Source organism: Faecalibacterium sp. BIOML-A4 (assembly GCF_009679665.1).
In the GTDB taxonomy this organism is placed as follows: domain Bacteria; phylum Bacillota; class Clostridia; order Oscillospirales; family Ruminococcaceae; genus Faecalibacterium; species Faecalibacterium taiwanense.
Window position 1 is genome coordinate 1 of record NZ_WKZG01000005.1, and the last position, 113,983, is coordinate 113,983.

The following is a 113,983-nucleotide window of genomic DNA, read 5'->3' on the forward strand; positions in this document are numbered from 1 at the left end:
GGCTTTTCCGTGGAAGAAAACTATTGTGGAAGGAGTTGAACAGCCATGAGTGAGAGGGCAGAAGTTTCTTTTGATGCAGCTTTGATGATGGCACTCCGTGCAGATGCACAGAAAGAACTGGACGAGCTGCCAACTCCGGCACAGCTTAAAGAACGCTACCCGGATACTTTCCGATGGGATGCTCGCCTGCAAGCGGCGTTGCATAAACGCCGCCCTGTGCTGAAACGAGTGCTTGTTGCGGCCCTGACGCTGGTAATTCTGACCCTCGGTGCGCTTGCAGTAAGCGCAGACTTCCGCAAGGCAGTTTATACGATGATTCAGAAGTTCCTGCCTGTTGAGATGCAGCTGACGTATCAGGTGGATGGTGAGCCGTTGGAACAGCTTCCGAATGGATATAGCGACCATTATGTACCGGACGGCTTTGAACGAGATTATGAACAAGGATATGATAACGAAATAGCCTTTCTTCATGCCTATGTTGATGTCAATGATAAGAACATCTTTTATTATGTGGACTGTTCCATAATTCAAGACTATGGACAAGTCGAAACTTTCGACAATGAGCATACGGTTTATGAGCGCATTAAAGCTGGAACAGCTGATGCCACACTCGGAACGAGTAATAATGGAGGACATACAGGATATGTACTAGTATGGGAGAAAGATGGCATTTCACATACGATTATTGGAAAGATATCGCATGATGAGCTTCTAAGAATTGCGGAAAGCATTTCCTGATTTGTCAAGACCTTGCCGACACACTTGTGATTGTTTACAAATGTGTCTGCATTTTTTGTACAAATATACAAAGTTGATAAAATCTCGAAAATTTTTCAAAAAAGCTGTCACAAACGCAGTGTGAGCAACGTTGACTAAGCAAAAGCTCCTGTGGGAGTGTACAAAATGGAGGTTATTCATTAATCAAAATGACGAAAGAAGAAATTATTTCCATGCTATCAAAGGAATTGAACAGTGAATGGACGAATGGAGTCACATGTTTGATGGTGGAAAATTCCGATAGCTATATTCCAGTAATAGTTCATCACAATAAAAATGAACTTATTGTTGAAGTAGGAGAACAAGACAAGAAGATTTACCGCATCGGACGAAATGAGCTAAATAAAACATCTTAGTCATCACCAAAAAAATCATTGAAATCAGTCACAATTTGACGCATAGAATATGAATTCAAACTTGATATGAGGTGATTCCAATGCAGAACTTAAAGTATTAACCATTTTGCGCATGTACATTCAGACGGTGAAGCTCAAAAGGTTTGATTGTTCTGAAAGAATCACACACATCTCTTGCTGTGAACTTTCACAATGAAATGTTCACTTATAATGCATGGAATGTTGTAGGATGGGCGTAATGCCGAGGAAGTGCAAATGTCTTTAAGCAATCAAGAAAAATTTGTCAATAGTTTTTGGGTGATTATTCTTTTAGTTGCTGTTGGAATCTATTTTTGGGTGATTCCTAAAAATTTAATCGCAGAAGCGTATAGCAAGAAAAAACACTACAACTTGAAAAAGACATCAAGATTCTTGGCTGTTGGTTTTTGGATAATAGCGATTTCTTGTGTTCCAGTGCTGATTTCGCTGTGGTTTGATACTCCTTGGATCTGCATTATATGTGTGATTCTCTTGGTACTGGGGACATCTGTTCTACACGATTATGAGAGTGGAGGAAAATTGAAATAAATTTATAGCTTTTCATCTTGTGATGATGACAAACATCCCTCTATTTGCAACGACTGCAAAGTAGAGGGATGTTTTGTCTGCTTTGGATATTTTAATTAAAGGTTAGTCTTCTAATATGCCATGGTCACAGCCAAGTGAGAGATAATACGGTTTATGAGCGCATTAAAGTTGGAACAGCCGATGCCACACTCGGAACAAACAATAGCGGAGGCCGTACAGGATATGTGCTAGTATGGGAGAAAGATGGCATATCACATACGATCATTGGAAAGATACCGCGTGAAGAGATTCTAAAAATTGCAGAGAGCATTTCCTAACTGGCTGAATTTTTGCCCACACGCTTGTAATTATTTACAAATGTGTGGACACCTTTTTTGTTGAAGCGTCCAAAGCTGACAAGATTTTGAACTTTTTTCAAAAAAGCTGTCACAAACACAATGTGAACTACGTTGACTAAGCAAAAGCTCCTGTTGGAGTACACAAAATGGAGGTTATGTCTGATGAAACGATTTCAAATAGTGATTCTCACAATCATGCTGGCCAGTTTATCCGCCTGCGCAACAAATTCGCTACCGTCATCCTCCACCGAATCCTCTGTTTCCATATCGGTATCAAATCCACAAGATTTTTTATCAGAACTTGAGGATATGGAAACGAGTCAAATATTAGAAGAACTTAAAATTTCAGATGGCGGATATACCGAAGATTGTTTTTCGGTATTGTCTAAGCGGCTTGTTGAATTTTCAGAAGATACGCTTTGTATACTGAATCATAACAAACTGATGGCTGATACGGATTTTGAAGCGCTTGTCATAACTGGAATTGGAGCAGAACTTCCTTATATTGGGGCGGCAGAAGAAAAAGATACTCTTTACAAATACTTGAAATCTATTTCTACAGATGAAGAATATGCTGAAATAGCATCAAGAATCCTAGACAAATGGCTGTCGGAAAGTGATGGCTCCTAATTTTATCAAAAAAGTGGTGATTCCAATGCAGAAAAAATAGAACACATATTTCGAAAATATTGCTACCATCAAACTGTCAAAGAATACAAGTCAAACGGTTCTTTGATTCGTTCTAAAACGGATTACTATCAGGCCATTGGTGGTTAAGTCACTCCGTTTGTAAGGAAAGGGTTGAAAATGGATTTTCTTAAACAAAAAGGGCCATTAGCAAGAGAATTCTGCAACACGTTGATTTACATTATTTCGTTAGTGTCATTAAAGCCTTCAAGCCTTCAGAGGGTGTTGACAGAACTTCAATGGAATGGGATGTGGTTCTTTTCTCTGGCATTTTTCGCTGTCATCTTTATGGAAATGCTGTCCGATTTTTTGCTGGTTACAGATCGCTGCACTGCATGGAAAGCATTAAATGGAAATGTCAGCGAAGCCGAATTTCACAATCTTCAGCAGATTGTCCTATGCGAAAATCAGAAAGTTTCCATTGAGAAGAAACTTGCAAGTACGATACTACTGGTTCTGATGATATGTGCAACTGCTGCATTTGTGTGGTTTACCTTTTTGGTATAAGGTTTTGTTATGAAAGAGATAATTATTATACCACATATTGGAATTGGACAATTAAAATTAGGTATGACATCAGATGAGCTAGAAAATGCTCTTCTACAAATGAAGAAACAGTGGTCGAATTCTTCTGATGAAGCAATGCAAATGGAGCGTTGTGCGGAAACCGATGACCCTAATTTGATAACCGGACGATATATGGATAATGATTCGTTCTTTCTGGTGCAGTATCGGAACGGAAAAGCTGCTGAAATCGGCATCCAGCGAGATTTGTCTAAAGTAGCGTCAATAAAACTATTCGGAATGGATATGTTTAATACAACCGCCGAGTGTATTATTGATAGCTTAATGAAAAAGGACAACGTTATTTGCAACGAAAAGGACTTGCAACTTGGAACGGAATATCTTTTCCCTGAAATTGGAGTCCGACTTTGGAGAGAGCGAGCATTTCATCCCAAATTGTTGAAAGACCCGTTATACATGGAAGAGATGCAGGCGGTATTAGAAGACGAATATCAGTATCAGTATTTTCAGATGGTTACTGTGATGGGTTGAATTGCTAACGATTAATGGGATTTGATATAACTTTTCCGCTTGTAGTACATAGCAACGAACGCAGCTATCTGCTAATATGGGTGAACTAATTTGAAGTATTTTATTGACGAAGATCAAAGAAAAGCCTCACACAGCAGCTGCTATTTGGAATTTCAACAAGGGCAGTATCACGACAAGTGCTGGCTTGACACATCTATTAGCATCAGTGATGAAATATGGAATAGCCGCCATGTTTCAGATCTGATTCTTGAAGTGATTCCAGAGTTTGACTTTTATGGAATGACAATCGTTACAAAAGTACAATGGGATAATATTTTAACAAAAAGTCAATCGGATGGATGTACTTGCAAAGAGATTATTGCAGAAGTAGTTCCTTGGGCAGCAAAGTGTTTTGAAACGAATGATGTGTTCACTATCATAGGGATGTGAGTCGAACTTTCTCGGAGAATAACAGTGATACACAAAGGAGAGTGTAACATGAAAAAAATTCTTACAGCAATCGTATCGGTAAGCATATTTATTGTTGGAATTTTGCTTATACTTTGTGCGGACACTAATTTTTTATGGTATGCCTTTAATCAAAATGTTCGCCTTACAGTAGTTGCAGGGATTCTCATTGCACTTGTTGGTGGCGTTGGTGTGATAATGAATCTTTGGTGTATTCTAAAAGAATTGTACAGTAAATAGTTTATTGAAGGTTAAACTTCCAGTCTGCCATGGTCGCAGCCAAGAGAGATAATATTCAAGCTTACTACTCAGCAAAAGCTGGGCACACTCCAAGAATTTATTATAGAGGGTGAATATCCCGCACTTTGAACAATTTAACGACGAATATATTGTGCAATATAGAGAATTTCAATTGCGACTTCGCACTCGATTGACATGCAACGCAAAATACGTTACAATAAATCCGAGGTGATAACCATGGAAAAAACAATGACGCTCAATCTTCGTGTCAACCCTACTGTCAAGCAGCAAGCCGAAGACGTGCTGAAGCAGCTCGGCATCCCGATGGCAACAGCTATTGATATGTACCTGCGCCAGATCACCCTGACTGGCGGCATTCCCTTCTCTCTGTCCCTGCCGAAGGCTCCTGTGGCACTGAACGCTGACACCATGACCGATGATCAGCTTCATGCAGCCTTGCAGGTAGGCATTAAGGAAATTCAGAACGGTGATACCGTGGATGCTGCAAGCGCATTCGCACAGTTCAGGGAACAGCACAGATGAAACAGTATGACGTGAAAATTTCCCATATAGCCCTTAGCGACATGGAGCAGATTTACAGTTACATTGCTGACCGTCTGTTGGAGCCTGACACGGCTATGGGGCAGTATAATCGTATTGCAGAAGCCATCCAATCCCTGAACATCCTGCCGGAACGCTGCGCGCTGGTGGAAAGTGAACCCGATCGCACCCAAGGGCTGCGGCAGATGCTGGTGGACAACTACTCGGTGTTCTACATCGTGGGCGAGGATGCGGTGTCAGTGGCTCGTGTGCTGTACAGCGCATCCGACCTTGTGCGCCGCCTACGGAGAATGAAGTGAAAGAGGTGTTTGCATGACCGCCGTGATCTATGCTCGCTATTCCAGCGATAACCAGCGTGAAGAATCCATCGAAGGTCAGATTCGCGAGTGTACGGCCTACGCCGAAAAGAACGGCATTACCGTGGTCAAGCACTACATTGACCGCGCCCTTTCCGCCAAAACCGACAACCGCCCGGATTTCCAGCAGATGATCAAGGACAGCGAGAAGCGGTTGTTTGATATTGTGCTGGTCTGGAAGCTCGACCGCTTTGCCCGGAACCGCTACGATTCAGCGCACTATGAGTATCAGTTGGAACGAAATCATGTCAAGCTGGTATCTGCCACGGAGCCTATCTCTGACAGCCCTGCGGGTATCATGGTCAAGAGTATGCTCACCGGCATGGCTGAATACTACTCGGCAGAACTTTCTGAAAAGGTCGTGCGCGGCATGACTGAGAATGTTCTGAAGGGGAAGTACAACGGCGGCACGATTCCCATTGGTTTTAAGGTGGATGAGGAGAAGTTCTTTCAAGTCGACCCGCTGAAAGCTCCCTTTGTGGTAGAAGCCTTTCAGCGGTACAACGATGGCGCAACTATGAAAGAACTGATGAACTGGCTGAACGACAGCGGCGTGACTACCAACCGCAATCAGAAGTTCACCTATAACAGTATTCAGACCTTGCTGACAAACCGCCGTTATATCGGCGAGAACCGTTTTAAGGACATTGTGATGCCCGACAGCATCCCGGCCATCGTGGACAAGGACTTGTTTGAGGAAGTGCAGCTGAAAATCAAAAAGAACAGTCGCGCTCCTGCCCGCCACAAAGCCGAGGACGATTACCTGCTTACCACCAAGCTGTTCTGCGGAATGTGCGGTGCCATGATGTTCGGTGAGTGTGGCACAGGCCGGAACAAGGTCGTTCATCATTATTATAAGTGCTCTACTGCTAAGCGTTTCAAAACCTGCAAGAAAAAGACCGTCCGTAAGGAATGGCTGGAAGATTTGGTCGTGGCTGAAACCATGAAGCTGATTCAGGACGATGCTGTGATTGATGCCATTGTTGCAGAAGTTATGGAGTTGCAGGATCAGGAAAACACCACGCTTCCTTTGCTGGAAAAGCAGATGCGCGAGGTGGAGAACGGCATCGAGAATATGCTGAACGCTATTCAAGCAGGTGTGCTGACCAACTCCACCAAATTGCGTCTGGAAAAGCTGGAAGCCCAGCAGAAAGAGCTTGAAGTTCGGATTGCCGAAGAAAAAATCGCTCGGCCACGGTTGAGCGAAAATCAGGTTCGTTTCTGGCTGACCCGGTTCCGCAAGCTCGACCCGAACGTGAAAAGCCACCGGGAAACGCTTATCAATACGTTCGTGAACGCGGTTTATCTCTATGATGAAAAAGTTTTGATTACATTCAACTACAAAGACGGCACAAAAACCATCACTTTCGATGAAATCGCCGCCAAAGATGCCCCAGAGGGCAATGGTTCGGATTTGGGTTGTTTCGCTCCACCAACAAAAAGCACCTAGATTCGTTAAAATCTAGGTGCTTTTCTTTTTGCTGAAACTGGTTTATAAAGCACTCTATATCACAGAACGATTCGCTATTAGGGCGGCTTTTGTCACAATTTGTACGTATTTCCAGCAAAACAGAATGATTGTATAAAATTTATACACCCGCTAAAGTTTGTTTGTTGTCTGCTGCGGCGGCGCGGGGTATACTGTTGCCATAAGGACGGCGCAAGGATGCCGAAAAAAGCAATAAAAAGCAGGGAGGCTTTTCTATGTACTATTCCAGTGGCAACTATGAAGCATTTGCAACTCCTAAAAAGCCGGAGGGTGTCGATCATAAATCTGCATATATCATTGGTTCCGGTCTGGCCGCACTGACAGCTGCATGTTATCTGGTGCGTGACGGCCAGATGAAGGGCGAGCATGTGCATGTGTTTGAGAAAGACCCCATCCCCGGCGGTGCCTGCGACGGCTACAAATACGATATCGGTTACGTGATGCGCGGTGGCCGCGAGATGGATAACCACTTCGAGGTCATGTGGGATCTGCTGCGCTCCATTCCGTCTCTGGAGACCGAGGGTGCCAGTGTGCTGGATGAGTACTACTGGCTGAACAAGGAAGACCCCAACTATTCACTGTGCCGTGCTACCGTCAACCGCGGCGAGGATGCCCACACCGATGGCAAGTTTGGCCTGTCTGATAAGGGTGCTATGGAGATCATGAAGCTCTTCTTCACCCCCAACGAGCAGCTGCAGGATAAGAAGATCACCGATTTCTTTGATGATGAAGTGCTGAACTCCAACTTCTGGCTGTACTGGCGCACCATGTTTGCTTTTGAGAACTGGCACAGTGCTCTGGAAATGAAGCTCTACCTCAAGCGTTATATCCACCACATCGGCGGTCTGCCGGACTTCACTGCCCTGCGCTTTACCCGCTACAACCAGTATGAATCTATCATCCTGCCCATGGTCACTTACCTGAAGGACCACGGCGTGCAGTTCCACTATGAGACCAAGGTCGTGGACGTGAAATTTGAGATCAATGGCAAGCGCAAGCAGGCAAGCAGCGTGGTTGTGGAGCACGCAGGTGAGATCAGCACCATTGACCTGACCGAAAATGATCTGCTGTTCATCACCAACGGCGGCTGCGTGGAAAGCTGCACGATGGGCGCACAGGACAAGGCAGCAGGCTTTGATCCCACCATCAAGCCGGGCAACGGCTGGGATCTGTGGAAGAAGATCGCTGCACAGGACCCTGCATTCGGCAATCCTGAAAAGTTCTGCTCCGACCCCGAACATTCCAACTGGGAAAGTGCCACCATCACTACGCTGGACGACAAAATCCCACAGTATATCCAGAAGATCTGCAAGCGTGACCCGTTCAGTGGCCACACCGTCACCGGCGGCATCGTCACCGTTAAGGACTCCAACTGGCTGCTCAGCTGGACGCTGAACCGTCAGCAGCAGTTCCGAGACCAGCCCAAGAACCAGCTGTGCGTCTGGGTCTACGGCCTGTTCAGTGATAAGCCCGGCAACTACGTCAAAAAGGCCATGCGCGACTGCACCGGCAAGGAACTGTGCATGGAATGGCTGTACCACATTGGTGTGCCCGAGGATCAGATCGAAGAGTTGGCCGAGCACAGTGCCAACACCATCCCGGTCATGATGCCGTATATCGATGCATTCTTTATGCCGCGTGCGATGGGCGACCGTCCTGATATCGTGCCGGAGGGTGCTGTCAACTTTGCCTTCCTGGGTCAGTTCGCCGAGACCGGCCGTGACACCATCTTCACCACCGAATACTCCATGCGCACCGGTATGGAAGCTGTGTACACCCTGCTGGACATCGACCGTGGTGTGCCTGAGGTCTGGGGCAGCACCTATGATGTACGTGCCCTGATCGATGCAACGGTCAAGCTGCGCGACGGCAAGAAGATCACCGACATGGATCTGCCGCTCATCCCGCGCCTTGCCATGAAGGAAGCTTTGAAAAAGATCGAGGGTACCGACCTTGAGAAATTCCTCAAGGAATACAATGCGATTTGAGCTCGTTGCTCTGATCCATTTTTGAATCCCCTTTGAAAACAGCCCGCTTTTGCAGTCAACGACTGGCTGCAGATGCGGGCTGTTTTTTGCCCCGAAAAGGAATAATGTTGCACAAAAAGTGTGACTTGGTACCGTGAATTATGAACGAATTGTGCGATTCCGGGTTGTTCTTGGGTGTTTTGTGTGTTATGCTTAACATAACAAGCGTCGGGCTGGTTCTGTGCGCCCGATAAAAACAAAAGAGAGTTTTAAGAGGAGGTCGTTTTTCCATGAAACAGCTTATCTCCCGCCGCAGCTTCCTGAAAGCCGCAGGTGTCACTACGGCCGTTGCTGCCGTAAGTCTGGGCGCACCCGCTGCGTCTGCATGTTACCCCGGCAGCTTTAAGGACATTACGATCCTGTACACCAACGATGTTCATACTTACATCGACAAAAAATCGCCGGAACTGACCTATGCTGCCATCGCAGCTTTGAAAAAGAGCTATCAGGATGCAGGCAAAAATGTCCTGCTGGTAGATGCGGGCGACCATATTCAGGGTACCGCATATGGTTCCATGGACGAAGGTGCATCCATCATCCAGCTGATGAACACCGCTGGCTACGATGTTGCTACGCCCGGCAACCATGAATTCGACTACGGCATGGCCCGTGCAAAAGAGGTAATGGCTGAGGCAGATTTCCCGTACCTCTCCAGCAACTGGGTCAATCTGCCGCTGGGCAACCGCGTTCTGCCGGATGTCAAATACTTCACCATCGGCGGCCGCGTGATCGCATTTGTGGGCATCACCACGCCCGAGACCTTCACCAAGTCTACTCCGGCTTACTTCATGGACAAGAGCCAGAGCCGCTATATCTATGATATTCTGGGCGGTGACGACGGCCAGAAGCTGTACAAGGCTGTGCAGAAGTCCATTGATAAGGCCAAGGTTCTGGCTGACTACGTGATCGGTCTGGGCCATCTGGGCGTTGATCCTTCCTCTTCGCCCTGGACCAGCAAGGAAGTCATCGAGCACACCTCCGGCTTCGATGCATTCATCGACGGCCATTCTCACACCAAGATGGAGTGTGAGTGGGTGAAGGATCTGTCCGGCAAGGCTGTCGCCCTGACCCAGACCGGCTCTTATTTTGCAAATGTTGGCGAAATGACCATCAAGGCCGACGGCTCCATTGCCACCCGTCTGATCTCCTCTTACGAAGGCTCCGACAGTGCTGTTGCCGATATCCAGAACGCATGGGTCGCTTCTGTGGACGACATGCTGGGTGAGAAGATCGCTGTTGCCGATACGAACTTCTACATCTCCGACCCCGAGACTGGCAAGCGCCGCATCCGCATGGCAGAGACGAATCTCGGCGACTTCGTGGCCGACGGCATTTACTCCTACTTCAATGAGGTGGAACAGCTGCATTGTGACATCGCTATCATGAACGGCGGCGGCATCCGCGCCGATGAGAAAGCCGGCTACTGGACCTTCAAGACCTGCAAGCAGGTCAGCCCGTTTGGCAATGTGGCCTGTCTGATGTCTGTCACCGGCAAGCAGATCCAGGATGCACTGGAGTTTGCAGCTCGCTTTGCCGGAACGGAAAAGGAGAACGGCGGCTTCCTGCATGTGGCAGGCGCTTCCTACGAAATCCACGCCGATATCCCCAACACCGTGCAGACCGACGAGAAGAATGTCTGGATTGGCAGTGCCACCGGCACTCCGCGCGTGCAGAACGTGAAGATCTACAACAAGGCTTCCGGTACTTATGAACCGCTGGACGAGAGCAAGACCTACGCTCTGGCTGGCATGAATTACACTCTGCGCAATCTGGGCGATGGCTTTGCCATGTTTGATGGCGCAGAGCTGATCAAGGACTATGTGTCTGAGGATTACCTTGTGATGTCTACCTATGCCATGACCTTTGGCGGTGTAGATGCAGAGGGTCTGCCGCATTTGACCACCGCAAACAGCCCGCTGGCCGATTACCCGGGCTATCTGCTGGATTACGAGAATCCCTACGGCGCAGGCCGCATCAGCATCCTGTAATAACTGCATAAAAATGGGCGTACCGTCGCAAAGACGGTACGCTGTTTTTGTATAACAATATAGAACGAAAAAAGCCATCCGGTGTAAACCGGATGGCTTTTTGGTTGGGGATGAGAGAATCGAACTCCCACAAGTAGAGTCAGAGTCTACCGCACTACCACTATGCAAATCCCCAATATTCGATTGCGTTTCGCGGTGTGAGCCGCTCAACGTGTGCTATTATACGCGGAAAAGTGATACTTGTCAAGCGTGATTTTGAAAAAATTGCAAACTTTTTTAAAATGCGCGCACCAGCGGAGAAGTTTCTGCTTTACCATAAACTGGCATATTCTGCACCGGTCTCTTCATATACTAAAATGTACAAACCTTCAAGATACACAAAGAAGAGGAGGACGGCCTATGCTGGAACGAACCCATGCCCAGAACACCCAAACTTTGCTTTCGAGCCGCATCCCGCGGGATACCGAGCACGAACGCTATCACCCAGAACTGGAAGAAGAGCTGAAGGAATGTCTGTTCTGCCTGCGGCGCAATGAGATGATGTTTGATCTGGAGGTGGATACAGACCTGATCGAGCAGCGCATTTACGAGCGGCAGGCGCTTTTGTGCCGCTACCGGTACTTACTGGCCAGGGCGCGGGAGCTGGGGCTGCACACCGTCCTGACGAAGTATCAGCCTGCTGGACAGGTTTGAACAGGTTGGCAGCATAAAAATCTTGACAGAAAGCCCCTTGCGTGTTATCATAAGCAAAGATAAATGCGTACCGGGCTTTGTCCGGCGCGATGAAATTTTGAGAGTTAGAGAGGTTTTCTATTATGGAACGTATTAAGACCATTGCTACTCGTGACCTGACCAAGAGCGTTAAGACCGGCGGCTGCGGCGAGTGCCAGACTTCCTGCCAGTCCGCTTGCAAGACCTCCTGCGGCGTGGCTAACCAGCAGTGCGAGAACAGCAACAAGTAATTTTTGCAACCCCCTGCCGCCTTTGCCGGGCGGCATTTTTTTGTATAATTGGAATGGAGAGTAAAATGGTACACCAGTATCAATTGAACGGCTATAACATCGTGCTGGACACCTGCAGCGGCTCGGTGCATGTGGTGGACGATGTTGCATACGATATCATTGCCATGTACCCGGAGCATACTGCTGACGAGATCGTTTCGGCTATGATGGCAAAGTATGGAGACCGCGAGGATGTCACGGAGGAAGATCTGCGTCAGTGCATCGATGATGTGACCAGCCTGAAGGAAGCAGGCAAGCTGTGGACCCCGGATACCTATGAGAATATGGCTTTCGACTTTAAAAACCGCAACACCGTGGTCAAGGCCTTGTGCCTGCATGTTGCACACACCTGCAACCTGAACTGCTCCTACTGCTTTGCTTCGCAGGGCCGCTATCAGGGCGACCGTGCGCTGATGAGCTTTGAAGTGGGCAAGCGTGCCATGGACTTCCTGATCGAAAACTCCGGCACCCGCCGCAACCTTGAGGTGGACTTTTTTGGCGGCGAACCGCTGATGAATTTTGACATGGTCAAAAAGCTGGTGGCTTACTGCCGTGAGCAGGAGAAGATCCACAACAAGAACTTCCGCTTTACCATGACCACCAACGGTATGCTGATCGATGACGATGTGATCGATTTCTGCAACAAGGAGTGCCACAACGTCGTTCTGAGTCTGGATGGCCGCAAAGAGGTCAACGACCGCTTCCGCAAGGACTATGCAGGCCATGGCAGCTACGATACCATCGTGCCCAAGTTCCAGGAGTTCGTGAAGAAGCGCGGCGACAAGAACTACTACATGCGCGGCACCTACACCCACTACAACACCGACTTCACCAACGATATCTTCCACATGGCCGACCTCGGCTTTACTGAGCTGAGCATGGAGCCTGTGGTGTCTAAGCCTGGCGACCCCAGTGCCCTGACCGAGGAAGATCTGCCCATCCTGAAGGAACAGTACGAGATCCTTGCCAAGGAAATGATCAAGCGCAACCGCGAGGGCCGCGGCTTTACCTTCTACCACTACATGATCGACCTCACCGGCGGCCCCTGCATCTACAAGCGCATTTCCGGCTGTGGCTCCGGCACGGAGTACATGGCTGTTACTCCTTGGGGCGATCTGTACCCCTGCCACCAGTTTGTGGGCGACCCCAAGTACCTGATGGGCGATATCTGGAAGGGCGTTACGAACACTGCCGTGCGCGATGAGTTCAAGCACTGCAACGCCTATGCCCGCAAGGAGTGCCAGAACTGCTGGGCAAAGCTGTACTGCTCCGGCGGCTGTGCAGCAAACTCCTACCACGCTACCGGCAACATTACCGGTGTGTATGAGTACGGCTGCGAGCTGTTCAAAAAGCGAATGGAATGCGCTATCATGATCAAGGTCGCTGAGAATCAGGAACTTGCCGCCAAGGGCATCGAGGTGCCTATTGAGCTTGGTTCTACCTGTAACGCCTGTGCTGATGGCGAAGCCTGCGAATGAGCACGACCACGCCTATTGTGGATTTTGTGCGCCGTTACGCACAGTCCGGCACCTCGCGGCTGCATATGCCCGGCCACAAGGGCCAGAGCCTTTTGGGCTTTGAGCCGTGGGACATTACCGAAATAAAGGGTGCGGATGAACTGTATGGGGCTGACGGCATCATTGCCCAGAGCGAAGCCAACGCTACCCGGCTGTTCGGCACGGTGCATACCTATTACAGCACAGAGGGCTCGTCCCAGTGCATCCGTGCAATGCTGTGCCTTGCACTGCAGGCTGCGCCCGCAGCCGGACAGCGCCCGGTCCTGCTGGCAGCGCGCAACGCTCACAAAGCGCTGTTGTATGCGGCGGCGCTGCTGGATTTTGATATCCAGTGGCTCTGGCCTGCGCCGCAGGATGCCGGTGCACTTTGCAGCTGCCCGGTGTCAGCTGCAAAGCTGACAGGTGCTCTGCAGGGTTTGGCACAGCAGGGCAGGAAGCCTTTTGGTATCTATGTCACCAGTCCGGATTATCTGGGCGGCGTGCAGGATATTGCAGCGCTGGCCGAAGTGTGCAAGGATTTTGGCGTTCCGCTTCTGGTGGATAATGCCCACGGTGCTTACCTGCGTTTTCTGCCGCAGGGCGGTCAGCATCCTATTGCACTGGGCGCGGCCATGTGCTGCGACTCCGGCCATAAAACGCTGCCCGTTGTCACTGGCGGCGCATACCTGCATCTGGGCAAAAATGCCCCCATTCAGGACGAAGCCGCTGTGCGCAATGCACTGGCATTGTTTGGTTCCACCAGTCCGTCTTACCTGATCTTGCAGTCGCTGGACAAATGCAATCAGGTTCTGTCGGAGGGTTATCCGCTGCGGCTTTTGCAGTGCTGCGGATATTTGACCCGCCTGCGCCGGGAGCTGAACGAAGCCGCTGCGGCAAAACACTGCCCGGGGCCGCTGGCACTGGAAAGCGAACCTCTCAAGGTCACGCTGGATGCTGCTACACTGGGCATGACCGGCACAGAGCTTGCAGAAGCGCTGCGCAGCGCAAAGGTCGAGTGCGAATATGCCGACCCGCGCTATGTTGTGCTGATGTTCACCCCGGCAAATCCGCCGCAGGACTTTGAACGGCTGACTTCTGCCGTTCTCCACATTGTGGAAAACCTTACAGGACCGTTCCCGCTCCCGGAAAAAAACGATCGTGAGCTTTTGGAGCTGGAACACGAATTGCACACCTGCTGCAGCATCCGGCAGGCCGTGTTTGCTCCGCAGGAGCAGGTGCCCACAGAGCAGGCGGTGGGGCGTATCTGCGCTATGCCGACGGTTTCCTGCCCGCCTGCGATCCCCATTGTGGTCAGCGGCGAGAAGATCACACCGGCTGCCGTCCGGCTGATGCAGAAATACCATGTAATGCAGGCGGCTGTCCTGCGCAAAACGATCTGATTGTTTCAAAAGGCCCAAAGGCATCGTGCGTTTTGCACGGTGCCTTTTTTGCGCGCATATCCTGCAAAGCATGTGCATACCTTTCCAGTAGAGACGGACAGGGAAAGGAGCACACTGCATGGAACTGAAGATCTTTCGGGATACGCTGCCACAGGCAGGCACGAGCTGCACCGTCAAGGCAGAACTTCCGCTGGAAACCGAGATCCTGATTTCAGATTATCTTCCGCCGGTGTTCAAGCTGGTCAAATGCTTTGCAAAACCGGTGGTGCTGCAAAAGCAGCTGCAGCCCGGGCGGCTTACATTGGAAGGCTATCTGCGCTGCACTGTGTTTTATCAGGGCGAGGACGGGGCCGGGCTTTGCCAGACCGAGCAGAAGCTGCCGTTTACAAAGCAGCTGGAGGTGCCGGAATTTTCCTTCACCAGCTGGATGGCCATGGTAGAAGGGCAGACCGAATACCTCAACTGCCGGGCGGTAAACCCGCACCGCATCGAGGTGCGCGGAGCCTATGGTCTTGTGGTTACTATCCATACACAGGATAAACAGGAACTGATCACGGCGCTGGCCGATGGCGGCATTGAACAGAAATTGCAGACGCTGAACGGCGTGCGCAGCACCGCGGTGCTGGAAAAGCTGGTCACTGTGGAAGGGGAGCTTGTGTTTGCAAAGCCGCCCGCAGCCATTCTGGACATTACCGGCAGTGCCGCCGTGCGGGAGGTAAAGCTGCTGGCGGGCAAGGCAGTGGTCAAGGGCGAGGTACGTGCCCAATGCGCCTGGCGTGCGGAAGGCGAAAGCAGCCTGCAAAGTCAGGCGGCATCCCTGCCGTTCAATCAGGTGGTGGATCTGGAAGGCGTAGCAGAGGACTGCAGATGCATGTGCGTGCTGGAGCCGGTGGGCTTTGCCCTTGCGGAGGGCGAACAGGAAGCCAGCGGCCAACTGACAGCCAGCGTGATGATGCATTTGCACGCATGGCGGCCCTGCCAGCTGCAATACGTAGCGGATGCCTTTTCTACGCAGTTTGAAACCGCCGTCACGCCGCAGGAATTGGCAGCAGAAGATCTTGCCTGTATGCTGAACGAGACAGCATCTTCCACGGTCTCCGGGCCGCTGCCAGATGCGGATGCTCAGCTGCGCGCCTGCTTTGTGTCTTATGGACCGGCGCAGGTAACACCTTACCGCGACGGCTGGGCCTTTACGGTGCGTGCCGTTGCCACCGCCTTTGCCGAGAACAGTCTTGCCGAGCTGGAAAGCTACGAAAAAACACTGGAGCTTGTCTTTCCGCTTGCAGTAGAAGCCCCGCCGGGTGCACAGTTCAGCCCGGAATGCTGGCTGAGCACCGAGAACATCCAGTGCAGCTGCACTGGCGGCACATTGGAAGTGACGGTCACCGCCCGTGCCGAAGGAGCCATCCTCTGCCGGAGCACACATTCGGGCATCGGCAGCATTGAGCTGGGCGAACCGCTGACGACTCCGGACCCGGAGATCGCACTGCGCATCTACTATGCACAGGCAGGGGAGGAGTTGTTCGGCATTGCCAGACGGTTCCATGTGTCACCGGCACAGATCCTGACGGCAAATGGGCTGGAAGCCGGTACGCAGGTCCTGCCGCAGGCGATGCATTTTCTGGTGCCGGGCGCATAAATCGACGAAGAACGCCGCCTTTTCAGGCGGCGTTTTCCTTTTGTGCCGAAAAGAAAGTGAAAAAGCCCTTCCTTCTCTGTGTGCGGGAGAGTATAATAAAAAGCGGTGTTTGAAATAGGAAAGGAGTAAAAAAACAAAGATGAATTCCAAAAGTAAGCTCCTTGCCCCGGAACTTGTCAATGCAGAAAGGCCGGTTTGGGCTTTCAGCAAAAAGATTTTCTGTGAGGGCATGCGGGATGGCGTTCCCATTGCGCTGGGCTATTTTGCTGTTTCCTTCTCGCTGGGCATTGCGGCCCGCCGGGCAGGCTTTACCCCGTTTCAGGGCTTTCTGGTCAGCCTACTGAACAACGCTTCGGCAGGCGAGTACGCTGCATTTGCCATCATCATGGCCAATGCGACCTATCTGGAAGTGGCCATCATCACACTGATTGCCAATGCGCGCTATCTGCTCATGAGCTGCGCACTGGCCCAGCGCTTTGCGCCGGGCACACCCTTCTGGCACAGGCTGCTCATCGGTTATGATGTGACAGACGAGCTTTTTGGCATCACCATTGCACGGCCCGGCAGCCTGAACCCATATTATACCTACGGTGCCATTCTGCTGGCGGCACCGGCTTGGGCCATCGGTACAGCGTTGGGCATCATTGCGGGCAATCTGCTGCCGCTGCGGGCTGTCAGTGCGCTGAGCGTTGCCCTTTACGGCATGTTCCTTGCCATCATCATTCCTCCGGCGCGTAAGAGCAGGGTGGTAGCTGCACTTGTTGCCATCAGCTTTGCACTGAGCTTTGTGTGCAATTACCTGCCGGGTATCTCCGCTCTTTCGGAGGGCACGCGCACCATTTTGCTCACAGTGCTCATTTCCAGCGCTGCAGCAGTTCTTTTTCCGGTAAATCCAGAAGAGCAGGAGGCAGAGCATGACGCATAATCATTACATTTACATTGCAGTGATGGCGCTGGTATCCTATGCCATCCGCATCCTTCCGCTCACACTGATCCGCAAGCCCATCAAAAATCGCTTCATTCAGTCGTTTCTGTATTATGTGCCCTATGTGACGCTGGCGGTCATGACCTTCCCGGCCATTGTCAACGCGACCCAGAGCCCGGCTGCCGGTGCCATGGCGCTGGTGGTAGGCATTGCAGCTGCTTGGTTCGGCGCAAGCCTGTTTCAGGTATCTGTGGCCTGCTGTGCCGTCGTGTTCGTGCTGGAACTGTTCCTTTAAAATTTTTGTGCCCGGCAGGCTGTCATGCTGCTGGGCACTTTTTCATTGCCCTACAGGAGGAAATTATCATGAAAAAAATTCTTATCACCGGTGCAGGCGGCTTTGTCGGCTCCCGCATTTTGCAGCAGTGGCAGGGAAAGTACGAGCTTTGCGCCCTTCCAAAAGGCTTTTTCTGTACAGCCGATGAAGCTCTCACCCGTGCACAGGTGGAAGCTTTGCATCCGGATGTGATCCTGCACACCGCCGCTCTTTCCGATACCAGTTACTGTGCGCAGCATCCGGCAGAAGCTTACCGTGCCAATGTGGAGCTGCCAGTCTGGCTGGCACGGGCTGCGCAGCAGACGAAGGCAAAGCTGGTGGCATTCAGCTCGGATCAGGTCTATGCTGGTGTGCAGCAGCAGGGGCCGCTGCCGGAAACACTGGCCCTGCATCCCGCAAACATTTACGGCCAATACAAGCTGAAAGCAGAGCAGCGTGTGCTGGAGCTCTGCCCGGACTCGGTCCATCTGCGTGCCAGCTGGATGTATGACCTGCCCGGCTATGGGCTGCCCATCCGCGGCAATCTGCCGCTGAATCTTCTGCGTGCCGCGCTGAAGGGAGAGGCTCTGCGCTTCTCCCGGAACGACCACCGCGGCGTGACCTATGTGCGGCAGGTGATCGAAAATCTGGAGCCTGCCATGACGCTGCCAGGCGGCGTATACAATTTTGGCAGCGGCAATGCTGAAAACATGGTATGCACCGCCCGGCAGTTTGCCGAAACGCTGGGAATCGCTGTGCAGATCGAGGAAGAAAGCTGGGGCCGGAACCTTGTGATGGACACCACAAAACTGGAACGCTTCGGCATCCGGTTCGACACCACTCAGCAGGGCATCCAGCGCTGTTTAAAAGATTACGGGCTGAGAACGCTGTAAAATTTCCATATCGCACAAAAATCAAATAAAACAAAACAAAAAAGCAGGAGTTCTGCGCGAAATTCTTCCGACCAAAGCGGAAAAAACGCACAAAGCGCCCTGCTTTTTGTGTTTCTCAGCGGGAAACAGCCGTTCACGAAAAAGTCATACTTAATTTACAAGGATACGCAGTTTTGCTATAATAAATCCGCTTTTTTGGTAAAGCAGTCGAAAAGAATGATTTTTGTCAAGATTTGAGGAGAGTGGAACATTTGAAGGAAGTCAAGCTCGAAGAGTCGGCGTATCAGTTCGACGCAAAAATGTCCCTGAAACAGGCCATCCCGCTGGGTCTGCAGCATGTCTGCGCCATGTTTGTGGGCAACCTGACCCCGCTGCTGATCATCACCAGTGCCTGCGGCATTGCGGGTGGTGAGTTCGCAGATCTGCAGGTCACGCTGCTGCAGAGTGCCATGTTCGTGGCCGGTGTGGTCACACTGGTGCAGCTGTTCACCATCGGCCCCGTGGGCGGCAGTGTGCCCATCATCATGGGCACCAGTTCCGGTTTTATCGGCGTGTTCAACAGTGTTGTCGGCAGCATGGGCGGCGGTGTGCTGGCCTATGGTGCCATTATGGGTGCATCCATCATCGGCGGCATCTTTGAAAGCGTGCTGGGCTTCTTCCTCAAGCCTCTGCGCAAGTTTTTCCCGCCGGTCGTCACCGGTACGGTTGTACTTTCCATCGGTCTTTCGCTGATCTCGGTGGGCATCAATTCCTTTGGCGGCGGCAACAGCGCAAAAGACTTTGGCTCCATGGAAAATCTTCTGCTTGCCCTGTTCGTATTGGTGGTCATTCTGATCTTCAAGCACTGGACCACGGGCTTCCTCAGCTCTTCCGCGATCCTGATCGGCATTCTGGCCGGTTACGTTGCGGCCTTTGTCATGGGTCTGGTGCTGCCCACCACCGGTGTCACTGCCGATGGTGTAGAGTTTACCAAGGCATGGGTGCTCAACTGGAATAAGGTGGCACAGGCCTCTTGGTTTGCCATTCCCAAGCTGATGCCGGTCAAGATCGTGTTTGATATGCGCGCTATTATGCCGGTGATGATCATGTTCGTTGTTACCGCTGTTGAGACCGTGGGTGATATCTCCGGTGTCATGGAGGGCGGCATGAATCGTGAACCCACCGATAAAGAGCTGTCCGGCGGTGTGATCTGTGACGGTCTGGGCTCCTCCTTTGCGGCTCTGTTCGGTGTACTGCCCAACACTTCCTTCAGCCAGAACGTGGGTCTGGTGGCCATGACCAAAGTGGTCAACCGCATGGCTCTGGCCTCCGGTGCCATCTTCCTGATCCTGTGCGGCCTGATCCCCAAGCTCGGCGCACTGATCTCCATTATGCCGCAGGCCGTTCTGGGCGGTGCTGCCGTTATGATGTTCTCTTCCATCGTGGTCAGCGGCATCCAGCTCATCACCAAGGAAAAGATGACCCCGCGTCAGCTTACCATCGTCTCGGTGGCTCTGGGTGTTGGCTACGGCATGGGTGCCAACAGCGGCATTCTGGCACAGGCTCCGCACGCTTTACAGCTGATCTGCGGCGAGTCCGGCATCGTTCCGGCTGCGTTCGTGGCGATCCTGCTGAATGTGCTGCTGCCGAAGGATGACAAGGCAGTATAAAGCTCAAAGCTTTTGCCGGGCCAGCGCTTCCAATTGCGCCAGTGCTTCGGGCGTGTCGGCGTCGGCCAATTCATTCCGATCCGCAATGTAAACGGTGTGAACATGCGCGGGATATTTCCGAAGCAGAACACTTCCGCCCATGCCCTGCGGCAAGGTGAGCAGTTCCTGAAAAAGTCCTTTTTCAAACAGAACGGGACTTCCAGTAAGGGGAGACGGGTCGTTACGGACCCGGAATCCCAGACGGAAGATCTCCCGTTCTGTTTCTTTTTGCCGTTCCAGCCGAGTTCTTTGATCCCATCCGGAGATGCCTGCCATGGCTTCCACTGTCTCGCGGCACAAAAGCGGTTGGTCTCCCGGCAGGAACATGCAGCCAAAAAGCTCCGGAACCTGTTCCAGCAGCGCGGAAAGTCCCAGCCTCACCGTATCGTTTCGACCGGGCAGATCGTGCAGCAGCACCGGAACATTGCGGGAGCGGCAAAGCTGCGCAACTTCGTCCGAACGTGTCACCACGATGCGGGCCGAAAGCTTTGGAGTATCGGTCGCCGCAAATGCGCGGCATAGCATCGGTTCCCCGCAGAACGGCGCAAGGAGTTTGTTGGAGCCGAAGCGCTGGCTCAGACCGGATGCCATGATGACACAGCCCACCGGAAGAAGTTCTTTCATATAGTACCACTCTTTCTGAAACGAATTCACAATAGTATTATATCGAAATCTGTGTTAAAATAAAAGAACAGAGAAAAAAAGAGAGAGGAACCTGCATCTATGATGACGATCCGAGAATATAAGCAGGCCGAAAGTCTGGAAGAAGCGTGGCAGCTGAACCAGAAAAAGGCCAACCGTGTGCTGGGCGGCATGATCTGGCTCAAAATGGAGAACATCAATGTCGGTACAGCCATCGACCTGTCCGGTCTGGGACTGGACACCATAGAGGAGACCGAGGGCAGCTTTTCCATTGGTGCCATGGTTACACTGCGCCAGCTGGAAGAGCACGCCGGTCTTGCTGCGTATACCCATGGCGCGGTAAAGGAAGCGCTGCGGCATATCGTGGGCGTGCAGCTGCGCAATCTGGCAACTGTGGGTGGCAGCATCTACAGCCGGTTCGGCTTTTCCGATGTGCTCACGCTGTTTATGGCCATGGACTGTTCGGTAGAGCTGTACAAGGGCGGCATCGTGTCTCTGCGGGAGTACGCCGAGCGTCCCTATGACCGGGACATCCTTGTGCGGCTGATCGTTAAAAAGGAAGAAGCAGAATTTTTCTATCAGTCCGTGCGCAACAGCCAGACTGATATCCCGGTGCTTACCTGCGCTGCCGCCCGTCTGGAAAACGGCAGCTATCGCATTGCAATCGGTGCGCGGCCGCTCAAGGCTGTGCTGTTTGAGCTGCCGGCAAAGGCGGGTGTTTCTGCGCAGGAACTGGCGCAGAACTTTGCCGATGAAGTAAAGCAAAAAATTGTCACTGGCTCCAATATGCGCGGCAATGCCGAGTACCGCCGCCATCTGGCAGGCGTTCTGACAAAGCGTGCTGTTCTGGAACTGGAAGCACGCACGGCACAGGAGGAAAATTAAATGCAGATCACTCTTACATTGAACGGCATCAAGGTCACAGAGGATGTGGCTGCAGATATGCTGCTGATCGATTTTGTACGTGCCCACGGCTGCAAAAGCGTTAAGCGCGGCTGTGAGACCTCCAACTGCGGTCTGTGCACGGTGTTTCTGGATGAGAAACCGGTGCTGTCCTGTTCGGTACTGGCAGCGCGTGCCAGCGGCCACAGCATTACCACACTGGAAGGCCTGCAGGAAGAAGCAGCGGAGTTCGGCGGCTTTATCGCGGATCAGGGTGCAGAGCAGTGTGGCTTCTGCAACCCGGGCTTTATCATGAACGCGCTGGCCCTCTTCCGCGAGAATCCGTACCCCAGTGAGGAAGAAGTGAAGGAATATCTCTCCGGCAACCTCTGCCGCTGCTCTGGCTATGAGGGCCAGCTGCGCGGCATCATGAACTTTCTGGCATGGAAAAAGCAGAAGGAGGCCGCAGAATGAGTACCATCAACAAGCCTTTCCGTAAAAAGGATGCCATGCAGCTGGTCACCGGCCAGCCCGTCTATATGGACGATGTGATCCCGCAGGACTGCCTGATCGTAAAGCTGCTGCGCTCTCCGCACGCAAATGCCATCGTCAAAACTATCAATACGGCTGTAGCAAAAAAGGTGCCCGGCATCGAGGCGATCTTTACATGGGAGGATGTGCCGCAGGATGCGCCGCGCTACACGCAGGCTGGCCAGACCTATCCGGAAGCCAGTCCGCGTGACCGCCTGCTCATTGACCGCCATGTGCGCTTTGTGGGCGATGTGGTGGCCATTGTGGCCGGTAAGGACGAAAAGTGCGTGGATAAGGCTCTCAAGCTCATCAAGGTGGAATATGAGGTTTTGGAAGCAGTGCTGGACTATCACACTGCCAAGGACAACCCCATTCTGGTGCATCCGGAGGACAACTGGGCCAGTCTGTGTCCGGTGGGAGCCGACAACAAACGCAACCTCTGCGCCCACGATGAGAGTGGCTCCGGCGATATCGATGCAGTGCTTGCAGCCAGCGATATAGTCATTGACCACATTTACCACACCAAAGCCTGCCAGCAGGCCATGATGGAGACCTTCCGCACCTACTGCTCCATTGATACCTATGGGCGGCTGAATGTGCTCAGCTCCACGCAGATCGTGTTCCATGCACGGCGCAATATTGCGAACGCACTGCATATTCCCAAATCTATGGTGCGCGTGGCAAAGCCCCGCATCGGCGGCGGATTTGGTGCTAAGCAGACGGCGGTCAGTGAGGTGTATCCGGCTTTTGTGACTTGGAAGACCAAAAAGCCCTCCAAGATCATTTTCAGTCGTGTGGAAAGCCAGATCGCATCCTCGCCGCGTCACGAAATGGAGATCCATGTGCGGCTGGGTGCTACGAAGGACGGCGTTGTGAAGGGCATTGATCTGTACACCCTTTCCAATACCGGTGCTTACGGTGAGCATGGCCCTACGACCGTGGGCCTTTCCGGTCACAAGTCCATCCCGCTGTACGGCAAGGCAGAAGCCTTCCGCTTTATCAGTGATGTGGTGTATACGAACCACATGTCTGCCGGTGCTTACCGCGGTTACGGCGCAACGCAGGGCCTGTTTGCGGTAGAATCTGCTGTCAATGAACTGGCTCATAAGCTGAATATGGACCCCTTTGAGCTGCGGCTGAAAAACGCCGTACAGGAGGGCGATGTGATGCCCGCCTACTATGGGGCTGTCAACACCAGCTGCGCGCTGGACCGCTGCCTTGTCAAGGTGCGGGATATGATCGACTGGGAGCACAAATACCCTGCCCGTGATATGGGCAACAGCAAGGTGCGCGCTGTCGGTATGGGCATGGCGATGCAGGGCTCTGGCATTTCCGGCATGGATGTGGGCAGTGCCACCCTGAAACTGAATGACGACGGCTTCTACACCCTGATGATCGGTGCGGCCGACATGGGCACCGGCTGTGACACTACACTGGCGCAGATCGCCGCCGAAGTGCTGGACTGCCCGCTGGACAATATCACGGTCTTCGGAGCTGATACGGATACCTCGCCCTATGACTCCGGCTCCTATGCGTCCAGTACCACTTACGTTACCGGCAAGGCCACCGAAAAGTGTGCCATGAAGCTGCGCGGCCAGATCTGCAAGCTGGGCGCAGAGCTGCTGGAATGCACCGAGGACGAGGTGGAATTTGATGGAAAAGATGTTTTCAAGAGCAAAGATCCCACACAGAAAAAGTCTCTGAGCGAGATCGCGTATGCTTCTCAGTTCGGCCACATGGTTCCGCTGGAAGCCACCGAAACACATACTTCGCCTTTGTCGCCGCCGCCGTTCATGGTTGGTGCTGCTGAGGTGGAAGTGGATACTGAGACCGGCGAGGTAAAGCTGCTGGAGTTTGATGCCTGTGTGGACTGCGGCACGCCCATCAACCCGAACCTGACCCGTGTGCAGGCTGAGGGCGGTCTGCTGCAGGGCATCGGCATGACTCTGACCGAAAACATCACCTACGATAAAAATGGCTACCCGGAAGAGAACTCTCTGTTCCAGTACAAAATTCCGGCCCGCACCGATGTGGGCAAGATCAAGGTTGAATTCGAGAGCAGCTATGAACCCAACGGACCCTTTGGCGCAAAGTCCATCGGCGAGGTCGTCATCAATACACCGCTGCCTGCCATTTCCGATGCCATCTATAACGCTATCGGTACCCGGTTCTATGAGCTGCCCATCACACCGGAAAAAATCGCCATGGCAGTTGCAGAAAAGCAGAAATGATCGACGAAAAAATTTTTCCGTTTCTTGCGGAGAAGGGACATGTTATTTCTCTGGTGGGCGGCGGCGGAAAGACCACACTGATGTACAATCTGGCTGCGCACTGCGCCCGCAAGGGCTGGCGGGTATTGGCCGCTACCACCACCCATATTATGCAGCCGCCCGGCGGGGTCTGGGCACAGACGGATGCAGAGCTTTTCCGCCTGTGGAAGTGCGGCAGTTATGCCGTGGCCGGAACCGCTGCACCCGGCGGCAAATTGACGGCCCCGCCGCAGGCACAGCTGGAGCGCTGGATGACCCTTGCAGATATCGTGCTCATTGAAGCGGACGGCGCAAAACGGATGCCCTGCAAGGCACCCGCTGCGCACGAGCCGGTGCTTTTACCGCGGTGCGATACGGTTCTGGCCGTAGCAGGGCTTTCTGCGTTGAGGCATCCGCTCCGGGAGGTCTGTTTCCGGGCAGAGCTTGCCGCAGAGCTGCTTTGTGTTCCGCAGGATGCGCAGTTGACACCGGAACTTCTGGCAAAGCTGCTTGCAAGTGAAGCCGGTGGAAGGAAGGCTGTAGGGGATCGCAGCTTTTATGTTGTACTCAATCAGGTCGATACAAAAGAGCAGGCTGCTCTGGCCCGGCAGGTGGCTGATATTCTGAAAAAAATTTATCGGATTTCCTGCGCTACGTCTCATTTCGAGAAAGGAGAACGTGCATGAGCAAAGAAGGCAAGATCGTGTTCTGCACCGGCGGCGGATGTACCGCAAAGCTGGGAGCCGGAGCGCTGAGCCGTATTCTGGAAAAGCTGCCGCGCGGTGCAAGAGACCCGAGCCTGCTGGTGGGCTACGACAGCCGGGATGATGCCGCCGTGTACCGCATAACAGATGATATTGCGCTGGTGCAGACGGTGGACTTTTTTCCGCCGATGGTGGACGACCCCTATACCTTCGGGCAGATCGCAGCGGCCAACGCCCTGAGTGATGTCTATGCCATGGGTGGCGAGGTTAAGACTGCACTGAACCTTGTCTGCTTCCCGGAGAGCATGGATCTGAACATTCTGGGCGAGATTCTGCGCGGCGGAGCCAAGAAGGTGGCCGAAGCGGGCGGAAGCCTTGCAGGCGGGCATTCCATTGCCGATACAGGTGTGAAATACGGACTTTCGGTGACTGGCCTTGTGGACCCGAAAAAAATGTATACGAATGATTCCGGCAGGCCCGGCGACAAGCTGATTTTAACAAAAGCTCTGGGCGTGGGCCTGATCTGCACGGCAAACCGTGTGGGCGAAGCGGCACCGGAAGATATGGCCGGTGCCATTGCGTCCATGACAACGCTGAACAAAAACGCTGCCGAGATCAGCCGAAAGTATACGGTCCACGCGGCAACCGATGTGACCGGTTTCAGTTTTCTGGGCCATCTGCACGAGATGATGGGCGGAAAGCTTTCCTGTATCATTGATGCACGGATGGTGCCGGTTCTACCGGGAGCCGAAAAAGCGGCAGATGATTTTTTGTATACTGCTGCCGGACAGCGCAACCGCAACCATACCGGCCCATATGTCACTTTTGAAAATGTGCCGTTTGCAATGGAAGAGGTGCTGTTTGACCCACAGACTTCCGGCGGACTATTGCTGGCCGTGTTGCCAGAAGAAGCAAATGCGCTGGAAGCAGAGCTGCAGGCCGCTGGCCTGCCCGCAAAGATCGTGGGTGAGATCATACCCAAAACCGAACAGGAAATCACTGTAAAATACTGATGGAGACCTACAATTATGATGCTGAAAGTTGATGCCCGTGGTGACACATGCCCGCTGCCCGTTGTAAAAGCCAAAAAGGCGATCTCTGAACTGAAGGGTGCCGGTGAGGTGGAAGTGCTGGTGGATAATGAGATCGCCGTGCAGAACCTTACCAAAATGGCCCAGCAGAAAGGTTATCAGTACAGCGCCGAAAAGCTGGCCGAGCGGGAATACCGCGTGCTGTTCACGGTCGGCGAAGCGTCCGAAACACCCACTGAAGAAGCACCGGCCTGTGCACCGGACACCCGCACAGACACGGTGGTTGCCATCAGCTCTGATAAAATGGGCATTGGCGCAGATGACCTTGGCAAGTCCCTGCTCAAGGCCTTTGTGTTCGCACTTACCCAGCAGGATCAGCTGCCCAAAACAGTGCTGTTCTATAACGGCGGCGCGTCCCTGACCTGTGATGGTTCGCCCATGCTGGATGACCTGAAGGCACTGGAAGCACAGGGCGTGGAGATCATGACCTGCGGCACCTGCCTGAATTTCTATGGCCTGACCGAAAAGCTTGCTGTTGGCAGTGTGACCAACATGTACACCATCGTGGAAAAGCTGACGCAGGCAGGCAACGTGGTGAAACCGTGATCTATCTGGATAACGCTGCCACGACCCTGCGCAAGCCGCCGCAGGTAGAGCAGGCTGTGCTGGACGCAATGCGCACGGCAGGCAATCCGGGACGGGGTGCCCATGAGCCAACGCTGCACGCAAGCCGTCTTGTTTATGCTGCACGGTGCGCAATGGCAAAGCTCCTCCACGCACCAGACCCGTCCTGTATTGCCTTTGCGGCAAATGCAACGGAGGCCTTGAACATTGCATTGGGGGGCCTTTTTGCACCGGGCGATCATATCATCACAACGGTATGTGAGCATAACTCTGTTCTGCGGCCGCTCTACCGGCTGCGGGAACAGGGCTTGCAGTTCAGTTTTGCAGGCGTGGATGAGCGCGGACGGCTGCAATATGATGACTGGGATAAGCTGGTTCAGCCCAATACAAAGGCGCTGGTCGTAACAGGTGCTTCCAATGTGACCGGCAACGGAACGGATCTTGCAAAAGCAGCGGGTTTTGCGCACCGGCACGGCCTGCTGCTGATCGTGGATGCGGCCCAGACGGCGGGTTCACAGGCCATTGACGTACAGGCACTGGGCATTGATGTGCTATGCTTCACCGGGCATAAGGCGCTGCTTGGCCCGCAGGGAACAGGCGGCTTGTATGTGCGCCCGGGGCTTTCCATCCAGCCATTGGTAGTGGGAGGCAGCGGCGTACACAGCTTTGATGAACAGCATCCTGCACAGATGCCCACCGCTCTGGAAGCCGGGACGCTCAATGTTCCGGGTCTGGCGGGCCTGTGTGCCGGTGTGGAATGGATTCTGGCTCAGGGTGTGGAAACGCTGTGTGCAAAAGAATCTGCACTGGCAGCGCTCTTTTATAAAAACATTCGAGATCTGCCGAACGTGAAGATCTACGGCGACCCGGAAATGGCGCTGCACGCTCCCATTATCTCGCTCAACATTGGAGACGAAGATTCAGCCCGCATTGCAGATATCCTGTGGGACGACTACAGCATCTGTGTGCGTGCCGGCGCGCACTGTGCACCGCTGATGCATAAAGCGCTGGGCACGGTGGAACAGGGCGTGGTACGGTTCAGCTTTTCGCATTTCAATACGGAAGCCGAAGTGCTTCAGACCGCAGCCGCTGTTCAGGAGCTTGCACAGGAGATCTGATATGCGCATCAAAAAAACTTATATTGTTCTTTCATTCCGCACAACGCTGGATGCCATGGAATGGGAAAAGCAGTGCCTTGCGGAGAAGGTTCCGGGCAGGCTCATCCCACTGCCGCGCGAGATCTCCGCAGGCTGCGGCCTTGCCTGGCGGATGCTGCCGGAAGAATTTGAGCAGTGGCAGAACCGGCTGGACCCGGCACGTTACGATCAGGCTGCAGCAGTAGAACAGTAATAAAGATAAAACAGGAGAATGACGCATGGGTAAAATGCCGCTTTATACAATGCTGCAAAAAGCCCGTTCTATGGGCGGCTGGACGATGGTGGCCCAGTTAGAGGGCGATGCCGCGGGGAGCCAGCTGCTTTTGCTGGAGGGCAGGCCTGTGTGGCAGAGGGGGGACAGCACCGTACTGCTGCAGCACCTGACAGAACTGCAGGGCTGCACAGCAGCTGGTATCCACTCTGTTGCAGGCACAGACATCTTTGCGGAGCGCTTTGGCGCGGTGCCGCAGCTGGTAGTCTGCGGCGGTGGACATGTGGCTGCAGCCGTTGTGCAGCTTGCAAAGCTGCTGGGCCTGACGGTCCTTGCAATGGATGACCGCGAGGAATATGCACAGCAGCTGCGGCTGGCCGGAGCCGATAAAGTGCTCTGCCTGCCGTTTGATAAAGCGCTTGCGCAGGTACCTGACGGCGCAGAGACTTATTTTGTGGTCGTCACCCGGGCACATGCATTTGATGTGGACTGCCTGAAGGTGATATTAAAAAAAACTGCAGCCTATGTTGGCATGATGGGCAGCCGCGGGCGTGCCGCACTGGTGCGCCGTCAACTTCTGGAAGCCGGTATCGATGCCGAAAGAGTGGAGGCGTTGTACGCCCCCATCGGGCTTTCCATCGGCTCACAGACGGCAGAGGAGATCGCACTTTCCATTCTGGCACAGATCGTATCGATCAAGAATGCGCGTCCGCAGACGGAGGGCTTTTCATCTGCCCTTCTGGAAGCCATGGCTCAGACAGATGCCGCCGGGCAGCAGGCGGTGCTTGCCGTGATTGCGGCGCGGCACGGCTCTACGCCGCGGGAAATCGGCGCAAAAATGCTGGTTCGCACAGACGGCTCTATTGTGGGCAGCGTGGGCGGCGGCATTATGGAGCACCGCACCATTCTGGCTGCACAGGAAATGCTGACGGGAGCCGCTCCGACGTATCAACGGCTGCATTTTTCGGCAGACGGCAAAAATGATGATGCAGCAATTGCTGCCTGCGGTGGGTCTATGGAGATCGTATTGACTCGACTCCAGCCCGGAGAGGAGATCAAATGAAGAAGGATCCACTGATCCTTGTGCGCGGCGGCGGCGACCTTGCTACCGGCACCATTCACCGGCTGTGGAGCGCAGGCCTGCGTGTGCTGGTGCTGGAAGCGGAGCATCCGGCGGCGATCCGGCGGCAGGTTTCTCTGTGCGAAGCCGTTTATGAAGGTGAGACCGCCGTTGAAGGTCTGCGTGCGGTACGGATCGAAACTCTGGCGCAGGCAGAAGAAGTCTGGAAACAGAATGCCGTTCCTGTTCTGGTAGACCCGCAAGGAAAAAGCATTGCGCCCGCAAAGCCGGATGTCCTTGTGGATGCGATCCTTGCCAAAAAGAATCTTGGCACAACGCGGGATATGGCACCCCTGACCATTGCACTCGGCCCCGGTTTCACGGCCGGGCAGGATGTGGATGTGGTGGTGGAGACCAAACGCGGCCACCGGCTGGGACGCATCATTCGGGAAGGCAGTGCCGTCCCCGATACCGGCATTCCCGGAATCATTGGCGGCTACGGCAAAGAGCGCGTGATCCATGCCGGCACGGCCGGTATATTTATGGATCTCCGCAAAATTGGAGATATCGTGGAAGCGGGTGAGACCATTGCGCAGATCCGCACGGCAGATGGTGCCATGATCTCTGTGACCACGCAGATCACGGGCATTCTGCGCGGCATTCTGCGCAGCAGTTATCCGGTAACGCCCGGTTTTAAGGTGGCCGATATAGATCCCCGCAAAGAGGAACTTTCCAACTGTTTTCTCATTTCGGATAAGGCCCGCTGCATCGCGGGCAGTGTGCTGGAACTTGTCTGCGCTCAACTGTGGAAATAAACCTGTAAAAAGCAAAAACCTCCGCTTCCCGGCGGTAGTACCGACAGGGAAGCGGAGGTTTCTATTTTTCATTTCAGTTGCGGTAGCAGCGGTCCTGACCTACCAGCCAGTCCTCACACAGGCGCTGGGCTTCCTCCAAACTGCGGCTCTCGCAGTCGAAGAATGCACCGTGCATCGAGCGATAGGAGTAGTGAACTCTCGGAATACCGTTGCCATCCTTGAAGCGTTCGCAGCGTTCTTCACCGGGCATCAGAAAAAGTTGTTCCATGGTTTCTTCTCCTTTGATTTCAGCATTCCGGAGCGGCCGGCCGGGTGCAAGCCGCACAACGCTTGCTATTGTAGCACGCAGGGGAAAAGTTTGCTATTGCCTTTTTGGCCAAAGATATGTTTTGTTTTTCTCTGTGGTTGTGGCACAAAAGGTCTTGACAAGATCATTCGTACAGGATACATTCCTGTTCCTGCATTTTCTTTTTTGCCGCTGACGCTTTGCAGGGGCAGCTGCCTTGGCGTATGAAAAAACCGATGGAACGGATGAAAATATTTTGTGTACTTTTCACAGTTTTCTTCTCGAGATTTTGGTGGTACAATAGAAGCATTAAAATATATCCTTTCAGGAGGAGCACATGGCAGAAAAGAATATTGAACTGGATAGTGTAGAGGTCGCCGCAGCTGTTTTTGGCAACTGCGACCGGAACATCCGTCTGCTGGAGAACGAATTTTCTGTTACGGCGGTCTGCCGGGGCACGCAGCTGCGGCTTTCAGGCGAACCGGCCAATGTTGCCGCGGCCAGCCGCGCTGTGGAGGGAATGCTGCTTCTGATCGAGAATCATACACCGCTGGAAGACCAGACCGTGCGCTACTGCATCAGTCTGGCGCACGATGGAGCAGAAAAGCGGGTCAAAGAACTGACCGAAGATTTTGTTACCGTAACGGTCAAGGGACGGCCGATCCGGCCCAAAACACTGGGCCAGAAGGAATATCTCAATGCCATCCGCACCAATGCCATCACCTTTGGCGTTGGCCCGGCGGGTACCGGCAAGACCTATCTGGCCGTTGCCATGGCGGTAAAGGCTTTTAAAGCCAAGGATGTTTCCCGCATCGTGCTCACCCGCCCGGCAGTGGAAGCAGGTGAAAAGCTGGGCTTTCTGCCCGGTGATCTGCAGCAGAAGGTAGACCCTTATCTGCGCCCGCTGTATGACGGCCTGTTTGATATGCTGGGTGCCGAAACTTACGAGCGCCTTGTGGAAAAGCAGATTATTGAGGTTGCACCGCTTGCCTATATGCGCGGACGCACGCTAGATGATTCCTTTATCATTCTGGACGAGGCACAGAACACCACACCGGAGCAGATGAAAATGTTCCTCACACGTATGGGTGTCGGCTCCAAGGTGGTGGTTACCGGTGATGTGACCCAGATCGATCTGCCGGAACGCACCCGCAGCGGTCTTGTGGATGCACTGCACGTGCTTAAAAATGTAAATGGGATTGCACAGTGCTATTTTACTGAGAAAGATGTTGTGCGCCACCGTCTTGTGCAGGAAATTATCAAGGCTTACGAAAAGGCTGCACACCCTGAAAAATAAAATCACCAGAATTCATATAAAGCCATCAAAAACAGAAAGGAGTGGACTGATTTATGTCCAATAAAGTTTTGATCACCAATTCACAGAAGGCCGTCAAGGTTCCTTCCGGTCTGCGCATTCTCATCCGCCGTGCCTGTAATGCCGTGCTGGAGTATGAGCATTTTGAAGCTCCTGCAGAGATCAGCGTGACCTTTGTGGATAACGCTGCCATTGCTGAGCTGAACAACCAGTACCGCAACAAACCCATGCCCACCGACGTGCTGAGCTTCCCTCTGGGTGTAGACGGCAAATATGATGTTGACGAGAACAACGGCTGCAAAATGCTGGGTGACATCGTCATCAGTATGGAGCGTGCACAGGAGCAGGCAAACCTCTACGGCCATCCGCTGCAGCGTGAGGTGGCGTTCCTGACGGTGCACTCCATGCTGCACCTGCTGGGCTACGACCACGAAAATGGCGGTCTGGAAGCCATGCGGATGCGTGAGAAAGAGGAAGCTGTTCTGCTGCAGCTGGGCCTGCCGCGCACCGTAAGCTATACCGAGTAATTGATTCACCGTGCGGTTGCCGCACAATACAGACAGGAGCTAGATTTTGAGTAACGCTACACCCATTCAGGGGCATTATGATACTTCTTCCGTTTTTGTGGCTGTCATTGGCCGTCCCAATGTTGGCAAATCCAGTCTGACCAACCTTCTGGTTGGCGAAAAGGTAGCCATCGTCACTTCCAAGCCGCAGACCACCCGTACCCGCATTACCGGCGTGATCACCCGCGGGCCGCTGCAGTATGTGCTGCTGGATACACCCGGTGTGCACAAGGCACGCAACAAACTGGGTAAACGGATGGATAAGACTGCCAGCGATTCCATTGCAGATGTGGATGTTTCCATGATGCTGTTTGAGCCTTACGGCGCACTGAATGAATCGGAAATGGTGCTGGTGGATATGCTGCGCAGCAGCGGCGGCCCGGCAATTGCAGTCATCAACAAGACCGACCTTGTCAAGGAGCCTGCTGATCTGGAAGCCCGCAAAGAAGAGCTGAAGGCATTGGGTGTATTCGACGATATCTACACCATCAGCGTCCGTGATAACGACGGCTGCGAAGTGCTGTTCGATGCTTTAAGCCGCTATGCTGTGGAAGGCCCGCATTATTTTGATGATGATGCCTACACGGATATGCCGGAAAAGGAGCTTGTGGCGGAGGTCATCCGTGAAAAGGCCCTGCTGTTCATGCGCGACGAGATCCCCCATGGCATTGCTGTTGTGGTGGAGCGCTTCAAAGAGCGCCCGGGCACCGACCTGATCGATATTGATGTAAATATCTACTGCGAGCGCGAAAGCCACAAGGGCATGGTCATTGGAAAAGGCGGTGCAATGCTGAAAAAAATTGCCAGTGCTGCCCGTGCAGACTGCGAAGAGTTTTTGGGCTGCCGCGTCAATCTGCAGTGCTGGGTAAAGGTAAAATCCGATTGGCGCGATAACGAGTTCCTGCTGAACAACTTTGGCTTCAAGCAGAACACCAATAACCGCTGACACTTGCCAAAGCAGGACAGAATTCCCTTGGATGAACGGTTAAAATAAACCTGACACTATCCGTAACAGGGAAGAGGTGCTGCAAATGGATTCACAAGCAAGCTGGCAGGCGTTTGCCTGCACGGGAAACATTCTTCGTTATCTCGATTATAAACAACAGCGGCCGGAAGAAACCCCGGCAGAGGACCAAGAAAATGGAAGCCTTTGTAACCACGGGTCTGGTGCTGAAGGAGACCCGCTATAAGGAATCGGACCGCATTCTGACGATCCTGACACCGGAACTGGGCGTGATCTCGGCAGCAGCGCAGAGCAGCCTGCGGCTGAAGAGCAAGCTGTTCAGCGCGTGCGGGCTGTTCTGCTACTCCGAGTTCACACTGGTGCCGGGCCGCAACATGTACACTGTGCGGGAAGCGGAAGTGAAAAATGTCTTTCACGGCATCTCGTCCAGCATTGAGGGTATGAGTCTTGCCATGTATATGGCTGAAATGGCAATGACCCTTTCGCCCACCGGGCAGGAGGCACAGCGGGAGCTTCGGCTGCTGCTCAACTGTTTCTATATGATCAGCGAGAGCAAAACGGACCTGCGGGTGATCAAGGCCGTGTTTGAACTGCGCACCATGAGCGAGTGCGGCTTTATGCCGCAGATCGTGTGCTGCCGCGATTGCAGCGCCTATGATGGTGCTGCGTTCTATCTGGATGTGCAGGAAGGCCACCTACTCTGTGCAGACTGCGCCGCAAAAGCAGGAAAGACCTGCAACCTTGATCAGGGCGCACTGTATGCGCTGCGGCACATCTGCCTCGTGGACGACAAAAAAATATTTGCATTCAAAATTTCTGTGGGCAGTCTGGAAAAGCTTTCCGCAGTGGCAGAGCGCTATGCACTGACCCACATGGACAAGCCTTTGAAAAGCTATGACTTTTTAAAGACCCTGCTGCCCTGAGCATAAAGGGAACCTATGGAAACAAGTTACTTAAAAACTCTGGAACTGGATAAGATCATCGCCCGTGCCGCAGAGGGCTGCGTGTGCAAGGAAGCGCGCGAAATGCTGCTTGCCACTCAGCCGCAGTGCGACCCGGACGAGGTGCGCTATGCGCTGGAACAGACCGATGCCATCAACACCCTGCTGATCAAAAACGGCTCCCCGCGCTTTGGCGGCGTGGAGAATGTCAGTCAGCTGGCGGCCCGCGCCGTAAAAGGCGGCGTACTTTCAATGGGCGAGCTGTTGATGGTGGCTGGTGCACTGCGCAATTTTCAGAATCTTTCAAGCTGGTATGGCGCTTCGGAGCACGACGCTCTGCCTACAGACGATCTGTTCTATGCGCTGGCACCGCAGCCGGGCCTGGAACAGCAGATCTCCAGCGCCATTCTGGCACCGGATGCCATGGCAGACACGGCCTCTCATACCCTGAACGACCTGCGCAAAAAGATCCGCGCAACGGAGAACAGCATCCGTGACCGTCTGGAGAGCATGGTCCGCAATATGGATACTTCCAAGTATCTACAGGAAAGCGTGGTTTCCATGCGCAATGGCCGGTATGTTGTGCCGGTCAAGAGCGAATACCGCGGTGAGGTGAGCGGCATTATTCATGATGTTTCGTCTACCGGAGCCACCGTCTTTGTGGAGCCGCAGGCCGTTGTGGAAGCCAATGCCCGCATTTTGCAGTACCGTGCGCAGGAAGCGCAGGAGATCGAGCGCATTCTGGTGGCCTTTACCGCACAGGTGGCCGCCATTGAGCCGCAGTTCCAGTACAGCTACAAGGCTATGCTGGAGATCGATGTTCTGCTGGCAAAGGCACGGCTGGCTTTGGATCTCAAGGCATTCAAGCCTGCTGTCCGCACCGACGATTCCTTCTCGCTGATCCGTGCGCGCCACCCGCTGATCGATCCTAAAAAGTGCGTGCCTGTGGATATTGCTCTGGGCAGAGATTACGATTCGCTGATCATCACCGGACCGAACACCGGTGGCAAAACCGTCACCTTGAAAACAGCGGGCCTGCTGTGCGCCATGGCGCAGTGCGGCTTCCTGATCCCGGCTGACGAGCGCAGCGAGATCTGCGTATTTGACGAATTTCTGGTGGATATCGGCGATGAACAGAGCATTGAGCAGAGCCTTTCCACCTTCTCCGGTCATATGAAAAAAATCACCGGCATTCTGGAGCTTGCCATGCCGCACACACTGGTGCTGCTGGACGAGCTTGGTGCCGGTACCGACCCCGCCGAAGGTGCTGCGCTGGCTGTGGCCATCATTGAAGAGCTACGCCGCCGCGGCGTGCTGCTGATGGCCACCACTCACTACGCGGAGCTGAAGGTGTTTGCTCTGGAAACCAAGGGCGTTGTCAATGCCAGCTGTGAGTTTGATCTGGAAACGCTGCGCCCGACCTATAAGCTGAGCGTCGGCGTGCCGGGCAAATCCAATGCGTTCCTCATCAGCGAAAAGCTGGGCATCCCGGAGCGCGTGATCGAAGCGGCACAGCAGCATCTTTCCGCAGAGGATAAGCGTCTGGATGCCGTTCTGGGACAGCTGGATGATCTAAAGCTGCAGCTGAAGGAAAGCCAGAACGAGGTGGAAGAGCTGAAAAATGAAGCTTCCCACCAGCTGGAAGCCGCGCAGAAAAAGCGTGATGAGCTGATCCGCCAGGGCGAAAATGAACTGGAAGCTGCCCGTGCCAAGGCTCGTGCGCTGGCACAGCAGGTGGAAAGTCAGGCTTACGCCCTGACCGATGAACTGCGTCAGCTGCAGAAGGATGAGCGCATGAGCACCCAGCAGAAAGCTCAGCGCGCCCGCGAGATCGCCAAAAAAGAATCGGAAAAGCTGTTTATCGGCTCCGAGGCTGTGCATAACCCCGTCAAGGAATTTGTGCCGCTGAAAGAGGTCAAGGTAGGGCAGGAGGTCTGCATTGCAGAGCTGAACCAGCTGGCTACCGTATTGGCCCTGCCGGATAAAAACGGCGATGTTCTGGTGCGTGCAGGCATCATCAAGACTAAAGTTCCGCTCAAGGGCTTGAAACAGCCGGAAAAGCTGGTCAAGGAAAAGAAACCGCAGACGAAAGCACAGCAGCGCTATTCCCGCCTGACCGGCGATGCCAACCGCCCGAACGGCAGGGTAGAGAGGGTACAGCGTTCCGCCAAGATGGAATGCAATCTGCTGGGCCTGACGGTGGACGAAGCGCTGCCGGAGGTGGATTCCTTTATCGACCGTGCCATCCTGAACGGACAGACAGTGGTTTATCTGATCCACGGCAATGGCACCGGTGCGCTGCGCACAGCTATCCACAAGCATCTGCGCGGCAACCGCATGGTCAAAAGCTTCCGTCTGGGCCGTTATGGCGAGGGTGAAAGCGGCGTGACCGTGGTAGAGCTGAAATAAAGAAAAAGCTATCCGAAGGATTTTTCGGGTAGCTTTTTCTCACATTGAAAGAATTTGCAGAGCAGGATCGTATTCTATAAAGAATGCTAATATAAGGATGTAAGCCAAAATGGCAAAACGATATTCCAAAGCCGCGCACTCAAAAAGACGAAAACAGACTTCTCATGTGCTCAAAAATACGGTCATTCTGCTTTTTTGCGCAGTGGGTATCTGGTTTGGCAGCTCACTCTGGCATGCAGCGCTGACTCTGCAGACAGCTCAACCAGCGGAAAGCATCGCCGGTGAAGAATTCCGTCCGCAGGTCGGTGATCCTCCTTACCGCGTGGTGATCGATGCCGGGCACGGTGGAGCAGACCCGGGTGCAAGGGGAGTGATCGAAGAAAAAGATATGACCGCAGCAACCGCCTCGGAACTGATCCGGCTGCTGCAGCAGGACTCTAATTTTATTCCGCTGCAGACCCGTGACAGCTTTGATGAAACCACTACGCCCGCCCAGCGTGCCGCCAGAGCGGACGAACAGGCACCGCAGCTGTTGCTTTCCATCCACGGCAACTCAGCTGCAAATGGCTCCACTGCATCCGGCTTTGAGTGCTATCCGGCAGTGCCGGGCCGAACTTGGCATCAGGAAAGCTTTTACTTTGCGCAGCTGCTTGCCAAAGGAATGCAGGTTGCAGGAGCATCTCTGCGTGGGCGCGGGGGAGTCCGATACATTTATTATCTGGAAAACGATCAGAAGCAACTGGTGGAAAGTACCCACACCGAGGTGCGTTCAGAGCGAAGCTTTACGTTGCTGGAAGATGTAAATTGTCCGGCAGTGCTGGCAGAGCAATGCTTTGTAACGAATGAAGCAGATGTTGCACAGTTCGGCAGCGAAGAAGGTTGTAAAAAAACAGCCCGCGTTTATTACGAAGCGATCTGTGCATACTTTGGCACACAGCCGCAGGCCGAGCAGCTTGCCGGGTTCACTTTAAATTAAAAAGTATCAGCATAGCATCACCAAGGGAGAAGAAGCGATAACATTCTGAACCCAACACCATACAGCCATCAGTATTTTAAGACCGCTGAACTCATAACCAGAAGAGAAGGGCGGTCTTATTTTTTTGAGTGTATAATTTTCGTATAATGCACGTTATGCGAAATACAGGGAAGTGAAAAATCTCTATTTTCCTGAATCTGGCCTTTTTCCGCGACCTGCGGATCTGCAGCCATCTGTAATACCGTATGATTCAACTTTTGCGTTTTTTATATTTTTGTGTCTCATTAGTATTTTGGTGCTACAATCTTTTTATGGACTTACAAATTACAAATGCTGCACAGTCTGCCGCTGCCATGCGCGCTTGCATTTTATTTTTCCAGATTCTCTTTTTATGTTGCTATAAGTTCTGTGGTCATTCTAATCTTTTTATTTTTCTGCGCACGACCATTTGCTCGTGCGATTTCAAATCGCTGGCCAGATCACAGCTTATCATTCCATTATTTATATAAATATATCTATAAAAATACCGCCGATGACATGTCCGCACCTTGGACGCGTCACAGACGGTATCGTTTCATTTTATGGGTATTCTTATGTGGTTCAGGAATTTCCGTTTCCAGCGTTCGCATCAGGCTTCATTGCAAGCACGGAAGCATCCAGCCCGATGCCATCCTGAGCCGCACCCTCAAAGGCTTTCATGGGCACAGACGAAAGTTCCTCATCCAGAGCTGAATCCTCTGCTGTCTCCCCTGTTTCCTTTTCTGTTGTATCCAAGATGCGAGAAGATGCTTTGGGCTTTTTGACCTTGCCCAGCGGGTTTTCTTCAATGGCCGCGCGCACCTGAAATTCCTGTAGGTGCGTATAAATTTGTGTGGTAGACACGTTGCTGTGGCCCAAAAGCTGCTTGAGTGTAAGGATGTCCACATTGCCGGTCTGATACATCAGAGTTGCGGCAGTGTGGCGCAGCTTATGTGTGGAAAAGCCTTTTAATCCGGCTGCTTTCATTGCACCGGTCACTAGCTGTTCTACCCTGCGGTTCGAGATACGCTCTTTGCGCCGTCGGGTAATAAAGACCGCCTTTTCCTGCGGCAGAAGCCCCTCCATCGTATTGCGTTTGCCCAGATACAGCCGCAATGCTTCCATGCAGGCATCATTCAGATAAACCATGCGCTCCTTGTGGCCCTTGCCAAACAGGCGTATCTGGCGGTTTTCCAAATCAATGTCGTCCAGATTCATGCCGACAAGCTCTGCCAGACGCATTCCACAGTTCAAAAACAGCGTCACCATGCAATAATCCCGCTCCGGAAAATCGCTTTGGGTCTGCGTGCTTTCCAATAACTCCATGGACTGCTCCGCCGTCAGATATTTGGGCAGTACCTTATCCTGTTTGGGTGGGTGGATGGCCGCAGTCGGATCTGCACCCAGCCGGTTGACCTGATTGACCAGGTAATCATAAAAGCCGTGCAGGCTTGCCAGCCGCCGGGCCGTTGAGGACTTTTTGTTGCCGCACTCGCGGTTTAAAAAGTACAGATATTCGTAGATATCCTCCTTTGTTACGGAGGCCCAGAATGCGGTGTCCAGCCCTTTGGGGTCGATATCCTTCATCTCGCTGTCTTCGGGCACAAGCCCACGGCGGCGCTTCATAAAACGGCTGAATCCGCGCAGATCACAGTAGTAGCTGAACGCCGTGTTTGCGCTTTTGCCCGCGATCACTTCCAGATAGCGGACGTATTCTACAATGTCCGGCGCAGCATCATCGAAGGGCTTGTGCTTGCCGGGATTTTTCTCGTCCAGATAGATCGACATTGTTTTTCCTCTTATAAGCGGTCAGATTTCAGGGCATTGATTGCATCGGTGATATAAGCCGCGCCGATCAGCTGCATTCCAGGATAATCTGCCGGGCTCAGATGATTCAGGCTGTGCTTCGGGATCACCGCACGTTCAAAGCCGATACGCTCTGCCTCATGCAGGCGCTGTTCCAGATTGGGTACGCTGCGCACTTCACCGCCAAGGCCGACCTCGCCAATGGCGATCAGCTTATCGCTGACGGGCCTGTCCAGCAGTGAGGAGACCATACTCAAGCAGACAGAAAGATCACAGGCAGTATCACGCAGCGCAATGCCGCCCACGATGTTGATATATACATCCAGGTTTCCAAAGAAATACCCTGCACGCTTTTCCAGCACAGCAATCAGCAGATTCATGCGGTTGTAGTCGTAGCCGCTGCAGGCACGGCGCGGTGCTGGAAAATTGGTTTTGGTTGCAAGGGCCTGAATTTCGCTCAAAATGGGACGGCTGCCCTCCATGGTACAGGCCACACAGTTGCCGGAAACGCCAAGAGGACGGCCTTCCAGCAGCATCTGTGAAGGGTTTTCGATCTCAGCAAGGCCCTGCCCCGTCATATCAAACATGCCCAGCTCATTGGTGGAGCCATAACGGTTCTTGGCCGCACGCAGGATGCGGTACGGCAGCATTTTATCGCCCTCAAAGTAAAGCACCGTATCCACGATATGCTCCATGACTTTGGGGCCTGCAATGGCACCGTCCTTGTTCACATGGCCCACAATGAACATGGGGATCTCCTGCTTTTTGGCCACGGCCAGCAGGCGGGCCGCACTTTCCTTGACCTGACTTACCGTACCGGCGGAGGACGAGATATCCATGCAGCGCATCGTCTGGATGGAGTCGATGACCACGAGATCCGGCTTTTCTTTTTCGATCAGGCCGCAGATCTCGTCCACATCATTCTCCGCTGCCAGAAAGATGTTATCCTGCGGCACTTTCAGCCGGGCAGCGCGCAGCTTGACCTGCCGCACCGATTCCTCGCCAGTGATATACAAAACGCTGTGCTGGTTGGAAATGGCACCGCACAGCTGCAGAAGCATAGTAGATTTGCCCACACCCGGCTCACCGCTCAAAAGCACAACGCCGCCCAGCACAATGCCGCCGCCAAGTACACGGTCCAGCTCCGAAATGCCGGTCAGAATACGGCTTTTTTCTTCGGTCATGCTGATCTCAGAAAGGCGTTTTGCGGTCAGGGTGGTCACCCCTTCCGGGCGGGCGGCTGCCGCCTGTTTGGCTGCGGCAGTACCTGCTTTGGGGGCTTCCGCTACAACGTCCTCGTTCATCGTGTTCCAGCTGCCGCAGCTTGGGCAGCGGCCCATCCAGCGGGGGCTTGTCTCGCCGCAGTTGGAACACACATATACAGTTTTCAGTTTTGGTTCCTTCATCAAAAAAGCTCCTGTTACATTGTCTTGGTTTTATTATTCTCTATTGTAGCATATAACAAGCAAACCCGCAAGAAAAGCCCTTGCTCAAAGCCTTGCTCAAAGCCTGCTTCCAATGCTTGCAAGCGCTGCAGAAATGCCGCACAGCGGCACAAATAACGTCAGCGTCAGCAGATACTGCCGGATGAATCCATGTGGCCGGACAATCTCCCGGTCAGGCCCTGCTGCAAAAAAGGAACAGACGCGGATCTGGCTGCTCACCCGCAGAGAATCTGTGCCGAGCGTGCACAGCCCTGCAGAAGCAGCTGCCGCAGGCAGAAATGCAAGCAGCAGAAGCCACGTTTCTCTTTTCAGTGCCGTGTCGGAAAGCAGTTGCACAAACAGCGTCCCGGTTCCCAGCCCATAGAACATCGTAAACAAAAAGATCAAAACCGGCCCAAGTGCGGAAAAGCCCATCAGGAACAGAAGGGTCGCGGCCGCAGCCAGCGTAAGATATTCCATTCCGAAAAGGCTGGCCGCAGTATGTGCATCTGCAGCAGCAAACAGGCCGCGCCAGCTTTGCAGGTAATATTGCAGCCAGTCCGGCTGCTGCTTTTCGCAGAAAGCCAGAAGCACGCCAGCTGAGCCAGAGCCAATCAGAAAGGCACAGACGAGCAGCCAGCAGGTTTTCTGCCGGGTTTCCGTATTATGTCTCTGCAGCGGTGAAGGCACTTCCGGTGCGGATCGTTCTGGCGGCAGTGTTTTCTGCGGCTGCGGCAGAAGCGCAGCTTCACCTGTGGGAAGCTGCTGCGCGGCTTCTGGCAAATGCGCTGGCGTTCCTGTTTGCTGATAGACCCACATGATCGAACCTCCTTGTTTTATTTGTTCAGCTGCGGCGCTTTTTCTCCCGGGTCACCATGCCCAGCAATCCGCCAATACTGCCGCAAAGGATCAGCACAGCAAACCGCAGCAGCGGCGGCTCTTCCGTAAGCGTACCGGAAGGAACGCTGAGCACCACGAGCAATGCTGCATAAAACAGGCCCTGTACAAGCCCACACAGCAGGCCGCGTTCCTTTTTGCAAAATGCAGCGATCCAACCGCTGCAAAGGCTCCCTGCACCAACGGCTGCTGTTGCCAGCGGCGGTGCGGCGGCACCAGAATAACCCTGTGCTGTCATCAGCGCTGCCATTGCGGCCAGCCCGCCCGCTGTGACCATAACGCCGACTGCCCCAGCCAGCAGAAGAACCCGGAGTTCCGCCGGGAAAAGATTTTTCTCAGACATAAAAACGCGCCTCCCTGCCAGTAATCTATGCAGGAAGACGCGTTTGATATGCTCTTAATTGTTTGAAGAAAAAGCTTACTTCTTGTCAGCCTTGTCCATGTTCAGCTTTTCAACAGCGGAAATTGCAGTCTTGGTGAAGCGAATCTTCACACGGTCAGCACCGGTCTCCAGAACAAAGGTATCGTCCTTGATTGCAACAACACGGCCAATGACACCGCCAATGGTGGTGACCTGATCGCCGATCTCCAGGCTGCTGCGCATTGCGGCATCCTTCTTCTCCTGCTTCTTCTGGGGACGATAGATCATGAAGTACAGCAGAACCAGCATCAGAGCCAGTGTGAAGAACAGGCTGATGTAGCCTTCGGAAGTGGTAGTCAGAAATTGCATGGGGCAAAATCTCCTCTCAAAATTCAGATAAGCTTATTATACCTTTTTAAACGACCTGTTGCAAGGCTTATTCTCAAATTCGGGTATCCAGAAGCTTTACATATTTATCGTGGAAAGCCGTGAAGGTGCCTGCATCCAGCTCATCCCGGATGCGCTCCATCAGATGGTTATAGAACCACAGGTTGTGCATGACGGCAAGGCGCATTCCCAAAATCTCCTCCGCTTTGAACAGGTGGCGGATATAGGCACGGGAATAGCTGCGGCAGACCGGACAGCCACAGGCAGGATCAATAGGGCGTTCATCGCGCTCATACTTTGCATTCTTGATGTTGATGATACCGCCCCAGGTGTTCAAGTGGCCGTGGCGTGCATTACGGCTGGGCATCACGCAGTCAAACAGATCCACGCCGCGGGAAACTGCCTCAATGATATTGCCGGGGGTGCCAACGCCCATCAGGTAGCGGATCTTATCCTTGGGCATGTGGGGCTCCACCTGACTGATCATTTCATACATCACCTCGGTGGGCTCGCCCACAGCCAGACCGCCGATGGCGTAACCGTCCAGATCAAGGTCTGCGATCTGCTTCATGTGCTCCACACGCAGATCCGCAAAGGTGCAGCCCTGATTGATGCCAAACAGCAGCTGATCGGGATTCACGGAAATGCCCTCGTGCTTCAGGCGGGCCATTTCAATCTTACAGCGTTTCAGCCAACGGGTCGTTCGTTCGCAGCTGGCCTTGGAATAATCGTGCTGTGCGGGGTTCTCTACGCACTCGTCAAAGGCCATGGCGATGGTAGAACCAAGGTTTGCCTGGATCTGCATGCTCTCTTCCGGTCCCATAAAGATGCGGTGGCCGTCCAGATGGGAGGCAAAGGTCACGCCCTCTTCGGTGATCTTGCGCAGCTTTGCCAGACTGAATACCTGAAATCCACCGCTGTCGGTCAGAATGGGGCCGTTCCAGCGGGTAAATTTGTGCAGACCGCCCATATCGGCTACCAGCTTGTCGCCGGGGCGCAGATGCAGGTGGTAGGTGTTGCACAGCATGACCTGTGCGCCAATGTCTTTCAGGTCCTGAGCAGACAACCCGCCCTTGATGGCACCGGCGGTAGCCACGTTCTGAAAAGCGGGCGTCTGCACCGTGCCGTGCACGGTCTTGAACTCGCCCCGCCGGGCGTCGTGTTCCTGCTTGAGCAGCTTATAGGTCGTCAAAGAAGGCATAGTTTTTGTTCCTTTCTGTGCACGGAAAACAGCCGTGCGATCTTCATGAAAAAGCCCGGGATCAGGCTCATCAACAACAGAATAGCGGGAAAAATAATCAAAGAATCAGCATTGCATCGCCAAAAGAGAAGAATCTATAACGTTCCTCCACAGCCACCTTATAGGCTGCCATGGTCTTTTCGTAGCCATACAGGGCCGACACCAGCATGATAAGGGTGCTTTCCGGCAGGTGGAAGTTGGTGATCAGGCCGTCGATGCAGTTGAACTTCACGCCTGGATACAGGAAGATAGAAGTGTTGCCGCTGCAGGCGCGGATCTCGCCGTACTTTGCGGCAACGGCTTCCAGCGTGCGGCAGCTGGTAGTGCCCACTGCGATCACACGGTGACCGGCAGCCTTGGTATCGCGGATCATCTGCGCGGTCTTTTCATCGATGCAGTACCATTCGCTGTGCATTTTGTGATCCGCGATCTCGTCCTCCTGTACAGGGCGGAAGGTACCCAGACCCACATGCAGGGTCACTTCGGCAATGTTCACGCCCTTGGCGCGGATGGTATCCATCAGCTCCGGCGTGAAATGAAGACCGGCCGTAGGGGCTGCAGCACTGCCAAGCTCCTTGGCATAGACGGTCTGGTACTGGCTCTGATCCTCCAACTGCTTGGTGATATAGGGCGGCAAAGGCATTTTGCCAAATTCGTCCAGCTTTTCATAAAGGGTCTCGGTATCGTAATAGAATGTAACGTACTTGTTGCCGTCCTCCATGGTCTCGTCCACCACGGCGGTCAGACTGCCGTCACCAAAGCTCACCTTCGTGCCGGGCTGCATCCGCTTGCCGGGCTTTGCAAGGCACTCCCACTGGTCGCCCTTGACCTGACGCAGCAAAAGCAGCTCACACACAGCACCGGTGGGCTGCTTGACGCCCACGATGCGGGCAGGCAGGACCTTGGAATTGTTTACCACCAGCAGGTCGCCCGGCTCTAAAAATTCCGGCAGATCGTGGAAGATCTTGTGCTGGATGCTGTCGTCTTTCTGGCTCAGCACCATCAGCCGTGCAGAGTCTCTGGGGTCAGCCGGCTCCTGTGCAATGAGTTCTTTGGGTAAATCATACCAAAAATCTTTTTTTAACATAGCGTGCAATTTGCCTTTCCGATGATTGACACGGACACCGTATCAATGATATCATAAAATCTGTATAAACAGTATCTATTATATTGCATCGCTGTCCGGTTTGCAAGCCGTGAATCTATGTAATAGAAATATTTATTGAGTTCGCTTTCACGAAAGGAAAGGTGCTGGAAATGGAAAAACAGTATAAAGTGGGTATCGTAGGTGCGACTGGTATGGTCGGTCAGCGTTTTGTGACGCTGCTGGAAAATCACCCCTGGTTCAAGCTGACCGTTCTGGCTGCATCCGGCCGCAGCGCCGGCAAGACCTATGAGGAAGCTGTCGGTCCCCGCTGGGCCATGACCTCCCCCATGCCGGAAAGTGTCAAGAAGATGGTAGTTTTGGATGCATCCAAGGTGGAAGAGGTTGCTTCTCAGGTGGATTTTATCTTCTGTGCAGTCAACATGCCCAAGGATGAGATCAAGGCTCTGGAAGAGGCCTATGCAAAGGCTGAGTGCCCGGTGGTGTCCAACAACAGTGCAAACCGCTTTACCCCGGATGTGCCCATGGTGGTGCCCGAGATCAACGCCGACCACATCGAGATCATCCCCGCACAGCGCAAGCGTCTGGGCACCAAGCGCGGCTTTATTGCCGTCAAGTCCAACTGCAGCCTGCAGAGCTATGTTCCCGCCCTGCACCCGTTGATGAAGGATTTTGGTGTCAGCAAGGCTCTGGTGTGCACCTATCAGGCCATTTCCGGTGCAGGTAAGACCTTTGACCGTATGCCCGAGATCGTGGACAACGTGATTCCCTACATCGGCGGCGAGGAAGAAAAGAGCGAGCGCGAGCCGCTCAAGCTGTGGGGCCACATTGAGGGCGACCATATCGTGAACGCCGAAAAGCCGGTGATCACCGCACAGTGCTTCCGCGTGCCTGTCTCCGACGGCCACACCGCTGCCGTGTTTGTAAGCTTTGAGAAGAAGCCCACCAAGGAGCAGATTTTGGAGGCATGGGCAAACTTCCGCGGCCCCGCACAGGAGCTTGACCTGCCCAGCGCACCCAAGCAGTTCCTGCATTACTTCACCGAGCCGGATCGTCCGCAGCCCAAGCTGGACCGCAACACCGAGAACGGCATGGCTGTGTGCATCGGCCGCCTGCGCGAGGACACCCTGTTTGATTACAAGTTTGCCTGCATGAGCCACAACACCCTGCGCGGTGCTGCAGGCGGCGGCGTTCTGCTGGCAGAGCTGCTGGCCGCAAAGGGCTATTTCGACTAAGTATATTTTGCGCAAAAGCGCATACAAAGGAGTTTTAGGCTATGAAGAATCCTGTCTTTACCGGCGCGGGTGTTGCCATTATCACCCCGATGTACGAGGACGGAAGCATCAACTTTGACGAGCTGGGCCGCATTATTGAGGATCAGATCGTGCACCATACCGATGCCATCATCATCTGCGGCACCACCGGCGAGTGCTCTACTATGACCGATGAGGAGCAGCTTGCCGCCATCAAGTATACGGTGGATGTTGTCAACCACCGCGTGCCCGTCATTGCAGGCGCTGGCTCCAACGATACCGACCACGGCTGCGCACTGGCCGCAAAGTCTGCCGAATGCGGCGCAGACGCTCTGCTGATGGTGACTCCCTATTACAACAAGACCACGCAGGCTGGTCTGGTTGCTCACTTTACCGCCATGGCTGAGGCCGGAGGCATCCCGGTGATCATGTACAACGTGCCTTCCCGCACCGGCCTGAACATTGCCCCGGAGACTGCTCTGGAACTGAGCAAGCATCCTCTGATCAACGGCATCAAGGAAGCTTCCGGCAACATCTCTCAGGTAGCCAAGATCGCACAGCTGTGCGGCGACGAGCTGAACATTTATTCCGGCAACGACGATCAGGTGGTTCCCCTGCTGGCTCTGGGCGGCAAGGGCGTGATCAGCGTCGTGTCCAATGTCAAGCCGGAGCTGGTGCACAACTGCTGCAAGGCATTCTTTGACGGCGATACCGCAAAGGCCCGTGAGCTGCAGCTGGAAATGCTGCCGCTGGCTGATGCGCTGTTCTGTGAAGTGAATCCCATCCCGGTGAAGTACGCCATGAATGTGCTGGGCTGGGAAGCTGGCGAGTGCCGTCTGCCTCTGGTAGAGCCGAGCGAGGCCCACAAGGAGCAGATTGAAAAGGCTCTGCGTGCAGAGGGTCTTATTACAGAATAAGTTTTTGGCTGCAAAATGCCCGGCGGAGCGCTCTGTCCGGGCATTTTGCGATATGCCGATATGCAAAACGGGCAGGAAAGGATAAAAATTATGACGGATATTGTGATTCAGGGCATCGGCGGCCGCATGGGCCATGTGCTGTGTGATATGATCGCACAGCGCGAGGACTGCCGCGTGATCGCAGGCATCGACCTGAAGGATGGCGAACAGAACGGCATCCCTGTGTATGACAGCCTGGAAAAGCTGGACGGAAAGGGCGATGTGATCATCGATTTCAGCTCTCCGGCCGCTGTGGAAAAGGCTCTGCCCTACTGTGAAGCTCACAAGCTGCCCATCGTGGTGTGCACCACCGGCCTTTCGGAAGAGCTGCAGCTCAAGGTGGTGCAGCTATCCCGCACGGTGCCGGTGTTCAAGAGCGCTAATATGTCCATGGGCATCAATGTGCTGTCGGAGCTGTGCAAGCGCGCTTCGGCTATTCTGGGTGTGAACTACGATGTTGAGATCGTGGAGCAGCACCACCACAACAAGCTGGATGCACCCAGCGGCACCGCTCTGATGCTGGCCGATGCCATCAACGAGCAGAATAATGGCGAATATCACTATGTGTATGATCGTTCTTCTGTCCGTCAAAAGCGCGACCCGAAGGAAATTGGTATCAGTTCCGTGCGCGGCGGCAGCATCGTGGGTGATCACGAAGTGCTGTTCTGCGGCCCGGACGAGGTGATCACTCTCAAGCACACCGCTTACTCTCGCAATATTTTTGCAAACGGCGCTGTGAATGCAGCAGTTTACCTTGCAAAAAAGGAGCCGGGCCTGTACAATATGGGTGATATGATCGCTGCACTTTAAAAAGCCTGATTGCTCTGCTTTTGGCAGAAACATGGTGGAAGGATGTGGACGCGGATGAACAAACAATCCCCGCAACAGCACCGGCGCAGACCGACTGCAAAACGCCGCGCCAAAAGGCAGGCTTTCTGGACAGCCGGAGCGATGCTGATCGTATTTCTGTTCTGCCTGCCATTGCTGCCAAAGTTCTTTCTGCAGGAAAGCATACCGACGGCAGAACCGGTGAGCACGGAAAGCTCTTCTGCAGGTTCTGCCACTGTATCACAGCCGGAAGAAGCAGAGCCTGCGCCAGAGCCGGAACCGCAGCCGCTGGTTCAGACTGTCCGCTTTTCTGCAACAGGAGATAATCTGATCCACGCTCCCATTTATAAGCAGGCGCAGCGCCGCGCTTCCGGAGAGGAAGCTTACAGTTTCGATTACTGTTACGAACATATTGCGCCTTTTTATGCACAGCATGATGTGAACTGGATCAATCAGGAAACGCTCTGCACGGATGAATTGGAGCCATCCTCCTACCCATGCTTTTCTACGCCGGGCGATTGCGCCCGTGCGCTTTACCGGGCGGGTGTGCGGGTGTTCAGCCTGTCCAATAACCACACCTACGATAAAGGCGCTTCCGGCATTGCCGCTACCCTGCGCTTCTGGGGCAGTATGCCGGAGGATGTTGTAACGATCGGTTTGTGGAAGGGAGAAAGCGACTACGGTCATGTCCCGCTGCAGACTGTCAATGGTGTAACGATCGCATATCTTTCCTACACAGAGCATACCAATGGCATCCCGCAGAACAGCTCCATGCAGGCCAATGTGATCTATACCAGCCAGACCGATGTGATCGAGCAGCAGGTAAAAGCGGCACGTCAGCTTGCAGATTTTGTGGTGGTGGGTGTGCACTGGGGCGTAGAAAACAGCCATGCCATCGCAGATCCGCAGCGAACTCTGGCGCAGAACCTTGCAGACTGGGGTGCAGACTTGATCATTGGCACCCACCCGCATGTGCTGCAAAATGCACAGTGGCTGACTGCAGCAGACGGCAGGCAGGTGTTCACGGCCTATTCTCTGGGCAATTTTATCAGCACGCAGGAAAAGCCCAATCAGCTGGTCGGCGCAATTTTATCGGTTCAGCTTGAAAAAACGACCGAACCGGACGGCACTGTCCGTTGCAGCGTGCTCTCTCCCAGACTTCTGCCGACGGTGACCCACTATGATGCAGGCAAATCCAATGTGCGTACCTACCTGTTCCGCGATTATACCGAAGCCCTTACAAAGGCCCACGGAGTACGGAAGGCGTATCCAGATTTCAGCCTGGAAATGATTCAGTCCATTGCCCGGGAAAATATCGACCCGGAGTTTTTGCAGCTTACCTGAATATTTTTGTATTGTTGAAGCCCGCCTTTCGGGCAGAACGGAGGATCCTTATGTACGGAGTATCGAAGATCAATATTGAGCCGAGCCTCATGATGATCAGTGTGCAGGATGTAGAGTTCAAGGGCAACAGCCTCGCACGTTACCTGCAGATCTTTGCAGATAACGGTGTGGTCGTAGATATGATCAGCCAGAGTGCACCCCATGGCACCACCATTGATTTCAGCTTTACCGCTTCCAGCAGTGATCTTCCGCTGGTGATGAAGGCTATTTCCGTTGCAAATCTGGACAAGGATGCCAAGGCTTCTCCGCTGATCAGCGTGGGTTATTCCAAGCTGAACCTGTTTGGTGAAGAAATGGTCACCAGCTGCGGCGTAGCTGCCCGTGCACTGAATTCTCTGGCAATGGCCGGCATTGAAGTACTGCTTATCACCACCAGCGATTTGGATATTTCCCTGCTGGTCCACGCAGAGAATGAGGATGCAGCTTACGAAGCATTGAAGAAGGCTTACGAGCTGTAAATTCTGCAAGCAAGCGAGCAATCCTCCATCAAGTGAAAAAATGCCGGTGCACTCCAAAACAGAGTACACCGGCATTTTCATGTTCAATATTTTTACAGAGTGACCTTGTGGTAGATCTTCTTGCCCTTCTTGATCACAATACCCTTTGCCAGCTGCTCAGCAGTGAAGCCAACGGTGGGAGCGGCTACCTTCTCGCCATCCACCAGAACACCGCCCTGCACGACTAGACGGCGTGCCTCGCCGTTGGATGCTGCCAGACCAGCCTTGACCATCAGGGTCAGGATGCCGATGGAGCCATCGGTCAGGTCGGCCTCGGTCAGCTGAGTAGAAGGCATGTGCTCGGTATCCATTGCGCTGCCGCTGAACAGTGCGCGGGCAGCATTCTGGGCCTTTTCGGCCTCTTCTTTGCCATGGACCATGCTGGTCAGCTCGTAAGCCAGAATCTCCTTAGCTTCGTTCAGGCGCTGATCCTTCCATGTGCTCATCTCGTCGATCTGCTCCAGCGGCAGGAAGGTGAGCATACGGATGCACTTCATCACATCGGCATCGCCCACATTGCGCCAGTACTGGTAAAACTCGAATGGACTGGTCTTGTTGGGATCCAGCCAGACGGCATTGCCGGCGGTCTTGCCCATCTTCTTGCCCTGAGAGTCGGTCAGCAGGGTGATGGTCATAGCATAAGCGTCCTTGCCCAGCTTGCGGCGGATCAGCTCGGTGCCGCCCAGCATGTTGCTCCACTGGTCGTCGCCGCCGAACTGCATGTTGCAGCCGTAGTGCTGGAACATGTAGTAGAAGTCGTAGCTCTGCATGATCATGTAGTTGAACTCGAGGAAGGACAGGCCCTTCTCCATGCGCTGCTCGTAGCACTTGGCGCGCAGCATGTTGTTCACGGAGAAGCAGGCACCCACATCACGCAGCAGTTCCACGTAGTTCAGGTTCAGCAGCCAGTCTGCATTGTTCAGCATCAGTGCCTTACCCTCAGAGAAGTCGATGAACTTTTCCATCTGCTTTTTGAAGCATGCGGCATTGTGGGCGATATCCTCTTTGGTCAGCATCTTGCGCATGTCGGTACGGCCGGAGGGGTCGCCGATCATGGTAGTGCCGCCGCCGATCAGGGCAATAGGCTTGTTGCCTGCCATCTGCAGGCGCTTCATCAGGGTCAGGGCCATAAAGTGGCCTGCGGTCAGGCTGTCGGCAGTGCAGTCAAAGCCGATGTAAAAGGTTGCCTTGCCATTGTTGATCAGGTCGATGATCTCTTCATCGGTGATCTGGGCTACCAGGCCGCGGGCCTTGAGTTCTTCATACAGAGTCATGATTTTTTCCTCCTGTTTGTGGGCAGAGGGAAAAATAAAACACCCCCTGCCAAAAATGAATTTGGCAGAGGGCGAGAAAATTCGCGGTACCACCTCTGTTTGCCGCTTCCTCACAGAAACGACCTCACGAGTGCACACCCCAGAGTAGAGAGACACTCCTGCGTTTGTAACGCTCGCACGCGGCACAGCCTACTAACCTGAACGGCATTCAGCCTGCAGCTCCGGGAGGTACTTCCCCTGCTGCTCTGCGGCCCCTTACACCAACCGGGGTTTCTCTGGGCAGAACACTTCAAGGTACTTGTTCCCTTCATCGCCATTAACAAGGACTACTTTATCACAATGCTTCGGGCTTGTCAACCCCTTATCTGCAGCGGCTTATTTTGGCTTATTTTGCGCCAAGACCCAGCATTTCGCGGGCATTGGCACGCGAAAGCTCGGTAACGTGGTCGCCGGAGATCAGCCGGGCCAGTGCTTCCACCCTGCCCTCCTCATCCACCGGATGGATCTCGGTATAGGTGCGGTCATTGGCTACATTTTTCTGAATCAGCAGATGGCAGTCCGCCAGTGCAGCAATCTGGGCTGTATGGGTGATGCACAAGATCTGGTGGCCCTGTGCGCTCTGGCGCAGTACCTCACCAATACGCCCGGCGGCTTTGCCAGAAACACCGCTGTCGATCTCATCATAGATCACGGTAGGCACGGCATCCTTATCGGCCATTGCATTTTTGATGGCCAGCGTGATGCGGCTCAGCTCGCCGCCGGAAGCAATTTTTGCAAGGGGTTTGGGCGCCTCACCGGGGTTTGTGGAAATGTAGAACTCGATGCTGTCCTGCCCATGGCTTGCCAGCGGGCCGCGGGTATGGCGCAGTGTCATGCGCACGCCCGGCATGTTCAGAAAATCCAGCGTGCCGGAAATACGCTTGTTCAGCTCTTCAAAAGCGCGCAGGCGCGTCTGGGTCAGTGCTTCTGCCTTTTCACGGGCCAGCGCATAAAGGCGGAGCTTTTCTGCCTGCAGGTGGTCATGCCGCTCCTGCGAGGACTGGATGCGCTCCAGTTCTTCCCTTGCATTCTGTCCAAAAGCGATCACGTCTTCTACCGTATCACCATATTTGCGCTTGAGCTTGTAGATCAGATCCAGACGCTGCTCAATCTCGTCCAGCTCCGCATCGTTGGTATCATAGGAATCCAGCCGACCGATCAAATCTGCGGCAACATCCTTTGCATTGTAATACAGATCCAGCAGCTGACTGGATGCACCGGCAAGTGCATCATCCAGCTGCGCGGCAGCATCCACTGCATTGGATGCCTCACCCAGCAGATCGACTGCGCCGGAGGCCTCGTCATCGCCCGAAAGCAATGCATAGCTCTGTGCGATCTTATCCCGGATGGCAGATGCATTGGCAAGGATCTTGCGGCGGCTTTCCAGCGTCTGTTCCTCTCCGGCGGTCAGTCCGGCATCCTCGATCTCCTGCACCTGATAGCTCAACAGATCAATCCTGCGCTGCTTTTCGGCTTCGTCGGTGATCATGGCATCCAGCTCCCGCTTGATGCGCACAAGCTCCCGGTACAGGACATAATAGTCCTGAAACTCCACGCTGTTCTGCGCATAATCATCCAGAATGCCCAGATGTCTTGCCGGGTTCAGAAGGCCCACAGAGTCGTGCTGACCGTTGATATTGATAAGTCCTCCGCACAGCTCCCGCAGAACCGCAGCCGTTGCAGGCATTCCGTTGATGCGGCAGGTGCTTTTGCCCTCGGCTGTGATCTCGCGGCTGAGCATCAGTGCATCCGAGCGCTCGTAGCCCGCCTTCTCAAGGCTGTCCAGTACCGTACCGGGCACCTCCTCAAAGGCTGCACGGATCACCGCCTTGGAGGCCCCTGTGCGCACAAGATCCTTTGAAGTGCGGTTTCCCAGGATCGCATTGATGGAATCGATCAGGATCGACTTGCCGGCACCAGTCTCACCGGTAAGAACATTCAGGCCCGGCTTGAAATGTACTTCAGCCTTCTGGATCACAGCAACATTTTCAATTTGCAGGCTGCTCAGCATATCTTTTCTCCCGCGTTATTTTTATCCAATGTGTCTCGTCAGTTCCGAGCAGATCGTTTTTGCATCACGCTCCGACCGTGCAACGATCAGGAACGTGTCGTCGCCCGAAAGCGTGCCGACCACATTTTTCCACTGCAATGCGTCAAAAACCTCGCATGCGGCGTTGGCCATGCCAGAATAGCACTTTACCAGCACAACATGTCCGGCGTAATCTACCCCCAGCACGGATTCATGAAAGATCGTTTCAAACCTTCCCTGCGTTTTGGGGTTGAAGCTTTCGTTCCGGCTGGAGACATAGCGATACCCCTCTGCCGTGGCAGCTTTTACCAAACACAGCTCCCGGATATCGCGGGAAACGGTGGCTTGTGTTACCTCGAATCCCTCTTTGGAAAGGTGATCCAGCAGAACTTCCTGCCGGCTGATCGGGTGTTCCTGCACAAGCCGGAGAATCACCTGCTGACGTTCTCCCTTGCTTTTTACATCTTCCTTACGGCTGCGCGCCATCGTAAACTCGCCTCCCCTTTATCGTCTGCTGCGAAGCTTCTGGTCAATGGCCTGGAACTGATCTGCTTTTCCGAAGGTGATCAGCTTTACCACCTGATCGGAGAGCCTTACTTCAGCCGTTGCGCCGGCCTTGAGCGGACAGCCAGCTCTGCCATCGCAGCTGATAAACACTTCATCATCGGCAACCTGTCCCACACAGATATTCAGCTTGCGCTCCTGCGCAAACACCATGGCCGGGCTGGCCAGACTGTGCGGGCAGATAGGCGTTACAACAACGCCCTTCGTCTGGGAATCCAGGATCGGCCCGCCCGCCGCCAGCGAATACGCTGTGGAGCCGGTGGGCGTTGCAACGATCACACCGTCCCCACGGTAGTGCTCTACTAAAATATCATCGCAGTAAATGCTGAAATCAATCGCCTGCTGCAGGCGGCCCTTTGTGACCACCACGTCATTCAGGGCGTGGCCCTCCCAGCCATCGTGGCCAAGAACGCGGACATACAGAAGCATCCGGTTGTCTACGCTGAACTCTCCCCGTGCAACAGCGGAGAGCTTGGCTTCCATCTCGCTGACTTCGCAGGTAGCCAGAAAACCACAGCGTCCCAGATTGATGCCCAAGATCGGCTTTGCGTACCGAAGCGAAAGATTTGCCTCATGCAGAATGGTGCCGTCGCCGCCAATGGTCAGGATCACATCTGCCTGCTCAAGGCATTCCTCCAGCGGCAGATAAACCACTCCGGCCGTGCTGCAGCTTGTGCGTGGCTGTTCACACATCAGAACAGCTGCACCATGGTTCATTAGAATCTGCGCCGCGCGCAGTGCAATCTCGTTGGCAGAGGTCTTGCCGGGATTCGGCGAAATATAGATCGTCATGCGGGAAGCTCCTTTTTCTGGTCTGATGGCAGAGCCGCTCAGCGGTCCAGCGTGCTGTGGCTTGCCGCCACCACCTGCTCTGCAACGCTGTCGTCCAGCACGGAAGGTTCACCGCTCTTCTGCACGAACATCAGGTATTCAATGTTGCCCTCAGGTCCCTTTACCGGGCTGAAATCCAATCCGCGTACAGCAAAACCGTTTGCAGCAGCATAGCCCATAGCATTGTGCAGCACTTCACGGTGGGTAGCAGGGTCGCGCACCACACCGTTCTTGCCAACCTTTTCGCGTCCAGCTTCAAACTGCGGCTTGACCAGACAAACGCCCATGGCATCCGGCGTTGTGATTGCCTGTGCCACCGGGAAAATATGGTGCAGCGAGATAAACGAGACATCCACACTGAAAAACTCGATCTGCTCGGCAAGATCCTCCGGTTTGACATTGCGGATGTTCGTGCGCTCCATGTTCACTACGCGCTCGTCTGTGCGCAGGCTCCATGCAAGCTGTCCATAGCCGACATCCACCGCATAAACCTTGACGGCACCGTTCTGCAGCATACAATCCGTAAAGCCGCCGGTAGATGCTCCAATGTCCATGCAGACCTTGCCATTGGGTGTAAGCGGGAAACACTTCATAGCTTTTTCCAGCTTCAGGCCGCCGCGGCTGACATAGCCAATGTCGTGCCCGCGCACTTCCACCTTGGCATCTTCCTTGATCATCTCTCCGGCCTTATCCACCTTTTGCTCATTGACAAAAACGATGCCGGACATGATCAGCGCCTTTGCGCGCTCACGGCTCTGTGTCAGACCATGCTGAACAAGATATTGGTCCAATCGAATCTTCACAGTAAATTTTCTCCTTTCGTCACGGCCATCTGCACGGCCTGTACAAGATGCGCTGCATCCAGACCGGTTGCCTGTTTGATCTGTGCCACACTGGCATGCGGAAGACACGCGTTCCGCACCGCACAATGGATAAAGCGCCCATTCCATCCGTTTTGCTGCAAAGCATATTCCAGATGTTCACCAATGCTTCCGTTTGCAATGCATTCTTCCGCAAACAGGATTATTTTATATTTCGACAGATCAGCGACCATTTTGCATGTAAAGGGATACAGCTTTACAGCTTTCATCACATCACACGCAATACTTTTCTGCTGTAATTCGCGTTCTGCCTGCAAAAGGTCGGCCAGTTCGTCGGCGTAACTCACCAGAACGATTGTTGCATCATCCGCCTTGCGCAGGAAATCATAATCTTCGCCGGTGCAGCCAAATTCCGCCAGAGCTGCATCCTGCCCACCGCGGGGATAACGAATTGCCCGTGGGCCATGGAAGCGGTCACTCAACAGCTGCTGCAGCCAGTAATTCAGTTCCTGATAATTGGAAGGCGCATACAGCGGCATTCCAAGCTGGCTCAGGAAAGCGGGATCGTAAATGCCCTGATGCGTTTCGCCATCCGCTGGGACAAAACCGGCGCGATCGATGGCAAAAACTACATTTTCCCGCAGCAGATTTACGTCGTGGATGATCTGGTCATAGGAACGCTGCAGGAAGGTGGAATAAATGCATACCACCGGCAGCATGCCCTGACTTGCAAGCCCGGCAGCAAAGGTCACAGCGTGCTGCTCTGCCATACCGACATCAAAAAAACGCTCCGGGTGGCTGTGTGCAAAAAACTGCAGGCCGGTGCCATACTTCATTGCAGCAGTGATGGCGCAGATATTCGGGTTCCGGTCGCCTTCCGTCACAAGAGCATTGCCAAATACCGTCGAGAACGATTCCTTTGGTGCCACCTCCGGGTCAGGCATTCCATCCGGATCAAATGCCGACACGCCGTGATAGTTGCCGGGGTTTACCTCGGCCGGCTGATAGCCCTTGCCCTTTTTTGTGATCACGTGCAGAAAATGTGGCCCTTGCCGGTTGCGGATGGTGCGCAGTGTGCGTTCTAGCTCTTCCACGTTGTGGCCATCCACCGGCCCGATGTACTGGAAGCCCATATCCTCGAACATGGTAGAGTGGTACATTGCCCGACGCAAAAGCGTCTTGCACTCGGTGATATTTTTTTTCAGTGGAGCGCCCACCAGCGGTACTCCATCCAAAAAGCTGCGCACATTATCCTTGGCATCAAAATAGGCCGTGGTCGTGCGCAAATGAGTCAGATAGCGGGCAAGTGCACCGACATTTTTAGAAATGGACATCTTGTTGTCGTTCAGGATCACAAGAAGGTTGTCCAGCTGTTCAATGTTGTTCATGCCCTCGTAGACCATGCCGCCGGTAAAGGCACCATCGCCGATCACCGCGACCACAAGCCCTGCTTCATGATGCAGCTTTTTGGCCCACGCCATGCCGATCGCAAGCGAAAGCGCCGTGTTTCCGTGCCCGGCAATGAATGCATCGTGTTCACTCTCGTTTGGGTTCGGGAAACCGGAGATTCCGTCGAGCTGACGCAGCTTATCAAACTGTCCGCGCCGACCCGTAAGGATCTTGTGTGTGTAGCACTGGTGACCGACATCAAACACGATTTTGTCCTGTGGTGTATCCAGAACACGGTGCAGCGCAACGGTAAGCTCTACCACGCCAAGGTTTGAGGCAAGATGGCCGCCCGTCTTGGAAATATTCTCCAGCAGAAACTGGCGGATCTCCGCGCACAGCTGTTTCACCTGCTGTTCATTCAGTTGCTTTAAATCTCTGGGCTGATTGATGCTGTCCAGCAGCAATGCTCCCATAAATCACACGTCCTTCAAATGAAGATTTTCTGTTGCTGCAGTGCGTTCCTGCGTGAAAAAAGAATGCCTCAAGCCAGCGGATACAGGAAGCCGACGGCTGCGCCAACCAGTACGCCTGCCACGACCTGCAGCGGCGTATGGCCGACCATCTCCTTCAGATGCATGTTCTGCAGGAAAGGAGCATTCTTCTCGCTCACTTCGATCCACTGATCGATCATCTGGTTCAGGACCTTGGCCTGCTCGCCAGTCTCATGCCGCACGCCCATGGCATCGTGCATGGTAATGATTGCCACCACGCTTGCCACTGCAAAAATGGCAGAGTCAACACCCACACAGCGTCCGGTTGCAATGACCATGGCACAGACCGTTGCGCTGTGGGCACTGGGCATACCGCCATCACCCCACATGCGTTCCAACTGGAACTTGCCCAGCAGGATAAAATTGATGATGGTTTTAAGCACCTGCGCCACAAGCCAGCCGAGCAGTGAAACCGTAAGGATCTGATTGAAAGACAGGATGTTTTGAATAAGCTGCATAATCTTTTTCCTTTATTCTGTATGGATTATTTTTAGTTTTTACGCACAAGAAGCTGCTGCGCAAGCTGTTCCAGAAACGCAGCTTTTTCGCCAAAATTCCGGTGCAGTTCCGTGCAGGTCTCCTGATTCAGGTCATGTGCAAGCTTCATGGCACCTTCCGCACCATAAAGGGTCACAAAGGTAGTCTTTCCATTTTCGCTGTCGCTGCCAATGGGCTTGCCCAGCTGTTCCGGTGTGCTGGTAACATCCAGTACATCGTCCACGATCTGAAAAACAAGACCCAGACCATAAGCATACTGTTCCAGCGCTCTGCACTGTGCTTCATCCGCTTTGGCCGCAGCCGCACCCATCTGAATGGCTGCATTGATCAGCGCACCCGTTTTATTGCGGTGGATCAGCCGAAGCTGGTCTTCTGTTGCGGCCAACGCTTCGTATTTCAGATCCAGTTCCTGCCCATAGACCATGCCGCGGCTGCCAGCGCCTGCACCCAGTGCCCGCGCTGCCTGTACACAGACAGACGCATCTGCCGGGGCATTGGCGACTGTCTCAAATGCTTCTGTCAGCAGCACATCACCGGCCAGCATGGCAGTTGCTTCGCTAAACGCCTTGTGGCAGGAAGGACGGCCGCGGCGCAGATCATCATTGTCCATGCAGGGCAGGTCATCGTGAATGAGCGAATAGCAGTGCAGCATTTCTACAGCAGCTGCAAACTGCTGTGCCGCCTGCATACTGCCGCCCAGCATATCGCAGACGCTGAGAACAAGAACTGCACGGATCCGTTTGCCGCCGCCCATCAGGCTGTAGCGTGCCGCACGGCACACCTCGGATTCTTCCGGTAGAAAACGGCCGCAGGCCGTTTCCAGCGCGGCCATTGCCTGCGCCAGATAATTCTGATACTGCTCCTGATAGTCCATTAGCTTTCCTCCTGCACTGTGCCCGCAAGCTTTGCGTCGATTTCGTCGATCTGCAGCGATGTTTTTTCCAGTGCAGCATGGCAGTACTCCATCAGAGAAGCGGCCTCTGCATACAGTTTGACCGAATCTGCAAGGGTCGTATCCTCGCTCTGCATCTGTGCAAGGAGCGTATTCAGCCGTTCCATGCCTTCCTCAAAACTTTTGGGTGTTCTCATTGATTTCCTCCACCGCTTCCACCCTGCACTTTGCACGGCGGGAAGCGCTGCGAACATAGATTGTTTTTTCCGGCTGCAGATCATCTGCATTTAAAATAGTGCCGTTGGCTGCTGTGACCATCGTGTAGCCGCGCGCCAGCACCTTGTATGGATCCAGCGATCCAGTAAGTGCTGCCGCATGACCCAGCTGCAATTCTGCAGAATGCAGGCGTTTCTGCATCTGCTGACGGATGGCATCCTGCACCTGCTGCAGCTGACCCTGACTTTTTTGCCAGTTTCGGCGTGCAAGGCCCTGCTCCAACACAAAGTTGTATTGTTCCAGACCATTATAGCATAAATCAAAACGTTTTTGCATATTTTTGCGAATATTTTGCTGCAAATCCAGCAATATCCGCTCCTGCTCTGCCCGATCCGGTACGGCCAGCTCTGCTGCAGCCGAAGGTGTGGGGGCACGGCAGTCTGCCACAAAATCCAGAATGGTATAGTCGATCTCGTGGCCGATTGCGCTGATCAGTGGTTTTTTGCAGCGGTATGCAGCCCGGGCGATCATCTCTGCGTTAAAGACCCACAGGTCTTCCCGGCTGCCGCCTCCGCGTGCAACGATGATCTCGTCCACCTCTTTGCGCTGATCCAGCTTTTTGATGGCATCGGCCACCTGCTGCGCGGCTTCAAACCCCTGCACTGTCACCGGACACAGCAGCAGCCGTACCGATGGCCAGCGCCGTGTGAGCACATTGCGGATATCCTGCAATGCGGCTCCCGTCTTGCTGGTGACAACACCGATGCATTTAGGAAATTCCGGCAGCGGCTTTTTGTGCTCCGGTGCAAACAGGCCCTCCTGCTCCAGTTTCGCCTTGAGCTGTTCCAACGCCAGCTGTGCGGCACCAATGCCATCCGGGAACATATCGTTCACGTACAGCTGAAATGTGCCGTCGCGCTCATAAAGGGTAGCGCGGCAGCGTACCACAACACGCATTCCCTCTTCCGGGCGGAAAGCAAGGCGGCGTGCATCAGTGCGGAACATTACCGCTTTGACGCTGCAGACATCATCCCGCAGAGAAAAATAGCAGTGCCCGCTGCGCGCATTCTGTACAAAATTTGCGATCTCGCCGCGCAGGGCAAGGTCAAACAAAGTATCGTTGGCATCCAGCAGCGTTTTTACATAACGGTTGAGTGCTGAAACGGTAATCACTTCAGCCATAATCCGGCCTCCCGCGCTGCCAGGATCGAAACACCGATGGCATTATCGCTGGAATACTGTCCCGGCACAAAGTAGACCTGCGGCAGACGTTTCTGCACCCATGCACGGATGATATCGCTGCTCATCACTCCGCCAGCACATACCACCGGCAGGCCGGGGTATTCCTTCTGTGCAGCTTTGGTCATTTTTACCACTGTATCCGCCACACAGAGCAGGCAGTACTTGCACACATATTCCGGCGTTTTGCCTGCGGCAAGCAGGGCATTGCACTGGTTTTCCAGCCCGGAAAGGCTGCATTGCATCCCCTTCACGCTGGATTTTGGCTTGATCTCCTCAGTGCACTGTGCAGCCAGACGGGAAACCTCGGCACCCGCCGGGAAGCCAAAGCCAAGCCTGACCCCCACACGGTCCACAGCCTGTCCGGCATAAAGGTCTGTGCTGGTGCCAAGCGTTGTGATCCGGCGCACCTGATCGCAGAGCAGCAGGTCCGTGGTGCCGCCGGAAATATGGAACAGCAGAACTTTTTCAGCAAACAGCTGTTCCCCCTTAGCTGCAAACAGCGCTGCGGCAGCGTGACCCTGCTGATGGGTCGTCAGCACAAGTGGGATCCTTTTTGCATGTGCAAAGGCCGTTGCAGCATTGACACCTGCAAGAAAGCAAGGCATATAGCTGCCTTCTACCGGGCGGGGCTTTTGCGATACGCCCACAGCATCGATCTGCGTCAGATCAAATTCCTGCGCCAGTTCCTGCATCATCTCCGGCAGCGCGACCGTATGATGAAACAGTGCATCGCTTTGCCGCAGGCCCAGCTGGCCCGCTTTTACCGGCAAAAAGCGCTTCTTTGCGCAAACAACCTCTCCAGCTGTATCAAACACTGCCAGAGAGGTTGCATAGTTGCTTGTATCAATGCCAAGCGTATAACGGCTCACTGTTCGGCCTGCTCCGCATCCAGACCGTGATCCCGGGCCACTGCGCCAAGCAGACCGTTCACGAACTGGTAATCTTCGTCCGCACCATACTTTTTCGTCAGTTCCACCGCCTCGTTGATGGCAACACCGGGCTTATTCTCGCCGCCAAACAGCATCTCGGCAACTGCCAGACGCAGGATGGTCAGGCTGACACGAGGCAGGCGCTCCATGGTCCAGTTGCGCAGATGTGCACGGATCTCATCATCCACCTCGGCAGAATGATCGTAGTATGCGTTCAGCAGATGCTTGCTGAAACCATCCACAGGGTGCTCTTCATCGTTTTCTTCATGGCTGGTAATGGCCTCTGCCAGCGGGATATCACCAAAGGTCTGCGAAAATGCCAGCAAAAATGCATTCTCGCGTGCTTCTCTACGGGGCAAAATATTTTCCATAATGTTCCTCTCGCAGCACGAAGCCTCTCCGGCCAGAGCACAGAGAGGATCGGCTTCCAATTCTGAATTTTATTTTACTTCTCTGCTGCAGTGGTTTCTGCAAGGCCGGCAATCACCAGATTGACGCGGCTCACAGTGACATTGGTCATGTTCTGCACAGCGTTCTTCACGTTTTCCTGCACCTTTTCGGCCACAGCAGGAATGCGTGCGCCAAAGCTCATCATCAGGTTCAGAGTGATGTTTGCGGTACCATCCCGCATTTCCACCACGACCGGAGACTGGATGCTGGATGCTTCCAGCAGATCCTTGAGCTTTTTATTTTGTCTGCCGCAGGAAACCTCGGCAACGCCGTCAATTTCCAATGCTGCGCAGCGTGCGATCTTGCCAATGACTTCGGTGGAGATCTGAAGGCTACCGCCCCGAAGATCTGTATTCTGAAAATCCATTGTGTTGTCCTCCATTCAAAAGCGGGCACAGCCTGCTTTTTCTTGTTTGAAATGGTCCTGCCTGAAACGATCAATGCCATACGCAGGACAACATCATTCTTTATTGATAGAGTTATTATACCATCAAAGCGGGTGCGATTTCAATACTTGTTTCGGAAAACTCTGCCGCACCTTCTTATTTGACCTCCACCACCGTGATGTTCTGGGCAGTCACAGTGCTTTTGTTCAGCACCACATCCCGAATCTGTGCCACCTGTGCCGCTGTGAGCGGTTCACCGGAGGTCATCACGGTAAGGTCTGCCCGGCCGGACTGCAAAAAGCACAGGCAGTCTGCAAAACCTTTGGCTTTGATCAGCGTTTCGATCTCATTCTCCGCATTCAGATCTTCCAGATTTGCGGTCATCTGGGCGGTATATTCCTTCTTTTCCTCTGCGGAAAGCGACGAGGATTTCATCGTTTTCTTGATGGAATCCATCGCCTCATCGTGGGCCTTCTGTCGCTTAAGCCGAGCCTGCTCAAAAAACTTTGCACCACTGTCACTGGCAACGCTTACAAGCTGCGCTTCACCATAGTTTTTGTTGGCGCTGGACACCGCTTCGGCCTCTGTGGGCAGCTCATCCAGAACCGTCTGCGTCTGTACCGGGACATCCTCAGCCTCTGCCGCGACCATTGCAGCATTGTCCGGCAGTTCCGTGGGCACATCGCTGCGGGCGTACTGCCAGTTCAAGTATACGGCAATCACCAGTGCGGCAGCCAATGTAACAGCTGTGGCCCTGCGGGTATTTCTGGAAAGTGCTCTCATAAATCGTTCCTCCTTATAAAAGCTGCAGGGTCTCAGCCCTTGCGCTGTTCCACACAAATGCGGTTGGATGGCAGATCCAGCAGTGCGCTTACCAGTTCGGTGATCCGGGCAGCAACGCGGATGTCTCCGCCGCCCTCGCACAGCACGGCCACACCGCACACCTGCGGCAGACATACCGTTTCGGTCAGGGCTGAACCATCTTCCAGCAGAACATGGGTCTGCTGGGACTGCATTTCTCCGGACTGTGTATCCAGCGCATAAATGGCTTCTTCCCCAGTCTCCAGCGTGACCATCACGGTCGTTTTGCCCGCACCGCTCATCTGTGAAATCAGATGTTCCAGCCGGTTCTCCAGCTGTGCCTGATATTCCGTGCTGCTCTGGACAGGCTTTGTGTTTTTTGTGCTGCCCGCTGCCGTGTTCTGCGGAAAAAGTTCCGACAGCAGGATCAGCAGCATTGCCAGAACGCCTACTGCCGCAGCAAGCCTTGCTCTGCCCTGTTTCCCTTTGCATTTCCGGGCAAAATCTTTCACGGAATCTCCGAACGAAATGCCCCCTGCTTCTTTCATTCGGTGTCCTCCTGTACTTCCAGTATCGGTGCCATGCCAAGCTCCTGCTGCAGATATGCCGCGATCCGGCTCTGCTCTGCGGATGTGCACGCCGCCGGGAGGATCACAAGCACCTTTTCTGTCCGAACGGTCTGTTCTGTCCGGGTCAGTGTGATCTCCAGCTTCACCTTTGTACCAAAGCGCCGCTCACACTCTGCGCAAAGATCCGCTTCCAGCCGTTCCTGCGTTCCCTGCAAGAGCGATGTCTCCGTACTCTGGATGCTGACCGCTGCCGGAGCAGCCGCCGCTGCACTTTTCAGTTCCAGCTTCATCTGCGGGGCCAGCCGGAACAGGATCACTAGAATATATAGCCCGGCAACGGCTTTTATGCATCTGCCCGCCCAGCCTGCGCCCGCCAGCAACGTCGTAATCTCCGCACAGATACAGGCAATGCAGAACGCCGATGCCGCCGTCTGAAATGCGTGCATTTCCTATCCGCCTCCCGTCATCATCAGAAGCCCCACGCCTACCGTCAGCAGTTCAAAAAACAGTGCCGTTACTGCTGCCATGCATTTTACCGCTTCGGCCATGCAGTCAAACAGCGCCTGACAGCGCCGGTTCTCCGCGAGGCCGCACAGAAGCCTGCATCCTGCAAGGAATAGCAAATGGAGCAGAAGCTGCAGATACAGTGGCAGAAATTCGGCCCCGATCACGGCAAGTGCCGCAAAACCCAGACTGCTTTTGAGCAGCTGCATTCCGGCAAGAAATACTTCTGCCGTATCGCTCAGAGCCTGCCCGATCACCGGCACGCCGCCGGTAAGCAGCTGGCCCAACCGCAGTGCAGAACGGTCCAGCTGAACTGTTACCGCTCTTTGCAGCCCTAACAGCACTGCAAAAATCCGCCCAGCCCAGACAAGCCCCCTGCGCAGCAACGCGCCCATGACACGGCACGTTTCCGAAAGCCCCTGCTGGGTGCTGATGCAGCACGCCATGCTTACCGCAAGGTAGCTCTGCAGCAGCGGACTGACCACAAGCACCGTACCCTGTGCCAGAAAGCACAGTCCGGTCAGCAGCAGACCGCTTGCCGCTGTGCTGGCATTCACCTCTCCACCGGCAGCGAGCACACCGCTGTACACCGGAAGAAAACCCAGAAGGTAGTTTTTCCACCCCTCCATCCGCTCACAGATCAGCTGTGCAAGGCTGATCAGATCTCCCCACAAAAGAGTGCCGCAGCCCACAGCCGCAGCCAGCTCCAACAAGGCGCTGTCGGCTGCTCCTCCCACCAGAAATGAAAGCACGATCAGCAACAGTAAAAACAGCAGAACATCCGCATAGCAGTGTGCCATCTGCCGGATCATCTCTGCCGGTGATCCCGGCAGGAGCGCGAGCAGAGATTTGAGCGGATCTTTGGCAAAGGACTCTGCACTTTGCGGAGCTTTTTCCAGATAAGGCTGCCAAAGCTCCTGTCCGGGCAGGCCCTGCAGCTGTGCCGCAGCGGCATCAGGTGCAAAAGCCAGAAAGCATACGGTGCACAATACAAACGCTGCCGCTTTTTGCAGGAATTTTTTTATCATGCGGCAAGCCCCCAGATCTTCTGGCAGATCTCTTCCAGCAGAGGAAATGCTGCCGCCAGAACCAAACATCGGCCCGCAAACCCGGCGCACCATGCCAAAGTGTCCGCACCAGCTTCTTCGCACAGGGTCCGCGCGTAATCGGTCAGCAGCAAAATTCCGGCACAGCGCAGCAGACAGGCAAATGCAGGCCCGTCCACCCGGCGGCTGAAAGCCAGTACATTCCGAAGCAGCTCCTGCACCGCCACTCCAAGCTGCAGCAGCACAAACAATGCTGTGCCAACGGACAGCAGAAACGCATAGGCCGGTGCATCCTTCCGCAGCAGAAGCTGCGCCGCTGCAAAGACGACCACTGCCCCCAGAATGGAAAAAGATGTACTCATAGTGCAAACAGCGACTTGATGGTAACGAACAGTGCGCTGATCTGCTTGACAAGGATGGAAAGCACTACCACAAGACCCGCAAGGGTCGTCATCATGGCCTGATCCTCCCGGCCGGAACGAATCAGCAGCTGGTTCAGGACGGCCACGATAATACCGATCGCTGCAATTTTGAACACAAGGTCGATCTCCAAGTTTTCGTCCTCCTGCCACTACAAAAGAATCAGTGCTGCCACCGCGCCGGCTGCAAGGCCAAGCCTGCACGGTAAGCCTTGCCCGGATGCCGCTTTCTGCTGCGCCTGGTGCAGGAATGCTTCAAAACGGGCAGAGTAATAATCCAGTCGTTCGCATTCCTGTGCCGCTTCGCTTTGGCCAAGGCCGGCAAAGCACTGCTCAAAGCAAAGGCGTTCCGCATCATCAAATCTTTCCGGTGCCGGAATTTCCTGCAGTTTTTGTGCTGCATCGCTTTCCAGCAGCTTTTCCTGCACGAGACACCGCTGCAGCTGTTCCAGATCCAGCCTGCGGTAAGCAATCTCCTGCCGGATGCGCTGCAACAGCTCCACGGTGCGCTGCAGCTGCAGGATATGCTGCTCTGTTCTGACCTGAAATGCAGAGCCGGTCAGCCACCCGCACAGCAGGAGCAGTGCAGCCGCTGCCCAATGAAAAAGCCGCATCATACCGTGCAGACCTGCCGGACTTTTCCCGGCGCTGTGCAGCCGTGCAGCAGTACAAATACACGCAGCATTCCATGCCGCTGCAGCGCCTGCACCTGCGGCCGCCGGGCGGCTTCTTCCACGCTTGCGGCATGAACGCTTGCAACAAAGTCCACCCCGCTGTAAAAGCCCTGCTCCAGCGCTGCAGTTTCGGCAAGCGTGCCCAGCTCGTCCAGCAAAATGACCTGCGGAGAAAGCGTGCGCAGTGCCATCTGCACAGCCCGTTCCTTAGGGATGCCGGACAGCAGATCCAGCGGCGGCATCTTCTCGAAATCACCCGGCGGAAAGATCTCGCAGCGCTCGTCCACCACGCAGGCTCGCCGCTGCATCCCGGCCAGTTCTCGTGCGATCTGACGCAGCAGCGTCGTCTTGCCGCTGTCCGGCTCGCCGACCAAAAGCATCCCAATAAAATGCTTTTTCAGTTGCACCAGAAGTTCGTCCGGCAGCTGTACCGGAACCGCCCTTGCAATGCGCAGGTTCAACCCCTGCACCTGCTGCAGAACCGTCTGGCCGTCGCGATCCACATAGCGTCCTGCCACACCCACCCGGCAGCCGGAGGGTGTGGTCAGAAATCCATGCGCAAGCTCCGTCTGGTGTACATGTACCGCGCCGCCGCACAGGGTGTGAAAGATCTCTTCGATCTGAAACTGATCCAATACACACTCCCTCAGCTGCAGCGGGCACTCCGGCAGGTCCTGCAGCGGGAGCTGCCGACCCGACAGTGTAACAAAAACACCACAGCCTGTCCGGAACCGAAGTTCATGGATCTGCGCTGCCGTCTGTGCTGGCAGCTGGCCCAATGGCCCGGCCAGCCATGAGGGAAGCAGGCGTATCGCCCGATAATACTCATCCACACTGTCCTCTCCTTTTTCAGGCTCATTGCCTGCTATGAGTATATGCCTGTCCCTGCCGGATAGAACCTGCGGACATAAAAATATCCCCGCAGCACAAAACTGCGGGGATATCCATTGGAGCGGTTTTATCAGGTGTTTTCGTCGCTGATCATTGCCAGAAATTCTGCCTCGGTCAGTACCGGGATGCCAAGCGCCTGCGCCTTGGTCAGTTTGGAGCCTGCTGCCGTGCCTGCCACGACATAGGCCGTTTTCTTTGAAACAGAACCGCTGGCCTTACCACCGTTTTTCACGATCAGTGCTTCCGCCTCATTGCGGGAAAGAGTTTCCAGCGTGCCGGTGACCACCAGCGTTTTTCCTGCCAGCTTATCACCCTTCGGTTCGCCCTTCCACTGCATATTCAATCCGGCATCGGCCAGACGATGGACAAGGTCGGTCGTTCCCTCTTTTGCAAAGAATTCTACGACGCTCTGCGCCATTACGCCGCCAAACCCATCGATCTCGCTGATCTGCTCTGCACTTGCTTCCCGGACAGCCTGCAGCGTACCGAAATGCTCTGCCAGCAGGGCTGCAGCTTTATCGCCAATGTTGCGGATGCCAAAGCCGAACAGGAGCTTATCCAGATTGTTCTGCTTGGAAGCCTCGATGGCGTTCAGCAGGTTATCGGCGCTCTTTTCCTTGAACTTATCCAGCGTCAGCAGCTGTTCCCGCGTCAGCGTGTAGATATCCGCTGCGGAGTGCACCATGTCCTTCTCCACCAGCTGGGTGGCAACTGCTGTGCCAAGGCCCTCGATATCCATTGCATCGCGGGAAGCAAAATGGATGATATTGCGCAGTGCCTGTGCCGGGCACTCGGGGTTAACACAGCGCAGAGCTGCTTCATCCTCCAGATGAACGACTGGTGCACCGCAGGAGGGGCAGACCGTGGGCATCTCATAGGGCTGTGCATCCTCTGCGTGATGGGTAACACCGATCACTTCCGGGATGATATCGCCCGCCTTGCGCACCTGAATGGTATCGCCGATGCAAAGGCCGAACTGATGGATAAAATCCTCATTGTGCAGGGTCGCGCGGGCAACGGTAGTACCCGCCAGAAAGACAGGGTCAAAGCAGGCCGTCGGGGTAAGAACACCGGTGCGGCCAACTGCGACCTCAATGCTGCGCAGCGTTGTCTCCTTTACCTCTGGCGGATACTTAAACGCAATTGCCCAGCGTGGGAATTTGTTGGTGGAACCCATCAAATCGCGCTGTGCAAAATCGTTCACCTTGATCACTGCACCATCCATATCAAAATCCAGTTTGGCACGGTTCTGACCGATCTGCTCGATCTCGGCAATGGCCTGCTCAATGTTATGCACGATATGATAGCGCGGCGAGACCGGCAGACCAAAGCTCTTGAGGTAATCCAGACTTTCAGCATGCTTGGTAAGCGTTTTGCCGCGGATCTGCTGCACATTGAAAACAAAAATAGAAAGGCCCCGGCTTCCTGTGATCTTTGCATCCTTCTGGCGCAGCGAACCGGCAGCCGCATTGCGCGGATTCTTAAAGGGTGCTGCGCCCTGCAGCTCCTGCTCTGCACACAGCTTCTGGAACGCGCCATGCGGCATATATACCTCACCGCGCACTTCCAGAAATTCCGGTGCATTCTTCAACTTTTTGGGAATGCTGCGGATGGCGCGGACATTAGCGGTCACGTCCTCGCCCACCACGCCATCGCCGCGGGTAGAGGCACGAACCAGCTCACCGTTTTCGTATTCCAGACTGCAGGAAAGGCCATCGATCTTGATCTCCACCACATACTCCGGCTCTATGCCGGCTTCCCGCACGCGGCGGTCAAAATCCCGCAGCTCATCATACGAAAATGCATCCAGCAGGCTTTCCATTTTTACCGCATGGGTCACCTTGGGCAGCTTGCTGCTGGCCGTGCCGCCTACCTTCTGGGTAGGCGACGATGCCGTGACCAGCTGCGGAAACTGCGCTTCCAATTCTTTCAGTTCCCGGGTCAGAGCATCATACTCAAAATCTTCAAGCTCCGGGGCATCCTGGTCATAGTAAAGCCGATTGTTTTTCTCGATCACAGCGCGCAATTCTTCTACGCGCTTTTTTGCCTGTTCCAACTCCAAAAGTTCCACTCTCCCGCTATCCGGTTTCTCCCGCGCTGCCGTCCGGCACTACCGCCTGAAAATGCATCGCAGAAAACTATTTTGATTATAACACATCCAGCCGCGCTCTGCAAAGAGAAAGCGGATACAATTTGTATAAGTGCTTTGAAATCTGCGTATGTAATCGTTTTCAATTATCACTGCAGATTGATTTAAAATCAACACGTGAAGATACTCTTTGTTTATTCTTTTAATAAAGCAACGTATTATCGTGCGATTCCTCCACATCCATGACGAGTGAATCGTCCGGTGGTATCGTTAAGTCGTCGGCCAAAACACACACAGAAAGGGCAACGCATTCGTCGTGAATGCTTTAGGCCTTGTCCCCCCGGCATCGTCCTCATGATGGTCGTGTTCCGTTCGTCACCACGGCAAAGAAAGCCGGTGTGGATGAGCATGTCATTAAAAAGATTGTCGGCCACTGTATTGATGATGTTGCCGAAAAGTCGTATACTAAAAGAGGCATTGAGTGGATTCGTCATTTCATGCAATGCATCGTACCATCCTAGATTTTGTACTATTATTTTAGGAGAAAAGCTGTTCCGATTTGTGAACTAAGTATCATACCGTTTCAAGAGGAGATCAAGCCGCCATGGATTGGGAAACATTAAGATCAAGCTGTCTTGCCTGCACCCGCTGCGAGCTGTGCAAGACCCGCACCAATGTAGTGTTCGGTCAGGGTGTGGAAGATGCCGAAGTTCTGTTTGTGGGCGAAGGCCCCGGCCAGAATGAGGATGAGCAGGGTCTGCCCTTTGTGGGGCGCAGCGGCCAGCTGCTGGACAAATATCTGTTTGCCATCGACCTTGACCGCACGAAGAACTGCTATATTGCAAACATCGTCAAATGCCGCCCGCCGCAGAACCGTGACCCTCAGCCTGCTGAGAGCGAAGCCTGTATGCCCTGGCTGCGGGAGCAGTTCCGCCTGCTGAAGCCAAAGATCGTGGTCTGCCTTGGCCGCATTGCCGCCCAGCGGATGATCCGAAAGGATTTCTCCGTGACCAAGGAGCATGGCCAGCTGTACGAAAAGGGCGGCATCCTGTTCATGGGAACCTTCCACCCTGCCGCTCTGCTGCGCAGCCCGCAGAACAAGCCTGCAGCCTTTGCTGATTTTACTGCCCTGCGGGACAACATTGAAACGGTGTGCAAACATACCTATCATAAAGACTGAATCATTCCCGCTGCAAGAACCAAACACCTTCCTTTTGCATACTCTAAAACAAAAAGAGAGGTGTTCGATTATGGAAACTGCACGACATGATTCCATTGATTTCTTTCTGGGTGCCACAACGCCTGCCGGTTTCAAGGGCTATTTTGAACCGCTGCGCCACGAACCCGGTATGCAGATGTACCTGATCAAAAGCGGGCCGGGCTGCGGCAAATCCACCCTGATGAAGCGGCTTGCCCGTGCTGCCGAACAGCGCGGCGAACTGACGCAGCGCATCCACTGTGCCAGCGACCCGGACAGTCTGGACGGCGTGATCCTGCCCGGGCAGCACAGGGCCATCGTGGATGCCACTGCGCCCCATGTGGTGGAGCCGGATGCTCCCGGTGCGGACGAAGTGGTGGTGAGTTTGTACCACACCATCGATGCAGAAAAGCTGCACCAGTGCACCGATGAGGTCAAGGCGCTGTTTGCCCGCAACGCCCTGCTGCGCAGCCGCGCTGCACGATATATTGCATCGGCAGGCAGCCTTTTGCTGGACAGCCGCCGCGCCGAAGCCTGCAGCGCCAATTTTGACAAGGTGCGCCGTTATGTCAAACGGCTGTGCACCCGGGTGATGCCGCGCACGGAAGGCATTGGCAGCGAAGAGCTGCGCCTGCTTTCCGCCGTCACCCCCAAGGGTGAAATGTTTTATCAGGGCACTGCACAGGCATTGGCGGATAAGTTTATCGTGTTCCGGGATGATTACGGCGCGGTGTCCCGCCTGCTGCTGGAGCTGATCCGCGCCGAAGCCCTGACGCGGGGCTACCACATTATTACCTGTCCATGCGCCATGCACCCGGAGGATAAGATCGACCATATCCTGATCCCGGAGCTGAAGCTTGCCTTCCTGACGGATAATCGCTGGCATCCGGTGCATCTGCCCAGTGTGCAGGCTGTGCGGTGCACCCGCTTCCTTGACAGGGAAAATCTGGCAGCGTACCGGGCACGGCTGCGCTTTAACGAGCGTGCTGCCGCCGAACTGCTGGAACAGGCCAGTGCCCTGATGGCGCAGGCCAAGAGTTGCCACGATGAGTTGGAGACCTATTACCGTGCAGCGGTGGATTTTGGCAAAGTGGATGAAGCGGCAGCAGAGTGCATGGAGATGTTCGGCCTGAAATAATCAGTTTATGTCGACGAACCGGGAGTTTCTCTGAAGACCGTCCGCTGAGGTGGGACCCTGTTGCCGTGAGGCAATAGGGCGGGCGATGGAATGGCCTGAATCGTGTCTGAAGAGGAATTACCGGTTCGTCAGTGTATCCCAAAAGCGGAGGTGAAATGCTTTGGCCACGGTTCATCTGCCCATCCGGCAGCTGGTGGAATTTCTGCTGCGGACCGGCAGCATTGACAGCCGGTTTACGGGGTTTGACCGTGCACTGGAAGGCGCCCACATCCACCGCAAATTGCAAAAAGCTGCCGGAGACGGCTATCAGGCTGAGGTATTTCTCTCCGTAGAGCGGCAGGCAGAGGGCATCACTTTTACCCTTGAGGGCCGGGCTGACGGCATTTTTACCGATGAGACTGGCACGGTAGTCATTGATGAGATCAAGACCACCGCTGTGCCGCCGGAAGAGATCACTGAGGATATGAACCCCTGCCACTGGGCACAGGGCATGGTGTACGGTGCCATTTATGCCACACAGCAAAGCCTGCCGGAACTGAACGTCCGGCTGACTTATTATCAGATAGACACCGATCAGATCATCCGCTTTATCCGCCGCTTTACGCAGCAGGAGCTGGATGAATTTCTTGACAAATTATTGTGCCAGTATGCTCCGTGGGCGCAGCGCCGGATAGAGTGGGATGTAAAGCGTACTCAGAGCCTTGCGGCACTGCAGTTCCCGTTTGCGCAGTACCGGCCCGGACAGCGGGCTATGGCGGGCGAGATCTACCGCGCCTGCCGCGCTGGCAAGACCGCCGACTGCAAGGGCGGTACGCGGCTGTTCTGTCAGGCTCCTACCGGCATTGGCAAGACCATGAGCGCGCTTTTCCCCGCGCTGAAAGCCATGGGCGAAGGCAACGGAGAAAAGCTGTTCTATCTCACGGCCCGCAACACGACCCAGACTGCCGCCGAGGATGCCTTGACCCGGCTGCATACGGCCCAGCCAGAGCTTGCCCTGCGCAGTGTGACGCTGACCGCCAAGGAAAAGGTCTGCCTGCATCCGGACGCAGAGGGACATCCCGCCTGCCTGCCGGAGCTTTGTCCCTACGCCAACGGCTACTACGACCGCATCAAGGATGCACTGACAGCTCTGCTGGACGGTACCGGCAGCTTTGACCGCGCAGCGCTGGCCGGGGCGGCAAAGCGTTTTTCGGTGTGTCCCTTTGAACTGGGGCTAGACCTGAGCGAGTGGTGCGATGTGGTCATTGGGGATTACAATTACCTGTTCGATCCGGTGGTGCACCTGAAGCGGTTCTTTGATTCTTCCGGCGACTGGTTGTTTTTGGTCGATGAAGCACATAATCTGCCCGACAGAGCCAGAGCAATGTATTCTGCACGCTTTTGTAAAAGCAGCCTGACCGAGGCAAAACGCGCATTGGGCAAGGGCAAAAGTGCTTTAAAGACCGCTCTGACCAAAGCAGACAAAGCCCTGCTGGAAGCCCGGAAAGCCTGCATACAGCTTGCACCCCGGCACAGCAGCCAGACCGATGCCGCAGACCCGGCACAGACCAGTCTTTTGCCTGAAAACACTGCCCCCGCACTGGAACTGCCCGAACCGCTGTATGCACAGGGCAGTACTGTATTTTTGCAGGAGCCGCCCTCTGCCCTGCTCAGTCCGCTGCGGGCCGTACAGGCACCTTTGCAGGACTGGCTGGAAGCGAACCCGGATGCCGAAGTACATGCACAGTTGCTGGAGCTTTATTTTGCTGTACAGGACATCACCCGTGCCGCCGAACGATACGACAGCCACTTTGTCACTCAGCTTACCGTGCACGGCAGAGAGCTTGAATTGCAGCTGCTGTGTCTGGACCCGGCACCTTTTGTGGATGCCAGCCTTGCCGCAGGGCGCAGCGCAGCGCTGTTCAGTGCAACACTGGCTCCGCCCTCGTTCTACCGCAGTGTTCTGGGCTGCAGCGATGCACGTGCCGTCGCACTGGACAGTCCCTTCCCGGCTGAAAATCTGGGGCTGTATTGCCTGCCGAATATCTCTACCCGCTACCGCGACCGCGAAGCCAGCGTGCAGGCAGTTTCGGATGCACTGGCCCGGCTGGTGCAGGCCAGAACGGGAAACTACTTTGCCTTTTTCCCAAGCTACGCATATCTGCGGCAGGTACACGAAGATTTTGCAGCACGTTACCCGGGCATTCGCACCCTTGTGCAGGAAAGCCGGCTGGATGATGCCGCTCGGGCTGAATTTCTGGCTCAGTTTGTGCCGGACCCGGCCGAAACGCTTCTGGGTTTTGGCGTGATGGGCGGCATCTTTGGTGAGGGAGTTGATCTTGCAGGCAGCCGCCTGATCGGGTGCGCCATTGTGGGTGTGGGCCTGCCGCAGGTAAATCCGCAGCAGGAAATGCTGCGCCGTTATTATGACGCACAGAACGGCTTTGGATTTGATTATGCCTACCGCTATCCCGGCATGAACAAGGTACTGCAGGCCGCAGGGCGCGTGATCCGCACGCCGGAAGACAGAGGTGCGGTGCTTTTGCTGGACGACCGGTTTGCCCAGCAGGAATACATCCGGCTGTTCCCTCCTCACTGGCGGCATATCCGCTATCTGCGCAGCTGTGAAGAACTGGCCGCTGCCCTGCAGGACTTCTGGAATAAATGAGACCCAAACAAAAAGGCACTGCCGCACCCAAAACAGGAGCGGCAGTGCCTTTGCTTCTTTTTTGTTTTATTTTGCTGCTTTCCGGTTCTGCTGCAGGCTATCCCACGAGGGCATTTCATTGCGCAGCTTTTCCCACATGGGCATTGCCGTGCCGGTCTGCCTGCGCAGAGCATCGAACGCTTCGTCCAGATACTTCATTTCGGACACTGCGTGCATGGCGTGATCCGAAACGCACAATCTGCCCAGCGATGTTTTTGTCATGGTAAACACCATCGCTTCCATCTTACGGCGGGCCGATGTGCCGGGCTGGAAATTATCGGTGTTGTTGGCATCGTTCACCGGGATGCCCGCATCCTTGAGCATCAGGCAGGCTTCATAGGCGGCATCCAGAATGGCGCCGCGCTGCTGCTTGGTGGCCCGGTGCAGATCGCCGTTGCAGGCATAGCACACATAGCACGCCGGCAGAACGAATGCAATGTGGCACTTGAGCCATTCATCCATATCGCCATAGAAGGTCAGCTTGTATTTTGCACCGTCAAAGGCGGTCTTGAGCCGGGTTCGGAAGGTGCCAGAAAGCGGAGTTGTGGCACCGCCCACCGTCATGCCAGCACTGGCGTACACACTGACCACATGGTCGTGTTCACGGCGGCCTGCCGTGCCCTGAAAGCCGAATGCGATCTTATCCGCCGGGCGCTGCATGAATTCCAGCACCTGCTTTGCCTGCGGGTTGTTGCCCACAAACACAAAATACTGGCTCTTGTTGGCCTTGAGCACAGGAAGCACATCCGGCAGCTGGCCCGCCTGCATGACCACAAAGACGAGATCATAATAATCATCCGGGGCAAGAGTGTCCACGGTTTTGATCCGTTCCGTTGTGGTCTTGCGCTGCACCCAGTGGCGGATGACCAAACCCTTCTGGTCGATCATTTCCTTCCACTCTCCGCGTGCAAGCAGCGTGACAACGTTCTTTTTGTTCTGCATCAGCACATGGGCCAGCTCGCAGCCCAAAACGCCCGCACCGTAAACCAGAATCCTCATCCAGATACGCCTCCCTTATGTGTGTTAAGGTTTGCTTACTTTTTCAAAAACGAGAAAAAGCCTTTTTTCTCGTAAGGTGCACTGCTTACGCCCTTGACCTCATAGCCGGTTGCATTGATGGCATCCCGCAGCTTCTGCTCGTCCAGCGGCTGTTCCGAGTGGATCACCGTCTGGGCTTTTGCCTGCGAGGACGACACCCTTTTTACCTCCGGGAAGGCCTTGCGCACGGCTTCGTTGACATGGCTCTCGCACATGCCGCACATCATACCATCTACTTTTACGATCGTTTCAATCATTTTATTCCCCTCCAGATCTTCTGCGCGCATCGGCCCGTTGACGCAGAATCTGTTAGGAAGCGCTAACCGCAGTTTCAAACAAAACGCCGTCGGGAACTGCCCGGCAGCGGTGCGGAGCGGTTCCCTGTTCTGTGGTGGGTCTGCTCAGAAAATGCACGCATGATTTCTTGCCTTCATCATATCACACCAGTGGGCTAAATGCAAGATGAAAAATACCCCATCCCGGTTTTTGCGCTTTTCACTCATGCACCCGGTATCCTGCTGCCGTGGTCAGTATTCAATGCCCTTCCGGGCGGAAATTCCCCTCTGGTAAGGGTGGCGGTGGCACTTCATCTCCGTGGCATAGTCGGCGGCATCCAGCATCCACTGCGGCGCAGCATGGGCAGTAAGCACGCATTCCTGCTCTGCCGGGCGTTCCAGCACAGCCTTTTGCAACAGGGCTTTATCCACCATATCCAGTTCCCATGCGCTGCCTGCTTCGTCCAAAATCAGCAGGTCGGCAGGGTCGGCCATGGCAGCTGTGAGGTTCGCATTCTGCAGCTGGCGGGTGGCTTCCTTTTCCGCTTCGTTCATCTGGAACACGAATTTCTGCCCCGCCTTGCCGCGGTACACCTTTGCACCCAGCTGTTCCAGCAGCGGCACCTCGCCGCTTTTGCCGCCTTTGAGGAACTGCAGGATCACCACCCGCTTTCCGCTGCCCATGACCCGCAAAGCAAGGCCCATGGCAGCGGTGGTCTTGCCCTTGCCATCACCGTAATATAGATGTAACAGCCCTGTACGCTTCATGGTCATTTCTCCTTTTGTCTTTGCGTTTATGGTAACACAAACCCAGCAAAAAAGGAAGAGGAAGCACCCGAAGGCGCTTCCTCTTTCAAACAATGCGATATTTACTGATACAGAGGGAAATCCCGGGTCAGCTTCAGCACACGGTCACTGATCTCGTCCTTCTTCTCGTCGTAGTGCCAGATGCAATCGGCGATGCAGTCGGCGATCACCTTCATCTCGGCCACGCCCATGCCGCGGGTGGTAACAGCCGGGGTGCCCAGACGCACACCGGAAGTCACAAAGGGGCTGCGGGTCTCGCCGGGAACGGTGTTTTTGTTGGCGGTGATGTGCACGCTGTCCAGACGTGCTTCCAGCTCCTTGCCGGTGCACTCCTCGTCACGCAGGTCGATCAGCATGAGGTGGTTATCCGTACCGCCGGACACCAGCTTGACACCGCGTGCCTGCAGCTCTGCTGCCAGAGCCTGTGCATTCTCCACGATCTTGCGGGCATATTCCTTGAACTCCGGCTTCAGTGCTTCACCAAAGCAGACAGCTTTTGCGGCGATCACATGCTCCAGCGGGCCGCCCTGGGTGCCGGGAAACACGGCAGAATTGATGCGCTTTGCAAGAATGGGATTGTTGGTCAGGATCAGACCGCCGCGGGGGCCGCGCAGGGTCTTGTGGGTGGTGGTGGTAACAACATCAGCATACGGCACAGGGCTCTGGTGATAGCCGCCTGCCACCAGACCGGCAATGTGGGCCATATCCACCATCAAATACGCACCATAGCCGTGGGCGATCTCAGCGATCTTCTCAAAATCGATGGCACGGGGATATGCAGACGCACCGGCCACGATCAGCTTGGGGCGCACCTTCTTAACCTGCTTTTCCAGCTCAGCATAGTCGATCACGCCGTCGGCATTGACACCGTAAGAGACAAAGTTATAGTTCTTGCCGGACATGTTCACCGGAGAACCGTGGGTCAGATGGCCGCCCTGAGACAGGTCCATGCCCATGACAGTATCGCCCAGATCCAGCAGAGCAAAATAAACTGCCAGATTGGCCTGTGCACCGGAGTGGGGCTGAACATTGGCGTATTTTGCGCCGAACAGCTTGCAGGCACGCTCGATGGCAATGTTCTCCACCTCGTCCACATAGACACAGCCGCCATAGTAGCGCTTGCCGGGCAGGCCCTCGGCGTACTTGTTGGTCAGGATGCTGCCCATTGCGGCCATGACGGCGGGAGAGACGATGTTCTCACTGGCGATCAGTTCGATGTTCTGGCGCTGACGGTTCAGCTCGCGATCCATGGCTGCGGCCAACTCCGGATCAACGGTATTGACCAGACCGATGGTGTCCATCATTTCATTGTACATAATATTCTACCCCTCTCAATTTCCGGAGAAAGCCCCGGATCCTGGATCTCTTCAAGCCACCCTGCTCCGCGCACGAACCGAATTGCTTTCTTTTATCATAGCAGAAAGCTGTAGAATCTTCAACTTCCATTTTGCCAAAAGGCTTGCTTTTTTCGTCTGAAGTGTTTATTATACTTGTATAAAAATGCAGTGTCGTTTTTGTATATTTTTCAAGTCAGTCAACCTTCAGATGAAGCGAGGTGTTCTCTGATGACGGTCAGTGAAGCAAAGCAGACCCAGCGCAAAGCGGGCCGTGCCGCACGCAAGGCTCTCGGCCCGGAAGAACGCAAGGCTGCAAATGCCGCTTTGTGCGCATTCCTCTGGCAGCTGGCTGCCGTGCAGAATGCGCAGACCATCCTGCTGTACGCAGCGTTTGGTTCCGAAGCCGACCTTTCTGCCCTTGTGGAAAAGGCGCAGGCGCAAGGCAAAACGCTGGCCTATCCGGTGTGCGGCGAGGCGTATTCCCTTACAGCCGCTGTGCCCGGCCCGGACGGCTGGGAGATGGGACAGTACGGCATCCGCACCCCCATCCTGAGCCGGTCGGAGATTCTGCTGCCGGAAGCGCTGGATCTGGTCCTTGTACCCTGCACGGCTTTTGATGCAGACTGCTTCCGGGTCGGCATGGGCAAGGGCTATTACGACCGGTATCTTCCCCGCTGCAAAAACGCGGTGAAGATCGGCATTGCATTTGAGGCACAGCGGGTGGAACATGCTGCCGTAGACGAGCACGACCAGCGGCTGGATGCCTATGTAACAGAGAGGGGTATTTACAAATGGAAATGACTAAGCTGAGCTGTGAGAAATTTCTCGCAGAGCTGGCCAGCAAAGCCCCCACGCCGGGCGGCGGCGGAACGGCGGCGCTGGTGGGTGCTGCCGGTGTAGCGCTGGGCAATATGGTGGGCAACCTGACCACCGGCAAAAAGAAATATGCCGCCGTGGAAGCAGACATTCAGGCCCTGAACACAAAGGCCGATGCCCTGCGCAAAGAGCTGGAAGCGCTGGTGCAGGCCGATGCCGATGCCTTTGCGCCGCTGGCTGCGGCCTACGGCTTGCCCAAGGACACACCAGAGCAGACTGCACACAAAGCCGCCGTGCTGGAAAAGGCGCTGGATGCCGCCTGTGCCGTGCCACTTGAGATCATGGAAAAGTGCGCCGAGGGCATTGCTCTGGTGGAAGAATACGCCGCCAAGGGCAGCGTGATGGCCGTCTCGGACGCAGGCTGTGCAGCCGCTCTGTGCAAGGCAGCCTTGCAGGCCGCAAGCCTGAATGTGTTCATCAACACAAAGCTGATGGCAGACCGTGAGCGCGCTGCTGCGTTGGACGCAAAAACAGACAAACTGCTGGATGAATTTGTGTCGCGGGCAGACGCTGTTTTTGCATTTGTGACGAACAAATTGCGGAATAAGTGAGGAAAAGTATTATGGCAACGATTTTGAAGGGCGCACCCGTTGTAGCCGCTATGAACGAACGCAATGCGGCGCTGTGTGAGCAGCTCAAGGCAAAAGGCATCACTCCCACGCTGGCCGTGGTGCGTGTGGGTGAGCGGGAGGACGACCTCTCCTACGAGCGCGGCGTGATCGCCCGCTGCGGCAAGGTGGGTGTGGAGGTAAAGCAGTTTCTTCTGCCCGCCGATGCTTCGCAGGACGATCTGCTGAAGGTGATCGCCGAGGTGAACGCAGAGGATACCATCCACGGATGCCTGCTGTTCCGTCCGCTGCCCAAGCAGTTCAATGACCGCACTGTGCGTGCGGCGCTGGCTCCGGAAAAGGACATTGACGGCATCACGGACGATTCTCTGGCCGGTGTGTTCACTAATACCGATCTCGGCTATGCTCCCTGCACCGCGCAGGCCTGCCTTGAAATCCTGAAGTATTACAACATTCCGCTTTCCGGCAGGCGCGCTGTCGTAGTGGGCCGCAGCCTTGTGGTAGGCAAGCCCGCAGCCATGATGCTGGACCGTGAGAACGCCACCGTGACCATCTGCAATTCCCGCACGCAGAACCTGCCCGCCATCTGCAAGGAAGCAGATGTGGTAGTAGTGGCCATGGGCAAGATGGGTGCCGTGGGTGCCGACTGCCTGCGTGAGGGCCAGACCGTGGTAGACGTGGGCATCCATGTGAACGAAAAGGGCAAGCTGTGCGGTGACGTAAAGTTCAGCGAAGCAGAGCCGGTAGTGGATGCCATCACGCCGGTACCCGGCGGTGTGGGCACTGTGACCACCTCGGTGCTGGTGGGCCATGTCGTGCAGGCTGCAGCAAAAAAGGCCGGGCTGTAACGAATGATAGAACTATAAAATAAAAGACGCTTGATACACTGCTGTATGCTTCCCTGCCGGGAAAACATATTCAGACAAGACCAAGCGTCTTTTTTGATTGCTATATTTTAGCCGCGGACAATGAGCAGCAGCAAAGCCGAAGCCACACACTGCATGATCAGCCAGCGGGCCACCACCTGCTCGTCGCTCCAGCCCTTATTCTTGCGGGCGTGGTCGTGCAGAGGGGTGCGGGTGTTCTTGAGGATGGAAATGTGCAAAAAGCGCTTCAGGCTGATCTTCAGGATGCCCAGACTGCCATCCACGATGAACACGATGGCTGCCAGCAGGAAGGCAAACGGATGGCCGCACTTAAGGGACAGCATTGCGATAAAGAAGCCCATCGCGCGGCTGCCGGCATCGCCCATCAGCAGGCTGGACGGCTTTGCGTTGGACCACAGATAGGCCAGCAGCGCGCCCATGAACACAACGCCTGCGGTGCCGTACTCGGCCAGCTCTGTTTTATAGGCCAGCAGGTAGGTACCGATGGTCACCACTGCAACACTTGCCGAAAGGCCGTCCACGCCGTCGGTGCAGTTGACCACATTGATGCTGGTCCAGATCAGAATAACGATCAGCAGCAGGTACACAGCATACGGCAGAGTGAAACTCCACTGCAGGAAATTCACACCGCAGCCGTTGAAGTTGAGGTAGGTCACACCTGCAACAATGGCAATGGCAAAATCAATGATACCCTTTTTATACTCGTTCCATGCAGTTTCAGCAGCATCGTCAAAGTAGCCGGACAGCATGGATGCAATGAGCAGGATGGTGTAGATGACGTATTCCACCTTGAACGGCAGGAATGCCAGCGATACCAGTGCGATGCACAGCACGAAGATCAGGCCGGACCCACGGGCCTTACCCTTGGAAAGCGCACCGTTCACCGCAAACTCGCGGCCATGGTCGTGCGGAAGCTTATCGTGAAAAACGGAGTCCATCAAAGCCGTAAGGGCAAACGCCAGCAGGAATGCCAGAGCATCGACACCGCGCTGTCCTACGACCGAAAGCAGTAATTCGATCATATTCAAAGTTCCTCTTTCTTTTATGTTTGTGAGAGAAGTGTATCACGCTATCCATAAAAAATCAATCATTCCCGGAGAAAAATCCACGTTTGATTGACTTTCTGCAGCACCGCACTTATAATAGTATATCAGTCTGTCGAAAAAGTTATTGTTTCTATAAAAGGAGAACTCATGTCCATCTCTCTTGAGCAGCTTTCGGCGCAGATGCGCCGGGGCGAACAGGTGCCGCTGCGGCACACCATGCAGGTGGTGCTCACACTGAGCATCCCATCCATCCTGCAGCAGATCGTGGTAACTGCGGTGGAGTACATCGACGCAGCCATGGTGGGGCATATCGGTGCATCTGCTACGGCATCCATTGGCATCGTCAGTTCCAGCACGTGGCTCATGCATGGAATGCTGGCCGGTCTATATATGTCCTTTGCCATTCAGGTGGCACAGTATCTGGGTGCAGACCGGCAGGACGATGCACGCGGTGTATTGCGCCAATCTATGATCTTCAACCTTGTGGTGGGCCTTGCAGCTGCGGCCTTCGGCATTGGCATCAGCCGTTTTCTGCCCGGATGGCTGGGCGCCGACCCTTCCCTGCAGGCGGATGCTTCGGCCTACTTTGCCATCTGGTCGGCTTCCCTGCCCTTTTTGATGATCATGGGAACCTACTCCTCCATGCTGCGTTCCTCCGGCGATGCCCTGACACCGGGCCTTATCAGCGTGCTGACCTGCGTGCTGGATGTGATCTTTAACTTCTGCCTCATCAATCCCACCCGTGAGATGGTGGTGTTTGGCCGCACAATGACCGTCTGGGGCCTTGGCTGGGGGGTACCGGGCGCAGCACTGGGCACCGCCCTTGCTACCGCTATCAGCGGTGTGCTGACCCTTGCCATCCTGCTGCTGCGGGACGGCCCGCTGTGCATCCGCAAGCCCGGCTCCTGGCACATTACCAAAGCCTGCCTGCAGAACCTGTGGAAGGTAGGCGCACCGCTGGCCGCAGAGCGTGCAGTTCTTTCCTCGGCGCAGGTGCTGCTCATCCGCATCGTATCCGGCCTTGGCACCACCGCCATTGCTGCCAACAGTCTGGGTGTGAGCGCCGAAAGCCTGTGCTACATGGCAGGCTATGGCATTCAGGATGCATCCCTTGCACTGGTGGGGCAGGCCGTGGGCGCAAACCGTCGGGATATGGCAAAAAACTTTGCCTGGCTGTGCACCGGCATGGGCATAGGCATCATGGCGCTGACCGGTGTTGGCATGTACATTTTTGCGCCAAACCTGATGGGTATTTTCACCGCAGATGCGGCAGTTATTGCGCTGGGCGCACAGGTGCTGCGCATTGAAGCACTGGCCGAACCGATGTTCGGTGCCAGTATCGTTGCCAGCGGTGCCATGCAGGGTGCCGGAGACAGCACGGGATGCTTTGTGCTGAACCTTGTCAGCATGTGGGGCATCCGGCTCACGCTGGCTTCCCTGCTGGCTCCGCATTTTGGGCTGGTGGGCGTATGGATGGCCATGAGCTTTGAGCTGACCATGCGCGGTGTGCTGTTCCTTGTGCGGCTGGTACGCGGCAGATGGCTGGACAAAGGGGCATTAGCCTGATCGACCGCTGGCGGATATATTTTCCTCTAAATAACAGCTCCCCGGCCGGGAACCGCACTGCGGGACCTGACCGGGGAGTTTTGCTGTGGTTATATGATTTGAGAAGAAGAAAAAATGGAGAACAAGTTACTTTCTGCCGTGCAGGATGGGAGACAGCGGCTTGTAGATCAGCATGCACAGCACTGCATCCAGCAGGCCTTTGACCAGCGTGAAGGGCATATTGAAGATGACAAGGCACTTGATGAGGCTGTCTGCAGAAGGCAGGATGGCCTGATACATGCCGAGGATGGCTTCCAGCGGCATGTGGTAGAACTGCACATAGGCCGGATAGGTGATGAAGTAGTTGGACGGTACGCTGAACACAGCCATGGCTGCAGCGCCTGCAATAGCACCAATGATGGCGGTCTTGCGGCTCTTGTGGTGCTTATAGATAACGCCTGCCACAGCGGAGAAAACCGCACCCAGCATGAAGTTGCACAGCTCGCCCACGCATGCAGTGGAAGTGCCCTTGATAACGATGTGCAGCAGGTTCTTCATAAAGCTGATGACCACACCGTACACCGGGCCGAGAGCAAAGGCACCCAGCAGAGCCGGCAGGTCAGAAAAGTCCATCTTGACGAAGGAAGGAATGAGCATCGGAATGGGAAACTCAATGAACATCAGGATAAAGGCCACCGCACTGAGCATGGCGGCAACAGTAAGATTGTGAGTCGTGCTTTTTTTCATGGTAATGATCCTTCCCGGGGTAAGATGCCCCTTACAAAAATTGTTCCGAAAGCTCTTTTCGTATCTTGTTTTTTGGAACGGGAAGGACAAATAGAAAAGCGCCCTGCTGCAACAAAAACACTGCAACAGGGCGCGTAGACAACGATTTGCCTGCCGTTTCTTGCATCCGGACTATACCGTTGGTCCCGGAGTTGCACCGGGTCAGCACCCTTGCGGGTGGTCGCGGACTTTACCGCCAGTGGGGAATCTCACCCCGCCCTGAAACGAACTTTCTGGCACAAAGTATAGCGTGGCAGGCCCAGCTTGTCAAGAGGGCATCTTAAAATTTGTGCAAAAAATGTCAAAGTAATTCTTTCAAGCTCCCTTCTCTGTAAGCTCTTGCCCGGGTGGGTGCGGTATGGTATCATAGATGGGTCGTATAAAATTCAGGAGGTTATCATGATCTTTTCTATTCGTGATCTTTCGTTTGAGTTTGGCTCTGTGCTGCTGGAGGGTTGGTTTGCACTGGCTGCGCGCGCAGGGTGCGCGCTGCTCATTCTGCTTGCCGCATGGCTGGTACGCCGCTGGCTGAGCAAAAAGGGCATTCCGGCACTGCTGGCCCGCAAGTGGCACTTTAACGGCACTCCCATCCTGCTGCGCAGCTTTGCGGTACCCATCCAGCGCATGTGCACTGCGGTTGGCGTATATCTGGCGGCAGCTTCCCTGCCCTGGGCCATTCCCGGCATTGCCAAGCTGCTGTTGGTCTGCTTCCGCCTTGTCATGACCCTGCTGGTCTGCGAAGGCCTGTATGCGGCATCGGATCTGGCCGACCTGCTGCTGGCTTCCTGCAGCCCGGAGATCCGCTCCAACAAAACACTCTGCTCTTTGCTGGACACCGCTTACAAGGTGCTGGTGATCGTGCTGTGCGTGGCAGCGTTGGCACAAGAAGTGGGCTTTCCCATCGGCAGCATTGTCGCCGGTGCCGGTCTGGTTGGTCTGACCATCTCGCTGGCCGCACAGGAAAGCGCCAGCAACCTGTTTTCCGGCATCGTGATTCTGCTGGACAAGCCCTTCTCGGTGGGCGACTGGATCACTGTGGGCGATGTGGAAGGCGAAGTGATCGACATCAACTTCCGTTCCACCCGCATCCGCTCACTGGATAAAACCATCAATGTGGTGACGAACAGTAAGATCTGCTCTTCCACCGTGCAGAACGCCGCCCTGCGCACCATGCGGCCCTACAAGTTCAATCTGGGTGTCACCTATGGCACCACCCGCCCGAAGCTGGAACAGCTGATGAAAGACTTGCAGACCATGCTGGACGCAAGCCCTTACACCAACAAGGGTACCAACATCGTACAGCTTGCAAACTTTGGCGATTCCAGCATCAACATTCTGGTCTCCGCCTACCTGCTGACTAACGCCTACGCGGAATTTTTGCAGATGCAGAACGACCTGAACCTGAACATTATGGACATCATGCAGGCCGACGGTGTGGATTTTGCGTTCCCCTCCACCAGCGTGTATATCGAAAAGAACTGAGCAAACCTGTAAAGGGGCTGTTGCAAAATAGCGCCAACGAAAAGCGGAAAGCAAAAATCTCATCTTTTTCTCTCAAAAAGAGTAGAATTTTTCGGAACTGAAAATGTAAAAAGCTGAGCACCTGCTTTTTCACAGATGCTCAGCTTTTCTATACTCATTTTTTGAAATCTGCCTTTGAGGCCTCAACATTCTGCCCGTTTTGTACGGTGAATGCGGCGGCTATTTTCAATCAGTCAGCTCAAGACTGGCAGGCAGTGATCAGGCTCATCTTGTAGACCTCGTCGGCGTTGCAGCCACGGGACAGGTCGTTGATGGGAGCGTTCAGACCCTGCAGGATGGGGCCGTAAGCTGCATAACCACCCAGACGCTGAGCAATCTTATAGCCGATGTTGCCGGCCTCGATGCAGGGGAAGATGAAGGTGTTGGCCTGACCAGCCACCTTGCTGCCCTTGCACTTGACCTGTGCAACTTCGGGAGCAACGGCAGCGTCAAACTGCAGCTCACCGTCCACAGCCAACTCGGGATCCATTTCCTGAGCCTTGATCACAGCGTCATGGCTCAAAGCAACGGTGCCGCCCTTGCCGGAGCCCTTGGTGGAGAAGCTCAGCACAGCAACCTTCGGATCGATGCCGAACAACTTTGCGGTCTTAGCGGTCTCAATAGCAACCTCAGCAAGCTTTGCAGAAGCGGCGATCTTGACCTCGCCGGTAGCCTTATCAATGGTATCGGTATAGTCGATGTTAACAGCGCAGTCGCCCATGGCAATGCGCTTCAGGCCCTCTTCACCGCAGTCACGGTCCAGAATGAAGCAGGAGCTGACCAGATGTGCGCCCTTCTTGGTCTTGACCAGCTGCAGAGCGGGACGAATGGTGTCGGCAGTGGAGTAAGTAGCGCCGCCTAGCAGGCAATCAGCCTTGCCCATCTTCACCAGCATGGTGCCGAAGTAGTTGGACTTCTTCAGCAGAGCGGTGCACTCCTCAGCGGTCTGCTTGCCCTTGCGCAGCTCCACCATGGTGTTGACCATCTCATCGAAACCGGCATAGTTCTCGGGGTCGATGATCTCGGCAGCGGAAATATCAAAGTTACCGGCGGCAGCAGCAGCCTTGCACTCAGCCTCGTTGCCCACCATGACGACCTTCAGCACGCCCTCGGCCAGCAGCTTTGCAGCGGCCTCCAGAATGCGGGGATCATTGCCCTCGGTGAAAACGATCGTCTTGGGATTTGCCTTCAGCTGTGCTACCAGCGGTGCAAACATATCAGCCATTGTGATTACCTCCGAATTTACTTTCCAATATTCACATCCAGATATCTGTTGGACACAAGGATGCCTTTCTCTTTTATTCTAGCACATACGGCAAAAAGTTCAAGACAAAATTGGCTTTTTGTGCTACAATTTTTGCCTTACGCATCATCGTTATTTTCCTGCCAAAGTAGTAAAACACGCCCTGCGTATTCCTTCACAATTTCCCGTAAACCACCTTCCACAAATTTCAATTTTAAGCTATGCACTTTTCATTCACGATTTTTCTTTTTTAAAAATGCAGAAAGCTCCAGTCAGTTCATATTTTTTTGCATTAAAACGTAAAAAAGAGCCGTCCTCCCGATTCTTCGAGAGAACAGCTCCATAGTATTGGCTTTATAAATATCAGATAGAAATGGTGTTACACACGTCGATCAGCACCGGGTCAAGCGTCTTAGTCATTTCAAGAGCTTCATCCACAGGGTAATCCACCAGCTTTTCGCCCTTCATGCCGACGATGCGGTTATACTTGCCCTGCTCCAGCAGGCACACGGCATGGTAGCCCATTGCAGAAGCGTTCACACGGTCACGCAGAGTGGGAGAACCACCGCGCTGGACATGGCCCAGAATGGTGGCGCGGGAGTCGATGCCGGTGCGTGCCTGAATCTCGTTTGCGATCTCCTGTGCATGGCCGACACCCTCGGCAACAATAATAATGAAGTGACGCTTGCCGGTCTTCTGAGTCTCAGCGATCTTATCCAGAATATCACGCTGCATGTCAAATTCCTTCTCCGGCAGTAGAACAGCCATAGCGCCGGAAGCAATTGCAACATTCAGAGCAATATAACCGGCGTTGCGGCCCATGACCTCGACCACACTGCAGCGGTCGTGGCTCTGGGTGGTATCGCGCAGCTTGTCGATCATCTCCAGCGCGGTATTCATGGCGGTATCGTAGCCAATGGTGTAATCGGTGCAGGAAATATCGTTGTCAATAGTGCCGGGCAGACCGATCATCGGAATGCCGCGGTGGGCCAGCTCACGAGCGCCGCGGTAAGAACCGTCGCCGCCAATGACCACCAGCGCATCAATGCCCAGTTCGCGGCACTTCTCTGCACCCTTGTCCTGACCTTCCTTGGTCTTGAATTCCAGACAGCGGGCGGTATACAGAATGGTACCGCCTGCAGAGATGATGTTCGACACACTGCGCAGGTTCATCTCAAAGCATTCGCCGTTCAGCAGGCCATTGTAGCCACGCTGAATGCCGATCATGCGGTAACCCTTATGCAGGCCGGTACGGACTACGGCGCGCACGGCAGCGTTCATGCCAGGAGCATCACCACCGCTCGTCAATACGCCAATCGTTTTGATCTGCTTTTCCATACGAGAGTTTCCCTCCAATTTGTTTCTTCATTTACCCAATGGTATCACAGCGTTCTCCGTTTTAACGCTGTCCAAAGCACTTCATTTGCCTTGAATCATTATAACACAAACGCCTTATTTTGGAAACAGCCATCCCGCCGGATTTGCGTTAAGATTCGTGCACGGAAATGTCATTTTGTTGCAATGTTGTCCGTTCCGACCAGCCTTTCCAGCTCTTTGAACAGCAGCGGATGGCCGGATGCGTACAGATGGCGCGGCACACGCAGATACTGCTTGGTATCGGTCAGATACAGGAGCACCGGCATGTCCCCATCAAAAATGCCAAGCAGATTGACCACCTTTGCATATTCCCTGCTGCTGCGGGAAGGCACACGGATATACAGCTTCTTTGCTGCCGTTTTCATCGGGTCCGGCCTGCCGTTATCCAGTCGGGCCGGATCGTAATTTTCGATCGGGACGATGCTCTCTGCCAGCAGCTTGGAAGCTTCATCCTCCCGTACCGACAGTCTGCCATCGACCACGACGACTGCATTTTCGTGCAGTGAATCCCGGAAAGCATCCAGCACCTTTGGGAATACGATCACTTCCATGGTGCCGGTCAGGTCTTCTACGCTGGTAAAAGCCATCATGCTGTTGGACTTTGTGGTCATCATGCGGCTTTTTACCACCGCGCACACAATGCGCACTTTTTCTCCATCCTTCACATGGGCATCTTCCCCTGTAAGATCCTTGATGGTGTGGGATGCAATGCGTGCCGATTGTTCCCGGTAAGCATCCAGCGGATGACCGGACAGATACAGGCCGCTGACTTCCTTTTCCTGCTGGAGCAGTTCCTTATGGCTGTATTCCGGCAGCTGCTTTATTTCATAGCTATCCTCGGAAGCACCGCTCTGTGCTTCCCCGCTCATCACCGAGAACAGATCCAGCTGTCCATCCAGATTGCGCCGAGAGTCGGTCTCAATGCTCTTCAGAATGCCCTCTACGGCCTCCACATGGCTGTGGCGGTTGTTGCCCAGATGATCGAATGCGCCGGCCTTGATGAGGCACTCCACTGCCCGGCGGTTCAGTTCATTGCCATGCATCCGCTTGCAGAAATCGTACAGGCTGGTGTAAGGCTTCTTCTGCCGCCCCTTCACCACATTCTCGATCAGGTTGCGGCCCACATTTTTGACCGCATTCAGGCCAAAGCGGATCTGACCGCTTCCATCCGCCGTGAAGCCGCCGTTGGAAACATTCACATCCGGCGGCAGCACCTTGATGCCAAGGCGGGCACACTCGCCGGAATATTCAATGACCTTATCCGTGTTATCCAGCACACTGGTCAGCAAAGCCGCCATGAACTCACTGGGATAATGGCACTTGAGGTAGGCCGTCTGGAATGCCACATAGGCATAGCAGGCCGCATGGCTCTTATTGAACGCATATGAAGCGAAACTGGACATTTCATCGTAGATCTCATTGGCCACTTTCTCAGAGATGCCGTTTGCCACACAGCCGGGACATTCGTTGCCGGGATCGGTGCAGCCGTACACAAAGTGCTCCCGCTCGGCCTCCATGACGGCATGTTTCTTTTTGCTCATGGCACGGCGGACATTGTCTGCCTGACCAAAAGAAAAACCTGCCAGCTCCCGGAAGATCTGCATGACCTGCTCCTGATAGACGATGCAGCCATTGGTCACATCCAGAATGTGGGCCAGCTGTGGGGTCTTATAGCTGATTTTGTCCGGCTCGTGGCGGTTGCGCAGGTAGGTGGGGATCGAATCCATGGGGCCGGGACGGTACAGGCTGATCAGAGCGATAATGTCTTCTAGGTTCTGCGGCTGCAGGCCCACAAGCACCTGCTTCATGCCGGAAGATTCCAGCTGGAACACACCCTCGGTGTCTCCCTGCCCCAGCATCCTGTAGGTGTCCGGGTCGTCGTAATCCAGCTTCTGGATGGAGAACTCCGGGTGGTGCTTCTGCACAGCAGTTTCCACGTCATGAATGACGGTCAGCGTGCGCAGGCCCAGAAAGTCCATCTTCAAAAGGCCAAGTTCTTCGATCTCGGTCATGTTGAACTGGGTCACAGGCAGGCCGTCGTTGGTGGCCAGCGGCAGATAGTAGTCCGTAGGCTCCGGGGTAATGACGACACCCGCCGCATGGGTGGAAGCATGGCGGGGCATGCCCTCCACCTTCAAGGCCGTGTCGATCAGCTCTGTGACCTGCGGGTCGGTATCGTACATCCGCTTAAGTTCCGGCGATACCTCCAACGCACGCTTCAGCGTCATTTTCAGCTCCATGGGCACCTGCTTTGCCACAACATCTACCTGCTGATACGGAATGCCCATCACGCGGCCCACATCGCGGATGGCGTTGCGGGCGGCCATGGTGCCAAAGGTGACGATTTGAGCCACATGGTCTGCACCATATTTCCGGTTGACGTAATCGATCACTTCCTGACGGCGCTCGTAGCAGAAGTCCACATCAAAATCTGGCATACTGACGCGCTCCGGGTTCAGGAAGCGCTCAAAGATCAGGTTATAACGGATGGGGTCGATATCCGTGATGCCCACGCTGTAAGCCGCAATGCTGCCTGCGCCGGAGCCACGGCCCGGGCCTACCGGGATACCCTGACTCTTGGCGTAGTTCACGTAGTCCCACACGATAAGATAGTAGTTCGTGTAGCCCATCTTTTTGACCACGCCGATCTCGTATTCCAGACGGTCTTTGTTGGCCTGCGGAACATTGGGGCCGTAGCGGCGCTCCAGACCTTCCCAGCAGAGCTTTTCAAAAAACGCCTGATTATCCATACCGTTCGGCGCTTTGTAATATGGAATTTTAGTATGTCCAAAATCAAAATCAAAGTTACACTGTTCGGCAATTTTGGCGGTATTCTCGCAGGCTTCCGGCACCATGGAGAACAGCTCGTACATTTCGTCTGTCGTTTTGACATAGAACTCGTCGGTCTGGAACTCCATTTTATCCGCATCCTGAATGGTCTTGCCGGTCTGGATGCAGAGCAGGATGCCCTGCATTTTGGCATCCTCCTTGCGCAGATAGTGGGAGTCGTTGGTGGCTGCCATGGGAATGCCGGTCTCCCGTGCAAGCTTGATGAGCTGCGGCAGCACAGTATTATCCTCTTCCAGACCATGGTCCTGAAGCTCGATATAATAGTTTCCCTCGCCGAAGAGGTCTCGATACCACAGCGCTGCTGCTTTGGCGCGCTCATAATCGCCCGCCAGAATGGCCTGTGGAACTTCGCCTGCCAAACAGGCCGACAGGCAGATCAGACCTTCGTGATATTTTTCCAGCAGTTCCTTATCAATGCGGGGCTTGGAATAAAAGCCCTCCACAAAGGCGGCCGACACCATTTTGATCAGGTTTTTGTAGCCGGTCTCATTTTTGCACAGCAGGATCAGGTGGTTGTTGCCGTCGATCTTATTTACCTTGTCAAAGCGGGTGCGGGTGGCCACATACACCTCACAGCCGATGATGGGCTTGATGCCAGCCTTTTTTGCAGCCTTATAAAACTGCACGCAGCCGTACATCACGCCGTGGTCGGTGCAGGCAATGGCGGTCTGTCCGCACTCTTTTACGCGATCCATCAGCTGGTCAATGCGGCAGGCACCATCCAGCAGGCTGTACTCTGTGTGGATGTGCAGATGGACAAAAGGCCGGGTATTGGCTAATGCTTCGCTCATGCTTTTGCCTCCTGTTCCAGATTCTGCCGCAGCGTTTCGGCCAATGCCTCCAGTTTCTTCATCCGGTGCGACAGGCCGGATTTGCTCACGGGCGGCTCAAAGCAGCCGCACAGCGCTGTGAGCGAAAGATCCGGGTACTGCATCCGCTTGGCAGCGGCCTCCTGCAGTACCTCCGGCAGAGTGCTAAGGGCATCCCGCTCTTCCAGAAAGCGGATGGCCTTCAGCGTCTGCGCATTGGCGCGGGCCGTTTTGCCAAGGTTTGCCGTATCACAGTTGGTCTGTCGGTTGGTCTGGTTGCGCACCTGTTTGAAGGCTTTTTGCGCATGCATTTCCTCTGCAGCGTTTCCAGCGCCCATAAAGCTGAGCAGCCGTTCCACATTGGCCCCGGTCTTGACGTAGATCAGGTTCACGCCGTTGCGGCGGGTGCGGTGCGGTGCAAACTCATGCTCTGCCAGCAGCGCTTCAAAGTCCCGTGCCAGATTGGTGCGGGAGGTAAGAAATTCCAGATTATATTCTTTCTGCGGATCAATGACCGTTCCACTGCACAAAAAAGCTGCGCCAATGTACGCACTGACGCAGGTCTGACAGCGGATAAGGCGGGGGTCGATCTGCAGGCTGGTCTCGCTGCCCGTGGTGCCGAACAGCTCGTGCACCCGGGCCACCTGCTCCGGCGCGCGAATGTTGAATTCATACAGCACGCCGCTGGGTCGCTGCTTGTGCAGGATCTCGCCCTGCACGCCACAGCGTGCGAACAGCTGCTGGGCAGCCTGCACCGTCTCCTGCTGCTCGGTCTGCACCACCAGACCCTTTGCATCAAAATATTTGGCAAAGCACGCAATGCCATAAGCTGCCGCACGCACACAGCAATCCTTCTGGATGCTGCGCTGCGCGATCTCCTCCCGCGCGCGGGATGCAAAACTACTCATACTTCCTCGAATTCTGTCAGCGTTTGACATCACGATGCTGCACGCCCGGCTCGTAGCCGAGTTGCGTGCAATACTCCGCGATCTTACGCGCAAATGTAATGGAACGGTGCTTGCCGCCGGTACATCCCACCGCAATGGTCAGCTGGCTTTTGCCCTCCTTGACGTACAGCGGCAGTGCATACTGCAAAAAGTTCTCATACCGCTTGAGCAGTTCCTGTGCTTCCGGGTGGCTCATGACAAAATCCACCACATCCTGATCAAGGCCGGTCTTATGCTTGAGTTCCGGCACGTAGAAGGGGTTGGGCAGGCAGCGCACATCCAGCACAAGGTCTGCCTCCGGCGGGATGCCGAATTTGAATCCAAAGGACATCACGGTCAGGCGCATGGCGCCCTTGGCTCCGCCATTTTTTGCAAAAAGATCGCAGATGCGTTCTTTGTTTTGTGCTGTAGAAAGCAGGGCGGTATTGATGACGTAATCTGCACGCTCCTGCAAAGGCTTCAATATTTTGCGTTCCTTTGCAAAGGCCTCCCGGGTGGAAATGCCCTCGGCAATGCTGATGGGGTGGCGGCGGCGGGTCTCGCTGTAGCGGCGCATGAGTACATCGTCCGGGGCATCCAGAAATAGAATTTTATAATCCACACCCTGCTCATCCAGCTTGTCGAGCGCACGCTCGATCTCTTCGCTGGTGCGGCAGCCGCGCACATCCATGGAAAGAGCCACCCGCTCCAGCTGGCTGTCGCCCGCTTCCGAGAATGCAGTGATGCTGGGCAGCAGTCCGGCCGGAACATTATCTATACAGAAAAAACCGATATCTTCCAGCGCATTCATAGCCACCGACTTGCCTGCACCGGAAAGTCCGCTGACGATCAACAGCTCCATAATCTGATCTACCGCTCCTTTTTTGCTTTTTCCGTTATCGGACGACCCGGATCTCTTTTTCAAGGTCGTAGCCCGTCTTTTCCTTTACGATGGCGCGCACCTCGTCACAGAGTGCCAGCACATCAGCACAGGTAGCGCCGCCAAGGTTTACCACAAAGCCGCAGTGCTTATCGCTGACGGCTGCGCCGCCGTGGCGATAGCCGCGCAGGCCGCACTGGTCGATCAGCGCAGCCGCAAAAGCACCCGCCGGGCGCTTGAAGGTGCTGCCGGCGCTGGGCTTATCCAGCGGCTGCTTTTCCACACGCTTGGCCATCAATTCATCCATTTTTGCACGGATGTCCGCTGCGTTTCCGGGCTGCAGATGGAACTGTGCCGAGAGGATGCAGCCGCTGTTCTCTTCAAAAATGCTGTGGCGATAGCGGAGATCCAGCTCTGCGGCAGGCACTTCTCTGACCTCGCCTTCTGCCGCCAGATACCGCACTGTGGTGAGCACGTCCTTCATCTCGCCGCCGTAGGCACCCGCATTCATATACACTGCACCGCCCACCGTGCCGGGGATGCCGTAGGCAAATTCCAGCCCGGACAGGCCGTGTTCCAGCGCAGCCCTGCACAGGGCTGCGAGCCGGACGCCCGCACCGGCTGTCAGCATATTGCCTTCAACGGCAATATCGCTGCCCAGTGCAGAAATGTCGATTACCACACCGGCAAAACCCTCGTCCGCAAACAGGATGTTGCTGCCGTTGCCCAGCAGGTAATAGCGGACAGCCTGCTCTTTGCAAAGCGCAACTGCACTGCAGAGCTGCTGCTCGTTTTCCGGCATGACAAACAGCTGTGCCGGGCCTCCGATTTTAAAGGTACAGTGCGCCGCAAGCGGTTCATTCTCCCTGAACGGGATCGCTGCTGCCTGCAGTTTCTGCTTGAATCGTTCCATGATAACTTGCTCCTTTTGCGGTGTGGGATCAATCCATTTTATCGTCCAGACCCAGACGGATCAGCAGTTCACGCGCTGCGTTGTAACCCATCTTCTTCTGGCGGTTGTTGATGGCTGCAGTTTCCAGCACGACAGCCAGATTGCGGCCCGGTGAGACCGGAATGCTGGTGCTGGGAATACTGACGCCCAGAATGTCGTAGTATTCGTTTTCCAGACCGGTGCGCTGGTAGTTCTTAGTGGGGTCCCATGCTTCCAGCTGAACCACAAGGTCAAGGCTTTCGCTCAGCTTGACCGCGCCCACGCCGTACACACGGGCCACATTGACGATGCCAATGCCGCGCAGCTCAATGAAGTGGCGGATATTCTCCGGGGCAGTACCCATGATCTGGCGGTTGGACACCTTGCGCAGCTCCACCGCATCATCTGCCACAAGGCGGTGGCCGCGCTTGACCAGCTCGATGGCAAGCTCGCTTTTGCCAATGCCGCTGTCGCCCAGGATCAGGATGCCTTCGCCGTACACTTCCACCAGCACACCATGGCGGGTGATACGCGGTGCCAGTTCCAGATTCAGCACACTGATCAGGCTGCCCATCAGAGTGCAGGTGGTCTCGTTGGAGCGCAGCAGTGCAACACCATGCTTCTGGGCCAGCTCCTGCATCTCCGGGAAGGGAGTCAATTCCTCGCTGCGGCAGACGATAACAGCCGGCGGCTGCTGACGGAACAGCTGATCCAGCGCTTCGTAGCGTTTTTCCGGTGAAAGGCCGGACAGAAAGTTCATCTCGGCCAGACCCATGATCTGCAGACGCAGCTTATCAAAATAATCGTAATAGCCCGCCAGAAACAGACCCGGGCGGTTCACTTCGGCGATCTCCACACAGATCTGATCCAGTTCCTTCGGCGTATAGACAACTTCCATGCTGACACGGTCGGTCAGCGTTTTGAGCGAGACATTGAATGTGCCCATTCTTGTTCCTCCTGTGCTCCCTTTTGCTGCACAGCCCTGCCTGCTGTCAGGCACCGTGCAGGATTCCTTCTTATTATTATAATAGAACGATCGGTAAAAAACAATATTGTGCGGGCGGCTTTTTCGCAGCCCGGCAAGAATGCACGCAGCAGCGCAGCCATGTACTGATTTTTTACATTTTTCTTACCTTTACACGGATTTTACATTCCCTCGATTTTGGATTTTACATTGCATCTGTATACTCAAAATCAGGAGAAACACATCAAAAACACGTCAAACAAAAGTGAGGAAATCTTTATGACCATCTTCAATGTCTTTTCCCTGCTTGGAGGTCTTGCCCTGTTCCTGTTCGGCATGGACATCATGGGCAAAGCACTGGAAAAGCAGGCCGGCGGCCAGCTGCAGAAGATCCTGAGCAAGCTGACTGACAACCCCCTTAAAGGCTTTTTCCTTGGCCTGTGCGTCACCGCTGTGATCCAGAGTTCCAGCGCTACCACGGTCATGGTGGTCGGCTTTGTCAACAGCGGCATCATGGAGCTGCATCAGGCCATCGGCGTGATCATGGGCAGCAATGTGGGCACCACTGTCACCAGCTGGATCCTGAGCCTTTCCGGCCTGCAGGGCGACAGCCTCCTCATCAATCTGCTCAAACCCACTTCTTTCAGTCCTTTGCTTGCATTTATCGGCATTTTGCTGTATATGTGTAAGAGTGAGAAGAAAAAAGGCGTGGGCACCATCCTCATCGGCTTTGCCGTGCTGATGACTGGCATGACCACCATGTCTAACGCCGTCCTGCCCCTGCAGAACGAGGCATGGTTCACCAGCCTGTTCACCCGCTTTTCCAACCCCCTTCTGGGCGTTCTGGTGGGTGCCCTTGTTACCGGCATCATCCAGAGCTCCAGCGCCAGCGTCGGCATCCTGCAGGCGCTGAGCGCCACCGGCGTGATCACCTACGGCAGTGCCATTCCCATTATCATGGGTCAGAACATCGGCACCTGCGTTACCGCGTTGATCTCCTCTGTGGGTGCCAACAAGAATGCACGCCGTGCTGCCATGGTCCATCTGTACTTCAACATCATCGGTGTGACCATCTTCCTTGTCGGCTTTTACGGCCTGAATACGGTCTGCCACTTTGCTTTTGTGAACACCACCATCGAGGCATGGGGCATCGCTGTGGTGCACTCGGTGTTCAATATCGTGGCAACGCTGGTGCTGCTGCCCTTTGCAAACCTGCTGGAAAAGCTGGCCATCCTCACCATTCCGGATTCGCCGGAAAAGGAAAGCTTTGCGCTGCTGGATGACCGCCTGCTGAACACCCCTGCCGTGGCCGTGGAGCGTGCAAGCTCTGCAACTGCTGAAATGGCAGAGCTTGCCCGTGTGGGCGTGATGCAGGCCATGAGCCTGACTCATGAGTGGAACGACACACTTGCGCAGAAAGTCCGCGAGGAAGAGACGCAGGTAGACCGTTACGAGGACGCTCTCGGCACCTATCTCGTCAAGCTTTCCAGCCGTGAGCTGAACCATGCCGACAGCCAGAGCGTAAATACCCTGCTGCACACCATCAGCGATTTTGAGCGCATCAGCGACCATTCCGTAAACCTGATGGAATCTGCCGAGGAGATGCACACCAAAGAAATCCAGTTCTCGCAGGATGCCCGCGACGAGCTGCAGGTGCTGGAGGATGCGGTGCAGGATATTCTGAACCGCACCACTGATGCTTTCCGCAAGGGTGATCTGCATCTTGCCAGCAAGGTGGAACCGCTGGAAGCCGTGGTCAACGAGCTGGTACGTGCCATCAAGGCCCACCACATTGCCCGCCTGCAGGCCGGCAGCTGCTCCATTGAATATGGCTTTGTGCTGGACGACCTGCTGACCAACTATGAGCGTGTGTGCGACCACTGCAGCAACGTAGCCGTTGCACAGATCGAGGTTGCACAGGACAGCTTTGATACCCACGCATATCTCAACGAGCTGCGTCACGGCAATGACACCAAGGAAAGCGAGGAATTCCATCGCCGTCTTGACCGTTACCGTGAACGCTATCTCTTCCCTGAAAATCAATCTGCGGAGGATTTTGACAAATGATCTATATTGTTGAAGACGATGCCGCCATCCGGGAGCTGGAACAGTATGCCCTGCAGTCCAGCGGATACGAAGTGACCAGCTTTGAAAGCTCTGAGCCGTTCTGGCAGGCCATGCACGCTGCAGAGCCGGAACTGGTGATCTTAGACGTGATGCTGCCCGGTGAGGACGGTTTTTCCATCCTGAAAAAGCTGCGCAACACCCCTTCCCTGCGCAGGCTGCCCATCATTATGGTCACGGCTAAGTCCAGTGAGCTGGACACCGTGCGCGGGCTGGACTGTGGTGCCGATGATTACATCTCAAAGCCTTTTGGCATCATGGAATTTTTGAGCCGGGTGCGCGCCGCCTTGCGCCGCTCGGCTCCGGAAGCACGTCCCAACGTACTCAGCTTTCACGAGATCCTGCTGGACAATGCCCGTCACAACGTGACTGTGAGCGGAACGCCGGTGGAGCTGACCTACAAGGAGTACAGCCTGCTGCGTTTGCTGCTGGAGAACACCAATCTGGTGGTGACACGCGAGACCATTCTGCAGGTGGTGTGGGGCACCGACATTTCGGTGGAGAGCCGCACTGTGGATATGCATATCCGCACCCTGCGCAAAAAGCTGGGGGATGCCGGCAAATACATCTGCACTGTGCGCAAGGTGGGTTACAAGCTGACCGATGAAGAGGAGGCCGGTGAAGAATGAAGCTGCGCAGCATGGAAGAAAAAATCAGCTACCGCCTGTTCCTGATGGGCTTCCTTGGTCTGCTGTTCACGGCGGCGCTTTGCATCTTTGTTTTTCACAAGGCATTCACGGCTCAGGCATGGACCAGCCTTGAGCGGGAAGCCGATCTGGTAAGCGCCGGTTATGATCTGGTGCAGGACCCGCAGCAGCTTTCGTCCTTTGTTACCAATGATCTGCGCATCACCCTGATCTCGCAGGACGGCAGCGTGCTGTTTGAATCTGCTACCGATCAGCCCATGGAGAACCATCTCTCCCGCCCGGAGATCCGTCAGGCCATGACCGAAGGTGTGGGCCGGGACATCCGCGATTCCCAGACCATGGGCTACGAGACCTATTACTATGCCGTACTGTTGCCCAACGGTGAGATTTTGCGCATGGCACAGGATGCAGAAACGGTCTGGTCTATTTATGATTCGACCCTGCCTGCCATCGTGCTGAGCTGCGTTGCACTCATGCTGGCCGCCGCTGTGCTGGCAGCTCTGCTCACCCGTGCATTGGTCTCCCCTGTGCTGAGCATGACCGAAGATCTGGATCATATTCAGGACAATGTTCCCTATAAGGAGCTTGTCCCCTTTGCCGAAAGCATCCACTCTGACCGCATCCTCCGTGAGAACAATGAAAAGATGCGGCAGGAGTTTACTGCCAATGTCAGCCATGAGCTGAAGACCCCGCTGACCAGTATTTCCGGCTATGCGGAGCTGATCGAGACCGGCATTGCAAAGCCTGAGGATGTGCCGGGCTTTGCCCAGAAGATCCATGTGGAGGCCAGCCGTATGATCCAGCTGGTGAACGATATCCTGCAGCTTTCCAGTCTGGACAACGCCAGCGAAGCCGGTTCTGAGCCGGAGATGGAGACAGTGGATCTGCTTACCGTTGCCAAGGACTGCGTAGAGCGCCAGAAGCTGAATGCCCGCCGGGCTTACATCTCGCTGAACTGTCTGGGCGAAAGTGCTCTTGTGCACGGCAACCGTGCCCTGCTAGACGAGCTATGCCAGAACCTGTGCGATAATGCGATCCGTTATAATCGTCCCGGCGGTAAGGTACAGATCACCACAGCCTGCAGCCGCGACGGACACTGCACCCTGACTGTGGCCGATAACGGCATCGGCATCCCGAAAGAAGCACAGTCCAGCGTGTTTGAGCGCTTCTATCGTGTGGATAAGAGCCGCAGCAAGGCTACCGGCGGTACCGGTCTGGGCCTTGCCATCGTCAAGCATATCGCGCGCATCCACAACGCACGCATCAAGCTGGAAAGTCAGGTGGATGTGGGCACTACCATTACTGTCACCTTCCCCACTGCCAACTGAATCACATCGGTAAAAATCTCACGTCTGCCTGCAATTGCGGGCAGGCGTTTTTTATTGTGATCTTTTCTCTGCCCACACCGTTCTGCAATGCACTGCGCTGCTGCAGATGCACAAGGTCGATGCCCTGCTGCCAGAAAGACTGCACCGTCTGCGTGCACAGTTCTGCCAGCTGTTCGCACTGTGCGGCGCTTGGCTGCGGCGTATCATAGCTGCGCTGACAGTCCAGCCGCAGACTGGCAGTTTCTTCCCGCAGGGTGACAGACACGCTGCATCGGCGGACCGTTACCGGCTCACCTTCCAGCCAGAAAGTATGCACGCCGCCCATTTTCATCAAAAGCCGCGCTGTTTCCGCCTGCCGGGCCTCCAGCTCAATGCTGTTTTCCACTCGCCAGAGGATGCTTGTATCTGCAAGTGCCACTTCCTGTTTCTCTGCCCGCAGCTGCGGCAGAAGCATTCCGTCCTGATACTGGTAAAGCCTCGGCATCTGGTCTGCGCACTGCTTGAGCTGCTCAAGCAGTTTGTTCGGAAATTCCTGCTTTTCCGCTGGAAGTTCCTCCAAAAATCCATCGTCCATTTCCAGCACAGAAACTTTTGCCGATACCCTGCCCTGCCTGTTTTCCAGCACCGTACGCTCATACGCTGCAAGCAGCTCTGCCGATGCATCTTGATCGATCAGCAGATAATCGCACAGACGGTAATCCGCCTTTTGCGGCAGTTGCTTTTGCGCCGCCGCCAGCGCTTTTGCCAGCGTGTCCGCCTGCGCCAACTGCAGCTGCACAGCCCCAGAAGCCTCGGATGCATCGGCGGCGGCTTCCGGAGCCTGATACAGCAGCCCTACGGTGATGGACTGTTCCTTCTGAGCAAGATACAGCGCACGCACCATGCTTTTTTCGGTGGTCTCGCAGCGCAGAAAAATCAGGCACCACCCGATCAAAAGCATCGCACTGAGAGAGCGCAGTTTCTTCTGCTTCATTTTACCGCTCCTTTCCCGCACTGCACCGCGCGCTGCCACACGGTACGCACTGCCGCGCAGAGAAAGCCGGTGCGGAAGATCGCGCAGGTGAGCCAGATGAGCAAAAGCAGCGCATCCATGCGGGAGAAAACATCTGCGCTCCATGCCCGCAGCAGTTCCTGTGCCGGGTAATCCGCTGCGCCAAATACGAGGCACATCCCGGCAGTAAGACCCGCCTGTGCCAGAAAGGTGAGCCATGGCAGCCAGGACATGCTGCGCGGCTCTTCATAACCTGCAAGAAGCGGCCAGAACAAATACTCCGCATACAGCGGAACACGCGGCCAGCGGGCCAGTTGCACAGCATCTGCCGTCAGCAGGTGCGCCCAATCCATCTGCCCGGCAAGCCCTGTCAGACAGACCAGCCCACCCAGCAGCACGAACCACCACAGCACCCGTGCCGGAGCGTCCCAGCCGGAAGGCGGAATACACCACCCTGCCCAGAGCAAAAGCGGCAGCAGGCCGATCAGCGCCATGGAGCGGAACTCCTGCTGGCAGATGTTCTGGGCCTGCATTACGGTTCCAAACAACTCTGCCAGAAACCATGCTCCTGCGGAAAACAGCCAGACCCACTGCATGGCTGCCCGTTGCCAGCAGGCAGAGAACACCCCACTGATGCATGTGAGCAAAAGAGCCTGAACCGCTCCATGAATGATCATCCCACGCGGAGAGATACCGGTCTGCATTTCTTCTGCCAGCGCAGCTGTCCACACGCTCAGTGCCAGCACAGGAGCAGAAAAGCCTTTCTGTTTTTGCATCATTTTCCCTCCCGTTTCTGCCAGATATTAAAGTCGTGCGCTGAAAGACGGCGGTAGTTGCGGCGGATGATGCCATCCTCTTCCATGGGCCGCTGCGGGAATGGATGCGCCGCCAGATATGGCACCTGCAGGCAGGCTGTGCCGGAAAGACTGAGCAGAACTGCAAAAAAAGCCCCCGCAAGGCCCACCGGCCCGGCAAGACCTGCAGCCAGCACCACACCCAGACGCAGCAGCGTAGCAGGCTCGTACAAAGAGGGCGTGACGAACACCGCGATGGCCGTGATGCTTGCCACAAAGATCACCGGCGTGCTCATAAGCCCGGTGGCAATGGCAGCATCGCCGATGATCAACGCGGACACCAGACTGACCGAATGCCCCAGCGACTGCGGCATCCGCAGACCTGCTTCCCGGATGACCTCCAAAATGAGTATGACCAGCAGCATTTCCGCAAACAGCGGCAGCGGTGTGGCCTTCTCCGCCGCTTCGATCTTGTACAGAAGCTGTGGTGGGATCAGCTCCGGCAGGTAGACCGCCAGACAGACGAACACACCCGGCAGAAATACTGTGAGGTAGAACGAAACATATTTGAGGATGCGCAGAAAAGAGGAAAACACGGCGGTGGATGCATAATCGTCCAAGCACTCAAAATTTTCGCAGAAAAGAGCTGGAAGCACCATGGCAGAGGGACTTCCGTTGACCAGCACCACGATCTTGCCCTCACAGATCTTTGCCGCCGCCACGGCAGGCCGCTCGGTGTAGCTTACCGGCGTGAACAGCCGTGCCTTGCCCGGCAGAAGCCACGGCACAAAGTAACTGGAATCCAGCAAAAGCTCCGGCTTTGCAGCGGCAAGCGCTTTGCGCACACGGATCACCATGGCGGAGTCTGCCCTGTTTTTGCAGTAGCAGATGGCGTATTCCGTTTGCATTTCGGTATCGGCCTGCGCCACCTCCTGCACCAGATGTTCGGTACGGATGAGCCGCCGCAGCAGGCTCAGATTGACCCGCAGCAGGTCGGCAAAGCCTTCGCGGGAGCCGCGCAGATTGCCCTCCCCGGAAGGCTCGTCTACCGAGCGGAACTTCAGTCCCTGCACCGAGAAGGCAATGCCCTTTGCGCAGCCGTCCAGCAGTAAGACCGCCATGCCTGCCGTCATTCGTTTGATCAGATCAGCCAGATCTGTTACCGGCTCACTTTCTGCCGGAAATGCTGAGCCGTGCAGGATCAGCTCAAAGACCTGCGGCCCGGTGCAACGCTGGCCTGCCTGCTGCGGCGGTGCCTGACGGCTGGCCGCATCCAGTAAAAGCTCCCACAAAGAATCCAGGCTTGCCATGCTGTCAAACAGCAGGATGCTTCCCCTGCAATGATAAATCGTGATCTCCTTGGCATAATAATCCGCAGAGGTGCCAAACATTTTGTCCAGCACCGCAAGATTTGCCGCAAGGCTCTGTGATAACTGCCGCATCCAACCACTCCTTTGCACAGCAGTATGCCCGGCTGCAGCGGCATCCATTCCGCCAGAAACGACAGGAGGTCTTGTTACTTGAAGCTTCTGATCTGCCGCACGATCATCATTTATCTGTGCGTTCTGTTTGCCATGCGGCTGATGGGCAAGCGCCAGCTGGGCGAACTGCAGCCCGAAGAACTGGTGTCCACCATTCTCATTTCCAATCTGGCATCCATCTCCATTGAATCGGAAGAGGTGCCCATCACATCCAGCCTGATCCCGCTGTTTCTCATTGCAGCGCTGGAACTGCTGGGCTCCGTGCTGAGCTTCCGCAGCCAGAAATTCTTCAACTTTCTCTCCGGCAGACCAAAGACGGTGATCTTGGACGGGCAGATCGATCAGAAAGCCTTGCGGATGTTACGGCTGACCACAGCTGACCTGATGGAAGCGCTGCGCGGTAAAAATATTTTTGACCCACGGGAGGTCTCCTACGCGGTGATCGAGACGAACGGCACCCTTTCGGCAGCACTGCGGCCAGAAAAAGAGCCAGCCCGTCTTGCTGACCTGCAGCTGAAGGTGACCCATACCAACGCCACCATTCCCTTTGTACTGGACGGACAGGTGCTGGAAGACAACCTGCGCTGGTGCGGCAAGGACCGCGCGTGGCTGGAACGCACGGCGCAGGCCAACACCCTGCTGCCGGAAGAAATTTTGCTGCTGATCGGCAACGAGACCGAGGATTATTTTTTGCTAAAAAAAGAGAACCGCCGTGCCGGCGGCTCCCATTGAGGTGAGCGGATGAAGCGGATCTATGCATGTATCGCCATTGTGGCCGTACTGTTGAGCGTGGCCTTTTACAGCAGCTGGAAGGTGCAGAGCTTTGCGGATGTGATCTCGGCAGACCTTGACACCGCCGCCGAAGCCATCCGCAATGCCGACTACCCTGCCGCCCGGCAGGCACTTGCTGATGGTGCCGACCGGTGCGACCAAATGCGCACCAAAATGAACCACCTGCTGCGCACAGCAGATTTTACCGAGCTGGAAGCTGCACTGCGGGCGGCGGACGGACACCTGGAAATGGGTGCCCCAGAGGAAGCCTTTGGTGAGCTGCGCCGCGCACAGGTACAGGTGGAAACACTGGAATGGCTCTCGCACCGGCTGGTATAAACAAAAACACCGGCCCTGCCCCATTGGGCGAAAGCCGGTGTTCTGATGCGAATTATTTCTGTGGTTCCTTGCGGTCGCCCATCAGCTTTTTCAGCTCATTGAAAAAACTTTCCACGTCTGCAAACTGACGGTAGACCGATGCAAAGCGAACATATGCCACTTCGTCGATTTTTTTCAGTTCCTGCATGGTCAGCTCACCGATGCGCACGCTGGGGATCTCACGGTCGTAGGAGCTGAGCAGCGTCTGCTCAATGCTGCTTACCGCACGCTCCAGCGATTCGTAGCTGACTGGCCGCTTGGCGCAGGCACGCACCATGGCGTTGAGCAGCTTCTGCCGGTCGAACGGCTCACGGGAGCTGTCCTTTTTGATGACCACAAGCGGAACAGTCTCCACGACCTCATAGGTCGTAAAGCGCATATGGCAGCTCAGGCATTCGCGGCGGCGGCGGATGCGCTCACTGTCTTCGGTGGGGCGGGAATCGATCACTTTGGATTCCTCGGCTCCGCAATAGGGACACTTCATGTTCTGTTCCTCCTGTCCGGTCTGACCGGGCTGTGTTTTTAGGCTTTAGTCTTGGGCTTGCGCTCACTCCACAGCACCCACGCAGAGGTGGAAACGCACAGCGAAGTGTACACGCCGCTGATCATGCCCATCATCAGCGGGAACGCAAAGGTAAAGATGCTGTCCAGACCATACAACTTTGCCACGATGCACATAACGCCCAGCGCCATCACCGTGGTAATGGTGGTGATCAGGGTGCGGCGGGCGGACTGGTTCACCGAGTGGTTCACCAGCTCTTCAAAGGATGCCTTTTTGCCCATCAGGGTGCGGTTCTCGCGGATACGGTCGTAGACCACAACAGTATCGTTGATGGAGTAGCCAAGGATGGTAAGCATGGCGGCAATGAAGTTGCCATCCAGCGCGGTGCGCAGCAACACGAAGGTGCCAAACACCACCATCAGGTCGTTCACAAGCGCCAGCACTGCCATCATGCCGCCGGTCAGGCCACCGATGTTCTTGAAGCGCAGGGCGATGTACAGCAGGATCAGCACCAGTGCAAACACCACGGCAACCAGACTCTTCTGCAGGAACTTGGTGCCCATGGCAGCGCTGACGTTGCTTAGCGACAGTTGTTCAAAATTGTTGTCCGGGCAGCTTTCGTTCAGGCTGTCCAGCAGCTTGGCCACCTGCTCGGTAGTCACTGTTTCGGTACCGGGCATCGAGATTTTCAGGGTCTGGCCACCGGTAGCAACATTCTCGCCGGTCTGCAGGGTCAGGCCGTTATTCTCCAATGCAGAGGATGCAACCTTCTGCACATCCGACATGGTAAAGCTGCCCTCGTAGCTCAGGGTGATCATGGCACCGCCGGTGAACTCGGTATCCAGATGGACACCCAAAACCACAGCGCACAGCACGATGGCTGCCATCAGGCAGGAGGAGATCGTCAGGAAGCGCTTGCGCAGGCCCACAAAGTCGATGGGCTTCTTCTCGGCTTTTTCCTTGCCGGGCTTTTCTGCACCGTAAAGCCAAGGGTTGCGCAGAGCCTTGATGGATGCCGCACCGCGGATCATCACACGGGTAGCAAACACGCCAAACACAAAGTTCAGCAGCACGCCGGTGAGCAGCGTGTAACCGAAGGCATAAATAGTGCCTGCGGTGGAGGGGCCAAAGGCAAAGAACACAAAGTGGAGTGCCTTTGCAAACATGCCGTCCGAGGGGCCAAAGGCACCCATCAGCACGATGGCCACGATGACGATGGTCACGTTGCCGTCAACGATGGGGGTCAGGCCGCGGGCAAAACCGCTCTTGAGCGCGCCATCCAGAGACTTGCCGTTTTTCAGCTCTTCCTTGATGCGTTCTGCCGTGATAACATTGGCATCCACGCCCATGCCGATGGCAAGGATGATGCCTGCGATGCCGGGCAGGGTCATGGTAAAGCTTTCAAACACCGGGAAGTAACCGGAAACGAACGCCAGTGTTGCTGCCACCTGACCAGCCAGTGCAATACATGCAAGAAAGCCCGGCAGACGGTACAGCATCGTCATGAACACCACGATCAGTGCAAAGGCGATCAGGCCGGCCAGAACCATGGCGCTTAGGCTGTTCTCGCCCAGACTGGGGCTGACGGTGGAATAGCTGTCCACCGTCAGTGCAAAGGGCAGTGCGCCGGAGTTGATCTGGCGGGCCATCTTGACGACCTGCTCCTGCGTGAAAGGATTGGAAGCCGAGCTTGTAATGATGGCAGAGCCATCGGTAATAGCAGTATTGACCGTAGCCGTGCTCACGTTTTCATCGTCCAACCAGATGCTGATGGTGCCGCCCGATGCAGCCAGCTTTGTGGTAGCATCGCCAAATGCCTTGGCACCGTCATCGGTGAACTTCAAGGAGACGAAATATTCCGAAGCACCGCCATTGCTGACGGGGCCATACTGAGCTGCGGCGCTCTCGATCATGGAGCCGTCCAGGATCAGCTCACCGTCCGCACTGCTTCCCTCGCGGAAGGTCAGATAGGCGGTGGTGCCGATCTCATCGATTGCAGCTTCCGGGTCAAAATCCGTCTCACCGGACTGCCACGGGAATTCCAGGATTAGACTGTCGGAATTGTTGTCCACATACAGCTCATAGTCGGTCACGTTCAGCGCCACGAGACGGTTCTCAATGACGAGCTGGGCTGCTTCCAGCTGTTCTTCGGTAGCATCGTAGCCATCCGACGGCACAAAGGTGACGTTGACACCGCCCTTGATATCCACACCGAAGCGGATATCCTTTGCACCTTTGATGTAGGTCGTGGTCGTATCGCCGTACTTGGCATACACACCGAAGAACGCAGTATACACAAATACCACGATCAACAGCACTGTGGCGATCAGATGCCATGCTTTGCCTTTTGTTTTCATAAAATTCAGGGAACCTCCAAAAGCAGCAGTTCTTGCAGCTGCCGCCCGTATTCTAGTGCGGACCGCCTACTCCGGCGGGCCTTATCATTTCCGCAAGGGGGCCGTCGTGCCGGCTTTCTTGCGACAAAACTCCCCTGACGGCCCAGACGGGCCGCACAGAGGAGATAAAATCAAAAAATGTTAGTCTGCCTTGTCAGCCAGCAGTTTTTCTGCCACAGCCAGACGCACACAGATGCACAGCAGTTCGGAAGCGGTTTCCACCTCGTCCAGACTGGGATAGGTGGGCGCAATGCGCAGGTGAGAATCCTCGGGGTCCTTGTGATAGGGATATGCAGAACCGGCACCGGTCAGGGTCAGGCCCGCATCCTTGCACAGACCCGCCACGCGCTTTGCACAGCCGGGCATCACATACAGGCTGATGAAGTAGCCGCCCTTGGGGTCCGTCCAGTGGGCAATATCCCCGCAGGGGATGAGGTTGTTCTTGAACGCGGTCTTGACGGCATCAAAGCAGGGCACCAGACGACGACGGTGCTTTGCCATGTGGGCCAGCACACCTTCCTTGTTCTTCAGGAAGCGGACGTGGCGCAGCTGGTTCATCTTGTCGTAGCTGATGATCATGACCGAGAAGCGCTTGCAGATATACTTCATGCTGCTCTCGCTGCAGGCAATGGCAGAGACACCTGCGCCCGGGAAGGTGATCTTGCTGGTGGAAGTGAACATGAACACACGGTTTTCGTTGCCGTACTTCTTGCTCTCGTTCAGCAGCACCGGAGTCTCGATGATCTCATCGGTCAGGTGATGGACGATATAGGCTTCATCCCAGAAGATCTTGAAATCAGGCGCAGCGGTCTTCATCTTGGCAAAACGCTCGATGGTCTCATCGCTGTAGGTGTAGCCATCGGGGTTGGAATACTGCGGCACACACCAGATGCCCTTGATGTCAGGATCCTCGGCCACCAGCTTTTCCACAATGTCCATATCCGGGCCATTGGGGGTCATAGGCACGCTGATCAGCTCAAAGCCAAACTCCTCGGTAATAGCAAAGTGACGGTCATAGCCGGGCACCGGGCAGAGGAACTTGCGCTTCTCCACCTGAGACCAGGGGCACGGAGACTCCGGGAAACCGAACACATAGCCGATATTGACGAGGTTGTACATCAGCTGCAGGCTGGAGTTGCCGCCCACGAACACTTCCTCCGGCTTTACGCCAAAGACATCCGCAAACAGCACGCGGGCCTCCTGCAGGCCTTCCAGCTCGCCATAGTTGCGGGCATCCGTGCCAGCATCGGTGGTGTAATCGTTCATCTTCAGCAGGTCCATGGCCAGATCCATCTGGTGAGGGCCGGGCTTGCCGCGGGCCATATTCAGCTTGAGGCCCTTGGCCTGAAATTCCTTGTACTTTGCTTCAAGCGCTGCCTTTTCGGCAGTGAGTTCATCACGATTCATTGCAAGATAATTTGCCATTAGAAACACACTCCTTTATCGTACTTCCTGTTACCCATAGCGCCAGAGCGGCATTTTGCGGAGCATTCCTGCCAGGGAGCGTTCCCCATGCCATTCCAGACCTTAATATTATAGTACATTTTGCCCTCGGAAACAAGAATAATAAAGCAAAAAGCCCTGCCAAAAGCAAAAAGCTTTTGAAACAGAGCTTGAATGCCGGTTCTTTGCTCCCCTGCTGTACGCTAAAAGCGTCAGCTCAGAGCGGCCTGATTTTTATAGCGCTTGCGCACCGCGCCGTATTCCAGATGTGCTTCGCCGCCTTCCACGGTATCTTCATCCACAGTTACGCGGATGATGGTAGCATCGGTGGGCACCTCGTACATGATGGGCAGCAGAATGCTTTCCATCACGCTGCGCAGGCCGCGGGCACCGGTCTTGCGCTCGATCGTCTTGCGGGCAATGGCGTGGAGTGCTTCATCCGTGAAGTTCAGTTCCACATTATCCATGCTCAGAAGTTCCTTATACTGCTTCACAAGGCTGTTGCGCGGCTCCTTGAGTACGCGAACCAGAGCGTCCTCGTCCAGATCGTCCAGCACGGTAATGACCGGCAGACGACCGATCAGTTCCGGGATCAGGCCGAACTTGACCAGATCGTGGGGTTCCACCTTGCGCAGCAGAGCCTTCTCCGCTTCGCTGGAATTATCCTTCAGGCTGCTGCCGAAGCCCAGTGCGGACTTATCGGTGCGGCGCAGGATATACTTATCCAAGCCATCAAATGCACCGCCGCAGATGAACAGGATGTTGGTGGTGTCGATCTGGATGAACTCCTGCTGCGGGTGCTTGCGGCCGCCCTGCGGAGGAACATTGCTCACAGTGCCCTCCAAAATCTTCAGCAGGGCCTGCTGCACGCCCTCACCGCCCACATCGCGGGTGATGGAGGGGTTCTCACTCTTGCGGGTGATCTTGTCGATCTCGTCGATATAGATAATACCGATCTGTGCCTTCTGCACATCAAAATCCGCTGCTTGGATCAACTTGAGCAGAATGTTTTCCACATCCTCGCCCACATAACCGGCTTCGGTCAGGGTGGTGGCATCGGCAATGGCGAAGGGAACGCCCAGCATTTTTGCCAGAGTCTGTGCCAGCAGGGTCTTGCCCACGCCGGAAGGACCCAGCAGCAGCACGTTGGACTTCTGCAGCTCCACATCGCTGCCCTTGCCGCTGAGGATGCGCTTGTAGTGGTTGTAGACCGAGACGGCCAGCACACGCTTTGCCTCGTCCTGACCGATCACGTACTGATCCAGACCTTCCTTGATCTCGGCCGGGGTCAGGATGTTGATATCCAGATTGTCCGCAGGCTGGATGTGTGCACGGTTTGCACCGCGGGCCGGTCGGGCGCTTTTGGGCTGATCCGGCTTGTCGGAAAGCAGGTCGTGGCACAGGCCGATGCATTCGCTGCAGATATTGACACCGGGGCCGATGATCATACGCTCCACTTCGTCCTGATGCTTTCCGCAGAAGCTGCAGACCAGATCCTTTTCGTTTTTGTCTCTGCCGGAATTGTTATTTGCCATAGCTGTTTTTCCTTATCCTGGGTAAATTAAATGTCGGCGGCTCAGCGGTGGGCAATGACCTCATCGATCAGGCCGTATTCCTTTGCCTGCAGTGCGGACATATAGTTGTCGCGCTCGGTATCCAGCTGGATCTTTTCCAGCGGCTGGCCGGTGTACTCGCTGAGCATGCGGTTCATCTTATCGCGGATATACACCATGTGCTCGGCATGAATCTTGATATCGGTGGTCTGGCCGGAAAGGCCGCCGCCCTGCCCGCCGATCAGCGGCTGATGGATCAGAATTTCCGAGTTGGGCAGTGCAAAACGCTTCCCCTTGGTGCCGCTTGCCAGCAGGAAGGCACCCATGGAAGCTGCCATGCCCATGCAGATGGTGGAAACATCGCACTTGATATACTGCATGGTATCGTGGATGGCCATGCCGGCGCTGATGGAGCCGCCGGGGCTGTTGATATACAGGCTGATGTCCTTGTCCGGGTCCTGCCCTTCCAGATACAGCAGCTGTGCCACAACAAGGCTGGCGGAGGTATCGTTGACATCCTCGCTCAGAACGATGATGCGATCGTTCAAAAGACGGGAGAAAATATCATAGGAACGCTCGCCATGGGACGACTGTTCCACAACGTAAGGAACAAAACTCATAAAGTTCGCCTCCTGAAATGGAATATAGTATTTGCAAAATTGACCGATACGGTTTCCCTGCCGGTTCTGCCGTATCGGTCAATTTTTACAACCTTTGATTGAAACCGTGCAGCATACTGCCCGCTTCAAAGGAACACAGGAACTGATTACTCAGCGTCTGCAGCCTTCTCTTCCTCAGCAGCCTTCTCCACGATGTTTGCGTGGCTCTTGATGAAGTCGATGGCCTTGTTGATGGCCAGATCCTTCTTCAGGTCGTCAACATTGACCAGCTCACGAACCTTGTCCTCTTCCATCTTATACTGGTCAGCGATGCGCTTGATCTCAGCGGAAACTTCCTCCTCGGAAGCCTCGATGTTCTCAGCAGCAGCAACAGCCTCCAGAGCCAGACGGATCTTGACCTGCTTCTCAGCCTGCGGCATGAAGGAAGCGCGGAACTGCTCCATAGTCTGGCCCATATACTTCAGGTAGTCCTCGAGGCGCAGGCCCTGCTGCTCCACGCGGAATGCAAAGTCGTTGACCATCTCGTCCATGCGGGCATCATACATTGCCTGGGGGATCTCACCCTCCATGCTCTCGATGACCTGATCCACCAGAGCGTTCTCAACAGCCAGATCGTCCTGCTTGTCCAGCTGCTCCTGATTGTTCTTGCGGATGGAAGCCTTGAACTCGTCCAGAGTGTCGTACTCAGAGCAATCCTTAGCCAGCTCGTCATCCAGAGCAGGCAGCTCCTTGTACTTCACTTCGTGCAGCTTGATCTTGAACACAGCAGCCTTGCCAGCCAGTTCGGCAGCCTGATACTCGGTGGGGAAGGTAACGTTCACGTCGAACTCTTCGCCAGCGGAGTGGCCCACGATCTGATCCTCAAAGCCGGGGATGAAGCTGCCGCTGCCCAGAGTCAAGCTGTAGTGCTCAGCCTTGCCGCCCTCGAAAGCCACGCCATCGACGAAGCCCTCAAAGTCGATATCAGCGATGTCGCCGTTCTCAGCAGCGCCCTCACGGGTCAGCTCACGGGCATTGCGCTCCTGCACACGCTTCAGCTCAGCTTCAACAGCCTCGTCAGAAACAGTATGGACAGTCTTTTCAACCGTCAGACCATTGTAGCTGCCAACTTTGACTTCGGGCTTGACAGCGACCTTGACGGTCAGGGTGACACCGTTGGTCTCATCAGCAGAGTCAACAGTGACCTCCGGACGGCCGACCGGCTCAACGCCAGCTTCCTTGACAGCAGCCTCAAAAGCCTCGGGGAACAGCTCATTGATGGCATCATAGGTAAAGACATCAGCGCCGTACATCTTCTCGATCAGAGCGCGGGGAGCCTTGCCCTTACGGAAGCCGGGAACAGCGTACTTCTTGCCTTCCTTCTTGAAAACATCGGCAACAGCCTTCTTGAAAGCCTCTGCGTCGATGGAGAACTGCAGTTCTGCCATGCTCTTCTCGAGCTTTTCACACTTGATGAAATTCATTTGTTTTTCCTCCACTCAAAAATTCTATTGCGCAGGGCAGGAAGTTTTTGCCCTTTGCAACCGCGCACTGCGTCCTGGATGAACTTGCTTTTGCAATATGCGGGGACGCGCGCGCTCAATTGGGTGCAACAATCGCGTCAAAAACTATTATAGCACGCTCCTGACACAATTGCCAGCCCAAATTGTTAATTTTTATTGGTTTTAACGGTTCAATTGATGCGGTACGGGCAAAAACGCAGCCCATCGGCACTGACCAGCTTGTAGTGGATGCCATCCACATCGCCCTGCACCGCATAGCGGATGGCATTGCCGTGCAGATGGCCATAGTAGCAGGTCCTAATGCTGTATTCCTTTAAGGTGGCCACGATCTCCGGCGCACTGGTGCCGGTATACACCGGCGGATAGTGCAGGAACACCAGCTTTTCCAGCCCGGGTTCGGCGGCATCCAGACTCATGCGCAGCCGTCCGATCTCGCGGTTCATCACCTTTTCGTCGTGGGCCTCGCCTGCATCAAACAGCCAGCCGCGGGTACCGCACAGTGCATACCCCTCTACACTGTAGGAGTTGTTGTGCAGAATGTGCAGGGTATCAAAGCCTTCTGCTTTGAGGTAGGCATTCATCTTGTTCACGGTAGACCACCAGTAATCGTGGTTGCCCTTCATGATGATCTTCTGCCCGGGCAGGCTCTGCAGAAATTCAAAATCCTTACGGGTATCGGTCAGGCGCATGGCCCAGCTGATATCGCCCGCCAATACAATGGTATCCTCTGGTTTGATGAGCTTGCGCCAGTTTTTCTCAAGGCGCTCCACATAATCATTCCAGCCGGGAAAAATATCCATCGGCTTGGAAGCGCCCAGAGAAAGGTGGGTATCGCCAAGCACAAAAAGTGCCATGTTTTTTCTCCTGTTCTAAATGCAGCAGGATGTGTTATTCCTGATAGCCCAGCGCCACCTCGGCGATCTGCGCAGGATCGATCACGGTGTTAAAGCGCTCCGGCTTCTGGCGCAGCGCGGCAAGGCTTGCCGGTGCGGTATGCGTGGTAGCTGCTTCCAGCTGCTGCATTGCTTCAAAATCATTTTCCGGGGCGGTGCGGCCCAGTGCTTCCAGCACACTGCGCGGGAACTTGAAGGGAGACGCGGTGGACAGCACCACCATGGGCACGCCCTCGCGCTTTTTCTGCGCTGCCACATGGAACGCAACGGCGGTGTGGGTATCACACAGGTAATTGTCCTTCTCGTAGCGGACACGGATCTCCCCTGCCACTTCTTCCTCACTGCTCCAGCCGCAGGAGAAGTTCTCCTGAATGGCAGCCAGCGTCTCCGGACGCACAGTATAGCTGCCGGTCTCGGCAAGGCTCTTCATCAGGCCCGCCACCTCGGCATCACTGCCGGTGACATGGTACAGAAGGCGCTCGAGGTTCGAGGACACCAGAATGTCCATGCTGGGCGAGGTGGTCTTGAAGAACTCCCGCTTTGCGGTGTAGGTGCCGGTGGTGAGGAAATCGGTCAGCACGTTGTTCTCATTGGAAGCGCAGACCAGCTTGCCCACGGGCAGGCCCATGCGCTTTGCATAGTAGCCTGCCAGAATGTCGCCGAAGTTGCCGGTGGGTACGCAGAAGTCCACTTCATCGCCGAAGGTGATCCTGCCCGCCTTGAGCAGCTGGGCATAGGCGGCAAAGTAATAGACGATCTGCGGCACCAGACGGCCCCAGTTGATGGAGTTGGCGCTGGACAGGCGGATGTTCCGCTTGGCAAGCTCTGCTGCAATGGCAGTGTCACCAAAGACCTTCTTCACACCGGTCTGTGCATCATCAAAGTTGCCGCGCACAGCGTACACTGCCACGTTGGCGCCCTCCTGCGTTGCCATCTGCAGGCGCTGGATCTCGCTGGTGCCGCCCGTGGGATAGAACACTGCGATCTCCACGCCCGGGATATCATGGTAGCCGTCCAGAGCTGCCTTGCCGGTATCGCCGCTGGTCGCCACAAGGATCAGGGTCTTTTCCGTGCGGCCCAGATTCTTTTTGGCTTCCACCAGAAGCTTCGGCATCAGCTGCAGAGCATAATCCTTGAATGCACAGGTAGGGCCATGCCACAGCTCTAAGGCATAGGTGTCCCCTTCCACCGGGGCAAGATAGCCTGCCTTGCCGCCAAAGGCCTCTCCGTAGGTCTTGTGGGCAGCTTCGGTCAGGAAATCCTGCGAGTAGTCGGTCAGATATTCTTTGATGACGGCAGCTGCCATGGCCGGGTAGTCCAGCTCGCACAGTGCCTTCACATCCACCTGCGGAAAGCTTTCCGGTACAAACAGACCTCCCTCGTTGGACAGGCCCTGTGCGATTGCTTCCGAGGAAGTCACTTTGCGGTTTTGGTCTCTGGTACTAAAAAACTGCATTGTTGTCGCTCCTTTTTCGCCGTAGAACGTGCAAAGCACGCTCTTCTGCTGTGGCAGAGAAGCCCTCTGCCCGTACATTTTCCCACCGGGGCCGTTGCTTTACGTGAGAAAAGCGCCCCTTATAATATGTACCATCCAGCGCCCGCTGTCAAGAGGGAACACTTCTGCCACGTCAAATCGCACCGGTGCATCGCTCAGGCCGTTCTGCTGCAGATAACACTGTGATGCACGGATCAGGCGGCGCTGTTTGGGCCGGTCCACCGCTTCTGCCGGGCTGGCCAGAGAGCCTTCCGCACGGGTCTTGACCTCACAGATGACAATGGTCCCATCCGGCTCCTGCACCACAACATCCAGCTCACCCATCCGGGTGTGGAAGTTGTGTGCCAGCAGCCTGCAGCCCTGCTTCTGATACCAGCGGGCCGCAGCAGCTTCTCCCCTGCGCCCTGTCTCGGCGCGGTTCACTTTCCGTTCTCCGGCCAGTAGCCCTGCTTTTTGAGGAAGCTGCGGCGGTAGAACGGCTGGATGCCG

General features: G+C 54.9%; 113 protein-coding genes, 1 tRNA gene, 1 riboswitch and 1 other annotated feature (1 of these 116 cut by a window edge). Of the genes, 56 read left to right on the forward strand and 58 right to left on the reverse strand.

The annotated features are described in order from the left end of the window. Positions 1-45 precede the first annotated feature (45 nt). The 13 genes from GKG34_RS04515 (at position 46) to GKG34_RS04580 (ending at position 10,889) form a co-directional block, all read left to right on the forward strand. A complete protein-coding gene (locus tag GKG34_RS04515; protein ID WP_154255680.1) occupies positions 46-738 on the forward strand; it encodes a DUF4367 domain-containing protein in 693 nt (230 codons plus the stop codon). Positions 739-1,388: 650 nt separating this feature from the next. Beyond that, positions 1,389-1,700, forward strand: a complete 312-nt coding sequence (locus GKG34_RS04525) for a hypothetical protein (protein ID WP_005946667.1) — start codon at positions 1,389-1,391, stop codon at positions 1,698-1,700. 134 nt (positions 1,701-1,834) lie between these two features. Beyond that, the gene (locus GKG34_RS04530) at positions 1,835-2,017 is read left to right on the forward strand and encodes a DUF4367 domain-containing protein (protein WP_242651836.1); all 183 of its coding nucleotides are present in this window, start codon (positions 1,835-1,837) and stop codon (positions 2,015-2,017) included. A 183-nt stretch (positions 2,018-2,200) separates the two neighbouring features. After that, positions 2,201-2,668, forward strand: a complete 468-nt coding sequence (locus GKG34_RS04535) for a hypothetical protein (protein ID WP_243139206.1) — start codon at positions 2,201-2,203, stop codon at positions 2,666-2,668. Positions 2,669-2,845: 177 nt separating this feature from the next. Further along, positions 2,846-3,232: a hypothetical protein gene (locus GKG34_RS04540; RefSeq protein ID WP_223382614.1), complete on the forward strand. Its 387-nt coding sequence runs from the start codon at positions 2,846-2,848 to the stop codon at positions 3,230-3,232. A 9-nt stretch (positions 3,233-3,241) separates the two neighbouring features. Continuing rightward, on the forward strand, positions 3,242-3,781 hold the full coding sequence (locus GKG34_RS04545) for a hypothetical protein (RefSeq protein ID WP_154255681.1): 540 nt from the start codon (positions 3,242-3,244) through the stop codon (positions 3,779-3,781). A gap of 90 nt (positions 3,782-3,871) precedes the next feature. After that, the gene (locus tag GKG34_RS04550) at positions 3,872-4,210 is read left to right on the forward strand and encodes a hypothetical protein (protein ID WP_154255682.1); all 339 of its coding nucleotides are present in this window, start codon (positions 3,872-3,874) and stop codon (positions 4,208-4,210) included. 48 nt (positions 4,211-4,258) lie between these two features. Further along, positions 4,259-4,468, forward strand: coding sequence for a hypothetical protein (locus GKG34_RS04555; RefSeq protein WP_097775234.1), 210 nt, complete (start codon positions 4,259-4,261; stop codon positions 4,466-4,468). A gap of 237 nt (positions 4,469-4,705) precedes the next feature. Further along, entirely contained in the window at positions 4,706-5,011 is a 306-nt protein-coding gene (locus tag GKG34_RS04560; protein WP_154251734.1) for a type II toxin-antitoxin system RelB/DinJ family antitoxin, read from the forward strand. Then, a complete protein-coding gene (locus tag GKG34_RS04565; RefSeq protein WP_154255683.1) occupies positions 5,008-5,328 on the forward strand; it encodes a type II toxin-antitoxin system RelE/ParE family toxin in 321 nt (106 codons plus the stop codon). The genes GKG34_RS04560 and GKG34_RS04565 overlap by 4 nt, the downstream gene beginning before the upstream one ends. A gap of 13 nt (positions 5,329-5,341) precedes the next feature. Beyond that, positions 5,342-6,835: a recombinase family protein gene (locus tag GKG34_RS04570; protein ID WP_154255684.1), complete on the forward strand. Its 1,494-nt coding sequence runs from the start codon at positions 5,342-5,344 to the stop codon at positions 6,833-6,835. Between the two features lie 254 nt (positions 6,836-7,089). Beyond that, positions 7,090-8,862 (forward strand): oleate hydratase, encoded by a 1,773-nt coding sequence (locus GKG34_RS04575; protein WP_154255685.1) that lies wholly within the window; start codon positions 7,090-7,092, stop codon positions 8,860-8,862. Between the two features lie 269 nt (positions 8,863-9,131). Beyond that, complete coding sequence (locus GKG34_RS04580; protein ID WP_154255686.1) at positions 9,132-10,889, forward strand: bifunctional UDP-sugar hydrolase/5'-nucleotidase; 1,758 nt, start codon at positions 9,132-9,134, stop codon at positions 10,887-10,889. 101 nt (positions 10,890-10,990) lie between these two features. Here the strand turns inward: GKG34_RS04580 and GKG34_RS04585 are convergent. After that, positions 10,991-11,064 (reverse strand) — tRNA-Gln (locus GKG34_RS04585). A gap of 224 nt (positions 11,065-11,288) precedes the next feature. Here GKG34_RS04585 and GKG34_RS04590 point away from each other — a divergent pair. From GKG34_RS04590 to GKG34_RS04630, 9 genes are all read left to right on the forward strand, one after another. Next, positions 11,289-11,582, forward strand: a complete 294-nt coding sequence (locus tag GKG34_RS04590) for a hypothetical protein (RefSeq protein WP_005942150.1) — start codon at positions 11,289-11,291, stop codon at positions 11,580-11,582. Positions 11,583-11,704: 122 nt separating this feature from the next. Further along, on the forward strand, positions 11,705-11,851 hold the full coding sequence (gene scfA / locus GKG34_RS04595) for a six-cysteine ranthipeptide SCIFF (RefSeq protein WP_005926683.1): 147 nt from the start codon (positions 11,705-11,707) through the stop codon (positions 11,849-11,851). A gap of 65 nt (positions 11,852-11,916) precedes the next feature. Next, entirely contained in the window at positions 11,917-13,368 is a 1,452-nt protein-coding gene (gene scfB, locus GKG34_RS04600; protein ID WP_173015222.1) for a thioether cross-link-forming SCIFF peptide maturase, read from the forward strand. Then, on the forward strand, positions 13,365-14,786 hold the full coding sequence (locus GKG34_RS04605; RefSeq protein ID WP_154255687.1) for an amino acid decarboxylase: 1,422 nt from the start codon (positions 13,365-13,367) through the stop codon (positions 14,784-14,786). Before scfB ends, GKG34_RS04605 begins: the two co-directional genes overlap by 4 nt. A 118-nt stretch (positions 14,787-14,904) precedes the next feature. Continuing rightward, positions 14,905-16,425 carry an SPOCS domain-containing protein gene (locus GKG34_RS04610; RefSeq protein WP_154255688.1) on the forward strand — a complete coding sequence of 507 codons (1,521 nt, stop codon included), beginning with the start codon at positions 14,905-14,907 and terminating at the stop codon, positions 16,423-16,425. A 139-nt stretch (positions 16,426-16,564) separates the two neighbouring features. After that, positions 16,565-17,350, forward strand: coding sequence for an AzlC family ABC transporter permease (locus GKG34_RS04615; protein ID WP_005942142.1), 786 nt, complete (start codon positions 16,565-16,567; stop codon positions 17,348-17,350). After that, positions 17,340-17,645, forward strand: a complete 306-nt coding sequence (locus tag GKG34_RS04620) for an AzlD domain-containing protein (protein ID WP_005942135.1) — start codon at positions 17,340-17,342, stop codon at positions 17,643-17,645. Before GKG34_RS04615 ends, GKG34_RS04620 begins: the two co-directional genes overlap by 11 nt. Before the next feature lie 68 nt (positions 17,646-17,713). Further along, positions 17,714-18,556, forward strand: a complete 843-nt coding sequence (locus GKG34_RS04625) for a sugar nucleotide-binding protein (protein WP_005942133.1) — start codon at positions 17,714-17,716, stop codon at positions 18,554-18,556. 299 nt (positions 18,557-18,855) lie between these two features. Next, positions 18,856-20,205: a solute carrier family 23 protein gene (locus tag GKG34_RS04630; protein WP_044953729.1), complete on the forward strand. Its 1,350-nt coding sequence runs from the start codon at positions 18,856-18,858 to the stop codon at positions 20,203-20,205. A gap of 3 nt (positions 20,206-20,208) precedes the next feature. Here GKG34_RS04630 and GKG34_RS04635 read toward each other — a convergent pair whose 3' ends face one another. Then, positions 20,209-20,868 carry a nucleotidyltransferase family protein gene (locus GKG34_RS04635; RefSeq protein ID WP_005942125.1) on the reverse strand — a complete coding sequence of 220 codons (660 nt, stop codon included), beginning with the start codon at positions 20,866-20,868 and terminating at the stop codon, positions 20,209-20,211. Positions 20,869-20,967: 99 nt separating this feature from the next. On the opposite strand from GKG34_RS04635, the gene GKG34_RS04640 reads away from it, so the two are divergent. The 10 genes from GKG34_RS04640 to yqeB are packed head-to-tail and all read left to right on the forward strand — an operon-like array spanning position 20,968 to position 30,150. After that, complete coding sequence (locus GKG34_RS04640) at positions 20,968-21,771, forward strand: FAD binding domain-containing protein (protein ID WP_005942124.1); 804 nt, start codon at positions 20,968-20,970, stop codon at positions 21,769-21,771. Then, a complete protein-coding gene (locus tag GKG34_RS04645) occupies positions 21,772-22,242 on the forward strand; it encodes a (2Fe-2S)-binding protein (protein ID WP_005942122.1) in 471 nt (156 codons plus the stop codon). Beyond that, positions 22,239-24,530, forward strand: coding sequence for a molybdopterin cofactor-binding domain-containing protein (locus GKG34_RS04650; protein WP_005942120.1), 2,292 nt, complete (start codon positions 22,239-22,241; stop codon positions 24,528-24,530). The genes GKG34_RS04645 and GKG34_RS04650 overlap by 4 nt, the downstream gene beginning before the upstream one ends. Next, positions 24,527-25,234: a selenium cofactor biosynthesis protein YqeC gene (yqeC, locus tag GKG34_RS04655; protein WP_005942118.1), complete on the forward strand. Its 708-nt coding sequence runs from the start codon at positions 24,527-24,529 to the stop codon at positions 25,232-25,234. Before GKG34_RS04650 ends, yqeC begins: the two co-directional genes overlap by 4 nt. Continuing rightward, the gene (selD, locus tag GKG34_RS04660; protein WP_005942113.1) at positions 25,231-26,265 is read left to right on the forward strand and encodes a selenide, water dikinase SelD; all 1,035 of its coding nucleotides are present in this window, start codon (positions 25,231-25,233) and stop codon (positions 26,263-26,265) included. The genes yqeC and selD overlap by 4 nt, the downstream gene beginning before the upstream one ends. 18 nt (positions 26,266-26,283) lie before the next feature. After that, complete coding sequence (gene yedF, locus GKG34_RS04665; protein ID WP_044953727.1) at positions 26,284-26,889, forward strand: sulfurtransferase-like selenium metabolism protein YedF; 606 nt, start codon at positions 26,284-26,286, stop codon at positions 26,887-26,889. After that, the gene (locus GKG34_RS04670) at positions 26,886-28,025 is read left to right on the forward strand and encodes an aminotransferase class V-fold PLP-dependent enzyme (protein ID WP_347563421.1); all 1,140 of its coding nucleotides are present in this window, start codon (positions 26,886-26,888) and stop codon (positions 28,023-28,025) included. The genes yedF and GKG34_RS04670 overlap by 4 nt, the downstream gene beginning before the upstream one ends. 1 nt (position 28,026) lies before the next feature. Continuing rightward, a complete protein-coding gene (locus GKG34_RS04675) occupies positions 28,027-28,257 on the forward strand; it encodes a DUF3343 domain-containing protein (protein WP_097775510.1) in 231 nt (76 codons plus the stop codon). Positions 28,258-28,282: 25 nt separating this feature from the next. Next, a complete protein-coding gene (locus tag GKG34_RS04680) occupies positions 28,283-29,338 on the forward strand; it encodes an XdhC/CoxI family protein (RefSeq protein WP_154255690.1) in 1,056 nt (351 codons plus the stop codon). Continuing rightward, on the forward strand, positions 29,335-30,150 hold the full coding sequence (gene yqeB / locus GKG34_RS04685; protein ID WP_154255691.1) for a selenium-dependent molybdenum cofactor biosynthesis protein YqeB: 816 nt from the start codon (positions 29,335-29,337) through the stop codon (positions 30,148-30,150). The genes GKG34_RS04680 and yqeB overlap by 4 nt, the downstream gene beginning before the upstream one ends. A gap of 73 nt (positions 30,151-30,223) precedes the next feature. Here the strand turns inward: yqeB and GKG34_RS04690 are convergent, their stop codons facing one another. Further along, positions 30,224-30,418 (reverse strand): DUF3873 family protein, encoded by a 195-nt coding sequence (locus tag GKG34_RS04690; RefSeq protein WP_005942104.1) that lies wholly within the window; start codon positions 30,416-30,418, stop codon positions 30,224-30,226. Between the two features lie 355 nt (positions 30,419-30,773). Here GKG34_RS04690 and GKG34_RS04695 point away from each other — a divergent pair, with 355 nt between their 5' ends. The 6 genes from GKG34_RS04695 to GKG34_RS04720 all read left to right on the forward strand — a co-directional run bounded on the left by GKG34_RS04695 (position 30,774) and on the right by GKG34_RS04720 (position 37,607). Then, positions 30,774-31,733, forward strand: a complete 960-nt coding sequence (locus GKG34_RS04695; RefSeq protein ID WP_005942102.1) for a PhoH family protein — start codon at positions 30,774-30,776, stop codon at positions 31,731-31,733. A 53-nt stretch (positions 31,734-31,786) separates the two neighbouring features. Beyond that, on the forward strand, positions 31,787-32,278 hold the full coding sequence (gene ybeY, locus GKG34_RS04700; RefSeq protein WP_097775507.1) for an rRNA maturation RNase YbeY: 492 nt from the start codon (positions 31,787-31,789) through the stop codon (positions 32,276-32,278). A 46-nt stretch (positions 32,279-32,324) separates the two neighbouring features. Further along, positions 32,325-33,263: a GTPase Era gene (era, locus tag GKG34_RS04705; RefSeq protein WP_154255692.1), complete on the forward strand. Its 939-nt coding sequence runs from the start codon at positions 32,325-32,327 to the stop codon at positions 33,261-33,263. Positions 33,264-33,457: 194 nt separating this feature from the next. Then, on the forward strand, positions 33,458-34,204 hold the full coding sequence (gene recO / locus GKG34_RS04710) for a DNA repair protein RecO (RefSeq protein ID WP_044953693.1): 747 nt from the start codon (positions 33,458-33,460) through the stop codon (positions 34,202-34,204). A 15-nt stretch (positions 34,205-34,219) separates the two neighbouring features. Then, complete coding sequence (locus GKG34_RS04715; RefSeq protein WP_005942094.1) at positions 34,220-36,631, forward strand: endonuclease MutS2; 2,412 nt, start codon at positions 34,220-34,222, stop codon at positions 36,629-36,631. A gap of 109 nt (positions 36,632-36,740) precedes the next feature. Then, complete coding sequence (locus GKG34_RS04720; protein ID WP_154255693.1) at positions 36,741-37,607, forward strand: N-acetylmuramoyl-L-alanine amidase; 867 nt, start codon at positions 36,741-36,743, stop codon at positions 37,605-37,607. A gap of 600 nt (positions 37,608-38,207) precedes the next feature. Here GKG34_RS04720 and GKG34_RS04725 read toward each other — a convergent pair. The 7 genes from GKG34_RS04725 to queA form a co-directional block, all read right to left on the reverse strand. Further along, positions 38,208-39,413 carry a tyrosine-type recombinase/integrase gene (locus GKG34_RS04725; RefSeq protein ID WP_154255694.1) on the reverse strand — a complete coding sequence of 402 codons (1,206 nt, stop codon included), beginning with the start codon at positions 39,411-39,413 and terminating at the stop codon, positions 38,208-38,210. Between the two features lie 11 nt (positions 39,414-39,424). Then, a complete protein-coding gene (radA, locus tag GKG34_RS04730; protein ID WP_082210849.1) occupies positions 39,425-40,837 on the reverse strand; it encodes a DNA repair protein RadA in 1,413 nt (470 codons plus the stop codon). A 96-nt stretch (positions 40,838-40,933) separates the two neighbouring features. Further along, on the reverse strand, positions 40,934-41,674 hold the full coding sequence (locus GKG34_RS04735) for a hypothetical protein (protein WP_154255695.1): 741 nt from the start codon (positions 41,672-41,674) through the stop codon (positions 40,934-40,936). A gap of 25 nt (positions 41,675-41,699) precedes the next feature. Beyond that, on the reverse strand, positions 41,700-42,095 hold the full coding sequence (locus tag GKG34_RS04740) for a TIGR04086 family membrane protein (protein ID WP_154255696.1): 396 nt from the start codon (positions 42,093-42,095) through the stop codon (positions 41,700-41,702). 75 nt (positions 42,096-42,170) lie between these two features. Further along, positions 42,171-42,482 (reverse strand): preprotein translocase subunit YajC, encoded by a 312-nt coding sequence (gene yajC, locus GKG34_RS04745; RefSeq protein WP_005942086.1) that lies wholly within the window; start codon positions 42,480-42,482, stop codon positions 42,171-42,173. A 73-nt stretch (positions 42,483-42,555) separates the two neighbouring features. Beyond that, positions 42,556-43,701, reverse strand: coding sequence for a tRNA guanosine(34) transglycosylase Tgt (tgt, locus tag GKG34_RS04750; protein WP_005942084.1), 1,146 nt, complete (start codon positions 43,699-43,701; stop codon positions 42,556-42,558). Between the two features lie 97 nt (positions 43,702-43,798). Next, entirely contained in the window at positions 43,799-44,827 is a 1,029-nt protein-coding gene (gene queA, locus GKG34_RS04755; protein ID WP_005942082.1) for a tRNA preQ1(34) S-adenosylmethionine ribosyltransferase-isomerase QueA, read from the reverse strand. A 170-nt stretch (positions 44,828-44,997) separates the two neighbouring features. On the opposite strand from queA, the gene asd reads away from it, so the two are divergent. From asd to GKG34_RS04780, 5 genes are all read left to right on the forward strand, one after another. Continuing rightward, positions 44,998-46,080 (forward strand): aspartate-semialdehyde dehydrogenase, encoded by a 1,083-nt coding sequence (gene asd / locus GKG34_RS04760; protein ID WP_005942078.1) that lies wholly within the window; start codon positions 44,998-45,000, stop codon positions 46,078-46,080. A gap of 41 nt (positions 46,081-46,121) precedes the next feature. Beyond that, entirely contained in the window at positions 46,122-47,015 is an 894-nt protein-coding gene (gene dapA, locus GKG34_RS04765) for a 4-hydroxy-tetrahydrodipicolinate synthase (protein ID WP_005942076.1), read from the forward strand. A gap of 90 nt (positions 47,016-47,105) precedes the next feature. After that, positions 47,106-47,864: a 4-hydroxy-tetrahydrodipicolinate reductase gene (dapB, locus tag GKG34_RS04770; RefSeq protein ID WP_044953691.1), complete on the forward strand. Its 759-nt coding sequence runs from the start codon at positions 47,106-47,108 to the stop codon at positions 47,862-47,864. 54 nt (positions 47,865-47,918) lie between these two features. Then, a complete protein-coding gene (locus GKG34_RS04775) occupies positions 47,919-49,226 on the forward strand; it encodes a CapA family protein (protein ID WP_243139207.1) in 1,308 nt (435 codons plus the stop codon). A 50-nt stretch (positions 49,227-49,276) separates the two neighbouring features. Further along, a complete protein-coding gene (locus GKG34_RS04780; protein WP_097775498.1) occupies positions 49,277-49,744 on the forward strand; it encodes an ACT domain-containing protein in 468 nt (155 codons plus the stop codon). 92 nt (positions 49,745-49,836) lie between these two features. Here GKG34_RS04780 and tyrS read toward each other — a convergent pair whose 3' ends face one another. From tyrS to ligA, 22 genes are all read right to left on the reverse strand, one after another. After that, a complete protein-coding gene (tyrS, locus tag GKG34_RS04785; RefSeq protein ID WP_044953690.1) occupies positions 49,837-51,057 on the reverse strand; it encodes a tyrosine--tRNA ligase in 1,221 nt (406 codons plus the stop codon). Positions 51,058-51,121: 64 nt separating this feature from the next. After that, positions 51,122-51,377: a binding site (T-box leader), on the reverse strand. Between the two features lie 65 nt (positions 51,378-51,442). Further along, complete coding sequence (gene recN / locus GKG34_RS04790) at positions 51,443-53,107, reverse strand: DNA repair protein RecN (RefSeq protein ID WP_154255698.1); 1,665 nt, start codon at positions 53,105-53,107, stop codon at positions 51,443-51,445. A 21-nt stretch (positions 53,108-53,128) separates the two neighbouring features. Next, on the reverse strand, positions 53,129-53,611 hold the full coding sequence (locus GKG34_RS04795; RefSeq protein WP_005942062.1) for an arginine repressor ArgR: 483 nt from the start codon (positions 53,609-53,611) through the stop codon (positions 53,129-53,131). 18 nt (positions 53,612-53,629) lie between these two features. Then, a complete protein-coding gene (locus GKG34_RS04800; protein ID WP_005942060.1) occupies positions 53,630-54,481 on the reverse strand; it encodes an NAD(+)/NADH kinase in 852 nt (283 codons plus the stop codon). Positions 54,482-54,519: 38 nt separating this feature from the next. Next, positions 54,520-55,323, reverse strand: a complete 804-nt coding sequence (locus GKG34_RS04805; RefSeq protein WP_005942058.1) for a TlyA family RNA methyltransferase — start codon at positions 55,321-55,323, stop codon at positions 54,520-54,522. Next, the gene (gene dxs, locus GKG34_RS04810) at positions 55,320-57,203 is read right to left on the reverse strand and encodes a 1-deoxy-D-xylulose-5-phosphate synthase (protein ID WP_154255699.1); all 1,884 of its coding nucleotides are present in this window, start codon (positions 57,201-57,203) and stop codon (positions 55,320-55,322) included. The genes GKG34_RS04805 and dxs overlap by 4 nt, the downstream gene beginning before the upstream one ends. A 68-nt stretch (positions 57,204-57,271) precedes the next feature. Beyond that, positions 57,272-57,739 (reverse strand): divergent PAP2 family protein, encoded by a 468-nt coding sequence (locus tag GKG34_RS04815; RefSeq protein WP_005942054.1) that lies wholly within the window; start codon positions 57,737-57,739, stop codon positions 57,272-57,274. A 32-nt stretch (positions 57,740-57,771) separates the two neighbouring features. Further along, positions 57,772-58,653 carry a polyprenyl synthetase family protein gene (locus tag GKG34_RS04820; protein WP_097781771.1) on the reverse strand — a complete coding sequence of 294 codons (882 nt, stop codon included), beginning with the start codon at positions 58,651-58,653 and terminating at the stop codon, positions 57,772-57,774. Beyond that, positions 58,653-58,868 carry an exodeoxyribonuclease VII small subunit gene (gene xseB / locus GKG34_RS04825; protein WP_223387585.1) on the reverse strand — a complete coding sequence of 72 codons (216 nt, stop codon included), beginning with the start codon at positions 58,866-58,868 and terminating at the stop codon, positions 58,653-58,655. Before xseB ends, GKG34_RS04820 begins: the two co-directional genes overlap by 1 nt. After that, positions 58,846-60,069, reverse strand: a complete 1,224-nt coding sequence (gene xseA, locus GKG34_RS04830) for an exodeoxyribonuclease VII large subunit (protein ID WP_044953689.1) — start codon at positions 60,067-60,069, stop codon at positions 58,846-58,848. Before xseA ends, xseB begins: the two co-directional genes overlap by 23 nt. Further along, positions 60,057-60,998, reverse strand: a complete 942-nt coding sequence (locus GKG34_RS04835) for a glycoprotease (RefSeq protein WP_005942045.1) — start codon at positions 60,996-60,998, stop codon at positions 60,057-60,059. Before GKG34_RS04835 ends, xseA begins: the two co-directional genes overlap by 13 nt. Next, entirely contained in the window at positions 60,995-61,429 is a 435-nt protein-coding gene (gene nusB / locus GKG34_RS04840; RefSeq protein ID WP_005942043.1) for a transcription antitermination factor NusB, read from the reverse strand. The genes GKG34_RS04835 and nusB overlap by 4 nt, the downstream gene beginning before the upstream one ends. A 74-nt stretch (positions 61,430-61,503) precedes the next feature. Further along, on the reverse strand, positions 61,504-61,875 hold the full coding sequence (locus GKG34_RS04845) for an Asp23/Gls24 family envelope stress response protein (RefSeq protein WP_242702820.1): 372 nt from the start codon (positions 61,873-61,875) through the stop codon (positions 61,504-61,506). A 175-nt stretch (positions 61,876-62,050) separates the two neighbouring features. Continuing rightward, entirely contained in the window at positions 62,051-62,677 is a 627-nt protein-coding gene (locus tag GKG34_RS04850; RefSeq protein WP_154255700.1) for a SpoIIIAH-like family protein, read from the reverse strand. A 32-nt stretch (positions 62,678-62,709) separates the two neighbouring features. After that, a complete protein-coding gene (locus tag GKG34_RS04855) occupies positions 62,710-63,243 on the reverse strand; it encodes a hypothetical protein (protein WP_005942035.1) in 534 nt (177 codons plus the stop codon). Continuing rightward, positions 63,240-63,710 carry a hypothetical protein gene (locus GKG34_RS04860; RefSeq protein WP_005942033.1) on the reverse strand — a complete coding sequence of 157 codons (471 nt, stop codon included), beginning with the start codon at positions 63,708-63,710 and terminating at the stop codon, positions 63,240-63,242. Before GKG34_RS04860 ends, GKG34_RS04855 begins: the two co-directional genes overlap by 4 nt. A gap of 3 nt (positions 63,711-63,713) precedes the next feature. Next, positions 63,714-64,796 (reverse strand): stage III sporulation protein AE, encoded by a 1,083-nt coding sequence (locus GKG34_RS04865; protein WP_005942031.1) that lies wholly within the window; start codon positions 64,794-64,796, stop codon positions 63,714-63,716. Beyond that, on the reverse strand, positions 64,793-65,176 hold the full coding sequence (locus tag GKG34_RS04870; RefSeq protein WP_005942029.1) for a hypothetical protein: 384 nt from the start codon (positions 65,174-65,176) through the stop codon (positions 64,793-64,795). The genes GKG34_RS04865 and GKG34_RS04870 overlap by 4 nt, the downstream gene beginning before the upstream one ends. Further along, positions 65,173-65,367, reverse strand: coding sequence for a stage III sporulation protein AC (gene spoIIIAC / locus GKG34_RS04875; RefSeq protein WP_005942027.1), 195 nt, complete (start codon positions 65,365-65,367; stop codon positions 65,173-65,175). Before spoIIIAC ends, GKG34_RS04870 begins: the two co-directional genes overlap by 4 nt. A gap of 18 nt (positions 65,368-65,385) precedes the next feature. Then, positions 65,386-65,850, reverse strand: a complete 465-nt coding sequence (locus GKG34_RS04880; protein WP_120079288.1) for a hypothetical protein — start codon at positions 65,848-65,850, stop codon at positions 65,386-65,388. Next, entirely contained in the window at positions 65,847-66,740 is an 894-nt protein-coding gene (locus GKG34_RS04885; RefSeq protein ID WP_347563422.1) for an ATPase, T2SS/T4P/T4SS family, read from the reverse strand. Before GKG34_RS04885 ends, GKG34_RS04880 begins: the two co-directional genes overlap by 4 nt. Positions 66,741-66,868: 128 nt before the next feature. Beyond that, a complete protein-coding gene (gene ligA / locus GKG34_RS04890) occupies positions 66,869-68,869 on the reverse strand; it encodes an NAD-dependent DNA ligase LigA (protein ID WP_347563423.1) in 2,001 nt (666 codons plus the stop codon). A gap of 622 nt (positions 68,870-69,491) precedes the next feature. Here ligA and GKG34_RS04895 point away from each other — a divergent pair. The 3 genes from GKG34_RS04895 to GKG34_RS04905 all read left to right on the forward strand — a co-directional run bounded on the left by GKG34_RS04895 (position 69,492) and on the right by GKG34_RS04905 (position 73,870). Then, positions 69,492-70,067: a uracil-DNA glycosylase gene (locus tag GKG34_RS04895; protein WP_005942018.1), complete on the forward strand. Its 576-nt coding sequence runs from the start codon at positions 69,492-69,494 to the stop codon at positions 70,065-70,067. A gap of 70 nt (positions 70,068-70,137) precedes the next feature. Further along, positions 70,138-71,223 carry a hypothetical protein gene (locus GKG34_RS04900; protein WP_097781765.1) on the forward strand — a complete coding sequence of 362 codons (1,086 nt, stop codon included), beginning with the start codon at positions 70,138-70,140 and terminating at the stop codon, positions 71,221-71,223. A 160-nt stretch (positions 71,224-71,383) separates the two neighbouring features. Beyond that, positions 71,384-73,870, forward strand: a complete 2,487-nt coding sequence (locus GKG34_RS04905; protein ID WP_154255702.1) for an ATP-dependent DNA helicase — start codon at positions 71,384-71,386, stop codon at positions 73,868-73,870. A gap of 66 nt (positions 73,871-73,936) precedes the next feature. On the opposite strand, the gene GKG34_RS04910 is transcribed toward GKG34_RS04905, so the two are convergent. The 4 genes from GKG34_RS04910 to glyA form a co-directional block, all read right to left on the reverse strand. Beyond that, entirely contained in the window at positions 73,937-74,908 is a 972-nt protein-coding gene (locus tag GKG34_RS04910) for a 2-dehydropantoate 2-reductase N-terminal domain-containing protein (protein ID WP_005942013.1), read from the reverse strand. 35 nt (positions 74,909-74,943) lie between these two features. Next, a complete protein-coding gene (locus GKG34_RS04915) occupies positions 74,944-75,204 on the reverse strand; it encodes a cation transporter (RefSeq protein WP_044953687.1) in 261 nt (86 codons plus the stop codon). Between the two features lie 270 nt (positions 75,205-75,474). After that, positions 75,475-75,990 carry a cob(I)yrinic acid a,c-diamide adenosyltransferase gene (locus GKG34_RS04920; RefSeq protein WP_049935263.1) on the reverse strand — a complete coding sequence of 172 codons (516 nt, stop codon included), beginning with the start codon at positions 75,988-75,990 and terminating at the stop codon, positions 75,475-75,477. A gap of 101 nt (positions 75,991-76,091) precedes the next feature. Continuing rightward, entirely contained in the window at positions 76,092-77,345 is a 1,254-nt protein-coding gene (gene glyA / locus GKG34_RS04925; protein WP_005942005.1) for a serine hydroxymethyltransferase, read from the reverse strand. 249 nt (positions 77,346-77,594) lie between these two features. Here glyA and GKG34_RS04930 point away from each other — a divergent pair, with 249 nt between their 5' ends. The 3 genes from GKG34_RS04930 to GKG34_RS04940 are packed head-to-tail and all read left to right on the forward strand — an operon-like array spanning position 77,595 to position 79,659. Next, complete coding sequence (locus GKG34_RS04930; protein ID WP_005942002.1) at positions 77,595-78,167, forward strand: 5-formyltetrahydrofolate cyclo-ligase; 573 nt, start codon at positions 77,595-77,597, stop codon at positions 78,165-78,167. Further along, positions 78,158-78,793, forward strand: a complete 636-nt coding sequence (locus GKG34_RS04935; RefSeq protein WP_154255703.1) for a cyclodeaminase/cyclohydrolase family protein — start codon at positions 78,158-78,160, stop codon at positions 78,791-78,793. The genes GKG34_RS04930 and GKG34_RS04935 overlap by 10 nt, the downstream gene beginning before the upstream one ends. A gap of 11 nt (positions 78,794-78,804) precedes the next feature. Next, complete coding sequence (locus tag GKG34_RS04940) at positions 78,805-79,659, forward strand: tetrahydrofolate dehydrogenase/cyclohydrolase catalytic domain-containing protein (RefSeq protein WP_005941997.1); 855 nt, start codon at positions 78,805-78,807, stop codon at positions 79,657-79,659. 107 nt (positions 79,660-79,766) lie between these two features. Here the strand turns inward: GKG34_RS04940 and GKG34_RS04945 are convergent, their stop codons facing one another. Next, on the reverse strand, positions 79,767-80,720 hold the full coding sequence (locus GKG34_RS04945; protein ID WP_097775477.1) for a phospho-N-acetylmuramoyl-pentapeptide-transferase: 954 nt from the start codon (positions 80,718-80,720) through the stop codon (positions 79,767-79,769). A gap of 171 nt (positions 80,721-80,891) precedes the next feature. On the opposite strand from GKG34_RS04945, the gene GKG34_RS04950 reads away from it, so the two are divergent. Further along, positions 80,892-82,310: an MATE family efflux transporter gene (locus tag GKG34_RS04950; protein WP_097775476.1), complete on the forward strand. Its 1,419-nt coding sequence runs from the start codon at positions 80,892-80,894 to the stop codon at positions 82,308-82,310. A 126-nt stretch (positions 82,311-82,436) separates the two neighbouring features. Here GKG34_RS04950 and GKG34_RS04955 read toward each other — a convergent pair whose 3' ends face one another. Beyond that, positions 82,437-83,036 (reverse strand): ECF transporter S component, encoded by a 600-nt coding sequence (locus GKG34_RS04955; RefSeq protein ID WP_005941988.1) that lies wholly within the window; start codon positions 83,034-83,036, stop codon positions 82,437-82,439. Between the two features lie 150 nt (positions 83,037-83,186). After that, a riboswitch (FMN riboswitch) is annotated at positions 83,187-83,306 on the reverse strand. Between the two features lie 168 nt (positions 83,307-83,474). Between GKG34_RS04955 and GKG34_RS04960 the strand changes: the two genes are divergently transcribed. Continuing rightward, positions 83,475-84,557 carry a mechanosensitive ion channel family protein gene (locus GKG34_RS04960; protein ID WP_154255704.1) on the forward strand — a complete coding sequence of 361 codons (1,083 nt, stop codon included), beginning with the start codon at positions 83,475-83,477 and terminating at the stop codon, positions 84,555-84,557. A 238-nt stretch (positions 84,558-84,795) separates the two neighbouring features. Here GKG34_RS04960 and pta read toward each other — a convergent pair whose 3' ends face one another. The 7 genes from pta to hprK form a co-directional block, all read right to left on the reverse strand. Then, positions 84,796-85,821 carry a phosphate acetyltransferase gene (pta, locus tag GKG34_RS04965; RefSeq protein WP_005941982.1) on the reverse strand — a complete coding sequence of 342 codons (1,026 nt, stop codon included), beginning with the start codon at positions 85,819-85,821 and terminating at the stop codon, positions 84,796-84,798. Positions 85,822-86,202: 381 nt separating this feature from the next. Next, positions 86,203-87,177 (reverse strand): 6-phosphofructokinase, encoded by a 975-nt coding sequence (gene pfkA, locus GKG34_RS04970; protein WP_005941980.1) that lies wholly within the window; start codon positions 87,175-87,177, stop codon positions 86,203-86,205. Between the two features lie 170 nt (positions 87,178-87,347). Further along, positions 87,348-90,857: a DNA polymerase III subunit alpha gene (locus GKG34_RS04975; protein WP_154255705.1), complete on the reverse strand. Its 3,510-nt coding sequence runs from the start codon at positions 90,855-90,857 to the stop codon at positions 87,348-87,350. Further along, positions 90,854-91,783 carry a DNA-binding protein WhiA gene (whiA, locus tag GKG34_RS04980; RefSeq protein ID WP_154255706.1) on the reverse strand — a complete coding sequence of 310 codons (930 nt, stop codon included), beginning with the start codon at positions 91,781-91,783 and terminating at the stop codon, positions 90,854-90,856. Before whiA ends, GKG34_RS04975 begins: the two co-directional genes overlap by 4 nt. Positions 91,784-91,799: 16 nt before the next feature. Further along, the gene (gene rapZ, locus GKG34_RS04985) at positions 91,800-92,663 is read right to left on the reverse strand and encodes an RNase adapter RapZ (RefSeq protein ID WP_154255707.1); all 864 of its coding nucleotides are present in this window, start codon (positions 92,661-92,663) and stop codon (positions 91,800-91,802) included. A 34-nt stretch (positions 92,664-92,697) separates the two neighbouring features. Beyond that, the gene (murB, locus tag GKG34_RS04990; RefSeq protein WP_154255708.1) at positions 92,698-93,594 is read right to left on the reverse strand and encodes a UDP-N-acetylmuramate dehydrogenase; all 897 of its coding nucleotides are present in this window, start codon (positions 93,592-93,594) and stop codon (positions 92,698-92,700) included. Positions 93,595-93,622: 28 nt separating this feature from the next. Further along, positions 93,623-94,558 (reverse strand): HPr(Ser) kinase/phosphatase, encoded by a 936-nt coding sequence (hprK, locus tag GKG34_RS04995; protein ID WP_005941969.1) that lies wholly within the window; start codon positions 94,556-94,558, stop codon positions 93,623-93,625. A gap of 297 nt (positions 94,559-94,855) precedes the next feature. On the opposite strand from hprK, the gene GKG34_RS05000 reads away from it, so the two are divergent. The 3 genes from GKG34_RS05000 to GKG34_RS05010 are packed head-to-tail and all read left to right on the forward strand — an operon-like array spanning position 94,856 to position 98,675. Then, positions 94,856-96,643 carry a Na/Pi cotransporter family protein gene (locus GKG34_RS05000; RefSeq protein ID WP_154255709.1) on the forward strand — a complete coding sequence of 596 codons (1,788 nt, stop codon included), beginning with the start codon at positions 94,856-94,858 and terminating at the stop codon, positions 96,641-96,643. Next, positions 96,640-97,329, forward strand: coding sequence for a response regulator transcription factor (locus GKG34_RS05005; RefSeq protein ID WP_097775630.1), 690 nt, complete (start codon positions 96,640-96,642; stop codon positions 97,327-97,329). Before GKG34_RS05000 ends, GKG34_RS05005 begins: the two co-directional genes overlap by 4 nt. Continuing rightward, entirely contained in the window at positions 97,326-98,675 is a 1,350-nt protein-coding gene (locus GKG34_RS05010) for an ATP-binding protein (protein ID WP_097775631.1), read from the forward strand. Before GKG34_RS05005 ends, GKG34_RS05010 begins: the two co-directional genes overlap by 4 nt. 1 nt (position 98,676) lies before the next feature. On the opposite strand, the gene GKG34_RS05015 is transcribed toward GKG34_RS05010, so the two are convergent. Genes GKG34_RS05015 through GKG34_RS05025 form a run of 3 tightly spaced genes read right to left on the reverse strand, consistent with a single transcriptional unit; the run spans position 98,677 to position 101,902 of the window. After that, on the reverse strand, positions 98,677-99,648 hold the full coding sequence (locus GKG34_RS05015) for a hypothetical protein (protein WP_005941958.1): 972 nt from the start codon (positions 99,646-99,648) through the stop codon (positions 98,677-98,679). After that, positions 99,645-100,445, reverse strand: coding sequence for a hypothetical protein (locus tag GKG34_RS05020; RefSeq protein ID WP_005941955.1), 801 nt, complete (start codon positions 100,443-100,445; stop codon positions 99,645-99,647). The genes GKG34_RS05015 and GKG34_RS05020 overlap by 4 nt, the downstream gene beginning before the upstream one ends. Further along, the gene (locus tag GKG34_RS05025) at positions 100,442-101,902 is read right to left on the reverse strand and encodes a spore germination protein (RefSeq protein ID WP_154255710.1); all 1,461 of its coding nucleotides are present in this window, start codon (positions 101,900-101,902) and stop codon (positions 100,442-100,444) included. The genes GKG34_RS05020 and GKG34_RS05025 overlap by 4 nt, the downstream gene beginning before the upstream one ends. A gap of 78 nt (positions 101,903-101,980) precedes the next feature. Here GKG34_RS05025 and GKG34_RS05030 point away from each other — a divergent pair, with 78 nt between their 5' ends. Further along, a complete protein-coding gene (locus GKG34_RS05030) occupies positions 101,981-102,673 on the forward strand; it encodes a DUF421 domain-containing protein (RefSeq protein ID WP_101956489.1) in 693 nt (230 codons plus the stop codon). Between the two features lie 9 nt (positions 102,674-102,682). Then, entirely contained in the window at positions 102,683-103,051 is a 369-nt protein-coding gene (locus tag GKG34_RS05035) for a DUF4363 family protein (protein ID WP_005941949.1), read from the forward strand. A 52-nt stretch (positions 103,052-103,103) separates the two neighbouring features. On the opposite strand, the gene nrdR is transcribed toward GKG34_RS05035, so the two are convergent. The 10 genes from nrdR to GKG34_RS05085 all read right to left on the reverse strand — a co-directional run. Then, positions 103,104-103,574, reverse strand: coding sequence for a transcriptional regulator NrdR (gene nrdR / locus GKG34_RS05040; RefSeq protein WP_044953681.1), 471 nt, complete (start codon positions 103,572-103,574; stop codon positions 103,104-103,106). A gap of 38 nt (positions 103,575-103,612) precedes the next feature. Continuing rightward, positions 103,613-105,949 carry a protein translocase subunit SecF gene (gene secF, locus GKG34_RS05045; RefSeq protein ID WP_118527344.1) on the reverse strand — a complete coding sequence of 779 codons (2,337 nt, stop codon included), beginning with the start codon at positions 105,947-105,949 and terminating at the stop codon, positions 103,613-103,615. Positions 105,950-106,129: 180 nt separating this feature from the next. Then, entirely contained in the window at positions 106,130-107,413 is a 1,284-nt protein-coding gene (locus tag GKG34_RS05050; protein WP_005941939.1) for an aminotransferase, read from the reverse strand. 230 nt (positions 107,414-107,643) lie between these two features. Beyond that, positions 107,644-108,966: an ATP-dependent Clp protease ATP-binding subunit ClpX gene (gene clpX, locus GKG34_RS05055; protein WP_005941937.1), complete on the reverse strand. Its 1,323-nt coding sequence runs from the start codon at positions 108,964-108,966 to the stop codon at positions 107,644-107,646. 41 nt (positions 108,967-109,007) lie between these two features. Further along, entirely contained in the window at positions 109,008-109,604 is a 597-nt protein-coding gene (gene clpP, locus GKG34_RS05060; protein WP_005941935.1) for an ATP-dependent Clp endopeptidase proteolytic subunit ClpP, read from the reverse strand. A 146-nt stretch (positions 109,605-109,750) separates the two neighbouring features. After that, complete coding sequence (tig, locus tag GKG34_RS05065) at positions 109,751-111,067, reverse strand: trigger factor (protein WP_118527348.1); 1,317 nt, start codon at positions 111,065-111,067, stop codon at positions 109,751-109,753. Positions 111,068-111,276: 209 nt separating this feature from the next. Then, a complete protein-coding gene (locus GKG34_RS05070) occupies positions 111,277-111,960 on the reverse strand; it encodes a metallophosphoesterase (protein WP_005941928.1) in 684 nt (227 codons plus the stop codon). Between the two features lie 34 nt (positions 111,961-111,994). Then, a complete protein-coding gene (gene thrC / locus GKG34_RS05075) occupies positions 111,995-113,455 on the reverse strand; it encodes a threonine synthase (RefSeq protein ID WP_154255711.1) in 1,461 nt (486 codons plus the stop codon). A gap of 99 nt (positions 113,456-113,554) precedes the next feature. Next, on the reverse strand, positions 113,555-113,917 hold the full coding sequence (locus GKG34_RS05080) for a YraN family protein (protein ID WP_347563424.1): 363 nt from the start codon (positions 113,915-113,917) through the stop codon (positions 113,555-113,557). Then, a protein-coding gene (locus GKG34_RS05085) for a ribonuclease HII (protein ID WP_154255713.1) crosses the window boundary here: on the reverse strand, positions 113,914-113,983 show its end. Its footprint extends 578 nt past the window's final position; only the last 70 of its 648 coding nucleotides appear in the window; its start codon lies off the right edge, out of view — the gene reads right to left on this strand; its stop codon occupies positions 113,914-113,916. Before GKG34_RS05085 ends, GKG34_RS05080 begins: the two co-directional genes overlap by 4 nt.

What these genes read in the sequence shown, in the direction of transcription:
- GKG34_RS04515 (WP_154255680.1), top strand. Translation starts at nt 46, where the DNA reads ATGAGTGAGAGGGCAGAAGTTTCTTTTGATGCAGCTTTGATGATGGCA.
- GKG34_RS04525 (WP_005946667.1), top strand. Translation starts at nt 1,389, where the DNA reads ATGTCTTTAAGCAATCAAGAAAAATTTGTCAATAGTTTTTGGGTGATT.
- GKG34_RS04535 (WP_243139206.1), top strand. Translation starts at nt 2,201, where the DNA reads ATGAAACGATTTCAAATAGTGATTCTCACAATCATGCTGGCCAGTTTA.
- GKG34_RS04540 (WP_223382614.1), top strand. Translation starts at nt 2,846, where the DNA reads ATGGATTTTCTTAAACAAAAAGGGCCATTAGCAAGAGAATTCTGCAAC.
- GKG34_RS04545 (WP_154255681.1), top strand. Translation starts at nt 3,242, where the DNA reads ATGAAAGAGATAATTATTATACCACATATTGGAATTGGACAATTAAAA.
- GKG34_RS04555 (WP_097775234.1), top strand. Translation starts at nt 4,259, where the DNA reads ATGAAAAAAATTCTTACAGCAATCGTATCGGTAAGCATATTTATTGTT.
- GKG34_RS04560 (WP_154251734.1), top strand. Translation starts at nt 4,706, where the DNA reads ATGGAAAAAACAATGACGCTCAATCTTCGTGTCAACCCTACTGTCAAG.
- GKG34_RS04565 (WP_154255683.1), top strand. Translation starts at nt 5,008, where the DNA reads ATGAAACAGTATGACGTGAAAATTTCCCATATAGCCCTTAGCGACATG.
- GKG34_RS04570 (WP_154255684.1), top strand. Translation starts at nt 5,342, where the DNA reads ATGACCGCCGTGATCTATGCTCGCTATTCCAGCGATAACCAGCGTGAA.
- GKG34_RS04575 (WP_154255685.1), top strand. Translation starts at nt 7,090, where the DNA reads ATGTACTATTCCAGTGGCAACTATGAAGCATTTGCAACTCCTAAAAAG.
- GKG34_RS04580 (WP_154255686.1), top strand. Translation starts at nt 9,132, where the DNA reads ATGAAACAGCTTATCTCCCGCCGCAGCTTCCTGAAAGCCGCAGGTGTC.
- GKG34_RS04590 (WP_005942150.1), top strand. Translation starts at nt 11,289, where the DNA reads ATGCTGGAACGAACCCATGCCCAGAACACCCAAACTTTGCTTTCGAGC.
- scfA (WP_005926683.1), top strand. Translation starts at nt 11,705, where the DNA reads ATGGAACGTATTAAGACCATTGCTACTCGTGACCTGACCAAGAGCGTT.
- scfB (WP_173015222.1), top strand. Translation starts at nt 11,917, where the DNA reads ATGGTACACCAGTATCAATTGAACGGCTATAACATCGTGCTGGACACC.
- GKG34_RS04605 (WP_154255687.1), top strand. Translation starts at nt 13,365, where the DNA reads ATGAGCACGACCACGCCTATTGTGGATTTTGTGCGCCGTTACGCACAG.
- GKG34_RS04610 (WP_154255688.1), top strand. Translation starts at nt 14,905, where the DNA reads ATGGAACTGAAGATCTTTCGGGATACGCTGCCACAGGCAGGCACGAGC.
- GKG34_RS04615 (WP_005942142.1), top strand. Translation starts at nt 16,565, where the DNA reads ATGAATTCCAAAAGTAAGCTCCTTGCCCCGGAACTTGTCAATGCAGAA.
- GKG34_RS04620 (WP_005942135.1), top strand. Translation starts at nt 17,340, where the DNA reads ATGACGCATAATCATTACATTTACATTGCAGTGATGGCGCTGGTATCC.
- GKG34_RS04625 (WP_005942133.1), top strand. Translation starts at nt 17,714, where the DNA reads ATGAAAAAAATTCTTATCACCGGTGCAGGCGGCTTTGTCGGCTCCCGC.
- GKG34_RS04630 (WP_044953729.1), top strand. Translation starts at nt 18,856, where the DNA reads ATGTCCCTGAAACAGGCCATCCCGCTGGGTCTGCAGCATGTCTGCGCC.
- GKG34_RS04635 (WP_005942125.1), bottom strand. Translation starts at nt 20,868, where the DNA reads ATGAAAGAACTTCTTCCGGTGGGCTGTGTCATCATGGCATCCGGTCTG.
- GKG34_RS04640 (WP_005942124.1), top strand. Translation starts at nt 20,968, where the DNA reads ATGATGACGATCCGAGAATATAAGCAGGCCGAAAGTCTGGAAGAAGCG.
- GKG34_RS04645 (WP_005942122.1), top strand. Translation starts at nt 21,772, where the DNA reads ATGCAGATCACTCTTACATTGAACGGCATCAAGGTCACAGAGGATGTG.
- GKG34_RS04650 (WP_005942120.1), top strand. Translation starts at nt 22,239, where the DNA reads ATGAGTACCATCAACAAGCCTTTCCGTAAAAAGGATGCCATGCAGCTG.
- yqeC (WP_005942118.1), top strand. Translation starts at nt 24,527, where the DNA reads ATGATCGACGAAAAAATTTTTCCGTTTCTTGCGGAGAAGGGACATGTT.
- selD (WP_005942113.1), top strand. Translation starts at nt 25,231, where the DNA reads ATGAGCAAAGAAGGCAAGATCGTGTTCTGCACCGGCGGCGGATGTACC.
- yedF (WP_044953727.1), top strand. Translation starts at nt 26,284, where the DNA reads ATGCTGAAAGTTGATGCCCGTGGTGACACATGCCCGCTGCCCGTTGTA.
- GKG34_RS04675 (WP_097775510.1), top strand. Translation starts at nt 28,027, where the DNA reads ATGCGCATCAAAAAAACTTATATTGTTCTTTCATTCCGCACAACGCTG.
- GKG34_RS04680 (WP_154255690.1), top strand. Translation starts at nt 28,283, where the DNA reads ATGGGTAAAATGCCGCTTTATACAATGCTGCAAAAAGCCCGTTCTATG.
- yqeB (WP_154255691.1), top strand. Translation starts at nt 29,335, where the DNA reads ATGAAGAAGGATCCACTGATCCTTGTGCGCGGCGGCGGCGACCTTGCT.
- GKG34_RS04690 (WP_005942104.1), bottom strand. Translation starts at nt 30,418, where the DNA reads ATGGAACAACTTTTTCTGATGCCCGGTGAAGAACGCTGCGAACGCTTC.
- GKG34_RS04695 (WP_005942102.1), top strand. Translation starts at nt 30,774, where the DNA reads ATGGCAGAAAAGAATATTGAACTGGATAGTGTAGAGGTCGCCGCAGCT.
- ybeY (WP_097775507.1), top strand. Translation starts at nt 31,787, where the DNA reads ATGTCCAATAAAGTTTTGATCACCAATTCACAGAAGGCCGTCAAGGTT.
- recO (WP_044953693.1), top strand. Translation starts at nt 33,458, where the DNA reads ATGGAAGCCTTTGTAACCACGGGTCTGGTGCTGAAGGAGACCCGCTAT.
- GKG34_RS04715 (WP_005942094.1), top strand. Translation starts at nt 34,220, where the DNA reads ATGGAAACAAGTTACTTAAAAACTCTGGAACTGGATAAGATCATCGCC.
- GKG34_RS04720 (WP_154255693.1), top strand. Translation starts at nt 36,741, where the DNA reads ATGGCAAAACGATATTCCAAAGCCGCGCACTCAAAAAGACGAAAACAG.
- GKG34_RS04725 (WP_154255694.1), bottom strand. Translation starts at nt 39,413, where the DNA reads ATGTCGATCTATCTGGACGAGAAAAATCCCGGCAAGCACAAGCCCTTC.
- radA (WP_082210849.1), bottom strand. Translation starts at nt 40,837, where the DNA reads ATGAAGGAACCAAAACTGAAAACTGTATATGTGTGTTCCAACTGCGGC.
- GKG34_RS04735 (WP_154255695.1), bottom strand. Translation starts at nt 41,674, where the DNA reads ATGTGGGTCTATCAGCAAACAGGAACGCCAGCGCATTTGCCAGAAGCC.
- GKG34_RS04740 (WP_154255696.1), bottom strand. Translation starts at nt 42,095, where the DNA reads ATGTCTGAGAAAAATCTTTTCCCGGCGGAACTCCGGGTTCTTCTGCTG.
- yajC (WP_005942086.1), bottom strand. Translation starts at nt 42,482, where the DNA reads ATGCAATTTCTGACTACCACTTCCGAAGGCTACATCAGCCTGTTCTTC.
- tgt (WP_005942084.1), bottom strand. Translation starts at nt 43,701, where the DNA reads ATGCCTTCTTTGACGACCTATAAGCTGCTCAAGCAGGAACACGACGCC.
- queA (WP_005942082.1), bottom strand. Translation starts at nt 44,827, where the DNA reads ATGTTAAAAAAAGATTTTTGGTATGATTTACCCAAAGAACTCATTGCA.
- asd (WP_005942078.1), top strand. Translation starts at nt 44,998, where the DNA reads ATGGAAAAACAGTATAAAGTGGGTATCGTAGGTGCGACTGGTATGGTC.
- dapA (WP_005942076.1), top strand. Translation starts at nt 46,122, where the DNA reads ATGAAGAATCCTGTCTTTACCGGCGCGGGTGTTGCCATTATCACCCCG.
- dapB (WP_044953691.1), top strand. Translation starts at nt 47,106, where the DNA reads ATGACGGATATTGTGATTCAGGGCATCGGCGGCCGCATGGGCCATGTG.
- GKG34_RS04775 (WP_243139207.1), top strand. Translation starts at nt 47,919, where the DNA reads ATGAACAAACAATCCCCGCAACAGCACCGGCGCAGACCGACTGCAAAA.
- GKG34_RS04780 (WP_097775498.1), top strand. Translation starts at nt 49,277, where the DNA reads ATGTACGGAGTATCGAAGATCAATATTGAGCCGAGCCTCATGATGATC.
- tyrS (WP_044953690.1), bottom strand. Translation starts at nt 51,057, where the DNA reads ATGACTCTGTATGAAGAACTCAAGGCCCGCGGCCTGGTAGCCCAGATC.
- recN (WP_154255698.1), bottom strand. Translation starts at nt 53,107, where the DNA reads ATGCTGAGCAGCCTGCAAATTGAAAATGTTGCTGTGATCCAGAAGGCT.
- GKG34_RS04795 (WP_005942062.1), bottom strand. Translation starts at nt 53,611, where the DNA reads ATGGCGCGCAGCCGTAAGGAAGATGTAAAAAGCAAGGGAGAACGTCAG.
- GKG34_RS04800 (WP_005942060.1), bottom strand. Translation starts at nt 54,481, where the DNA reads ATGACGATCTATATTTCGCCGAATCCCGGCAAGACCTCTGCCAACGAG.
- dxs (WP_154255699.1), bottom strand. Translation starts at nt 57,203, where the DNA reads ATGGGAGCATTGCTGCTGGACAGCATCAATCAGCCCAGAGATTTAAAG.
- GKG34_RS04815 (WP_005942054.1), bottom strand. Translation starts at nt 57,739, where the DNA reads ATGCAGCTTATTCAAAACATCCTGTCTTTCAATCAGATCCTTACGGTT.
- GKG34_RS04820 (WP_097781771.1), bottom strand. Translation starts at nt 58,653, where the DNA reads ATGGACTATCAGGAGCAGTATCAGAATTATCTGGCGCAGGCAATGGCC.
- xseB (WP_223387585.1), bottom strand. Translation starts at nt 58,868, where the DNA reads ATGAGAACACCCAAAAGTTTTGAGGAAGGCATGGAACGGCTGAATACG.
- xseA (WP_044953689.1), bottom strand. Translation starts at nt 60,069, where the DNA reads ATGGCTGAAGTGATTACCGTTTCAGCACTCAACCGTTATGTAAAAACG.
- nusB (WP_005942043.1), bottom strand. Translation starts at nt 61,429, where the DNA reads ATGGAAAATATTTTGCCCCGTAGAGAAGCACGCGAGAATGCATTTTTG.
- GKG34_RS04845 (WP_242702820.1), bottom strand. Translation starts at nt 61,875, where the DNA reads ATGGATTTTCAGAATACAGATCTTCGGGGCGGTAGCCTTCAGATCTCC.
- GKG34_RS04850 (WP_154255700.1), bottom strand. Translation starts at nt 62,677, where the DNA reads ATGAGAGCACTTTCCAGAAATACCCGCAGGGCCACAGCTGTTACATTG.
- GKG34_RS04855 (WP_005942035.1), bottom strand. Translation starts at nt 63,243, where the DNA reads ATGAAAGAAGCAGGGGGCATTTCGTTCGGAGATTCCGTGAAAGATTTT.
- GKG34_RS04860 (WP_005942033.1), bottom strand. Translation starts at nt 63,710, where the DNA reads ATGCACGCATTTCAGACGGCGGCATCGGCGTTCTGCATTGCCTGTATC.
- GKG34_RS04865 (WP_005942031.1), bottom strand. Translation starts at nt 64,796, where the DNA reads ATGATAAAAAAATTCCTGCAAAAAGCGGCAGCGTTTGTATTGTGCACC.
- GKG34_RS04870 (WP_005942029.1), bottom strand. Translation starts at nt 65,176, where the DNA reads ATGAGTACATCTTTTTCCATTCTGGGGGCAGTGGTCGTCTTTGCAGCG.
- GKG34_RS04880 (WP_120079288.1), bottom strand. Translation starts at nt 65,850, where the DNA reads ATGATGCGGCTTTTTCATTGGGCAGCGGCTGCACTGCTCCTGCTGTGC.
- GKG34_RS04895 (WP_005942018.1), top strand. Translation starts at nt 69,492, where the DNA reads ATGGATTGGGAAACATTAAGATCAAGCTGTCTTGCCTGCACCCGCTGC.
- GKG34_RS04900 (WP_097781765.1), top strand. Translation starts at nt 70,138, where the DNA reads ATGGAAACTGCACGACATGATTCCATTGATTTCTTTCTGGGTGCCACA.
- GKG34_RS04910 (WP_005942013.1), bottom strand. Translation starts at nt 74,908, where the DNA reads ATGAGGATTCTGGTTTACGGTGCGGGCGTTTTGGGCTGCGAGCTGGCC.
- GKG34_RS04915 (WP_044953687.1), bottom strand. Translation starts at nt 75,204, where the DNA reads ATGATTGAAACGATCGTAAAAGTAGATGGTATGATGTGCGGCATGTGC.
- GKG34_RS04920 (WP_049935263.1), bottom strand. Translation starts at nt 75,990, where the DNA reads ATGAAGCGTACAGGGCTGTTACATCTATATTACGGTGATGGCAAGGGC.
- glyA (WP_005942005.1), bottom strand. Translation starts at nt 77,345, where the DNA reads ATGTACAATGAAATGATGGACACCATCGGTCTGGTCAATACCGTTGAT.
- GKG34_RS04930 (WP_005942002.1), top strand. Translation starts at nt 77,595, where the DNA reads ATGACGGTCAGTGAAGCAAAGCAGACCCAGCGCAAAGCGGGCCGTGCC.
- GKG34_RS04935 (WP_154255703.1), top strand. Translation starts at nt 78,158, where the DNA reads ATGGAAATGACTAAGCTGAGCTGTGAGAAATTTCTCGCAGAGCTGGCC.
- GKG34_RS04940 (WP_005941997.1), top strand. Translation starts at nt 78,805, where the DNA reads ATGGCAACGATTTTGAAGGGCGCACCCGTTGTAGCCGCTATGAACGAA.
- GKG34_RS04945 (WP_097775477.1), bottom strand. Translation starts at nt 80,720, where the DNA reads ATGATCGAATTACTGCTTTCGGTCGTAGGACAGCGCGGTGTCGATGCT.
- GKG34_RS04950 (WP_097775476.1), top strand. Translation starts at nt 80,892, where the DNA reads ATGTCCATCTCTCTTGAGCAGCTTTCGGCGCAGATGCGCCGGGGCGAA.
- GKG34_RS04955 (WP_005941988.1), bottom strand. Translation starts at nt 83,036, where the DNA reads ATGAAAAAAAGCACGACTCACAATCTTACTGTTGCCGCCATGCTCAGT.
- GKG34_RS04960 (WP_154255704.1), top strand. Translation starts at nt 83,475, where the DNA reads ATGATCTTTTCTATTCGTGATCTTTCGTTTGAGTTTGGCTCTGTGCTG.
- pta (WP_005941982.1), bottom strand. Translation starts at nt 85,821, where the DNA reads ATGGCTGATATGTTTGCACCGCTGGTAGCACAGCTGAAGGCAAATCCC.
- pfkA (WP_005941980.1), bottom strand. Translation starts at nt 87,177, where the DNA reads ATGGAAAAGCAGATCAAAACGATTGGCGTATTGACGAGCGGTGGTGAT.
- GKG34_RS04975 (WP_154255705.1), bottom strand. Translation starts at nt 90,857, where the DNA reads ATGAGCGAAGCATTAGCCAATACCCGGCCTTTTGTCCATCTGCACATC.
- whiA (WP_154255706.1), bottom strand. Translation starts at nt 91,783, where the DNA reads ATGAGTAGTTTTGCATCCCGCGCGCGGGAGGAGATCGCGCAGCGCAGC.
- rapZ (WP_154255707.1), bottom strand. Translation starts at nt 92,663, where the DNA reads ATGGAGCTGTTGATCGTCAGCGGACTTTCCGGTGCAGGCAAGTCGGTG.
- murB (WP_154255708.1), bottom strand. Translation starts at nt 93,594, where the DNA reads ATGGAACGATTCAAGCAGAAACTGCAGGCAGCAGCGATCCCGTTCAGG.
- hprK (WP_005941969.1), bottom strand. Translation starts at nt 94,558, where the DNA reads ATGGGCACATTCAATGTCTCGCTCAAAACGCTGACCGACCGTGTCAGC.
- GKG34_RS05000 (WP_154255709.1), top strand. Translation starts at nt 94,856, where the DNA reads ATGACCATCTTCAATGTCTTTTCCCTGCTTGGAGGTCTTGCCCTGTTC.
- GKG34_RS05005 (WP_097775630.1), top strand. Translation starts at nt 96,640, where the DNA reads ATGATCTATATTGTTGAAGACGATGCCGCCATCCGGGAGCTGGAACAG.
- GKG34_RS05010 (WP_097775631.1), top strand. Translation starts at nt 97,326, where the DNA reads ATGAAGCTGCGCAGCATGGAAGAAAAAATCAGCTACCGCCTGTTCCTG.
- GKG34_RS05015 (WP_005941958.1), bottom strand. Translation starts at nt 99,648, where the DNA reads ATGAAGCAGAAGAAACTGCGCTCTCTCAGTGCGATGCTTTTGATCGGG.
- GKG34_RS05020 (WP_005941955.1), bottom strand. Translation starts at nt 100,445, where the DNA reads ATGATGCAAAAACAGAAAGGCTTTTCTGCTCCTGTGCTGGCACTGAGC.
- GKG34_RS05025 (WP_154255710.1), bottom strand. Translation starts at nt 101,902, where the DNA reads ATGCGGCAGTTATCACAGAGCCTTGCGGCAAATCTTGCGGTGCTGGAC.
- GKG34_RS05035 (WP_005941949.1), top strand. Translation starts at nt 102,683, where the DNA reads ATGAAGCGGATCTATGCATGTATCGCCATTGTGGCCGTACTGTTGAGC.
- nrdR (WP_044953681.1), bottom strand. Translation starts at nt 103,574, where the DNA reads ATGAAGTGTCCCTATTGCGGAGCCGAGGAATCCAAAGTGATCGATTCC.
- secF (WP_118527344.1), bottom strand. Translation starts at nt 105,949, where the DNA reads ATGAAAACAAAAGGCAAAGCATGGCATCTGATCGCCACAGTGCTGTTG.
- GKG34_RS05050 (WP_005941939.1), bottom strand. Translation starts at nt 107,413, where the DNA reads ATGGCAAATTATCTTGCAATGAATCGTGATGAACTCACTGCCGAAAAG.
- clpX (WP_005941937.1), bottom strand. Translation starts at nt 108,966, where the DNA reads ATGGCAAATAACAATTCCGGCAGAGACAAAAACGAAAAGGATCTGGTC.
- clpP (WP_005941935.1), bottom strand. Translation starts at nt 109,604, where the DNA reads ATGAGTTTTGTTCCTTACGTTGTGGAACAGTCGTCCCATGGCGAGCGT.
- tig (WP_118527348.1), bottom strand. Translation starts at nt 111,067, where the DNA reads ATGAATTTCATCAAGTGTGAAAAGCTCGAGAAGAGCATGGCAGAACTG.
- GKG34_RS05070 (WP_005941928.1), bottom strand. Translation starts at nt 111,960, where the DNA reads ATGGCACTTTTTGTGCTTGGCGATACCCACCTTTCTCTGGGCGCTTCC.
- thrC (WP_154255711.1), bottom strand. Translation starts at nt 113,455, where the DNA reads ATGCAGTTTTTTAGTACCAGAGACCAAAACCGCAAAGTGACTTCCTCG.